The sequence below is a fragment of the Occultella aeris genome (genome assembly GCF_902703175.1).
Classification (GTDB): domain Bacteria; phylum Actinomycetota; class Actinomycetes; order Actinomycetales; family Beutenbergiaceae; genus Occultella; species Occultella aeris.
On sequence record NZ_CACRYJ010000006.1, the window covers coordinates 169,106 to 259,117 of the forward strand.

The 90,012-nt window shown below is 71.1% G+C and carries 85 protein-coding genes (1 of these 85 running past the window's edge); 42 read left to right on the plus strand and 43 right to left on the minus strand.

The features are described from left to right. Nucleotides 1-599, minus strand: the start of a protein-coding gene (locus tag HALOF300_RS02095; protein WP_156738988.1) for a lysylphosphatidylglycerol synthase transmembrane domain-containing protein. 2,128 nt of this gene lie to the left of the window's left edge; only the first 599 of its 2,727 coding nucleotides appear in the window; it begins with the start codon at nt 597-599; the stop codon falls past the left edge of the window. A gap of 67 nt (nt 600-666) precedes the next feature. Continuing rightward, on the minus strand, nt 667-1,488 hold the full coding sequence (locus HALOF300_RS02100) for a CPBP family intramembrane glutamic endopeptidase (RefSeq protein ID WP_156738989.1): 822 nt from the start codon (nt 1,486-1,488) through the stop codon (nt 667-669). Nucleotides 1,489-1,599: 111 nt separating this feature from the next. Here HALOF300_RS02100 and HALOF300_RS02105 point away from each other — a divergent pair, with 111 nt between their 5' ends. Continuing rightward, the gene (locus HALOF300_RS02105) at nt 1,600-1,827 is read left to right on the plus strand and encodes a hypothetical protein (protein WP_156738990.1); all 228 of its coding nucleotides are present in this window, start codon (nt 1,600-1,602) and stop codon (nt 1,825-1,827) included. 180 nt (nt 1,828-2,007) lie between these two features. Here HALOF300_RS02105 and HALOF300_RS02110 read toward each other — a convergent pair whose 3' ends face one another. After that, entirely contained in the window at nt 2,008-2,643 is a 636-nt protein-coding gene (locus HALOF300_RS02110; protein ID WP_156738991.1) for an HIT family protein, read from the minus strand. Between the two features lie 10 nt (nt 2,644-2,653). Then, the gene (locus HALOF300_RS02115; RefSeq protein WP_156738992.1) at nt 2,654-3,937 is read right to left on the minus strand and encodes a BNR-4 repeat-containing protein; all 1,284 of its coding nucleotides are present in this window, start codon (nt 3,935-3,937) and stop codon (nt 2,654-2,656) included. A gap of 111 nt (nt 3,938-4,048) precedes the next feature. Here HALOF300_RS02115 and HALOF300_RS02120 point away from each other — a divergent pair, with 111 nt between their 5' ends. The 6 genes from HALOF300_RS02120 (at nt 4,049) to HALOF300_RS02145 (ending at nt 8,431) form a co-directional block, all read left to right on the plus strand. After that, a complete protein-coding gene (locus HALOF300_RS02120) occupies nt 4,049-4,762 on the plus strand; it encodes a hypothetical protein (protein ID WP_156738993.1) in 714 nt (237 codons plus the stop codon). After that, nucleotides 4,759-5,061, plus strand: coding sequence for a transcriptional regulator (locus HALOF300_RS02125; protein ID WP_154796269.1), 303 nt, complete (start codon nt 4,759-4,761; stop codon nt 5,059-5,061). The genes HALOF300_RS02120 and HALOF300_RS02125 overlap by 4 nt, the downstream gene beginning before the upstream one ends. Beyond that, a complete protein-coding gene (locus tag HALOF300_RS02130; protein WP_156738994.1) occupies nt 5,061-5,972 on the plus strand; it encodes an ABC transporter ATP-binding protein in 912 nt (303 codons plus the stop codon). The genes HALOF300_RS02125 and HALOF300_RS02130 overlap by 1 nt, the downstream gene beginning before the upstream one ends. Then, on the plus strand, nt 5,969-6,772 hold the full coding sequence (locus HALOF300_RS02135; protein WP_156738995.1) for an ABC transporter permease: 804 nt from the start codon (nt 5,969-5,971) through the stop codon (nt 6,770-6,772). Before HALOF300_RS02130 ends, HALOF300_RS02135 begins: the two co-directional genes overlap by 4 nt. Nucleotides 6,773-6,874: 102 nt before the next feature. Further along, the gene (locus tag HALOF300_RS02140; protein ID WP_197522233.1) at nt 6,875-7,831 is read left to right on the plus strand and encodes a CHAD domain-containing protein; all 957 of its coding nucleotides are present in this window, start codon (nt 6,875-6,877) and stop codon (nt 7,829-7,831) included. Between the two features lie 147 nt (nt 7,832-7,978). After that, nucleotides 7,979-8,431, plus strand: coding sequence for an Hsp20/alpha crystallin family protein (locus HALOF300_RS02145; protein ID WP_156738997.1), 453 nt, complete (start codon nt 7,979-7,981; stop codon nt 8,429-8,431). 101 nt (nt 8,432-8,532) lie between these two features. Here HALOF300_RS02145 and HALOF300_RS02150 read toward each other — a convergent pair whose 3' ends face one another. Both HALOF300_RS02150 and HALOF300_RS02155 read right to left on the minus strand, forming a co-directional pair. Then, entirely contained in the window at nt 8,533-8,760 is a 228-nt protein-coding gene (locus tag HALOF300_RS02150) for a heavy-metal-associated domain-containing protein (protein WP_156738998.1), read from the minus strand. A gap of 26 nt (nt 8,761-8,786) precedes the next feature. Next, complete coding sequence (locus HALOF300_RS02155) at nt 8,787-9,086, minus strand: metal-sensitive transcriptional regulator (RefSeq protein WP_154796260.1); 300 nt, start codon at nt 9,084-9,086, stop codon at nt 8,787-8,789. Between the two features lie 141 nt (nt 9,087-9,227). Between HALOF300_RS02155 and HALOF300_RS02160 the strand changes: the two genes are divergently transcribed. After that, nucleotides 9,228-10,430 carry a DUF2330 domain-containing protein gene (locus HALOF300_RS02160; RefSeq protein WP_197522234.1) on the plus strand — a complete coding sequence of 401 codons (1,203 nt, stop codon included), beginning with the start codon at nt 9,228-9,230 and terminating at the stop codon, nt 10,428-10,430. 41 nt (nt 10,431-10,471) lie between these two features. Continuing rightward, a complete protein-coding gene (locus HALOF300_RS02165) occupies nt 10,472-11,395 on the plus strand; it encodes a Ppx/GppA phosphatase family protein (RefSeq protein ID WP_156739000.1) in 924 nt (307 codons plus the stop codon). A 22-nt stretch (nt 11,396-11,417) separates the two neighbouring features. Here HALOF300_RS02165 and HALOF300_RS02170 read toward each other — a convergent pair whose 3' ends face one another. Further along, nucleotides 11,418-13,046: an MFS transporter gene (locus tag HALOF300_RS02170; RefSeq protein WP_231954964.1), complete on the minus strand. Its 1,629-nt coding sequence runs from the start codon at nt 13,044-13,046 to the stop codon at nt 11,418-11,420. Nucleotides 13,047-13,126: 80 nt separating this feature from the next. Here HALOF300_RS02170 and HALOF300_RS27485 point away from each other — a divergent pair, with 80 nt between their 5' ends. Continuing rightward, nucleotides 13,127-13,648, plus strand: coding sequence for a TetR/AcrR family transcriptional regulator (locus HALOF300_RS27485; protein ID WP_156739001.1), 522 nt, complete (start codon nt 13,127-13,129; stop codon nt 13,646-13,648). 36 nt (nt 13,649-13,684) lie between these two features. Here the strand turns inward: HALOF300_RS27485 and purB are convergent, their stop codons facing one another. Beyond that, nucleotides 13,685-15,124 (minus strand): adenylosuccinate lyase, encoded by a 1,440-nt coding sequence (gene purB / locus HALOF300_RS02180; protein WP_156739002.1) that lies wholly within the window; start codon nt 15,122-15,124, stop codon nt 13,685-13,687. 62 nt (nt 15,125-15,186) lie between these two features. Continuing rightward, entirely contained in the window at nt 15,187-16,047 is an 861-nt protein-coding gene (locus HALOF300_RS02185; protein WP_156739003.1) for an AraC family transcriptional regulator, read from the minus strand. Nucleotides 16,048-16,094: 47 nt separating this feature from the next. On the opposite strand from HALOF300_RS02185, the gene HALOF300_RS02190 reads away from it, so the two are divergent. Continuing rightward, on the plus strand, nt 16,095-16,529 hold the full coding sequence (locus HALOF300_RS02190; protein ID WP_156739004.1) for an SRPBCC family protein: 435 nt from the start codon (nt 16,095-16,097) through the stop codon (nt 16,527-16,529). 25 nt (nt 16,530-16,554) lie between these two features. Here HALOF300_RS02190 and HALOF300_RS02195 read toward each other — a convergent pair whose 3' ends face one another. Beyond that, entirely contained in the window at nt 16,555-17,352 is a 798-nt protein-coding gene (locus HALOF300_RS02195) for a fructosamine kinase family protein (RefSeq protein WP_156739005.1), read from the minus strand. Then, nucleotides 17,349-17,834, minus strand: coding sequence for a low molecular weight protein-tyrosine-phosphatase (locus tag HALOF300_RS02200; RefSeq protein WP_156739006.1), 486 nt, complete (start codon nt 17,832-17,834; stop codon nt 17,349-17,351). Before HALOF300_RS02200 ends, HALOF300_RS02195 begins: the two co-directional genes overlap by 4 nt. Before the next feature lie 107 nt (nt 17,835-17,941). Here HALOF300_RS02200 and HALOF300_RS02205 point away from each other — a divergent pair, with 107 nt between their 5' ends. From HALOF300_RS02205 to HALOF300_RS02215, 3 genes are all read left to right on the plus strand, one after another. Continuing rightward, on the plus strand, nt 17,942-18,295 hold the full coding sequence (locus HALOF300_RS02205) for a hypothetical protein (protein ID WP_156739007.1): 354 nt from the start codon (nt 17,942-17,944) through the stop codon (nt 18,293-18,295). A gap of 491 nt (nt 18,296-18,786) precedes the next feature. Next, complete coding sequence (locus HALOF300_RS02210) at nt 18,787-19,089, plus strand: hypothetical protein (RefSeq protein WP_156739008.1); 303 nt, start codon at nt 18,787-18,789, stop codon at nt 19,087-19,089. After that, nucleotides 19,086-20,639 carry a hypothetical protein gene (locus tag HALOF300_RS02215; RefSeq protein ID WP_156739009.1) on the plus strand — a complete coding sequence of 518 codons (1,554 nt, stop codon included), beginning with the start codon at nt 19,086-19,088 and terminating at the stop codon, nt 20,637-20,639. Before HALOF300_RS02210 ends, HALOF300_RS02215 begins: the two co-directional genes overlap by 4 nt. 4 nt (nt 20,640-20,643) lie before the next feature. Here the strand turns inward: HALOF300_RS02215 and HALOF300_RS02220 are convergent, their stop codons facing one another. Next, nucleotides 20,644-21,036, minus strand: coding sequence for a phage holin family protein (locus HALOF300_RS02220; protein WP_156739010.1), 393 nt, complete (start codon nt 21,034-21,036; stop codon nt 20,644-20,646). A gap of 109 nt (nt 21,037-21,145) precedes the next feature. Between HALOF300_RS02220 and HALOF300_RS02225 the strand changes: the two genes are divergently transcribed. From HALOF300_RS02225 to HALOF300_RS02240, 4 genes are all read left to right on the plus strand, one after another. Next, nucleotides 21,146-22,300, plus strand: a complete 1,155-nt coding sequence (locus HALOF300_RS02225; RefSeq protein ID WP_156739011.1) for a histidinol-phosphate transaminase — start codon at nt 21,146-21,148, stop codon at nt 22,298-22,300. Between the two features lie 261 nt (nt 22,301-22,561). Further along, nucleotides 22,562-23,725, plus strand: a complete 1,164-nt coding sequence (gene pdhA / locus HALOF300_RS02230) for a pyruvate dehydrogenase (acetyl-transferring) E1 component subunit alpha (RefSeq protein WP_156739012.1) — start codon at nt 22,562-22,564, stop codon at nt 23,723-23,725. Further along, nucleotides 23,722-24,738 carry an alpha-ketoacid dehydrogenase subunit beta gene (locus tag HALOF300_RS02235; protein WP_156739013.1) on the plus strand — a complete coding sequence of 339 codons (1,017 nt, stop codon included), beginning with the start codon at nt 23,722-23,724 and terminating at the stop codon, nt 24,736-24,738. The genes pdhA and HALOF300_RS02235 overlap by 4 nt, the downstream gene beginning before the upstream one ends. Before the next feature lie 32 nt (nt 24,739-24,770). Continuing rightward, nucleotides 24,771-26,189 (plus strand): dihydrolipoamide acetyltransferase family protein, encoded by a 1,419-nt coding sequence (locus HALOF300_RS02240; RefSeq protein WP_156739014.1) that lies wholly within the window; start codon nt 24,771-24,773, stop codon nt 26,187-26,189. A gap of 27 nt (nt 26,190-26,216) precedes the next feature. On the opposite strand, the gene HALOF300_RS02245 is transcribed toward HALOF300_RS02240, so the two are convergent. The 6 genes from HALOF300_RS02245 to HALOF300_RS02270 all read right to left on the minus strand — a co-directional run bounded on the left by HALOF300_RS02245 (nt 26,217) and on the right by HALOF300_RS02270 (nt 31,765). After that, nucleotides 26,217-27,173 (minus strand): hypothetical protein, encoded by a 957-nt coding sequence (locus HALOF300_RS02245; protein ID WP_156739015.1) that lies wholly within the window; start codon nt 27,171-27,173, stop codon nt 26,217-26,219. After that, entirely contained in the window at nt 27,170-28,255 is a 1,086-nt protein-coding gene (locus HALOF300_RS02250) for a vWA domain-containing protein (protein ID WP_156739016.1), read from the minus strand. The genes HALOF300_RS02245 and HALOF300_RS02250 overlap by 4 nt, the downstream gene beginning before the upstream one ends. Continuing rightward, nucleotides 28,252-29,292 carry a vWA domain-containing protein gene (locus HALOF300_RS02255; RefSeq protein WP_156739017.1) on the minus strand — a complete coding sequence of 347 codons (1,041 nt, stop codon included), beginning with the start codon at nt 29,290-29,292 and terminating at the stop codon, nt 28,252-28,254. Before HALOF300_RS02255 ends, HALOF300_RS02250 begins: the two co-directional genes overlap by 4 nt. Beyond that, nucleotides 29,286-29,795, minus strand: coding sequence for a DUF4381 family protein (locus HALOF300_RS02260; protein WP_156739018.1), 510 nt, complete (start codon nt 29,793-29,795; stop codon nt 29,286-29,288). The genes HALOF300_RS02255 and HALOF300_RS02260 overlap by 7 nt, the downstream gene beginning before the upstream one ends. Continuing rightward, on the minus strand, nt 29,782-30,672 hold the full coding sequence (locus HALOF300_RS02265; RefSeq protein ID WP_154796237.1) for a DUF58 domain-containing protein: 891 nt from the start codon (nt 30,670-30,672) through the stop codon (nt 29,782-29,784). The genes HALOF300_RS02260 and HALOF300_RS02265 overlap by 14 nt, the downstream gene beginning before the upstream one ends. A gap of 70 nt (nt 30,673-30,742) precedes the next feature. Then, nucleotides 30,743-31,765: an AAA family ATPase gene (locus HALOF300_RS02270; RefSeq protein WP_156739019.1), complete on the minus strand. Its 1,023-nt coding sequence runs from the start codon at nt 31,763-31,765 to the stop codon at nt 30,743-30,745. Nucleotides 31,766-31,974: 209 nt separating this feature from the next. Between HALOF300_RS02270 and HALOF300_RS02275 the strand changes: the two genes are divergently transcribed. Beyond that, a complete protein-coding gene (locus tag HALOF300_RS02275; protein WP_156739020.1) occupies nt 31,975-34,026 on the plus strand; it encodes a cytochrome c oxidase assembly protein in 2,052 nt (683 codons plus the stop codon). A gap of 42 nt (nt 34,027-34,068) precedes the next feature. Here HALOF300_RS02275 and HALOF300_RS02280 read toward each other — a convergent pair whose 3' ends face one another. Together HALOF300_RS02280 and HALOF300_RS02285 are read right to left on the minus strand one after the other, a co-directional pair. Next, the gene (locus HALOF300_RS02280; RefSeq protein ID WP_156739021.1) at nt 34,069-34,992 is read right to left on the minus strand and encodes a hypothetical protein; all 924 of its coding nucleotides are present in this window, start codon (nt 34,990-34,992) and stop codon (nt 34,069-34,071) included. Between the two features lie 25 nt (nt 34,993-35,017). Then, nucleotides 35,018-36,001 carry an acetylxylan esterase gene (locus tag HALOF300_RS02285; RefSeq protein WP_156739022.1) on the minus strand — a complete coding sequence of 328 codons (984 nt, stop codon included), beginning with the start codon at nt 35,999-36,001 and terminating at the stop codon, nt 35,018-35,020. A 63-nt stretch (nt 36,002-36,064) separates the two neighbouring features. On the opposite strand from HALOF300_RS02285, the gene HALOF300_RS02290 reads away from it, so the two are divergent. From HALOF300_RS02290 to HALOF300_RS02325, 8 genes are all read left to right on the plus strand, one after another. Continuing rightward, nucleotides 36,065-38,242, plus strand: a complete 2,178-nt coding sequence (locus HALOF300_RS02290) for a S9 family peptidase (RefSeq protein ID WP_156739023.1) — start codon at nt 36,065-36,067, stop codon at nt 38,240-38,242. Nucleotides 38,243-38,315: 73 nt separating this feature from the next. Then, on the plus strand, nt 38,316-39,644 hold the full coding sequence (locus HALOF300_RS02295) for a transcriptional regulator (protein WP_156739024.1): 1,329 nt from the start codon (nt 38,316-38,318) through the stop codon (nt 39,642-39,644). 82 nt (nt 39,645-39,726) lie between these two features. After that, nucleotides 39,727-41,529, plus strand: a complete 1,803-nt coding sequence (locus HALOF300_RS02300; RefSeq protein WP_231954965.1) for a polysaccharide deacetylase family protein — start codon at nt 39,727-39,729, stop codon at nt 41,527-41,529. Then, nucleotides 41,526-42,857: a hypothetical protein gene (locus HALOF300_RS02305; RefSeq protein ID WP_156739025.1), complete on the plus strand. Its 1,332-nt coding sequence runs from the start codon at nt 41,526-41,528 to the stop codon at nt 42,855-42,857. Before HALOF300_RS02300 ends, HALOF300_RS02305 begins: the two co-directional genes overlap by 4 nt. 136 nt (nt 42,858-42,993) lie before the next feature. Next, nucleotides 42,994-44,787 (plus strand): peptide ABC transporter substrate-binding protein, encoded by a 1,794-nt coding sequence (locus tag HALOF300_RS02310; protein WP_156739026.1) that lies wholly within the window; start codon nt 42,994-42,996, stop codon nt 44,785-44,787. Further along, a complete protein-coding gene (locus HALOF300_RS02315; RefSeq protein ID WP_231954966.1) occupies nt 44,784-45,839 on the plus strand; it encodes an ABC transporter permease in 1,056 nt (351 codons plus the stop codon). Before HALOF300_RS02310 ends, HALOF300_RS02315 begins: the two co-directional genes overlap by 4 nt. A gap of 16 nt (nt 45,840-45,855) precedes the next feature. Continuing rightward, complete coding sequence (locus HALOF300_RS02320) at nt 45,856-46,656, plus strand: ABC transporter permease (RefSeq protein WP_156739027.1); 801 nt, start codon at nt 45,856-45,858, stop codon at nt 46,654-46,656. After that, nucleotides 46,653-48,305, plus strand: a complete 1,653-nt coding sequence (locus tag HALOF300_RS02325; protein WP_156739028.1) for a dipeptide ABC transporter ATP-binding protein — start codon at nt 46,653-46,655, stop codon at nt 48,303-48,305. The genes HALOF300_RS02320 and HALOF300_RS02325 overlap by 4 nt, the downstream gene beginning before the upstream one ends. On the opposite strand, the gene HALOF300_RS02330 is transcribed toward HALOF300_RS02325, so the two are convergent. After that, entirely contained in the window at nt 48,239-49,537 is a 1,299-nt protein-coding gene (locus HALOF300_RS02330) for a DegT/DnrJ/EryC1/StrS family aminotransferase (protein WP_156739029.1), read from the minus strand. The genes HALOF300_RS02325 and HALOF300_RS02330 overlap by 67 nt on opposite strands. A 122-nt stretch (nt 49,538-49,659) precedes the next feature. Between HALOF300_RS02330 and HALOF300_RS02335 the strand changes: the two genes are divergently transcribed. Next, the gene (locus HALOF300_RS02335; RefSeq protein WP_156739030.1) at nt 49,660-50,886 is read left to right on the plus strand and encodes a DegT/DnrJ/EryC1/StrS family aminotransferase; all 1,227 of its coding nucleotides are present in this window, start codon (nt 49,660-49,662) and stop codon (nt 50,884-50,886) included. A 56-nt stretch (nt 50,887-50,942) separates the two neighbouring features. Here the strand turns inward: HALOF300_RS02335 and HALOF300_RS02340 are convergent, their stop codons facing one another. Beyond that, the gene (locus tag HALOF300_RS02340; protein ID WP_156739031.1) at nt 50,943-51,653 is read right to left on the minus strand and encodes an LmeA family phospholipid-binding protein; all 711 of its coding nucleotides are present in this window, start codon (nt 51,651-51,653) and stop codon (nt 50,943-50,945) included. A gap of 18 nt (nt 51,654-51,671) precedes the next feature. Then, nucleotides 51,672-52,379 (minus strand): dienelactone hydrolase family protein, encoded by a 708-nt coding sequence (locus HALOF300_RS02345; RefSeq protein ID WP_156739032.1) that lies wholly within the window; start codon nt 52,377-52,379, stop codon nt 51,672-51,674. A 96-nt stretch (nt 52,380-52,475) separates the two neighbouring features. Between HALOF300_RS02345 and HALOF300_RS27220 the strand changes: the two genes are divergently transcribed. Continuing rightward, nucleotides 52,476-53,093, plus strand: a complete 618-nt coding sequence (locus HALOF300_RS27220) for a DUF6463 family protein (protein WP_231954967.1) — start codon at nt 52,476-52,478, stop codon at nt 53,091-53,093. Continuing rightward, entirely contained in the window at nt 53,036-53,515 is a 480-nt protein-coding gene (locus HALOF300_RS02355) for an rRNA adenine N-6-methyltransferase family protein (RefSeq protein ID WP_231954975.1), read from the plus strand. The genes HALOF300_RS27220 and HALOF300_RS02355 overlap by 58 nt, the downstream gene beginning before the upstream one ends. Nucleotides 53,516-53,579: 64 nt before the next feature. On the opposite strand, the gene HALOF300_RS02360 is transcribed toward HALOF300_RS02355, so the two are convergent. The 6 genes from HALOF300_RS02360 to HALOF300_RS02385 are packed head-to-tail and all read right to left on the minus strand — an operon-like array spanning nt 53,580 to nt 60,267. After that, the gene (locus HALOF300_RS02360) at nt 53,580-55,226 is read right to left on the minus strand and encodes an extracellular solute-binding protein (protein WP_156739034.1); all 1,647 of its coding nucleotides are present in this window, start codon (nt 55,224-55,226) and stop codon (nt 53,580-53,582) included. A gap of 49 nt (nt 55,227-55,275) precedes the next feature. After that, a complete protein-coding gene (locus HALOF300_RS02365) occupies nt 55,276-56,163 on the minus strand; it encodes a carbohydrate ABC transporter permease (protein ID WP_156739035.1) in 888 nt (295 codons plus the stop codon). Beyond that, nucleotides 56,160-57,161 (minus strand): ABC transporter permease, encoded by a 1,002-nt coding sequence (locus tag HALOF300_RS02370; protein WP_231954968.1) that lies wholly within the window; start codon nt 57,159-57,161, stop codon nt 56,160-56,162. Before HALOF300_RS02370 ends, HALOF300_RS02365 begins: the two co-directional genes overlap by 4 nt. Nucleotides 57,162-57,209: 48 nt before the next feature. After that, complete coding sequence (locus tag HALOF300_RS02375) at nt 57,210-58,094, minus strand: sugar phosphate isomerase/epimerase family protein (RefSeq protein WP_156739036.1); 885 nt, start codon at nt 58,092-58,094, stop codon at nt 57,210-57,212. A 5-nt stretch (nt 58,095-58,099) separates the two neighbouring features. Then, nucleotides 58,100-59,284, minus strand: coding sequence for a mandelate racemase/muconate lactonizing enzyme family protein (locus HALOF300_RS02380; RefSeq protein ID WP_197522235.1), 1,185 nt, complete (start codon nt 59,282-59,284; stop codon nt 58,100-58,102). Continuing rightward, nucleotides 59,281-60,267, minus strand: a complete 987-nt coding sequence (locus HALOF300_RS02385; protein WP_156739037.1) for a hydroxyacid dehydrogenase — start codon at nt 60,265-60,267, stop codon at nt 59,281-59,283. The genes HALOF300_RS02380 and HALOF300_RS02385 overlap by 4 nt, the downstream gene beginning before the upstream one ends. A 104-nt stretch (nt 60,268-60,371) precedes the next feature. On the opposite strand from HALOF300_RS02385, the gene HALOF300_RS02390 reads away from it, so the two are divergent. Both HALOF300_RS02390 and HALOF300_RS02395 read left to right on the plus strand, forming a co-directional pair. Beyond that, nucleotides 60,372-61,259: a LysR family transcriptional regulator gene (locus HALOF300_RS02390; RefSeq protein WP_156739038.1), complete on the plus strand. Its 888-nt coding sequence runs from the start codon at nt 60,372-60,374 to the stop codon at nt 61,257-61,259. Between the two features lie 45 nt (nt 61,260-61,304). Next, nucleotides 61,305-62,420, plus strand: coding sequence for a winged helix DNA-binding domain-containing protein (locus HALOF300_RS02395; RefSeq protein WP_156739039.1), 1,116 nt, complete (start codon nt 61,305-61,307; stop codon nt 62,418-62,420). Between the two features lie 51 nt (nt 62,421-62,471). Here HALOF300_RS02395 and HALOF300_RS02400 read toward each other — a convergent pair whose 3' ends face one another. Continuing rightward, a complete protein-coding gene (locus tag HALOF300_RS02400) occupies nt 62,472-62,957 on the minus strand; it encodes a DoxX family protein (protein ID WP_156739040.1) in 486 nt (161 codons plus the stop codon). 96 nt (nt 62,958-63,053) lie between these two features. On the opposite strand from HALOF300_RS02400, the gene HALOF300_RS02405 reads away from it, so the two are divergent. Further along, a complete protein-coding gene (locus HALOF300_RS02405; RefSeq protein ID WP_156739041.1) occupies nt 63,054-63,644 on the plus strand; it encodes a hypothetical protein in 591 nt (196 codons plus the stop codon). On the opposite strand, the gene HALOF300_RS02410 is transcribed toward HALOF300_RS02405, so the two are convergent. The 3 genes from HALOF300_RS02410 to HALOF300_RS02420 form a co-directional block, all read right to left on the minus strand. Next, nucleotides 63,616-64,854 (minus strand): RNA polymerase sigma factor, encoded by a 1,239-nt coding sequence (locus tag HALOF300_RS02410; protein ID WP_156739042.1) that lies wholly within the window; start codon nt 64,852-64,854, stop codon nt 63,616-63,618. The two genes, HALOF300_RS02405 and HALOF300_RS02410, sit on opposite strands and share 29 nt — an antisense overlap. Before the next feature lie 7 nt (nt 64,855-64,861). Beyond that, complete coding sequence (locus HALOF300_RS02415) at nt 64,862-65,221, minus strand: YciI family protein (RefSeq protein WP_156739043.1); 360 nt, start codon at nt 65,219-65,221, stop codon at nt 64,862-64,864. 126 nt (nt 65,222-65,347) lie between these two features. Further along, entirely contained in the window at nt 65,348-66,442 is a 1,095-nt protein-coding gene (locus HALOF300_RS02420) for a winged helix DNA-binding domain-containing protein (protein ID WP_156739044.1), read from the minus strand. Between the two features lie 232 nt (nt 66,443-66,674). On the opposite strand from HALOF300_RS02420, the gene HALOF300_RS02425 reads away from it, so the two are divergent. Further along, the gene (locus HALOF300_RS02425; RefSeq protein WP_156739045.1) at nt 66,675-68,066 is read left to right on the plus strand and encodes a dicarboxylate/amino acid:cation symporter; all 1,392 of its coding nucleotides are present in this window, start codon (nt 66,675-66,677) and stop codon (nt 68,064-68,066) included. A 49-nt stretch (nt 68,067-68,115) separates the two neighbouring features. Here the strand turns inward: HALOF300_RS02425 and HALOF300_RS02430 are convergent, their stop codons facing one another. Next, complete coding sequence (locus tag HALOF300_RS02430; protein WP_156739046.1) at nt 68,116-70,809, minus strand: lamin tail domain-containing protein; 2,694 nt, start codon at nt 70,807-70,809, stop codon at nt 68,116-68,118. 119 nt (nt 70,810-70,928) lie between these two features. On the opposite strand from HALOF300_RS02430, the gene HALOF300_RS02435 reads away from it, so the two are divergent. Beyond that, on the plus strand, nt 70,929-72,794 hold the full coding sequence (locus HALOF300_RS02435; RefSeq protein WP_156739047.1) for an NHL domain-containing thioredoxin family protein: 1,866 nt from the start codon (nt 70,929-70,931) through the stop codon (nt 72,792-72,794). A gap of 22 nt (nt 72,795-72,816) precedes the next feature. On the opposite strand, the gene HALOF300_RS02440 is transcribed toward HALOF300_RS02435, so the two are convergent. From HALOF300_RS02440 to HALOF300_RS02455, 4 genes are all read right to left on the minus strand, one after another. Then, nucleotides 72,817-73,521: a biliverdin-producing heme oxygenase gene (locus HALOF300_RS02440; RefSeq protein WP_156739048.1), complete on the minus strand. Its 705-nt coding sequence runs from the start codon at nt 73,519-73,521 to the stop codon at nt 72,817-72,819. 94 nt (nt 73,522-73,615) lie between these two features. Then, nucleotides 73,616-74,368: a DUF5995 family protein gene (locus HALOF300_RS02445; RefSeq protein WP_156739049.1), complete on the minus strand. Its 753-nt coding sequence runs from the start codon at nt 74,366-74,368 to the stop codon at nt 73,616-73,618. 45 nt (nt 74,369-74,413) lie between these two features. After that, complete coding sequence (locus HALOF300_RS02450; protein WP_156739050.1) at nt 74,414-75,025, minus strand: TetR/AcrR family transcriptional regulator; 612 nt, start codon at nt 75,023-75,025, stop codon at nt 74,414-74,416. A gap of 86 nt (nt 75,026-75,111) precedes the next feature. Next, nucleotides 75,112-75,570: a (deoxy)nucleoside triphosphate pyrophosphohydrolase gene (locus HALOF300_RS02455; protein WP_156739051.1), complete on the minus strand. Its 459-nt coding sequence runs from the start codon at nt 75,568-75,570 to the stop codon at nt 75,112-75,114. Between the two features lie 1,234 nt (nt 75,571-76,804). Here HALOF300_RS02455 and map point away from each other — a divergent pair. The 3 genes from map to HALOF300_RS02470 all read left to right on the plus strand — a co-directional run bounded on the left by map (nt 76,805) and on the right by HALOF300_RS02470 (nt 79,270). Further along, nucleotides 76,805-77,572, plus strand: a complete 768-nt coding sequence (gene map, locus HALOF300_RS02460) for a type I methionyl aminopeptidase (protein WP_156739052.1) — start codon at nt 76,805-76,807, stop codon at nt 77,570-77,572. A gap of 79 nt (nt 77,573-77,651) precedes the next feature. After that, nucleotides 77,652-78,548 (plus strand): aminoglycoside phosphotransferase family protein, encoded by an 897-nt coding sequence (locus HALOF300_RS02465; protein ID WP_197522236.1) that lies wholly within the window; start codon nt 77,652-77,654, stop codon nt 78,546-78,548. A 71-nt stretch (nt 78,549-78,619) separates the two neighbouring features. Next, nucleotides 78,620-79,270, plus strand: coding sequence for a CatB-related O-acetyltransferase (locus HALOF300_RS02470; protein ID WP_156739054.1), 651 nt, complete (start codon nt 78,620-78,622; stop codon nt 79,268-79,270). A gap of 35 nt (nt 79,271-79,305) precedes the next feature. Here the strand turns inward: HALOF300_RS02470 and HALOF300_RS02475 are convergent, their stop codons facing one another. Continuing rightward, nucleotides 79,306-79,767, minus strand: coding sequence for a PPOX class F420-dependent oxidoreductase (locus HALOF300_RS02475; protein ID WP_156739055.1), 462 nt, complete (start codon nt 79,765-79,767; stop codon nt 79,306-79,308). Nucleotides 79,768-79,942: 175 nt separating this feature from the next. Here HALOF300_RS02475 and HALOF300_RS02480 point away from each other — a divergent pair, with 175 nt between their 5' ends. After that, a complete protein-coding gene (locus HALOF300_RS02480) occupies nt 79,943-80,497 on the plus strand; it encodes an isochorismatase family protein (protein WP_156739056.1) in 555 nt (184 codons plus the stop codon). A gap of 24 nt (nt 80,498-80,521) precedes the next feature. Here the strand turns inward: HALOF300_RS02480 and HALOF300_RS02485 are convergent, their stop codons facing one another. Both HALOF300_RS02485 and HALOF300_RS02490 read right to left on the minus strand, forming a co-directional pair. Next, nucleotides 80,522-81,535: a transglutaminase family protein gene (locus HALOF300_RS02485; protein ID WP_231954969.1), complete on the minus strand. Its 1,014-nt coding sequence runs from the start codon at nt 81,533-81,535 to the stop codon at nt 80,522-80,524. Continuing rightward, nucleotides 81,532-84,105 carry a circularly permuted type 2 ATP-grasp protein gene (locus tag HALOF300_RS02490; protein WP_156739057.1) on the minus strand — a complete coding sequence of 858 codons (2,574 nt, stop codon included), beginning with the start codon at nt 84,103-84,105 and terminating at the stop codon, nt 81,532-81,534. Before HALOF300_RS02490 ends, HALOF300_RS02485 begins: the two co-directional genes overlap by 4 nt. A gap of 137 nt (nt 84,106-84,242) precedes the next feature. Between HALOF300_RS02490 and HALOF300_RS02495 the strand changes: the two genes are divergently transcribed. Beyond that, nucleotides 84,243-85,211: a small ribosomal subunit Rsm22 family protein gene (locus HALOF300_RS02495; RefSeq protein ID WP_197522237.1), complete on the plus strand. Its 969-nt coding sequence runs from the start codon at nt 84,243-84,245 to the stop codon at nt 85,209-85,211. Between the two features lie 74 nt (nt 85,212-85,285). Further along, nucleotides 85,286-85,984 carry a hypothetical protein gene (locus tag HALOF300_RS02500; protein WP_156739059.1) on the plus strand — a complete coding sequence of 233 codons (699 nt, stop codon included), beginning with the start codon at nt 85,286-85,288 and terminating at the stop codon, nt 85,982-85,984. Nucleotides 85,985-86,257: 273 nt separating this feature from the next. On the opposite strand, the gene HALOF300_RS02505 is transcribed toward HALOF300_RS02500, so the two are convergent. Continuing rightward, the gene (locus HALOF300_RS02505) at nt 86,258-87,046 is read right to left on the minus strand and encodes a hypothetical protein (protein WP_156739060.1); all 789 of its coding nucleotides are present in this window, start codon (nt 87,044-87,046) and stop codon (nt 86,258-86,260) included. A 185-nt stretch (nt 87,047-87,231) separates the two neighbouring features. Between HALOF300_RS02505 and HALOF300_RS02510 the strand changes: the two genes are divergently transcribed. Next, nucleotides 87,232-87,939: a M50 family metallopeptidase gene (locus HALOF300_RS02510; protein ID WP_231954970.1), complete on the plus strand. Its 708-nt coding sequence runs from the start codon at nt 87,232-87,234 to the stop codon at nt 87,937-87,939. A gap of 235 nt (nt 87,940-88,174) precedes the next feature. On the opposite strand, the gene HALOF300_RS26845 is transcribed toward HALOF300_RS02510, so the two are convergent. After that, nucleotides 88,175-89,680, minus strand: a complete 1,506-nt coding sequence (locus HALOF300_RS26845) for an acyltransferase domain-containing protein (protein WP_197522238.1) — start codon at nt 89,678-89,680, stop codon at nt 88,175-88,177. Nucleotides 89,681-90,012 lie beyond the last annotated feature (332 nt).

Genomic DNA, 90,012 nt, shown 5'->3' on the forward strand with positions numbered 1-90,012 from the left:
ACCAGCGTCGCGGTCCCGGTGATCACCGTGACTATCAGGACGAACCACAGCAGGTTCCAGGAGATCCGCACGATGCGGCGGCGGTCACTGGTGCCGACCGCCGTCAGGAAGGCGCCGAGCGCGGCGACCGGCGCGGAGATCGTGATCACCCAGGCGCCGTCCTGGAACCGGAGCAGGGACCGGGCGAGGGCGTTCGTGGCGAACGCGTCGAGCAGCCAGATCGCGAGCAGGGCCACGACGTAGGCGACCGCTGCCGCAGCGATGGCGTCCAGCACGGCGCGGACGTTGCGACGCACCAGCTGCTCGATGACAACGATGATCGGCAGCACGAGGATGAGCAGGCCCTCGATCACGTTGACCGGGACGAGCAGGATCGTGCGGACCACCTGGGCCAGTGCGGACTGGACGTCCTCGGTCACGCCGGTCGTGGTCGCGTAGGCGTACACGGCCAGCGCCAGGACCGCGGCGATGCCGAGCAGCGACAGCAGCATCAGGACCAGGTCGACCGGGCGCCGGACCCGGGTCAGCGGGATGTCCAGGATCCGCACCTGGCGGACCGGGCCCCTCGGGGTCACCGGCCCTGCGGAATCGGTGGACATGTCCCCGATAGTAGGTGAGATGCACCGCCGGCCGTCCGTGCGTCCAGGCGCGGCGCCGACCGGTCGATCAGGCCAGCCCGAGCGCAGCCAGCGCGGCGGCGGGAAGCAGGGCGTAGCCCACAAAACCCACGACATCGATCAGGGTGTGCGCGATGACCAACGGCGCCACCCGCCGTCGGCCCCATTTCGAGCAGTAGAACAGACCGAAGACCACGCCCATGATGACGTTGCCGAAGAACGGCCCCCAGCCCTGGTACAGGTGGTAGGAACCGCGGATCAGCGCCGAGAGCACGATGATCGACCAGAGTCGCCAGCGCTTCTCGCGGAGCCGCTCGAACAGGTACCCGACCACGAGGACCTCCTCGAGGAGGCCGTTCTTGAGGGCCGCGAGGATCAGGATCGGGACCGACCACCAGTACGGGTCGAGGGCGGACGCCTGCACGGACACGGTGATGCCGACCGCGCGCCCGGCCAGGTACAGGCCGAGTCCGGGGACACCGATGATGGCGCCGAGGGCCAGGCCCCAGCCGAAGTCGCGCCCGGGGCGGCTCAGGTCCAGGCCGATCCGTCGAAACGGATTGCGACCGGTGTCGCTGAGCAGGTACAGCGCGAGGGCGACCGGCACCAGCGCGAACGTCAGTGAGAGCACCTGGTAGAGCAGGTCCCAGTACGGCCTCTCGGACAACGGTGGGTTGAGCGTCGCGGTCTGGTCCCCGAGCGGACCGCGGGTGAGGCGGTCGAGGATGTTGACGACGGCGTACACCCCGGACCGGCCGAGCGAGAGACCCATCACGATCCAGATCTCGACCGTCAGGCGCCGGGAGCGTGCCCTGGCCGACGGCGCCGGTGCGGTCAGGGAGGGGGTCGACGGTTCGCCCTGGGTCGCCATACGCCGGTTATAGCGCATCCACCTGCACATCCGTAGGGGTCAATGGGGGATTGACCCTTCGAGCCGCGTCAATGTAAATTGACGATTATGAACGATTCGGAGGTGAGGTCGATGAGCGCACTGTCTGCGGCCGCCGAGGATGACGGCGACATCTTCGCCGGGCTCGCGGCTCTGGTGGAGCTGCGCCGCCGGGCCGATGCCCGTGAGGAGGTGCTCGTGCTCCGGGCGCGGGGCCAGGGGCTTACCTGGGCCGAGATCGCGGTCCTGCTCGGGGTGTCCAAGCAGGCCGTTCACAAGAAGTACGGCGGCTCGCGGTTCGAACGTCGGGGGCCCGCGTAGGTCGGTCTGCCGACGAGGCCATGCCGACGGCCCGGAGCGGAGCGACAGCATTTCCGCTGGGCCGGAGCCGCGCAACTCCCGCCGGTGAGGCAGACCCTCCCGCCTGAAGCAGAACGTTCCATGGTTCTGATTCGAACGGGAGGCTCCGCCTGACGACGGGAGGTTCTGTCTGACCGCGGGTCAGCCCGCGGGAACGGCGTGGCCGCCGGCGATCTCGACGAGGCGCGCCGCGACCAGGTCCAGATCGGCTCGGGCCGCCTGCCGGTCGCGCGTGGGCAGGATGTCGCCCCAGTGCGACAGGAACGTGCCCCGCAGCTGCAGCATCCCGGTCGGTCGCGCGAAGAGCCACCAGTGCAGGTGCTCCTGGCCGTCGCCCCACCGGGCCACCTGGATCCGGGGCACGTCCAGGACGTCGCAGGCGGCCCGCTCGATCGCGGCCAGGAGTTCGCCCATCCGGGCAGCGGTGGCCGGCGGGAGATCGCGCAGGTCAGCGTGCTCTCGGGGCATCAGGAACGCCGCGAACGGAAGCGACTGCGCCTCGTTCGGCACGCCGAGCAGGGCGCGTTCGTCGTGCCAGAACACGTACGAGGTGTCCTCGGCCTCAACGGCCGCGCAGATGAAACAGTCCACGCCGCCGGTGCCACCGCGCGCGGTCTCGGCGGCCGGCCCCGTGAGCGGGCGCGGGCGCAGGTCGCCTTCGAAGGGCCAGCTGCTCCAGGTCGCCCAGTCCAGGTCCCGGTAGCCGTGCGTCTCGAGTTCGGCGCTCACCCGCCGGTACCACTGCTGCGCGGACTCCGGCGGGTCCGGCACGGTCACCTCCGCAGTCTCAGCGCTGCTCGATCAAGCCCACGACCTCACAACCGTAGTGCTGGGACGCGGTCATGGAACCGCGGAACCACAGCACCGCGCGGGTGGCGGGGTCACCCGGGACGACGATCGGGCGCAGGTTGTCGACGTCGGAGTTCTCGGTGACTGGTGTCCAGTCCCAGGAGGCACCGCCGTCGGAGGTGCGGCCATGGAAGATCTCGTGGTGGTCGAGCGCCGAATCGTCGCGTGGGTCGATCGGGGTGGAGGCGTAGACCGAGTCGAGGTCATAGGGGTCGATCGCGACCAGGCCGGTGTAGTCCTCCTCGTGCGGCAGGAGCGCAGCGCCGGCTCTGGCGAGATGGTGCACCTGCCAGGCTCCGCCGTCGAACGTGCCGTAGAAGAACCGGTGGTCGGAGAAGTTGCTGTTCTCCGGGTCATCGCCGGCGCGGCCGGTGAGGATCGCGGCGAGCCGGCCGTCCGGGGCGCGGCGGATGTCGGTGGTCCACGCGTGGGTGATCGTGGCGCCGGCGAACTCCGACCCGGCGGCCAGGATCGTGGTGAGCTCGACCTGGGACGGCGCCTGCTCGTCGAGGACCGGGCCGCCGACGACGGTGCCGTCGCTGGTGTGCAGGGCTCCGCCGGAGATGTAGCCGTGGTAGATCGAGTTGTTGTAGTCGCGCGGGTGGTGGTCGGTCGTGATCAGGTCGATCCGGTCGGTGCCGTTGCTGGCGTACCGGGTGTAGCCGTTGACGTACCCGATCTTGGGGCGGGTGAACAGCTTGCCGCCGAAGTCGAACGTGGTGCCGTCGTCGGTGGAGACCAGGATCGAGGGGTCGTCGTTGATCGCGCGCGCGAAGTTGTAGAGCCGGCCCTCGTCGGCGAGGTGGTGCAGGTTGGAGTAGGTGACGCCACGCCCACCGGTGAGCTCGGTCCAGTCGAAGGTCTGCTCCGGGTCCCACGTCGTCGCGTCGTGGGGTGCGGACGAGATCCGCCACCGGGTCAGGTTGTCCGTCTTGTGCTTGGTGTACACGGCCAGGTAGCGGCCGTCCGGGCGGATGAACAGCGCCGCGGTGTTGTGATCGTCGGTCTCCAGGCGCTCGTGCAGCATGACCACGTCGGAGTCTCCCGTGGCCAGATCCACGACGGCGATCTCCACGTTCCCCGCGCGGGCCTCGCCGCCCGGGCCCTCGGGTGCCGGGATCGAGCCCACCAGGAGGGTGTTCGTGACCGGGTCGATCAGGGCGCGCTCGTCCTGGAACCAGCACCATGCACCGTTGTCGTTGATTAGTTGCACCGTCGCCATGAACCCGATCCTATCCGCCTGGATAGCCCTTTCCACGCTTCCATTCCCTTGCGTGTGCGCCCAGAGCGTGGCAGAGTACTTTGCAACGCAAACTACTCTGCAAGGGAACCCATGTCTGTCGACGAGCCCGACGCCACGAACGCTCACCGGGCCACGGAGGACGCCGATGCTCACGAGAGCGACCGCGTGCTGGAGGACGCACCGCCGTCGGATCCGGCGGCCGTGCTGGCCATGATCGCTGCGCAGCGCGAGTCGACCCGTAAGAGCGTGGAACCGAACGGACCCCTCATCTTCGGGGCCTGGGGAGTCGCCTGGGTTATCGGCTACCTGGTGCTGCACTCCACCTACGACGAGACGCTCGGCCGCTCCACCGCCTGGGGCTTCGTGGTGTTCGGCCTCCTGCTGATCGGCGCACTGGCGTTCACGGCCGTGCACATCGCGCGGCGGGTGTCCGGCGTGCGCGGGGTGTCCGCCTCCGCCGGAGCGATGTACGGCTGGAGCTGGGTGGTCTCGTTCGCGATGGCGTGCATGCTGTTCGCCGGACTCTCCCGGGCAGGAGCCTCGCCTGAGGTGATGGCGATCGCCTCGAACTCCGTCAGTGCACTGATCGTGGCCGTCATGTACATGGCCGGTGGCGCGCTCTGGCACGAGTGGCGGATGTTCGGGCTCGGTGCCTGGGTCGCTGTGGTCGGCGGGACGGCCGCTCTGGTCCCCGCGCCGGGCACCTATCTGGTCATGGCACTCGCCGGCGGGGGTGGCTTCCTGGTGGCCGCACTCGGAGACCTGATCCTTTCCGGGCGCCGGGCGAGGCGGTCGCGGTCATGACCGATCCCGAGTTGGATCCGGTGATCCACGCCCAGGCGCGGCTGCGGGTGGTCGCGACCCTCGCGACCCTCGACGAGGGAGACCGGATGGCCTTCCCGAAGCTCCAGAAGCTGCTTGAGATGACCGCGGGCAACCTCTCCACCCACCTCCGCAAGCTCGAGGAGGCCGACTACGTGGCCATCGACAAGAGGTTCGAGGGGCGCAGCCCGGCCACCTACCTCGAACTGACGAAGAAGGGCCGCCGGGCCTTCGAGACCTATACCGAGACCCTGGAAGCACTCCTGAGAGGAGCGCAGTGATGGAACCGATCGTCAGCGTTCGAGACGTCCGCCGCAGCTTCGGCGACGTCGTCGCCCTGGATGGGGTGAGCCTCGACGTCCACCCCGGTGAGATCGTCGGTCTGCTCGGCCCGAACGGCGCCGGCAAGACCACCCTGTTGTCCCTGATCAACGGGCTCCGCAAGCCGGACTCCGGTACCGTCCGGCTATTCGGTGGTGACCCCCGCAAGGCCTCGTCGCGATTCGGACTGGGCACCACCCCGCAGGAGACCGGGCTACCCGCCACCCTCAGGGTCGGCGAGGTCATCGACTTCGTCGGCGGCCACTACGCCGACCCGATGGGAGGCGACGAGCTCCTGGACCGGTTCGACCTGCGGGACCTCGTGACCCGGCAGTCGGGCGGGCTGTCCGGCGGCCAGAAGCGCCGCCTCGCGGTGGCACTCTCGCTCGTCGGTCGACCGTCGCTCGTGCTCCTGGACGAGCCGACCACCGGCCTGGACGTGGAGGGCCGCCGCGCCCTGTGGCGGGCCCTGCGGGACTACCACGCCGAGGGTTCGACGATCATCCTCACCAGCCACTACCTGGAGGAGGTCGAAGCACTTGCCGAACGCGTGGTCGTGGTGGGCGGCGGCCGGATCCTCGCCGACGACCGACTGGACCGGGTCCTCGCCCGCGTGAACGCACGGCGGGTGAGCCTGCGCACCGGCGCCGCCGAGACGGAACTCGCCGCGCTGCCCACGGTGACCACAGTGCAGACCGAAGGCGACCACGCCCAGCTGCTCGTCTCGGACTCCGACGCGTTCGTCCGCGGCCTGGTGACCTCCGGCACCGAGTTCTCCGGACTCGAGGTCCGCGGTGCCTCCCTCGAGGAGGCCTTCCTCTCCCTGACCGATACGTCCGGCGCGCCCGAGACCGAGGAGGTCGCAGCATGAGTACCGCTACCGCGCAGGCGCCGATCGGGGCCACACCCCGCACCGGGCCGAGTCTGCTCGGCCTGATCCTGCTGCACGCGAAGTTCTCCGTACTCGAGACCATCCGGACCCCGATAGCCGTGGTCGGCAACCTGCTCTTCCCGACGCTGGCGATGCTCTTCTTCGTTGTCCCCAACTCCGCCGTTGCCGGCAATCCGCTGTTCGCGACGGCCGCCGTCGGACAGTTGGCGATGTTCTCGGTGATGTCCACGTTCCTGTTCACGTTCGGCTCCGGTGTGGCCGAGGACCGGGCCCTCCCGTTCGACGGCTACGTACGCACGCTGCCGGCCGGCGCCGCGCCGAGGATGCTCGGCCGGGTCCTGGCCGGCTGTCTGTTCGCGCTGGTCAGCCTGATCCCACTTGGGGTGGTCGGCGCCCTGCTCACCGAGGCCACCGCACCGCCCGCAACGGTCGTGCTGGCCGCGCTCATGGTGCTGGTGGTCGGCCTGCCGTTCCTGATGCTCGGCCTCGCGATCGGCTACCGGATGAGCAGCAAGGCGGCGATCGCCGTGGTCCAGGCGGTGCTGTTCCCACTCGCGTTCGCCGGCGGCCTGTTCCTGCCCGCCGAGATGTTCCCGAGTTGGCTCAACACCTTGTCGCAGGCCCTGCCCAGCCGCGCCGGACGGGATCTGCTCATCCAGGTGCTCACCGGCCAGCCCGCGTATGCGCTTGCCCTGCCGGTACTCATCGCCTGGGGTCTGCTGTTCACGGCGCTCGCCGTGCTGGCCTACCGCCGGGACGAGGGGCGTCGCTTCAACTGAGATACGACGCCTGACTGCCTGCCCACGGCAACCTTGCAACGTTCCATCCGAGCGATGGAACGTTGCAAGGGTGCGTTGGGGAGCGGGTGGGAGAATGGGGCGATGGGTCGCAGCGGATCGACAACCATCGGACCGATCGTCGAGCGCGCCACCGCCAGGGCCATGGCACGCGTGGTGCGGCGCGAAGCGGCGGTCCGGGCGTTGTCGGTGGACCGGGCGTTGTCGGTGGACCGGGCGTTGTCGGTGGACCGGGCGTTGCCGGTGGACCGGGCACTGTCGGTGGACCGGGCGGTGGACCCGGTACGCGCGGTGCACCGGCTGCGCGTGGCCGTGCGGAAGCTGCGGGTCCTGCTGGCCGCGTTCGGGCCCTACCTGGATCCGGAGTTCGCCGAGCCGTTGCGCAGCAGGCTGTCGGACCTCTCCGACGTCCTCGCCGCGGTCCGCGACCTTGACGTCCAGCTGACCGGTCTCGACCGGCAGGCGACGACGTCCCCTGCGTTCGCGATGGACGTGGAGCCGTTCCGCGACTCGCTCCGGTCGCGTCGCGCGGACGCGCTCCGGCGGCTCGAGGTGCGCCTGGTAGCTCCGGACCGTGCTGCGCTGATGGCCGACCTGAGCGCGGACCGGATACCGGTCCGTCATGGTGACGAGCGTGCCCGCCGCGCGCTGCGCCGGCGTCTGCGCAAAGCCTGGCACCGGACCAGTGAGCGCATCGCCGCCGCCGGCGAGGGTTCCGGCTCCCTGCACGAGGTCCGCAAGTCCGTGAAGCGGCTGCGCTACCTCGCCGAGATCGCCGCCGATCCGATCGGACGGCCCGCGAAGCGGCTCGCCACCCAGGCCGAGCGGACGCAGGAACTCCTCGGGGCACATCAGGACGCCGTCGTCCTGGAACAGCTGGTGCGCACCTACGTCGCGGATGCCGGCGGCCTGCCGCCGGGCACGATGTTCGCGCTCGGGGAGCTCGTCGGCCGGGCGCAGGAGCGGCGCGGGCAGATCGAGCAGGACTGGCCGCACCGGCGCGACCGGCTGACCCGCCGGGCCAGGCAACTCCTCGACTGACGGGGCCCCGAGCCGTCGGCGCGGCCGGCCCGGCGTTCGCCTTGAGCGAAGGTGACTCAACTTCGGGAACGATCCTCCGCCGTCGGGGGTTGAGGCTTGCATGAGGGACCGGCGTAGGGCCGGTCCCGGTCAGACGAGGAGATTGACATGGCTCTCACCTTCGACCCGTTCCGCGAGGCCGACCGACTGGCGTACCGCACCTCCACCCGCGTGCCCCGGTGGATGCCGATGGACCTGCACCGCAGCGGCGACGCGTTCATCGTCGAGATCGACCTGCCCGGCGTGGCGCCGGAGAGCATCGACCTGGACGTGGACGGCAGCACCCTGACCATCCAGGCCGAGCGTGCCTCCAGCCTCGGCGAGGGCGAGCGGTGGATCGCCAAGGAGCGCGCGACCGGCACCTACCGCCGGCAGCTCAGCCTCGGCGACGGCCTCGACGCGACCGCGATCCAGGCCGACTACGCCCACGGCGTGCTGACCGTGACCATCCCGGTCGCGGAGCAGTCCAAGCCCCGCAAGATCGAGGTGCGCACCTCGGCACCGGTCATCGAGCCGGCCACCGAGGGCTCGACGGACGTCCAGGAGGACGTGGCCGCCTGACCTGCGGCAGCCGTGGCGGATCGCCACGAACAACGAGCCCCGACCGTCGCTGGCGGTCGGGGCTCGTTCACGTCCGGGGCTCGCGCCGGGCCGGTAGCGCCTCAGGCGCGGATAGCCACCACGTCGTAGCCCGCCTCGTCGACGGCCGCGCGGATGGCCGCCTCGTCGAGCGGCGCGTTGGAGACGACGGTCACGGGCGAGGGCTCGCCCGCGCGGAGTTCGACGGAGACGTTGAGCACGCCGTCGACGCCCTCGAGCTCCTCGGTGACGTGGGCCACGCAGTTCGCGCAGGTCATGCCCGTGACGTCGATCGTGGTGGTGCGGTCCATGTGGGGATTCCTTCCGGGTTCTGGGGTCAGGAGCGGACGAGCCGGGCGATCGCGGCGGAGGCCTCGCGGACCTTCTCCTCGCCCTCCTCGGAGGAGGAGCGGGCAGCGTCCACCACGCAGCTGGCGAGGTGATCGTCCAGCAGGCCGAGACTCACCGCCTGCAACGCCTTGGTGACGGCGGAGACCTGGGTGAGGATGTCGATGCAGTAGGTGTCGTTCTCGACCATTTTCGCGATGCCGCGAACCTGGCCCTCGATGCGGCGCAGGCGCTTGAGGTAGGCCTCCTTGTCCGCGACGTATCCGTGGTCGTGTCCGTGCTCTTCCATATCCCGAGTATACCCCCAGTGGGTATCTGTGTGACCAGAGTGTGGGCACTCGACAACAGAACGGTCACGATCGGGGCCCTGCGGATATCGATCCGATCTCGGCCGTCCTCTCGGGCGCACTCGGCCCATACCGTGATGGCCATGACCACAGACCGCCCCGCCCGGCTCCGTCGCGGCATCGTGCTGACAGCAGTCGGCATCATTGCCGCGCTCGGTGCCGTCGTGGTCCCCACCCCCGCGCAGGCGTGCGCCTGCGGCGGCTATGTGGCGGCCGACGGGTACGAGGTCGCGGTCAACCGCGAGGTCGCGGCGATCGCCTGGGACGGCGAGACCGAGCGGATCCTGCTCGAGATGGACGTCCTCACCGATGCCCCCGACGCCGCGCTGCTGATTCCCACCCCGGCGCCGGCGGAGGTCGCGCTCGGCGACTCCGAGATGTTCGACGAACTCCTCGACGTGATCGCCCCCGAGGTCGAGGTCACTTACACCTGGTGGCCCGAGGCATCGTTCGGCGACGGCGCCGGCGCGGCCCCCGGGGCGGCCGCGCCCGACCTGGGGGTCGACGTCCTGGAGACGGTGGACCTCGGGCCGCTCGAGGCCAGCGTGCTCTCCGCGGACGACGCGGACGGCCTGGCGCAGTGGCTCGACGAGCACGGCTACGTCATGCAGGACGGCCTCGCCACGGCACTGCGGCCCTACATCACCGAGGGTTGGTACTACGTGGCGATGCGACTGACCACCGACGCCGCCGACCTCTCCGGCGAGCTGCAGCCGGTGGACCTGACCTTCGCCTCCGAGTCCCTGATCTACCCGATGCGGCTGTCCGCGGCGGCCGCCACGGATCAGTTCGTACGCACCTACGTGTTCGCGGACCGGCGGATGGCGCGCACCGACGCCAGTGAGGACACCGCCTCCGTCGATCTCAGGTTCGCCGGTGCCGTCGACCCGGCGGCGGTCGAGAACCCCACCCTCGCCGAGATCGCCGGGGTCACGCCGTACCTGACCGTGATGGACCAGTGGTTCCACGAACCGTCAACCGAGATCGTCTCGGACTTCACGTTCTCCGCGTCCACCCAGACCGGGGACTACCGCGAGGTGGTCCACGAGACCCGCATGCGGGAGATCCTGGGCATGCCGGCGGGACCGGTGCTCACCTTCCTCGGCCTGGTCGCGGCCGCCCTCGCACTCCTCATCGGCGGCCGGGCCGTGAGCCGCCGGGCCCGCCGTCGCTCGGCCGTGCCTGCGGGGCCGCGCCAGTCGACCGCGAGCGAGCCCGAGCCGCAACCGGCGCCCCCGGCCGGTGTCGACGGCGGTGGCCAGGAGCGGCACCCCAGCCACCTCTGATCCTCGCCGGCTCGAGCAGGGTCGCCGAGTAGACTCGCGCGGTGCGACTGGGCGTCCTGGACATCGGCTCGAACACGGTTCACCTCGTCGTGGTCGACATGGTCCGCGGCGCCCATCCGAACCCGGACCTGGACGAGCGGGTCACGCTCCGGCTGATGCAGTACCTCACCGACGATGGTGCGATCAACGACGTGGGGATCGCCGCCCTGCTCGAGGCCGTCGACGGCGCCGTCCGGCTCGCGCGAGAGCTGCGTGTCGACGAGGTCCTGACCATGGTGACCTCCGCGGTCCGCGAGGCCACGAACGGTGAGGCGGTGCTAGCCCTGATCCGTGCCCGCCTCGACGGCGATCTCCAGGTGCTCTCCGGCGAGGAGGAGGCGGCCCTGACGTTCCTCGCGGCCCGCCGCTGGCTCGGCTGGGCCGCTGGAAGGCTGCTCGTCCTGGACATCGGCGGTGGCTCGCTCGAGGTCGCCCTCGGCGTGGACGAAGTGCCGGACCTCGCCGTGTCGCTGCCGCTCGGCGCAGGCCGGCTGACCCGGACGCACCTGCGCCACGACCCGCCGCTGCCGCACGAGCTGAAGCATCTGCGGGCCGTGGTCCGCGCCGAGCTCAAGCCGCTCGTGGCCCGAGTGCGGGCCGAACCGAGGCCGGACCATGTGGTCGCGACCTCCAAGACGTTCCGGTCCCTGGCCCGGCTCGCCGGGATGTCCGTGGCAGGTGTCGGCCCGCACCAGCGCTGGCAGATGAGCACGTCGCTGCTCTCGGACTGGGTGCCGCGGCTGGCCCGGATCCCCGCCGAGCAGCGCATGGAACTGCCCGGCATCACGCCCGAGCGGACCTACCAGATCGTCGCAGGTGCCGTGGTGGCCGAGGAGGTCCTGCGCGGCCTGCGGGTGGAGATCGTCGAGATCTGCCCGTGGGCGCTGCGCGAGGGTGCGCTGCTGCGCCGGCTCGACCAGGTGTGAGCCGGCCGGGTGGGGATCGGTGTCAGCGTGCGCCCGAGGTGAGCACGCGCGTCGCGTCCTCCGGGTCGGTGGTGCCCGCAGGATCGAGCGGCCGGAGCGGTTGCGCACGCTCGGCGTCGTCCCGCCGCGCGCCCCGGCGCAACGCCAGGCCGACCCAGACGGCGGTGACCGCCAGCAGGGCGACGCCGGCGGCCGCGGTCACGGCCAGGCCGGAGGCGAACGCCTCCCGGGCCGAGTCGAGCAGGGCCGCGCCGACGCCCGGATCGCCCTGTGCCCCGGCCACCTCGACGGCGCCGCCGAGGGTCTCGCTCGCCGTCGCCCGGTCGCCAGCAGCGATGGTCTCCGGCAGCGCGACCCGGTCCCGGTAGATCGCGGAGGCGACGCTCCCGAGGATCGCGACCCCGAAGGCCGAACCCAGTTCGTAGGCCGTCTCCGAGATGCTCGAGGCGGCGCCCGCGCGGGCGGGTGGCACGGCAGCGAGGATGGCGTCGTTGGTGAGCGTCTCGGTGAAGCCGGAACCGGCGCCGACGAGCACGAAGACCGCGACCGCGACACCGATCCCGCTGTGTCCGGTCAGGGTGGTGCCGACCGCGTAGCCGAGGGCCGAGACGCCGATCCCGATCGGGACCAGGACGTGCAGCGGCGCCCGGTCGGCGACCGCGGCCGCGAGCAGGCCGAGCGCCACCGTACCCACGAGGCCGGGCAGCAACCACAGGCCCGCGACCATCGGGCTCAGCCCGAGTACGAGCTGCAGGTACTGCGCGAGCAGGAACAGCAGTCCGGCCATGCCCAGTGCGGCGACGAGGTTCGCGGCCACGGAGGCTGCGAACACCGGCCGCTGGAACAGGCGTACGTCCAGCAGCGGGTCCGGCCGGTGCAGCTGACGCCGCACGAACAGCCAGCCTGCGGTCGCCGCCACCGCCAGCAGCACGAGCGCCATCGGGACCAGACCGTCGTGCGCGACGGTCTTGACGGCGTACACCAGCGGCACCATCGCGAGGATGGACAGCGCGACGCTGACCAGGTCGAACCGGCCGGCGCGTGACCCGCGGGACTCCGGAACCAGCTGTGGCGCCGCGATCAGGAAGATCACGAGCACCGGCACGTTCAGCAGGAAGACCGAGCCCCACCAGAAGTGCTCGAGGAGCCACCCGCCCACGATCGGACCGAGCGCCGCGCCACCGGAGAACCCCGCGGCCCAGACAGCGATCGCGAACCGGCGCTCGCCGTCGTCTGTGAACACGTTGCGCAGCAGCGCGAGCGTGGCCGGCATCAACGTGGCGCCGAAGATCCCCATCGCGGCCCGAGCCGCGATCAGGTGCGAGGCGTCGGCGCTGAACGCCGCCCAGACGCTGACCACGCCGAAGCCGGTGGCGCCGATGAGCAGCAGCCGGCGACGGCCGAGCCGGTCACCCAAGGTGCCCATCGTGACGAGCAGGCCGGCGAGCACGAGCGGGTAGATGTCCACGATCCAGAGCAACTGCGTGGCGGTCGGCTGCAGGTCCCGGCTGAGGGCGGGCACCGCGAAGGAGAGCACCGTGTTGTCGATGCTGACCAGCAGCACCGGCAGCATCAGCGCGACGAGCGTGAGCCAGCGCCGGCGGGTGCTCAGCGACGGGGCGTGGCTCGACTCTGCGACGTTGATGGACACGGCTGTACTCCTGGGTGCGGTTCGGACGATCGATCATCACTGTACCGTCTGGACGGTTAAGTTCGCGATAGAGTGTGATCATGTCCACAGCCAGACATCGAATCCTCGACGCGCTCGAGCAGGTCCTGATCGCCGAGGGTCCTGCCCTGGCGACGATCGAGCACGTCGCCGCCACGGCCGGCGTCTCCAAGGGCGGCCTGCTGTACCACTTCGGCAGCAAGGAAGCCCTCTACGAGGGATTGCTCGCTCGCCTGACCGACGCAGCCGAGCAGGTGCGTGTCGGGACCGACGTGAGCGCCGCCGTCGGCGAGTACCTGCGCCAGTCCTCGGTGGCCGACGACGCCTACAGCACCACGATGCTCGCGGCGCTGCGGCTCGTCGGGGCGCCCGAGGTCGACGTGCCGACGGCCCTGGCGGACGCCAGTGACCGGTGGTTCGCCCCGGTCGGCGCGCTGATCGCGGACCCGGTCACCGCGCGGCTGGTCCAGCTCGTGGGCGACGGGCTCTACCTGAACGCCCTGGTGGCCGGATCGGCCAGCGAGCACGACCCGGCCGTGGTGGCCCGGCTGCTGGCCGCGCTCGAACCCGGCGCCGGCGGGTGATCGAAGCGGGACCTGAGCGCGGTCCCGGCCAGCGGATCAGGCCAGGTGGTCCACGAGTCGCTGCGCCAGTCCGGTGTACGAACCGGGGGTGAGGTCCAGGAGCCGGTGTGCGACGTCGTCGGGCAGTCCGAGCCCGCCGATGAACTCGCGCATCGCGGCCCGGTCCACCCGGCGCCCGCGGGTCAGTTCCTTGAGCCGCTCGTACGGGTCGGCCATGCCCTCGGCGCCGGCGACGGCGGCCGCGCGCATCGCGGACTGCACGGCCTCGCCGAGCACCTCCCAGTTGCCGTCGAGGTCGCGCGCCATCGCCTCGGCGTCCACGTCGAGCCCGGCCAGGCCGCGACGCACGTTGTCCAGCGCGAGCAGCGAGTGCCCGAACGCGACGCCGATGTTGCGCTGCGTGGTGGAGTCGGTGAGGTCGCGCTGGAGGCGGGACGTCACCAGGGTCGAGGCGAGCGTGTCCAACAGCGCGCAGGAGATCTCGAGGTTCGCTTCGGCGTTCTCGAACCGGATCGGGTTGACCTTGTGCGGCATCGTCGAGGACCCGGTGGACCCCTGCGCGGACAGCCGCTGCTTGAAGTAGCCGAGCGAGATGTAGGTCCACACGTCGGTGGCGAGGTTATGCAGCACCCGGTTGAACCGGGCCACATCCGCGTACAGCTCGGCCTGCCAGTCGTGGCTCTCGATCTGCGTGGTGAGCGGGTTCCAGGTGAGTCCGAGGCCCGTCACGAACTCCCGGGCCACGGCCTCCCAGTCCGCGCCGGGGACCGAGATCGCGTGCGCGCCATAGGTGCCGGTCGCGCCGTTGATCTTGCCGAGGAACTCCGCCGATTCGATCCGCCGCATCTGGCGGCGCAGCCGGTGCGCGAGCACGGCCAGCTCCTTGCCGAGGGTCACCGGCGTCGCGGGCTGGCCGTGCGTGCGAGCCAGCATCGGCACCGCCGCGTTCACGCGGGCCAGGTCGGCGACGGCGTCCGCCACCGTGTGCGCGGCCGGCAGCCAGACCTGCCCGACGGCGGAGCGCACCGTGAGCGCGTAGGACAGGTTGTTGATGTCCTCGCTCGTGCAGAAGATGTGCACGATCTCGGTCACGTCCGGCAGCACGGTCTCGCCGAGCACGTCCGGGGCGGCGGCGAGCCGGCGCTTGAGGAAGTACTCGACGGCCTTGACGTCGTGCAGCGTCTCCCGCTCGATCTCGCCCAGCTCGGCGATCTCGGCGGAACCGAAGGAATCGACCACACCGCGCAGATAGGCGACCTCCGCCGTCGACAGCGTCGGTGCGCCGGGCAACACCCCACCGGTGGTCAGGTGGATGAGCCACTCGACCTCCACGTGTAGCCGGGCCCGGTTCAGGGCCGCCTCCGAGAGGTGGTCCACGAGCGGGGCCACGACCGGCCGGTAGCGCCCGTCCAGGGGGCCCAGGGCGATCGGCGGGGTCAGGTCGGCAAGGTCGGTGCGACCGGAGCGAGAGGGCATGGGGCAATCATCCCAGAGGCGGGCGACCTCCCCCGAACCGTCTCGCGCGAGGCGGTACCGGGTCACTGCGGAGCCGCGTCCTGCTCCGGCACGAAGCGCACGGCATCGAGGCCGTACCGGCGTACGCGGTCGAAGTAGGCGGTCGGGGTGAGTCCGACGAAGCGATGGAACGCGCGGGTCAGGTGCGACTGGTCGTAGTACCCCGCGGCAGCGGCGAGGTCGCTCCAGACCACCCCGGCAAAGGGCTCACCGCCCGGATCGAGGGCCGCCGCCGTCAACCGATCCAGGAGCCCGTGCAGCCGCCGCAGGTCGGCGAACACCTTCGGGGTGACGCCGCACGCGCGGCGGAACCGGGCGACGAGCGCCGGGGCCGAGACACCTGCCAGAGCCGCCACGTCGCCCACCCGTGGCTGCGGATCGTCCCCGAACGACTCGATCGCCGCCCGCACGACGGGATCGGGATGCCAGGCCGGATCGAGCCTGGCGCGCAGCGCCGCCACCACCGCCGCGAGCGCGACCTCGGCCGTGACGTCCGGATCGAGGTGGGCGAGGCCTTCGAATCCGCCGACCTCGTGCACCCCACCGGCCAGGCGCTGCGGATCCAGGCCGACCGCCCGCAGCGCATCCGGGCGGAACCGTGCGCCGACGTTCGCGACGTGCGCACCGTTCGCGCTGATCGTGGCCTCGTCGGTGAGCCCGGCGACGAACGGACCGTGGAGCCGGTGCCAGCCATCGGGCCGGCGGACCCCATAGGGCTGGACGGTCAACGGCACGATGAGCGGCACGTCCGGGGCGGGCAGGATCCGCTCGTAGCGCGCCGGCGCGTCGGACCGCACGAACCACAGACCCGCGAGGACCTCCGCCAGGTCCACGGGCGCAGCTCGCTCGACGAACGCTGCGGCCGGATCGGGCGCGGTGGGCATGAAGAATATCCAAGCCCATCGGCCGCGCCGGTGCCTACCGTTGCGGCATGACCACAGCCATCGACACCCGCGTGCTGATCCGAACCGCCCGGGATCGGGTCTGGGACGTATTGACCGACTTCTCCCGCGCCCACGAGTGGATGGCCGAGGCCACGGACATGCGCCAGGACGACGCCACGCTCGCCGTCGGGAGCGTGCTGAGGTTCCGCGCACAGAACTCCGATCGCACCTCGACGGTCGAGGCGCTCGAACCCGGCCGGATGATCGCGCTCGCGAGCGATGGCCCCGGCGTGCACGCCGTCTATACCTACACGCTGACCGATGTCGACGGCGGCACCGAGGTCCGGCTCGTCGCCGATGTCGGGACCAGTGGCCCGATGCGGCTCCTCGGTCCGGTCATCCGTGGGTCGATCGCGAAGGCCGACGGTGGTCAGCTGGTGGCGTTGGCCCGACTGCTCACGACCAACGACACTCCGGCCTGAGGCGCCCGGCGCGTCCGCCCGCCGCTCAGACGTAGGCGGCCGCGGCCTGGACTGCGGCGTCGGCGTAGGAGCTGCCGAACAGCACCGTGTGCACGAGCAGCGGGTTGAGCTGGTGCAGCGCGATCCGGTCGGGCCAACCGGCCGCGAGCGGGGAGACCTCCTGGTAGCCCTCGACGATGTCATCCAGGTGCGGCTGGCCGAACAGGTCGAGCATCGCCAGGTCGGTCTCGGCGTGCCCGCCGTGCGCGGTCGCGTCGATGAGTACCGCCTCGCCGCCCGCGTCCGCGTCCCAGAGCACGTTGCCGTTCCACAGGTCGCCGTGCAGACGGGCGACGGCGGGGCGCCCCAGGGATGCGTGCTCGCGGACCCGGGCGGGCTGGTCGTGCTCGAGGTCACCGGCCACGAGCCGGGCCGCGACCGCCTCGACGGCAGCTGCGCCGTCGGGCGTGATCGAACCCTGCCCGACGGCGGTGCGCAGGAACGGCAGCACGCGTGTAGTCGCGTAGAACTCGCCCCAGCGGAGGTCCGGGGTGCTCGGGCCGGGCATCGGCGCCTGCGCCATGAACCCGCCGGTGCTGCCGGGGACCTGGCCGAAGAAGTCGGCGCCGGCGGCGTGGGTGCGGGCCAGCGCCGCGCCGAACGCGCGGGCCGCGACCGCCGTGGTCGGGCCGGACCGGATCGACTCCAGTTCCAGCACGCCGGGGCCGACGTCGCGCACTCGGGCCACCCGGGCGCCGCCGGGTACCTGGGCGAGCCAGCGCAGGCCGTCGGCCTCCGCGAGGGCGGCGTCCGGGTGCGGGAACCGGGTCTTTCGCCAGGTCACGCGAGCCGTTCGCGCACGTGCGCCACGATGCCGGGGGCAGCCGCGAGGATCTCGGCGTAGCTGATCTCGAAGTCACGTCGGTCGCCGTAGTAGGGGTCGGCCACTTCGTCGTCCTCGCGGTCCGGGTCGAAACTGCGCAACAGGCGGACCTTCTCCTGCGCGTCGGGGTCCGGGGCGAGCCGGCGCAGAGTGTCGACGTGGCTCTGATCCAGGGCCAGGACCAGATCCGCGACGGCGAAGTCTGCGGCGGCGAACCTCCGTGCCCGATGGTCGGTGAGATGGTGCCCCTTCTGGGTCAGCACCGACAGGGCGCGGTGGTCCGCGTCCTCGCCGAGGTGCCAGTCCCCGGTGCCGGCGGAGAACACCCGGACCCGGTCGGTGAGTCCGGCGTCTGCGATCGCGTCGCGGATCACCGCCTCGCCGATCGGGGAGCGGCAGATGTTTCCGGTGCACACGACAGCGATCGTGAAGGGGGCGGACATGCCAGCCATTGTGGCCATGGCGGCGGCCGGCCGCACCCAGGGCACGGGTTGTGGCGACAGGTTGCGTGGACCGACGCAGTCAGCCGGGCGGGCCGACGTGCTCGGGGGTGAAGGCCGACGAGTTCGGTGTTCACTACGCGCTGTGCGCGCCAGCGCGCCTCGGCGACGGTTCGCTTCAGGTCTTCGAGCAGACGGGAGTGGTCGTCGGGAAGGTTCCGGACGTCCACCACTATGGTCCGGAGATGAGTTTCAACTTCGCATGGATTCTGGCTGCGATCGTGCCGTGGCTGATCGGAGCGTTGCTGGCCTATGGGGTCATTCGGCTGGGGGTGAAGCACGGCATCCTCGACGCGGACCGCCAACGCGGGCGGGATGCCTCGAATAGCCGGTACGCCGGGTCGCAAGGCGGAGACATTCCCGCTCCGCTGAGTCCACCCCCGAGCAGCAGCCCGAACAGGTGAAGCAAATGACGCGAAACGGTTCACCTTCTGGCGTCTCCAGAGTAGGGCCGCGTCGATTTGTGGGTTCTGCTCCGAGGTCCGTGGCAGTGCGCATTGCCATTGCCGCTGCCGGCTTCTTCGCTGTGGGTGTTCTCATGAGCCTGATGAGAGGGATGTCGTGGCACGCCGCCACGACCTGGTGGATGCTCGGCGCCGGTCTTTGCGTGGTCGGAGTCCGTGAACTGGTCACCCGTCGAATCCGGTTGCAGAGCGCCTCGGTTCCAGGGCCGAGTCAAGGCGCGCATGGCGGTTCCGAGGAGTCGTAATCCCACAGCCACCCATGGCCGTCCCTCGTGCGACACTCCCTGCCGCGGTTGGCCAGGAGCACGGCGGCAGTGGGGCTGCGGACTCATGGCGGATGTCGGTCCACAGGGGAGAAGGCGGTGCAGACGGGTCCACCGGTACCGGCGCCAACGCGGTGGCAGGTGGGAGCGGTGCCTAGCGTCGGGTCCATGAGAGCCTCCCCTTCGCCCATGATCGCCCCGCCCGGACTGCCCGGCGGCGCCGCGTCCGCCCTCCTGGCCGCGGCCGCTGAGCAGGTCCGCCTCGGCCGGGCCGCGTACGCCGCCGTGCTGCCGGAGCACTGGGACTCGCCCGCCGCGAGCGCCTACCGGCGCCGGGTCGCCGTGCTCACCTCCGCCACCGACCGTCTCGCCCAGACGCTCGACGCCGCGGCGGCGGCGGCCCGCGTCCACGAGAACCAGAGCGCAGCCGTTCGCGCTGCGTTGGCCGGTCCGACGATGACCCTGCGATGAGCGGCGGCATGGTGCCCGACGGCGCACCGTCCAGCGCCGCCGGGAACGCCGCCGCCGCACAACTCGTCGTCTACGGCGCGCCATTGGCCGCGGACCCGGCGGAACTACGGGACCTGGCGGCCGCCGTCGACGGCGGTTCGGCGCAGATCGGCCGCGGCCGCGCCCTGATTCAGCGCGGACTCGCGATCCTGCACGAGACCGCCACCCTCGACGCGGGCTCGTCGGGGCCGGCGATCGCCCGGTGCTGGGAGGCGCTGCTGTGTGTCGGCGGGGTCAACGAGGAGGCGGACGGGATCGCAGCGGCGCTGCGGGCGGCGGCCGCCGACTACGAGCGGGCCGAGGCGCAAGCTCAGGCGGGGTTCACCCGGGGCCTGATCGTGACACCACCGCCGGCCCTTGGCCTGCCATGGGACCCGATCAGCATGATGCGGCCGTTGACCATGCTGGGCGTTGCGTTCGCTGGGGCCTTCGCCCGGGGGCAGTGGACTCCGACGGACGCGCAGTTCGGCGCCTACCTGGAGTCCTGGGCGGGAACCGTGACGAGTTCGCTCGGCGTGTACACGGTGGGCGACGATCGTCCTGGCTCCTCGATCCAGACCCTGGCCGGGTTGCTCGCCCCATTGGCGACAGTCGGGATGGGCATCGGGCACTCGGTCCGGGTGCGTCAGATCGATCCGCCCGGAGTGGTGCCGACCGGGGCGCCGACGACGGCCACGGGGCCAGCCCTGAGCGGGGTGACCGGGGCGGTCGGCAGCCTGTACGGGCTGTACCCGCGCTACGGCGGCCCGGAGGGCGGGGTCCGGGTCGACCGGGTGGTCGGACCGGACGGCGCGGTGTCCTGGCAGGTCATCGTGCCCGGCACCCAGACCGAGTTGGTCCCCGAACTGGCACTGCCGGAGCCGGTCGGCGTGCCGTGGCAGAGCGACCCGGGCCCGGCGGTGCCGATGCCGCTCCCGGGGACCGTGCTGCGGCAGCCGGCGAACGCCATCAACAACGACAACCCGTTCGACTGGGGCACGAACCTCCAGGCCTTCGCCGGGATGGACACCGCCGTGGAGGACGGCGTGATCCAGGCCATGGAGCAGGCGGGTGTCCCACCGGATGAGCCGGTGCTGCTGGTCGGGCACTCCCAGGGGGCGATGACGACGATGCGACTGGCCGAGGACCCGGCGTTCACCGAGCGGTTCGAGGTCCGGTCCGTGATCACAGTCGGCGGGCCGGTGGGTCACATCGAGACCCCCGCCGACATCGCCGTCCTCAACATCGAGCACGTCGACGACCTCACGTCGGGGCTGGAGAACACCGCCAACCCGGTCGAACCCGGCCGCACCACGGTGATCCGGGACCTCGCCGCTTCGCCCGACCCAGCGGATCAAGGAGTGACGTCCGTCGCTCAGGCCCACGACATCCCGGCATACGTGCGCACCGCGCAGATGATCGACGCCTCGACCGACCCGGCCGTGCGTGCCTGGTTCGCGGCGTCGCGGGACGTCCTCGGCGGCCCCGGGGACTCGGCCTCCTCGCGCTACTACCAGTTCGAGCGCGAATGAGGACTCAGTGGGTCTGCTTCTTGCGCCCGTCGGGCAGGATCACCGTCAGGATCACCGCGATGATCGAGATCACCAGCGCCGCGAGCACCGCCGACCAGAACCCGTCCACCGTGAGGCCGTAGGTCGTGAACGAGGTGAGCCAGCTGGTGAGCATCAGCATCAGGGCGTTGACGACGAGGTGGAAGAGCCCGAGGGTCAGGATATAGAACGGGATCGAGAGCACCTGGACGATCGGCTTGACGATCGCGTTGACGAGCGTGAAGACCAACGCGACCACCGCCACCACGATCACGGTGCCGAGCGGGGTGCCGTCCGTGGCCAGCTCCAGACCGGACAGCCACAGCGAGGTCAGCCAGATGGCGATCCCGTTGATGATCACTCTGATGACGAAACTCATGGGCCCGATCCTGCCATGAGCAGTCCGGAGATGGCAGCGGGCTGGACTCGCGCGACTCTGGCGGGGACGGACGCGTGCATCGACCGGTGCGCACGGGCATGCTGGGCGGATGGCATCGCGCATCCCCGGACCACCGGCCTTCGACGCACCTCCACCACCCCCGGAGGCGCCGCCGGTGCGGCTGCGCAAGGAACTGCTGGACCTGCCCGCACACGTACCTGGCGCCGTCGGGGCCACCGCCGCCGTGTTCAAGCTCTCCGCCAATGAACTGCCGTTCCCGCCGCTGCCCGCGGTGATCGCGGCCATCCACGACGCGGCCGAGGACGTGAACCGCTACCCGCAGGTCTACGGCGCCCGGCTCCTGCGCGCCATCGCGACCCATCATGGGGTCGTCGAGGACCAGGTGCTGATCGGCAACGGGGCGGTCGCGCTCGCCGAACTGCTGATCCGCTCGATGTGCTCGCCCGGCGATGAGGTGGTGCACCCGTGGCGGTGCTTCGAGGCCTATCCCGCCGTGGCCCGTGCGAACGGGGCGGTCAGTGTGCCGGTGCCGCTGCGCGCGGACGGCAGCCATGACCTGGCCGCGATGGCCGTCGCGGTCACCGAGCGCACCCGGGTGATCGTTGTGGCTGCCCCGGCGGATCCCACCGGGGCCTCCATCACCCACACCGACCTGCTCGCGTTCCTCGAGGTGGTGCCGGCCGACGTGATGGTGATCCTGGACGAGTCCTACGTGCAGTTCGACCGCACGGACGGCCGGATCGACTCCCGTGCCTTGTTGCCCATCCACAGGAACGTGGTGGTGTTGCGCACCTTCTCGAACGCCTACGGACTGGCGGGGCTGCGTATCGGCTACGCCCTGGCCCGACGCCGGCTGGTGCGGGTGCTGCGCCGGGTGTCGACCCCGTTCGGCGTCAGTGAGCTCGGTCAGGTCGCGGCCATGGCCGCCCTGAAGCAGACGGCGCTCGTGGAGTCCCGCGTGGCGGAGATCGTCGCCGAACGGGACCGCGTCGTGGCAGCCCTGCGCGATCAGGGCTGGGACGTGGGGGACCCGCAGGGAAACTTCTACTGGCTGCCGCTGGGCGAGCGCAGCTCCCTCTTCGCGCGGGACACCGTGCAGTCCGGAGTGACGGTGCGACCGTTCCCGGGCGAGGGCGTGCGGATCTCGATCGGGGAGCCCGAGGCCAACGACATCGCGCTCGCCGTCGCGGCCAGGTGGGTGCGCCGGGTGATGTCCCCCGGGGAGCCGGGCGGCTTCGCCTGACGTCCGTTGCGACCCGGCCGATCGCACGCCGGCGAAGCGGGCACCGCGCGTGTTTTGGTGGCGACGCGCGGCGTGAAGTGCGACATTGGTGCTATGCCCTGACCGGGCACCTCAGGTAGCTCTTCACCGACGCAGAGTTGGAGGTTCTCTACAAAATCGACCCCGCGACGTGGTGGATCGGCCGAACTCGGAACTTACGGTCCCGTAGCCTACGCTGGCGTAGGTTGCACGTCGCGAACCGTTGATCCACATTCCACACGAATGGAGTTCGGTGTGATTCAGTCCGACATCCAAGGGGAGACCCCCCACGTCGGCACACAGGATGACGACCTCATCCAATTGCTCACCATCACCGGCGAGCGCGTGCACCAACAGACCTATTCACCGCTGGTCGAACACCTCGACCGCGCGGCCCTTGAGGGCCTCTACCGGGACATGGTCCTGGTCCGGCGCTTCGACACCGAGGCCACCGCACTGCAGCGGCACGGCGAACTCGGGCTGTGGCCGCAGTGCCTCGGCCAGGAGGCGGCCCAGATCGGCTCCGGGCGGGCACTGGCCGCCCAGGACCACGTGTTCCCGTCCTATCGCGAGCACGGCGTCGGCTGGACCCGCGGCCTGGACCTGCGCAAGGTCCTGCACCAGTTCCGTGGTGAGGACCACGGCGGCTGGGACCCCGCCGAGCACAACTTCTCGCTGTACACCCTCGTGATCGGCTCGCACGCCCTGCACGCGACCGGCTACGCGATGGGCGTGCAGCGCGACGGCGACGTCGGCACCGGGAACCCCGAGCGCGACCGCGCCGTGGTCGCCTACTTCGGGGACGGCGCCACCTCCCAGGGGGACGTCAGCGAGGCGATGGTGTTCGCCGCGGTCAACGACGCGCCCGTGGTGTTCTTCTGTCAGAACAACCAGTGGGCGATCTCCGAGCCCACCGAGCGGCAGAGCCGCGTCCCGCTGTACCGCCGCGGCTCCGGGTTCGGCATCCCGGGCGTCCGGGTGGACGGCAACGACGTGCTCGCCTGCTACGCCGTCACGCAGGAGGCGCTCGAGCGCGCCCGCAGCGGCGGTGGCCCCACGTTCATCGAGGCCGTCACCTACCGGATGGGCGCGCACACCACCTCCGACGACCCGACCCGCTACCGCAGCCGCGCCGAGGAGGACTACTGGCGCACGCGGGACCCGATCGACCGGCTCAAGCTGCACCTGGTCGCCGAGGGCACCGCGCCCGAGTTCTTCACAGCCCTCGACGAGGAGGCCGAGGCGTTCGGCGCACAGATCCGCGACTACTGCCGGTCGATCCCGAAGGCAGCTCCGAGCCGCATCTTCGAGCACGTGTACGCCGCCGAGCACTCCCTGGTGGAGGCCGAGCGGGCCTGGTTCGACGAATACGAGGCCGGCTTCGCCACGGAAGGAGCGCAGCGATGAGCGATCGAGGCGGAATCCAGCGCATCCCGATGGCGAAGGCCATCAACCTCGGGCTGCGCCGCTCCATGGAACGCGACAACAAGGTCCTGCTGATGGGCGAGGACATCGGCAAGCTCGGTGGTGTGTTCCGGGTGACCGACGGCCTCCAGAAGGACTTCGGCACCACCCGGGTGGTGGACACCCCGCTCGCCGAGTCCGGCATCATCGGCACCGCGATCGGGCTCGCGCTCGCGGGCTACCGCCCGGTCTGCGAGATCCAGTTCGACGGCTTCATCTTTCCCGCCTACGACCAGATCACCACGCAGCTCGCGAAGCTCCACTACCGCTCCCGCGGGGCTCTCGAGCTACCGGTCGTGATCCGGGTCCCGTTCGGCGGTGGCATCGGCGCCGTGGAGCACCACAGCGAGTCTCCCGAGGCCCTGTTCGCGCACACCGCCGGCCTGCGGGTGGTCAGCCCGGCCAACCCGGCCGACGCGTTCACGATGATCCAGCAGGCCATTGCCTCCCCGGACCCGGTGCTCTTCCTCGAGCCGAAGGCCCGGTACTGGGACAAGGCCGAGGTGGATGTGACCGCCGGTGACCAGGCGCTCGACCTCGGCGGGATCGGCGGACTGCACACCGCCCACGTGGTCCGGCCTGGCACGGACGTGACCATCGCCGCGTACGGGCCGACCGTCGCGACCGCGCTGGCCGCAGCAGGGGTGGCGGAGCAGGAGGGTCACAGCGTCGAGGTGCTGGACCTGCGCTCGATCTCCCCGATCGACTTCGACACCATCGCCGACTCGGTGCGCCGCACCGGCCGCCTGGTGGTGGCGCACGAGGCTCCCGTGTTCTTCGGGGCCGGTGCCGAGATCGCGGCCCGGATCAGCGAGCGGTGCTTCTACTCCCTGGAGGCTCCGGTGCTGCGCGTGGGTGGGTTCCACGCGCCATACCCGGTGGCCAACATCGAGGAGGACTACCTGCCGAACCTGGACCGGGTCCTGCACGCCGTCGACGCCGTTCTGGCGCACTGAGCCGCGCGACCGCGCAGAACTTGGAGTCAGTCATGCCGAAATACCTCGAGTTCCGTCTCCCCGACGTGGGAGAGGGCCTCACCGAGGCCGACATCGTCGACTGGAAGGTCACCGTGGGTGACGCGGTGACCGTCAACCAGGCGCTCGTCGAGATCGAGACGGCGAAGTCGCTGGTGGAACTGCCCAGCCCGCACGCCGGCGTCATCACCAAAGTGCTGGTCGAGGCCGGCGCCACCGTCGAGGTGGGCACGCCGATCGTCGTGATCGACACCGATCCCGACGGCGCCCCGGAGGCCGACGGCGGTTCCCCCGCCGTCGCGAGTGGTACCGGTGGAGCCGCCGACGGCGCAGCGTCCGCCGACGACGAGACCAGCGGTGACGTACTGGTCGGGTACGGCACGAAGCACGCCGCGGCGTCCCGCCGCCCGCGCCGCGCGGCCGAGCCGGCGCCCGCCGCACCCGCAGCAGCGCCGCCGTCGCCCCCTGCGCCCGCGACCGAACCCGCGACCATGGCAACCGTCGACGGCCAGGCCGCTGCGCCGTCGTCCACGATCTTGGCGAAGCCCCCGGTGCGCAAGCTCGCGAAGGACCTCGGCATCGACCTGAACCGGGTGCCGGGCACCGGCCCCGGCGGCATCATCACCCGGGGCGACGTGGAGGCGGCGGCGCAGCGGTCCGAGCCCGAGCGCCTGGTCAGCTACCCCGGCGACGACCGGCCCTGGCTCGACGGTGGTGTCGTGTCCGCGGACGGGCGCCAGACCCGGGTGCCGGTGCGCAGCGTGCGGGCCCGGACCGCGGAGGCGATGGTCGCGTCCGCGTTCACGGCGCCGCACGTCACCGTCTTCCAGACCGTGGACGTGACGAAGACGATGAAGCTCGTGGCCCGCCTCAAGGAGGACCGCGACTTCTCCGACACCCGGGTGACACCGCTGCTGATCGCGGCGAAGGCGCTGATCCTGGCGATCCGTCGGCACCCGACGATCAGCGCCGCATGGGACGACGCGACCCAGGAGATCGTGTACAAGCACTACATCAACCTCGGCATCGCGGCGTCCACGCCGCGTGGCCTCGTGGTGCCGAACATCAAGGACGCGCACCGGATGGGCCTGCACGAGCTCGCGGTGGCCCTCGGTGACCTCACCGCGACCGCGCGGGCCGGAAAGACCACGCCCGCGGCGATGACCGACGGGACCGTCACGATCACGAACGTCGGGGTGTTCGGGATCGACACCGGCACGCCGATCCTGAACCCGGGGGAGGCGGCGATCCTGGCGTTCGGGGCCATCTCGCAGCGACCGTGGGTGCACCACGGCAAGATCAAGCCGCGTTGGGTGACCCAGCTGGCGCTGTCGATGGATCACCGGCTGATCGACGGCGAACTCGGGTCCCGGGTGCTGGCCGACACGGCCCGCACGCTGGCCGACCCGGCCCAGGGCCTCGTCTGGGGCTGACGCCGAGGCGGCTGGCGGCTGCGAGCCCTACCAGTTCTGGCCGGAGCCGTCCCCACCACCGGAGGCCTGCTCCTCCGCGTCGCGGGAGGCCTGCGCCTCCTCGTTCCGGCTCTGCAGCTCCTCCTGACGCGGGTCGACGGACTCGCCGCCGGAACCCGACTCGCTGGGTTCCCCGGAGCCGGACTCGCTGCCGGATTCGCTGGGTTCCCCGGAGCCCGATTCGCTGCCGGACTCGCTGGGTTCCCCGGAGCCCGATTCGCTGCCGGACTCGCTGGGCTCGCCGGAGCCGGACTCGCTGCCGGATTCGCTGGGTTCCCCGGTGCCGGTCTCGCTCGGCTCGCCGGACGGTTCCTCGCCCTGCTGTTCCTGCTGCTGTTGCTGCTCCTCGGACTGCTCCTGGCTCTCCTGCTGGCGCTCCTCGGCCTCCTGGGCCTGCTCGCCGCCGTTGCCGCCGGACTCGCCGCAGTCGGCCAGGAGGTCCTGGGCCTCGCTGTAGCGCGCCGTGGACTGCGCGTAGTCACCGGCGATCCGGGCCTCGTCGCCGAGTCCCTCGACGGCGAGCGAGTAGTTGGTCCGGACCGTGCACTCGTCCTCGCCGCGGGGCTCACCGTCCGGGGCCTTCGGCACCATGTCCAGCGCCACCTCGAACTCCTGGGTGGCCCCGAAGAAGTCCCCGCCCGCGTAGATCGCGGTGCCCTGGTTGAAGTAGGGCTTCCACGGCTCGATCACGTTGAAGAACTCGAGCGCGGCGAACCGCTCCGCCGCGGTGTTGTGGTTCTCGTTGTCGTAGGCGCTCTGACCGGCGGTGTTGATCGCGACGGCGCTGAGCAGCTTGAGGGCGGCCAGGAACGCGATCACTACCACCGGCAGCGACCAGAGCAGCAGGGCCCGGCGGCGCTTGGCGAGTTTGTCCAGGAACCGCTGGTCGCGGATCTCCTCCGTGGTCTGGAACTCCCCGGGCGGCGGCAGGATGTCGACGCTCATCGTGGGCTCCCCTTCCCGGCCGGTTCGGGTTCTCGCCGGGAGTTCTCCCGACGGCGATCCCTCGTCTCGACCTCGTTCTTGCGGCGGGTCCTGGGTACCTCGCGGGTGAGGTCCCACGCCTCCCAGGCGAGCAGCAGCGCCAGGATGACGGCGGCCGGCCAGTAGACGTCCCGATAGGTGGTGTTGTCGCGGCGTCCGTCGGCGGCGATGTCCTGGACGTCGATGCCCTCGACGAGGAAGCTCACGTCGTCCGGGGTGATCCGGTGGGTGTACTCCACGCCGAGCTGTCCGGCCAGGGTACGCAGGTTGTCCTCGTTGTACTGCGAGATGCCCGGCTGGCCGTCGGGGCCGGTGATGTAGGGCGCGTCGGTGCCGAAGCCGGTGTCGGAGGTGCCGTCGTAGGAGCGCATCATGCCGCCCTCGGACGTGCCGTAGCCCATCACGGCGCCGCCGTCGAACAGCGGGCCGAGCGCCTCGAACGACTCGAACTCGTTGCCGGCCGTCGAGTCGGAGCCGTCGGTGTTCTCGCCGTCGGAGAGGAAGAACACCAGACGCACGTTCTCCGGGCCGCGCTCGAGCGCGGCGTTCACGGAGTCGGTCAGGGCCTGCAGGGGCCGGTCGATCGAGGAACCGGCCGAGTAGGCGGTGATCTCCTGGGTGACGGTGTCCGCCCAGGACCGCACGGCTCGCGCGTCCGTGGTCATCGGCAGCTGCCGGGTGGCCTGGGAGTCGAACGAGATGATCGTGTACCGGGCACCGGGCATGGCCTCGGTGAGCGCCACCATGTCGGCCTGCACACCCTCCAGGCGAGCGCGGCCGTCGTCGTAGTCCTCGGCGGCCATCGACCCGGTCCGGTCGACCACGAAGAACAGTTCCGCGTTCGAGGTCAGCAACTCGCTGTCCGTGCGCGGCACGGCCGGGCAGAGCCCGATGACCAGGGCGGCCACGAGGATCCCGGACCGGCGCAGCCAGTCCCGGCGGCGGGCGCCGTGGGAGGCCTTGACCCGCCATAGGGCGAGCCCGATCAGGGGCACGAAGATGATGAGGAGCAGCCACAGCGGCAGGAGCATGCGCAGGGTCATGTCCGCAGCCTCCAGACGGCGAGGATGTATATCCCCACGAGCGCCATCAGCCAGGGGAAGAACTGCTCCGGCCGGTCGCTGACCACCACCTCGGGGTTGGCGTCCAGTTCTGCCGCCTGCTGGGAGGTGATGTTGTCGATGATCCCGTCGACGGCTCCGGGGTCGTCACTGGCGTAGAAGAGCCCGTCGTGCAGCTCCACGACGTCGCGGTACTCCTTCTCCTGGGCCGCCGACGTCGGGGTGACCTCGCCGGCGTAGAAGCCGTGCAGCGTGATGCCACGATCGGCCACGAGCTCACCGGCCTCGGGCAGGGTGTAGATCTCGTTGCCGAACACCTCGTTGTCCGTGGCCAGGATGATGGAGCGGGATCTCTCGGTGTCCGTCAGGTCGAAGGACAGGGCGCAGGTGGCCAGCCCGTCGCCGACCAGGGAGGACGAACTGTCACCCAGGCCCGTCGTGCCGAGCACGAAGTCGAGCAGCCGGTCGTAGGCGGCCGGGTCGAAGGACAGGTCGTCCAGGGAGTCCAGGTCGAAGTCGAGGGCGTCCGCGGCGTACCGCAGCTCCTCCTCGACGAGGTCGTAGTCGTCGGTGAGCGGGAACACGGTGCGGGAGGTCGAGTTCCAGATCGAGAGCGCGATCCGCTCGCCGTTGAAGCTGGGCAGCAGCTCGAGGAACTTCTCGACCACCTGGGTGTCGTACTCGATCATCGAGCCGGACACGTCCAGGCACAGGACGATGTCCCGGGTCGCCAGTTCGTCGGCGCGGGTGACCTTCTCCACCGGCCGAGCGGTCAGGAACCCGGTCGCCACGACGGCGCCGATCAGCACGACCGCGAGGCCGGACAGCAGCACCCGGTACTTGCTCATCCGGGACCGGAACGAGGGCAGTGAGGTCAGGTAGGACGCATTCGCCACCCACGTGACGGCGGCGCGTTCGCGCTTGGCGGCCCGCGCGAACCAGCCCGCCACGAGTGCCGCGACGGCCACCACGATCACGGCGGCGATCGCCCACGGGTGCAGGAACGTCTCGGTCACCATTCCCGGATCACCCCCCGCGCGTCCTCGGTCGCGGACAGTGCCTCGGCGTCGGAGTCGGACGCGAACGCCGGCTCCTGGTACTCCTCGAGCAGCATCGAGAGCCGGTCGGTGCCTTCCAGGGTCGCGATCTCACCGACGGTCAGCGAACTCGTGTCCATCCGGAGGCGCCCGTTCGCGAACTCCCGCAGGATGTGGTTCAGGTCCAGGTGCAGGGTGCGCAGGTCGGACTCACCCTCCCGGTAGCGGGCCTCGGCGGCGTCGACCTCGTCGAGCGTCTCCTTGCGCAGGCCCGAGTACCGGTCCCGGCGGCCGCCGTCGGCGTCCTTCGCGGAACGCTCCCGGGTGAAGTAGAAGACCCACCAGTACCAGGCGGCGATGAGGACCAGCAGCGCGGCACCGACGATCCACACCCACATCGAGAACGACGCCGGGTCGACCGGTTCGTTGATCGGGGCGGCTCCGACGTTGGCCACGGCGGTGGCGGCAGTGTCAGTGGCGAACACGGCGCTGCCTCCTCAACAGGTCGAACATCCGGTCGATCAGCTCGTCCTCACTGTTGGCGGTGACCGCCTCGATGCCCTGCCGGCGGAGCATGGCCGCGACGTCCTGACGGCGGCGCAGCGCGGCGTCGGCCGCCTCGGCTGCGAGGTCCTTGCGCGAGCGCAGGTACTCGGGGATCTCGAGGTGGCCGTCGACGTCGTCGATGACCCGCTCCGAGAACGCCGTGGGCAACGCGTCGCCGATCTGGATCACCATCACCTCGTGGCGGGTGCGCAGCCGCTTCAGGCCGAGCTCGTGCTCGGGCAGCGGCCGGGCCTCGTCGGTGATCAGGACCACCAGGGAGCGGCGGGTGAACCAGGTCAGGACCCGGTCGAACACCCGGTTCAGGTTGCTCGGCGGTGCCTGGAGGTCGAGCATCGCCTCGGCCCGGCGCAGCAGCATCTCCATGTGCTCGGTGCCGCCGCGGGCCGGGATCTGCACGACCCGGTCCTCGTCGCCGGCCACGAGGGCCACCAGGTCCCCGCGGGCCCGGGCGAGGTAACAGATCACCTCGGCGGCGAACAGGGCGATGTCGGACTTCTTCGAGCCGTCCGGGGCCGTCGCGGCCATGTTCCGGCCGGTGTCCACGGCGAGCACCATGGCCACGTTCGAGTCCCGCACGAACCGGCGGATCACCGGGTGCCCGGACGAGGCGCTGGACTTCCAGTCGATGTCGCCGACGTCGTCGCCGAACTGGTACAGCGCCATCTCGTCGAAGTCCTGGCCGTGGCCGGAGTAGATGGACCGGTGCCGTCCCTCCAGCAGGCCCGCGGCGCGCCGGACCGTGGGAAGGTCGAGCCGTGCTCGGACCTTCGCCAGGCGCGATCGGGACTGTGCCAAGTGGGTGACTCCTTGCTGATCGGGAGGGTGGTTCGCCGTCAGTACTGGGGTGCGGGGTGCCGCGGCCCGGTCAGGGGCTCGGCACCGCCGCGTAGACCGCGTCGATGAGCGACTCGGGCGCCACGTTGTTGGCGAGCGCGTCGTAGGTGCGCACGATGCGGTGTCTCAGGATCGAGTGGCGCAGCGCCTTGACGTCGTCCGGGACCACGTAGGAGCGGCCGGCCTGCACGGCCAGCGCCTGGGCGATCCGCATCAGGGCGATGCCACCACGTGGGCTCGCACCGACCCGCACGTGCTGGCTCAGGTTCGGCAGTGGGCGCGGCCCGCCGCCACGGGTCGTGTTGATGATCGCCACGATGTACTGCTTGATCGCGGTGTCCACGTACACCTTCTCCACCAGCGACTGCAGGAACTCGAGGTCCGGCAGCGAGATCGGCTGCGCGGACAGTGGGGCCGTCATCGACCCGGAGTTGATCCGCTCGAGGATGTCCACCTCCTCGTCCGGCGCCGGGTAGGTGAGCACCTCCTTCATGAGGAACCGGTCCATCTGGGCCTCGGGCAGCACGTAGGTGCCCTCTTCCTCGATGGGGTTCTGGGTGGCCAGCACCATGAACGGCCTCGGCAGCTTGAAGACCTCGCCACCGATCGAGGTCTGCTTCTCCTGCATCGCCTCCAGCATCGCGGACTGCGTCTTCGCCGAGGACCGGTTGATCTCGTCGAGCAGCACGAGGTTCGCGTGCACCGGCCCGAGCTGGGTGGCGAACTCACCGGTGGCGTAGTTGTAGATCTGGGTGCCGATGATGTCGTTCGGCATCAGGTCCGGCGTGCACTGGATCCGGTGGAACGAGCCACCGACGGCGGAGGCCAGCGTCTGCGCGGCCGTCGTCTTGGCCAGTCCGGGCACCGACTCGAGCAGCACGTGCCCGCCGGCGAGCAGTGAGGAGATGAGCGCGGTGCGCAACGGCGCCTGCCCGACGATGCGCTGATCGAACACCCGCGAGATCTGTCCGAGCAGCGCGGTGGCGCGGCGGGAATCGTCATAGGAGATGGGTGATGTCGATGGCGCCAGGTGTGACGGGGCTGGGTTGGACATGGTCTCCCACTTGGTGACGACGGCGGATGCATCCGCGATTATGCCAGTGCTTCCTTGGAGTTCCCTGGGCGCTGACGGGCAGCCCTGCCCATCCGTGCGCCGAACGAGGGCCTACCGGGTGACCGAGATCTCCCTACCCGGCGCGTTGGCCGGGCCCTGCTCGGTCACAGCCGGGCGGCGGGCGCTCCGGCGCCGATTAGGCTCGTTGGGTGTCCGTGATCCCTGCCCCGTTGCGCTGGGTGCTCGCCGCACTGCCGACGGCGGTGCTCGCCTGCGTCCTCGGCCTCGCCTTCTCCGGTGCGGCCGCGCCGACGCTGGTCGCGGACTCCGGTGCGCTGGTCCGGTGGGGGTTGCCGGTCGTCACGGTGCTCAGCGAGGCGGCCGCGGCGGTGACCCTCGGCGGGCTGGTGCTGATGCTGTTCGCGCTGCCGCGACCGCCGGAGCCGGCCGGCCGGCCCACGTCGGCACGTGCGACGGAGCGCACCGGCGGCCGTTCCAAGCCCGGCAGGACCAGGGCTGGCCGGTCCGACGGTGCCGCGTGGGTCCTCGCGGCCCGGGTGGTGGCCTGGTCGGGTCCCGCCTGGGCGCTGCTGCTGGTGGCGGACATGGTGCTCGGGTACGCCTCCGTCGCGGGCCGGCCGCTCGGCGGCGCCGGCTTCGGCGACGAGCTCGCGTTCTATCTCACCGAGATCTCCACCGGCCGCGCGGCCCTGGTGACCGCGATCATCGCCGCACTGGCCTCGGTGGCGTGCGTCGCCGTCGCCGGGTACGGCACCGCCATGCTGGCCGCCGTCGTGAGCTTCGCCGTGCTGATCCCGGTCGCCACCACCGGACACGCCGCCGGCGCCGCGAACCATGACCTCGGCATGACCGGCCTGTTCGCACACCTCGCCGCGGTCTGCATCTGGATGGGCGGCCTCGTCGTCCTGTGCATCTGCGCGCCACGGCTGGGCCGGGACCTGCGTGCCGTCGTCGGGCGCTACTCGACGATCGCGATCTGGGCTTTCCTCGGCGTGGGCCTGTCCGGAGCGGCGAACGCCTGGATCCGGCTCGGCTCCCCGTACGGCTTCCTCACCGACTACGGCCTGATCCTGCTCGCCAAGATCGCCGCGTTCGTGGTGCTCGGCGTGTTCGGGTATCTGCACCGGCAGCGCACGATCCCGAAGCTCCCGGCCGACGGCGGCTCTCGCTCCGTGTTCTGGCGGCTCGCCGGGGTCGAGGTGCTCGTGATGGCAGCGGCGACCGGACTGGCGGTGGCGCTGGCCTCCACCGGCCCTCCGGTGGCGCAGGTGCCGGTGGAGGGGCAGAGCCCCGCCGAGGTGCTGTCCCAGTACCCGGTGCCGCCGGCGCCGACGCTGGCCCGGTGGTTCACCGAGTGGACCCCGGACCTGTTGTTCGGCACGCTGAGCCTGGTCCTGGCGGTGCAGTATCTGCGCTGGGTATGGCGGTTGCGCCGCCGCGGCGACACCTGGCCGGTGCGCCGCACGGTGATCTGGGTCGTCGCCGTCGCCGCCTTCGCGTGGGTGACCTGCGGCGGCCCCACCGTCTACGGCCGGATCATGTTCAGTGCGCACATGCTCGAGCACATGAGCCTGGTGATGGTCATCCCCATCCTGTTCGTGCTGGCCGCACCCGTGACGCTCGCGCTGCGGGCGCTGCCGGGCCGCACCGACGGCTCCCGTGGCCCCCGCGAGTGGCTGCTCGCGCTGGTGCACTCACGTGCGGCCCGGATCTTCGGGAACCCGGTGGTCGCGGCTGTGAACTTCGTCGGCTCGCTGATCCTCTTCTACTTCACGCCGCTGTTCGAGCTCGCACTGACCACCCACCTCGGTCACATCGGCATGGTGGTGCACTTCAGTCTCGCCGGGTACATGTTCGTGAACGTCCTGATCGGTATCGACCCCGGGCCGGCCCGGCCCAGCTACCCGCTGCGCCTGCTCCTGCTGTTCGCGACCATGGCGTTCCACGCGTTCTTCGGGGTCGCGCTGATCTCGATGACCAGCCTGCTCGCGGCAGACTACTTCGGTGCCCTCGGCCTGCCCTGGGGCGTTGACGCGCTCGCGGACCAGGAGACCGGCGGCGAGATCACCTGGGGCATCGGGGAGGTGCCGAGCCTGATCCTGGCGGTGAGCCTCGCCGTCGCCTGGGCCAAGGACGACGCTCGCACGGCCAAGCGCCTCGACCGCGCCGCCGACCGGGACGACGATGCCGACCTCAAGGCCTACAACGCGATGCTCGAGCGGATGTCCAAGGACGGCTGACCGTCCCCCCGTGACCGAGACGGGTCCGGCCCTCGCCAGTGCTCAGCAGGTGGCGAGCAGACGAGGCAGCACCGTGGTGGAGAGGTATTCGCCGTAGCCCGCCGGCCAGGCCGGGATCTCCGTGGTGACCGGGTAGGCGAGCACGGCCACCACGCAACTACGGTCGGCTCCCCACGCCTCGGCGGTGAGACCCCATTCGGGGCCCGAGTACGTGCGGCCCTCGGCGCCCGGGACGGCGAGCGGCGTCGTCGGGCTGCCCACCGGCTGGCCCGGAGTGATGTCGGCACCGCGGTTCGCGCGGAAGGTGAACCCGACGCCACTGGGGGACTCGTAGGCGCCGCCGACCACGGTGTCCGTGACGCGGATCGCCGCCACGAACTCGAGCCCGAGGTCGGCGCCGAGATCGTCCGCCACGAGGCTCGTGTACGGCGCTGCCGCGGCACCGTCGAGCAGCGTTCCGGTGGCCAGCGCGTCACTCATCAACGAGGTGGTGGTGGCGACGTCCTCGTCCTCCGGGGTGTTCAGGGACGGGAGGGTCGCGAGGATCTCGAAGGTGTAGGCATCCAGGACCAGCGCGGAATCCACGGGCCAGGACGGGTCCACAGGGACGGGGCACGGCGGTGGCCCGGTCGCATACGCGACGCCGTCCTCGTCCCGGTCGATGCTGTCGACGATCGTCATCGTGTAGGTGTCGACGATGATCGTCGCAGGATGCGCCAGGACCTCGGGCTCCAGATCGGCGGGGTCCTCCGTGGTGGAGCTCCACACGGTTTCGTAGCTCGAGCCGGGCTCATACGCCACCAGGTCCGCTGCGGCTTCGGCGCACTCCGGCGGCTCCGACGTGGCGCTCGCGCCGGCGGCCGCCGGCGGTGTGGTCTGCACCGGGTCGTCCGCGGCTGCCGTGGTACACGCGGACAGGGCCAGCATGAGCGCGCTCGCTGCCACGATGATCCGAATACGGTGCACGAGCGACCTCCTGGTGTCGGTCGAGTCAGGGGCGGTGGGTGGCGATGTGGGCGAGGGTTCCGGCCACGCTCTCGGCAGCCTCAAGATCCTGCCCCGGGTACTCGGTGTGGCCGGCGCTGACGACGCACAGTTCCCTCGGTCCGGCGAGCCCGTTGTGGACGGCGAACTGGCCCGGCGGCGGAACGGACGGGTCCCAGAGCGCTGCCTCCACCCGGGTCGGGATGGTGATCCGGGTGGCCGACGTCGACGCGTCGAAGTACCGCAGCACCTCCCGGGCATCGGGGTACGCGGCGACGTGATGGCGCACCGACTCCCCGCTGCCGGTGCACGGCATCCGCAGCCGCAGGTCGTGCTGACCGAAGCTCGGCACCACAAGGGTGGCCGCGAAGAACCGGTCGTCCCACGGCAGGGCCAGCGCGCCCTGCCCGCCGCCGAAGCTGCCGCCGTGGAAGTAGAGCGGCAGGTCGCCGACGATCCGGGTCAGCGCGGAGGCGGCGCACCAGATGTCCGCGGCGCAGCCACCGAGGATGTAGCTCTGCGCCGACTCGATGCCCACCAGCACGTGCCGGGCGCCGTCCGTGGGGATGCCGTCGACCAGGCTCGCGCTCGGCAGCCCTCGGGCGACCGGGAAGATCACCGCGGCGTCCACCGGGACCCGGGCCAGATCCGGGGTCTCGCGCCCGCCGTACCCGTGGCTGTGCACGACCCCGATCGTCGGCGGCCCGGCCACCGGCAGTGCGAACCAGCCGCCCAGCGTGAGCCCGTCCGTGGTGCGGAAGTGGACGGTGTGCACCTCGTGGTCGCCGCTGCGGCCGATCGGCACGAGCACCGGATTCGGGTCCACCGCCCGCGCGAGCGCCGCGAGGTCGCGCCAGAACTCGGCGAAGCCGGGCGGCTCCGGTACCGGCTCGACGGCCAGCAGCGCCTCCAGGTCGTAGCCAAACGTGGCGTCGTCGGCATCCGGGCCGAACCAGTCCTCGAACGGGGGTCGCACCCGGAGCCCAGTCATGACGCCAACCCTACTGATGTCCGGGGGAGGACGGGATGCCTGTTCTCGTGATAGGACCGTGCGGTGACCACAGACACCTCACGCAACGACGCGACCACCCCGACCGCGACCAGTTCCGAGGCGACCGCGGATGGATCCGCTGCCCCCACTGAGGCAGCCGCGCCGCCCACCCCGTTCCACGACCTCGACGCGTACCTCGCGCTGCCCCGCGCGAGCGGCCTGGCGCTGTCCCCGGACGGCACCCGCCTGGTGGTGGGTGTCGCCGCCCTGAACCACGACTCGACGGCGTACGTCACGTCCCAGTGGGATGTCGACCCCTCGGGGGAGCGGCCCGCGCGCCGGCTCACGCGCGGCACGAAGGGCGAGAGCCAGGCCACGTTCACCGCCTCCGGCGACCTGCTGTTCGTCGCCAAGCGCGCCATCGGCGAGACCGGCGAGGACAAGGCCAAGCCCGCGCTCTGGGTCCTCCCGGCCGCAGGCGGTGAGGCCCGCGTGCTGGCCACCCGTCCCGGCGGCGTCGGCGGCATCACCGCCGCCCGTGCTGCGGACACGGTCATAGTCACCGCGGACACGCTGCCCTCGGCCACGGACACCGAGTCCGAGCAGAGGCTGCGGGACCTGCGCTCCGACAACAAGGTCAATGCCATCCTGCACACGGGCTACCCGGTCCGGTACTGGGACTCCGACCTCGGCCCGGACCGACCCCGGCTGTTCGCGGCCGAGGCGAGTTCCGCCGTCGTCGCGTCCGCCCCGGACCAGGCGCCCGAGGACGAGGCCGACCCGGACGCACCGCTCGAACTACGCGACCTCACCCCGGACGCCGGTGCCCACCTGACCAACACCGGCCTTGACCTCAGCGCCGATGGTGCCACCGCCGTCACCTCCTGGAACCGGCCGATGGCCAAGGGTGCGGTGCGCTCGATCCTGGTTCGCATCGACGTGGCCTCCGGTGAGCGCACCACCATCGCGGACGAGGCCGAGGCGGACCTCGGCGCCGCCCGGATCAGCCCGGACGGGACCCGCGTCGCCTACCTCCGCGAGACCCTGTCGACCCCGGAGAGCGCACCGGAGGTGACTCTCTGGATCGCCGGCATCGACGGCTCCGACCCACAGCGGATCGCGGCCGGCTGGGACCGCTGGCCCGCCTCGTTCGCGTGGCTGCCGGACTCCTCCGGGCTGCTCGTCACGGCGGACGACGACGGCCGCTCGCCGGTCTACAAGGTCACCCTGGACGGCACGTTGAGCCGGCTCACGCCCGACGACGGCGCGTACTCCGACGTCGTCGTCGCTACGGACGGTTCGGTCGCCTACGCCCTCCGGAGCTCCTACGCCCACCCCGCCGAGGTGGTTCGGATCGACCTCGCCGACGGCGCAACGGAGCCGGTCACGGCGCTGCGGTCGCCGTCGCCGCGTCCGAGCCTGCCCGGCACCCTGCGGGAGGTCGAGACGACCGCCGTGGACGGCTCCCGGGTCCGCGCCTGGCTGGCCGTGCCCGAGGGTGCCTCCGAGGCGGACCCGGCCCCGCTGGTGCTGTGGATCCACGGCGGCCCGCTCGGGTCCTGGAACGCGTGGAGCTGGCGCTGGTGCCCGTGGCTGCTGGTCGCCCAGGGCTACGCGGTGCTGCTGCCGGACCCGGCGCTGAGCACCGGCTACGGCCAGGACTTCATCCAGCGCGGCTGGGGAGCCTGGGGCGAGGCGCCGTTCACGGACCTGATGGCCGTGACGGACGCCGCCGAGGCGCTGCCCGAGATCGACGGGACCCGGACCGGGGCCATGGGCGGATCGTTCGGCGGATACATGGCGAACTGGGTGGCCGGCCACACGGACCGGTTCAAGGGGATCGTCACGCACGCGAGCCTGTGGGCGCTCGACGGATTCGGCACCACCACTGATGCCGGCTACTTCTGGGGCCGCGAGATGACCCCGCAGATGGCACTCGCGAACTCACCGCACCTGTCCGTGGAACGGATCGCGACGCCGATGCTCGTCGTCCACGGGGACAAGGACTACCGGGTGCCGATCGGTGAGGGGCTGCGGCTCTGGTACGAGCTGCTCTCGAAGTCCGCCCTCCCGGCCGACGAGGACGGGCGCAGCCCGCACCGGTTCCTGTACTTCCCGGACGAGAACCACTGGGTGCTCACCCCACAGCACGCGAAGGTCTGGTACCAGGTGGTCGGTGCGTTCCTCGCCGAGCACGTACTCGGTCAGGAGGCGCCGGTACTGCCGGAGACGCTCGGGTGAGTGAGCCCGCCCAGCCGCCCGTGTGCCGCCGCTAGACTCACCCGCAGCGCCGGGACCCAAGCGAGGATGATTCATGGACGCAGTTCGGGGCCCCTTGCCCGAGGCGGTGACGATCGGTGTGATCGGGGCGGAACGGTTCATCCACCGCATCGCAGCCGTCGCCCGGGAGGAGACCCGCACGCCGTATCGCCTGGTCACCGGCGCGGCCGACCGGGAGGTCGACGCGCGCGAGCGAGCCATGCGGCTCGTCGGCGACGTGGACGTGCTGTTGTTCTCCGGGCCGCTCTCCTACGACGAGGCGATCTCGGACGGCCCGCTGCCGGTGCCGGCCACGTTCGTACCCACCGGGGGCGTCGCGCTCCCGACGGCGCTGCTGCGCGGGGCACTCACCGGTGCCGTGGACCCGGCCCGGGTCAGCATCGACTCCGCGCCCGAGCGTGACGTCCGCGAGACGTACGCCGAGCTCGGCGTCTCCATGGACGACGTGCACGTGCTGGAGTACCGGGAGTCGGTGACGGCCGAGCAGTTCCTCGCCTTCCACCGTGAGCACTACGACGCCGGCCGCACCAGTGGCGCGATCACCACCGTGCCCTGGTTGGCTGAGCAGCTCTCCGAGGCGGGCGTCCCCAACATCACGATGGCTCCGGCCGTGATGACCCTGCGGGCCACGCTGCGCACCGCCCGCCTGCTCGGTAGCGGAGCCCGGCTCGAGGACTCCCGGATCGCGATCGTCATCGTGCGCCTGCCTGACTCCGCACTGCCCAACCGCACCAGCTCCAGCAACTACTGGTACCAGGAGCTGATGCTCTCCCTGCACCGCGCGCTGCTGCACGACGCCCGCAGGATGGACGCCGCGGTGCTGCAGCGCGACGAGAACAGCTACCTCGTCATCACCACGATGGGCTCGCTGCGATCGGGGACCGACGATCTCGCGCGCGCCCCGTTCCTGGCTTCCATCCGCTCGGCGCTGAGCCTGGACGCAGGGGTCGGCATCGGTCTGGGCATGACCACCCTGGAGGCGGAGGAGAACGCGCAGGCCGCGGTGAACCTCGCGGAGGCCAGCAGCGGCGAGCTCGCCTATCTGGTGGGTCCGCACGGCAACCCGGTGCCGCTGCCGGAGTCGCAGGAGAACCCCGCCCCGGAGCCGGAGCCGGTCGCCGACCGTCAGGCCGAGGTGCTCCAGGAGATCATCGGGCTGCTCGATGCGTCCGGCGACGACAGCCGTGTGGTGGACGCCGACCGCGTCTCCAGGCTGCAAGGGGTCACCCTGCGCACCGCGAGACGCACGCTGCGCGCCCTCGTGGACGCCGGCCTCGCCTGGCCGATGCCACCGGCGCGGGTGCAGAAAGCGGGCCGGCCGGCCGTGCGCTACCAGCTGCTGGACGAGCGCCTCATCACCTGATCCAGACGACAGAGACATTTAGGCGTGCCGAAATATAGATTCGGCACTGTACTTATGAACCGGGTTCCGGCAGGCTGGACCCGTGACCGTATCGACACGACTCTCGCCGACCACGCCGGACTCGCGGACCTCGCCGCACTCGCGGACGGCTCCCGGGCCGGCCGTGACCCTCTGGGAGGGCGCGGCTCCGGATGCCGACCAGCCGAACTTCCCCGCCTATGCCAGGGAGCTGCTCGCGCACGCGGGGATCGCCTATCGAAGCACCGCCGGCCGGGCCGGGCTGACGCCGGGTGGCATCACGCTGCTCACCACGTCGGTGACGGCAGACGAGGCGGGCGTGCTGTCCGCCTGGGTCGCGGGTGGCGGGTGCCTGCTCGTCACCGCAGACCTCGGGCCGCTTGCTCGACTGGCCGGGGTGGTCCCGGGCGAGGCCGTCTCGACCGCGCAGGTGACCGTGCGTGACTGCGCCTTCTGGTCCCAGGTGCCCGGCCGGGCGCTGCGCGCGATCGGCGGCCGTGCTCTGGCGCCGGTGGACGGCGCAGAGGCCCTGGCGACCTGGGCCGACGGATCGGCGGCCATCACCGTGCGCCACCACGGCGCGGGTGCCGTCGTGACGTTCGGGGTGGATGTGCTCAAGTCGGTGGTGCGCATCCAGCAGGGCTACCCGGTCGATACCGACGGCGCGCCGGCCGCCGACGGCACCGCGCCGATCGACGACGGGATCCTGAAGGCCGAGGACGGCGCTGCCCTCGACCTGGACGCCGACCGGCAGATGCCGGCCGGGCAGCCCGCCCTGGCCGCGGACTTCCGGCACGCCTACCCGCCGCCGTCGGCCGTGCCGATGTTCGACCAGCCGCACGCCGACTGGTGGCGGTCCCTGCTGCTGCAGGCGCTGTGGTGGGCCGCACAGGAGGGCGGCTCCGTGGTCCCGTGGCTCGGCTACTGGCCGGCCGGAGTGGCCGCGATCGCGCACATGTCCCACGACTCCGACGGCAACAAGCCGGAAGACGGCCTGGCCGCACTGGCCGCGTTCGCCGAGGCCGACGTGGCCGTCACCTGGTGCCAGGTGTACCCGGGTGGATACGGACGCGAGATCTACGAGCAGATCACGGCCGCGGGGCATGAGCATGCCCTGCACTACAACGCCATGGACGACGCCGACCTGGCGACCTGGGGCTGGCCTCAGCTGCGGGCCCAGTACGCCTGGGCTCAGGCCGTCACCGGCCGGGAGGACATCGTCTCGAACAAGAACCACTACACCCGCTGGGAGGGCTGGGACGAGTTCTACACCTGGTGCGAGCGCCTCGGGATCGAGATCGACGAGTCCCGCGGCCCCAGCAAGCAGGGCAACGTCGGATTCCCGTTCGGTACCGCCCATGTCTCGTTCCCACTCGCTGCGCCCGGCGCCGAGACCGACTTCCGGGACGTGCTCAACCTGCCGCTGCACACCCAGGACCTGGCCTGGGCCGGCCATGTGGCAGCCCGGGACGTGATCCTCGATGCCGTTCAGGCGCAGCACGGCGTCGCCCACTTCCTGTTCCACGGCCCACATCTGAACGGCAAGCCGCTCACCCGCGCGGCCTGCATCGAGGTGGCCGCCGAGGCGCGCCGACGAGGCATGCCATGGTGGACGTCCGAGCGGATCAATGCCTGGGAGCGGACCCGGCGCGGCGTCCGGGTCGAGATCTCGCGCGGCGGCGACGACTGGCTGCTGAGCGTCAGCACGGACGTCCCGGTCGAGGGTGCGGCGATCCTGCTGCCCACGGACGTGCGGGTGTCCGGGCCGGCGCACTCGGTCGCCGAGGTCACCCGGCACGGCCGTGCCTTCGCAGAGCTCGCCGTCGACCTCCCGGCCGGCACCAGCACATGGACGCTCACCCGGTGAGGGTGTCCGGCCTGGAGGTCGGCTTCGACCGCACGGACATCACCCCGCTCGGCGCCGTGGCTCTGGCCGGGTTCGCCGCACGGGAGGGACTCGGGCCCACCGGGGACGTCCTGGCGCCCCTGCATGTGCGTGCGCTCGTGCTCCGCAGCGAGGGCGAGCCCGCCGTGGTCCTTGTCACCGCAGATCTGCTCTGGTGGGGGGACGACATCGTGGCCTCGCTGCGGTCGGCCTTCAGCGCCCGATTCGGACTCTCCCCGGAATCGCTGGTGCTGCATGCCACGCACACCCACTCCGGGCCGCAGGTCTCACGCGGGATGACCCCCTCACTCGGCATCCCGGACGACGCCTACCTCACGTGGCTCGAGCAGCAGACCCTCGCCTGCATCGAGCGTGCGTTCGCCACGAGCACCCCGGTCCGGGTGGAGTCGGCCCGGGTCGACACCGGCATGACCGTGGACCGTCGGTGGGCCCGGACGGCCGGGGAGATCGCGGTCTCGCGGATCGACAGCGACCTGACGGTGGTACGCCTGGTGGGTGATGACGACGCAACCGTCGCGCTGCTGGTGCACTTCGCATGCCACCCGGTCCTGCATCACGGCAACGCCGTCACCCCGGACCTGGCCGGAACCCTCGCCGACGTGCTCGAACGGGACACCTCACCGTTCGTGATGTACCTCCAGGGCTGCTGCGGCGACGTGAACCCGGACCGCTACGACGCGGACGGCGAGTTCGCCGACGGTGGTCAGGCCGACGTGGAGGACTTCGCCAGGCGCCTGGCCGATCTGGCCCGCCGCGCCGTGGCGGACGCGGTCCCGGCCGGTCCGGGGGCCGTGTCGATCAGTCGTCGTTCGGTGGTGCTGCCGTTGCAGGAGCGCGCATCCTGGCGGCTGATCACGGCCTGGGCCGCCACCGGTGAGGGCGTCCGGGCGGAGTGGGCCAGGATCATGGTGGCCGATCCGGCACGGTTCGCCCGCGACCCGCTCCTGCAGCTCGTCAGGATCGGCCTCACGCCAGACCTTGCTCTGCTCGGACTCTCGGGTGAGCCGGTGAGCCACTACGGACTGTTCACTCGCGAGCTCAGTGGGGGGCGCTGCCTGCCGATGGGCTACACCGACGGCATGACGACGTACCTGGTCACCCGCCGTCACCTCCGCGAGGGCGGGTATGAACCCTACGAGGCCCCCCTCTACTTCGGCCTGCCGGCACCGTTGTCGCCCGCTGCCGAACAGCTGATCCTCGACGAGATCGCCGCCCTGGTGGCACCTGCGCCGTCGGCGCCACCCGGCTCACTGCCCGCCTCCAGGCGCGAACAAGTTACAAGACGGTAACGAGAAGTCGACGAAGAAGCGTTGACTCGCCGGGTGGCTAACGCATAACGTCAGGGCAGTTCGAGATTTACGGACAGCCTAAATCTCGTCAGACCACGATCAGAGCCGATGACCGTCGACCGAGAGTGAGCACACGATGCGCGCCAGACCCCTGACCAGCCGCCCGATCGGTACGGTGGCCGCGGCCGCCGTGGTCGCGCTGTCCCTCGCCGGATGCTCGCTCTTCGGCGACTCCGGAGACGATACCGGTGGCGAGGACGGCGACGCGGCCACCGGAGGCAGCATCACCGTCGCGGCCACGAACTTCGCCCACATCGACCCGCAGAGCATCACGTTCGGCATGTGGCTCGTGCAGATGGGCCTGCTCGAGGGCCTGGTGCTGCAGACCCCGGACGGCACTGACGTCCGACCCGGGGTCGCGGACGAGTGGGAGGTGAGCGAGGACGGAACGACCTACACCTTCCACCTGCGGGACGGCATCGTCTGGTCCAACGGCGAACCCCTCACCGCCGACGACTTCGAGTGGACCTACGAGCGGCTGCTGGACCCGGAGCGTGGCGCGAGCGGCGTGACCACCGGGGCGTCCTCCTACCAGGTTCCCCTCGGCATCCTGAACGCCGAGGACTACAACACCGGGGTCATCACCGACTTCGATCAGGTGGGCGTCGAAGCGGTGGACGAGCAGACGCTCGAGTTCACCCTCGACGCACCCAACCCCGGTTTCCTGATGGGCCTGACCTACCCCTCGATGCTCCCGCTGAACCCGGAGGCCGTCGAAGGTGAGGCCGACTGGCAGCAGCCGGAGAACTGGGTCGGCAACGGGCCGTACAACCTGGCGGCCTGGACGGCGAACTCCAGCATGCGCTTCGAACGCAACCCGGAGTACTGGGACGCGGAGAACGTCGCCCTCGACGAGATCAATGTGCAGCTCGTGGAGCAGGGGGCGATCACCACCACCGTGCCGTACGAGAACGGCGAGGTCGACATCCAGGCGATCGGCGAGCCGGCCGAGATCTCACGCTTCCTCGCCGACCCGGTGCTGAGCGAGCAGATGCACGTGCTGGAGAACGCCGGCACCGCCTACATGATCCCGCTGCACAGCACGAACCCCGTGATGGAGGACCCGAGGGTGCGTACGGCGCTGAGCCTCGGCCTGGGACGTCAGGAGATCGCCGGCATCAGCGAGATGACTGAGCCGGCCTCCACCCTGCTCTCGCCGATCGTGCCGGGCTGGAGCGAGGACATCGCCGCCCACGAGCAGATGTGGGGCGAGGACGCCGTCGCCGAGGCGCAGGAGCTCCTCGCGGATGCTGGGTATCCGGGAGGTGAGGGCTTCCCGCCGCTGACCCTGCTCGCAGGCTCGGACTTCCCGCAGTTGGACGCGATCATCGACACCTGGGGCACGAACCTCGGGATCGAGGTCACGAAGGACGTGGTCGAGGTCGGCGTCTACGTGGACCGCCGCTACGCGATGCATGACGAGAACTACGTGGGCCTCTGGTACGGCTCCTTCTCCGGGATCAGCACGTGGCCCTACCAGGTGGAACAGCTGTGGTCGCCGGACATGCTGCGCCAGGCCGGGCTCGATGCGGCCGGGTACCAGCAGTTCGTGGATGTCCAGGCCGACGAGACCCTGACTCCGGGCGACCGCACGGCCGCACTGGAGGAGATCCTCGCCACCAGCACCACCGACGAGGCGCAGGAGTTCGCCGAACTGGTCGCGGCCACCCGTGAGACGGTCGACGAGGCGGAGCAGCAGGAGATCTTCGCCGAGGCGGCCACCGTCCGCGAGGATGCCGAGCTCATCATCCCGGTGACCTGGAGCCACGTGGTGTACGTGGCGCAGCCCCGGGTGCAGGGTCTGGAGATCCGCGCCCAGGCCGATCGCTACTACTTCAAGGACCTCTGGGTCGACGATTCGGCGCAGTGATCGTGGGCTACCTGGAGTTCGTCGCCCGCCGCGTGGTGCGGATGGTCCTGTCCCTCGTCGTGGTCTCCGCGCTCGCGTTCACGTTGCTGCAGCTGGCACCGGGAAGCTTCGCGGACATCCAGCGCGCCAACTCCGGCTCCACCGGGATGGCGGGGGCCGGGGCCCAGGAGGTCGCCGGTGAGTTCGCCACCCGCTACGGGGCCGAGGTCCCGGCGTGGCAGCAGTACCTCGTGTTCATGAAGGGTGCGCTGACCTGGGATCTCGGTCCCTCGTACAAGTACCCCGCGCAGTCCGTGGAGAGCATCATCGCGCAGGGCTTCCCGGTCTCGGCGGCGCTCGCGCTGCTCGCGACGACGCTCGCCCTGGCGATCGCGATCCCGATCGGTGTGTTCGCCGCCCTCAAGCAGCGCACCCTCTGGGATTCCGGCTCCATGTTCGTGCTCACCCTGGGGCACGCACTGCCGAACTATCTGACGGCGGTGTTCCTGGTGCTCGTGTTCGCCGGGGCCTGGCACGTGCTGCCCGCGGCCGGCTGGAACGGCCCGGAGAACCTGGTCCTACCGGTGGTGGCACTCGCCATCGGCCCGCTCGCGGTCCTGGCCCGGTACGTGCGCTCCTCGATGCTGGACACGTTGGGGGAGGAGTACGTGACCGCCGCGACCGCGAAGGGCGGGCGGCCGGGCGTGGTCATCCGCAAGCATGTCCTGCGCAACTCGCTCATCCCGCTGGTGACGGTCACCGGCCCGATGCTGGCCGCACTGATGACCGGCACCGTGTTCATCGAGACGATGTTCCGGATCCCCGGCCTCGGGTTGTCCTTCACCCAGGCCGCATCGAGCCGGGACATGCCGCTGCTGATGGGCACCACGCTCTTCTTCGCAATCATCCTCATGGCCACGAACCTGGTGGTCGACCTCCTCTATGGCCTCCTCGACCCGCGCGTCCGCGCAGAAAGTGGGCGAAAGCTACGTGGCCCTCGCATCAGCAGAAGAGACATCCCCGGCGCAGACCCGGATCAGGGCGGCAGGTCCGGGGTCCCGAGCCTGGGCTAGGTTCCGTGCGAACCGGATGGCGTTCATCAGCCTCTGGGTCGTGGCAGTCCTGGTCCTGGTCGCCATCTTTGCGCCGTTCATCGCGCCGTACGGCCCGCAGGAGACGGACTACGGCCACCAGCTCGCACCGATCGGTTCACCCGGCCACCTGCTGGGCACCGACACCCTCGGCCGGGACATCCTGTCGCGCCTGGTCTTCGGCTTCCGGACGGCGTTGCTGGTGGCGTTCGCGGCCGAGGTCATCTCGGTGGCGGTCGCGCTCGTGGTGGGTCTGCTCGCCGGCTACCGGGGTGGCCGGGCGGACGGCATCCTGATGGCGGCCACCGACATCATGTATGCGTTCCCCACGTATCTCTTCGCGGTGCTGCTGGTCACCGTGTTCGGCCGGAGCTTCTGGTCGGTGATGGCGGCGATCGCCGTGGCCGGCTGGGTCACCCAGGCCAGGCTGATCCGGGCCCAGGTGATGACGCTCAAACGACGGGACTACGTCGAGGCCGCCCGCAGCATGGATGCCCAGGGGCCCACCATCGCGCTGCGCTACATCCTGCCGAACGCACTCGGGCCGCTGCTGGTGACCACGAGCTTCGCCGTGCCGGCGGCCATCACCACGGAGGCCGGCCTGTCCCTGCTCGGCCTCGGTATCTCGGACATGCCGTCGTGGGGGGCCATGATCAACGAAGGGGTCAGATACGCGAGTTCCGCGCCGCACATGATCATCTCGCCGGCCATCGCGTTCGCGGTGACGCTGCTCGCCTTCACCTGGATCGGCGACGGCATCCGGGATGCGTTCGACATCACTTCGGAGGCCCGCCGGTGAACCGCTCCACACCGCCCGTCACGATCGACCCGCAGGCTCCTCTGCTCGAGGTGAGCGGGCTACGCACCGGTTTCCGCCGCGCCGACGGCGGCCAGTTCGTGGCCGTCGACGGCGTCACCTTCCGGCTCGAGCAGGGCCGGGCGTTGGCCATCGTCGGCGAGTCAGGCAGCGGCAAGAGCGTGACCATCAGATCCCTGCTGCGGCTCCTGCCGCGTACCGCCAGCATCCTCGGCGGCGAGGCCAGGCTGGCCGGCATCGACCTCATCGGTGCCTCGGACCGGACCCTGCGAAGGGTGCGTGGCCGTGAGGTCGGGATGGTGTTCCAGAACGCGATGGAGGCGCTCAACCCGACCATCCCGGTGGGCCGGCAGCTGGCCGAGGCACTGACCTGGCATGGCCTGTGCACCCGCGCCGAGGCACGCGCGCGAGCCATCACCACGCTCGGTGACGTGGGCATTCCGGAGCCCGAGCGGCGCGCCCGGATGTATCCGTTCCAGCTCTCCGGTGGCATGCGCCAGCGTGCCATGATCGCGATGGCGATCATCGCCGAGCCCCGGCTCGTGGTTGCCGACGAGCCGACGACGGCGCTCGACGTGACGGTGCAGGCGCAGGTCCTGGACCTGCTCGCCGAGATCAAGGATCGGGGTACCGGTTTGATCATGGTCACCCACGATCTGGGCGTCGCCCGGCGCTTCTGTGACGACGTCCTGGTGATGAACCAGGGCAAAGTGGTCGAGTCGGGTCCGATCGAGGTGGTGCTCGACTCCCCGCGCGAGCCATACACCCGGATGCTGCTCGAGGCCACGCTCGAGGTCGGCGACGTGCGGGCCGCACCGCCGGAGGAGGCGCCCACGACGGTGCGCGAGCCACTCCTGGTCGCGGAGCACCTCGACAAGACGTTCCGCTCGCGCGGCGGGCAGACCCACGCCGTCCGGGACGTGAGCCTGGCCATCCGGCCCGGCCGGACCCTGGGCCTCGTGGGCGAGAGCGGCAGCGGGAAGTCGACGGTGGCCCGGCTCGTGATGGGCCTGCACGAACCCGACTCCGGCCGGGTCCTGCTGGACGGGCAGGACGTGCATGGCGAGGAGTCACGGCTGCAGCGCAGACGGATGCAGATGGTGTTCCAGAACCCGTACGGGTCGTTGCTGCCGCACTACACGGCCGGAGCGAACATCATCGAGTCGCTTCGTCTGCAGGAGATCGGTACCCCGGGCGAGCGAACGGAGCGGGCCGCCGAGCTACTGCGCCTGGTCGGCCTCGCCCCGGATGACGCACGCCGCTATCCGCAGCAGTTCAGCGGCGGACAGCAGCAGCGCATCGCCATCGCCCGAGCACTCGCCCCGGAGCCCGACGTGCTCGTCTGTGACGAGCCGACCTCGGCGCTAGACGTCTCGATCCAGGCGCAGATCCTCGACCTTCTGGCCGAGATCCAGGAACGCCTCGGGGTTGCCTATCTGCTGATCTCCCACAACCTCGCGGTCGTGGAGCGCATGTCGGACGAGGTCGCGGTGATGAAGGACGGTGCCATCGTCGAGCGCGGGGAGCGGCGGGCCATCTTCGGCGACCCGCAGCACCCCTACACTCACCGGCTCCTGGACGCGATCCTGCCCGTGCGTGGCTCGAGGGTGCCCGGGGCCGCGATCGCGTGAGCGTGGACCCTGGTCAGCGCAGTCACGATGTCGGCGACGTCGGCGGGGCCGTACCGCTCGTTCCAGGCGATCACCAGCAGGCGGGCGTCGATCAGCTCCTCGGTCACCGGGCACAGGCCGGGGCGGTACTCCTGCGTCACGTCCGCCGGTGGGCCTGCGAGCGGGAAGCCCGAGGTCCCGTAGGTACGCCGTTCGGCGAGCACCGGGGTGAGGTAGAGCGGGCGCTGGATGTACCCGCCGGAGGCGGGGATGCCCTCGGCCTGGAGTGCGCGCGCGTACCAGTGCGCATCGGCGCCGGCGCGGACGGTGTCCAGGAACACCGGGTACTGCCAGTAGCTGTTCCCCGTCGCCGGTGCCGCGCTCAGGCCGTCCAGCCCGTCGACGACCTCCGTGAGCGTCGCCGCGGTTCTCCGGCGGTCCGCGACGACCCCGGCGAGCCGGGTCAGCTGCACCCCGGCGATGGCGGCCTGCAGCTCGGTCATCCGGTAGTTGAGGCCGAGGAACAGGTGGGTGCGCTCGTCGGTGTCCCGTGGCCAGGCCTTGTCCGCGAACAATCTGGCCCGGCGGGCCAGCGCCGCGTCGGAGGAGATGGTCAGGCCACCGTCGCCGGCGGTGATGTGTTTCGACTGCTGCAGGCTGAAGCAGCCGAGGTGGCCGACGGTGCCGGCCAGTGCGCCGCCGGCACCGGTCCGGGTCAGGTACGCCTGTGCGCAGTCCTCGATCAGCACGATCCCGTGTGCATCGGCCAGGGCGCGCAGCTCGACCACGGGAGCGGGTTGGCCGAACAGGTGCACGGCGATGATCGCTCGGGTTCGGGGTGTGATCCTGGCAGCCACCGAGGCCACGTCGAGATTGCCGGTGGCCGGGTCGACATCGGCGAACACGGGGACCGCGTTCTGGGCAAGGATCGGCAGTACGGTGCCGGCGTCGCTGAGCCCGGTGGTGATGATCTCGTCGCCCGGCTCGGGGTCCACGGCCGCCACGGCGAGGTGGATCGCCGCGGTTCCGGAGGAGGAGGCGATCGCGTGCGGCACGCCGTAATAGGCCGCGAAGTCGGTCTCCAGGCCCCTGGTCACCTCGCCGACCGTCGAGTTCAGCCGGCCACTGCGAAGCACCGCGAGGACCGCGTCCTCCTCCTCGGCGCCGAGGGTGCGGCCTTCGGCGGACTGCACGGACGGGAACGGTGCGGTGCGCACGGGGGCGCCGCCGTCGAGCGCAAGGACGTCAGACATGGGGTGCTCTCCTGGTGGATCGTGGTGGACCGTGGATGACACAGCGCCTTCACACTATCGACTCGCACTATTTTTGTCGCTAACCTAATCCCAAATCCGGCAGGCCTAAATTGGAGCACGTGATGACCGTTGCCACACCGTCCCTCGCCATCAACGGCGGCCCGGCCGAACTGGAGGGGCTGCCCGCCCTTCCGAGCTGGCCCCGGTTCGGCCCCGAGGAGGAGCGCGGACTGCTCGAGGTGCTCCACTCGGGCGCCTGGGGCAGTACCCACGGCGACGTGGTCGCGACGTTCGAGAGGGAGTTCGCCCGGAGCCAGCAGGCCGAGCACGCGATTGCGCTCGGCAACGGCACCCTCGCGCTGGTCGCGGCCCTGCGGGCGGCGGGGGTCGGCGTCGGGGACGAGGTGATCGTGCCGCCCTACACGTTCATCGCCACCGCCGCGGCGGCGCTGTTCGTCGGAGCCGTCCCGGTGTTCGCCGACGTGGACGCGGACAGCCATCTGCTTGACCCGGCCGCAGTCGAGTCCGTCGTGACCGAGCGCACGAAGGCCGTCATCCCGGTGCACCTCGCCGGCAACGTGGCGGATATGACGGCCTTCGCCGAGCTCGGACGGCGCCTCGGCCTGACCATCATCGAGGACGCCGCGCAGGCCGCCGGCGCGCAGTGGGAGGGTCGCGGAGTCGGCACGATCGGCGACCTCGGCACGTTCAGCTTCCAGTCCTCCAAGAACCTGAGCGCGGGTGAGGGAGGCATCGTCACGACCAACGACAAGGACCTCGCCGGCGCCGTGTACTCCCTGGTGAACGTGGGCCGGGTGCCCGGTGGCGGCTGGTACCAGCACGACGCCGTGGGGTACAACCTGCGGCTCACCGAGTTCCAGGGTGCGATCCTGCGGGCGCAGCTGGCCAGGCTGCCGGAGCAGCAGCAGCTACGCGAGCGCAACGCCCTGGCACTCGCCGAGCAGCTCGCCGGCGTGGAAGGAGTGGTCGTTGCGCCGACCGACGAACGGGTCACGGCGCACGGTCGGCACCTGTTCCTGTTCCGGGTCCCCGGCCTCGGCGCGCAGGGGCTGCGCGACGCGGCGGCGGCGGCGCTCGCGGCCGAGGGCATTCCAGCCGCCACCGGGTACGTCCCGCTGCATCGCAACGGCGCCCTGCTGCGCGAGTCCCTTGCCCTGGCGTCGAAGCTTGGCCAGCCGGTGCCCGAGGCGGACTGCCCGAATGCGGACCTCGTCAGCAGTGACACGCTCTGGCTGACGCAGTCGGTGCTGCTCGGGTCCGAGGAGCAGATCAGCGCCGTCGGGCGCGCGATCGCCAAGGTGGTCGGCCGCGCGGACGACCTGCGGTAGCCGACAGCCCGCCCGAGCGTCGCCGTCGGGTCCGCGTGCCGTTCCGGCCCGGTGGATCAGCCGACGGAGAGGTCGTCCAGGGCCAGGTCGGTGCCGGTGATCGAGACCTGCACACCGCCGTCGAGCACGGCGACCTCGGTGATCTCGACGCCCTCGGGCAGCTGGTCGATGGGCACGTCCAGGCCGCCCAGGTCGCCGATCAGGTTCCCCGGGACGTCCTCGGCGGACACGGTCGCGCCCGCGATGCTGAAACTCGTGGGGGTGACGCTGATCGAGTTCCCGTTCGCGACCGGCTCCAGGCCGACAGTGATCGGGAGCCCGAGCAGGTTCGCCGTGGCGACGAGCTCGCCGTCGACCACGTCGATCCCGACGCCCTCGGGCACGTCCTCGGATGAGGCCAGCGCCGCCTGCAACGTCTCGACGGGCAGGGTCATCCGCAGGTCCACGTCGTCCACGGTGCGCGGCTCGCCCGTGCTCACGCCGAGCAGTCGCACGTCCACGTCCTGGAACGTCAGGTCCTGATAGGTGGCCGAGGCGGCGGTGAACCGCACGTCCTCGAGCCGGCCGGTGAGGACCTGCGGCAGGAACAGGAAGCCGCCGATCTCCACCTCGATGTCACCGGAGAGCTCCGGCACCGAGGTGGTGATCTCCTCCTCGAGCTGCGCCTCGGTCTGCGCCACCAGGTACCGGTCGACGCCGAACGCGGCGCCGAGCAGTACGACCAGCAGCACCAGGGTGCCGAGCAGGATCTTCCATCCGCGGGACATGGTGCCCACGGTAGGCGATCAACCTTGGGCGGCGCCGAGGTGTTCGTCCAGGAACGCGAGGGTGTGCGGCCACGCGGCGGCGGAGGCCCCGGGGTGGTGGAAGGCCGGGTTCGGGTTGTCGAACGCGTGCCCGGCGCCCTCGTGCAGCTCGAACTCGGCGCGGTCGTTGTCGGCGGTGACCGCGGCACGGATCTTCTCGACCACGTCGAGCGGGAGGTAGGCGTCCGCGGTCCCGAAGTGGTGCAGGCTCGGGGTGCCGACCGCCTGCGCCAGGTCGAGCAGGTTCGGCAGCGCGGAGCCGTAGTAGGAGACGAGCGCGTCGACGGGCTCGAGCGCGGCCACGTTGAACGCGAGCCCGCCGCCGTAGCAGAACCCGATCACGCCGACGCCGCCGCTCACCTCGGGGGCGGCGCGCAACGCCGTCAGGCTCGCGCGGGCGTCGGCGAGGGCGTCCGCCCACGGCAACTGCTGGGCGAGCGCCATGCCCTTGCCGAGCAGGTCCGGGTCCGCCTCGTCCAGCTCTCCCGCGTCCAGGCGCCAGTACAGCTGGGGCGCGTAGACGACGTAGCCGGCCCGCGCCAGGTCCGCTGCGCGGCTGCGGATGTAGTCGCTGACGCCGAAGATCTCCTGCAGCAGGAGCAGGCCGGGGCCGGTGCCCGACGGCGGCAGCCACCTGTGCACCGGAAGGTCGCCCGAGTCCGTGGTCACCGTGAGGACGTCGCTCATGGGCCTCACGGTAGCGGCACGGCTCCCTCGCTCGGGGGACCACGACCCCTCGCCCGGGTGGCGTGCCGGACCGGGCCACCCGCAAGGCTTGCCGACATGAGAACTCAACGCCTCACCGTTTTCGCCGGCTGGGCCATGGTCGCGATCGCAGTGCTCCACACCATCGCCATCGCCGTGCATCCGTACTGGGCCGAGTGGTTCGCCGGCGGTCTCCGCGGGTCTGACCCCGACCCCCTCTCGCTGGCCACGTTCTGGGCGCTACCGGGTGGCTTCGTGCCGGTGTTGGCTCTGCTCGGCCTGCTCACCGTCCGGCTGGGACGGCGCGGCGAGCGACTGCCCGGCTACGTCGGCTGGGTCCTGCTGGTCTGGGTCGTGACCGCCGTCGCCCTGATCGGTCCGAGCGGCTTCATCCTCGGGATCGTCCCGGCAGCCGCGCTCATCGTCTCCTCCGTGCTCGGTCGCCGCGACCGCGTGCCGGTACGCCGTGACCGGGTGCCGGGCGCTGGCGATAATCCGTTGTCGGCACCGGCCGGCGGAACCTACCGTGGCGGCCATGAGCAACTACTTCATGATGGTGCGTCGTGCCCGGGAACGGGCAACGACGATGGGGCTGGCACCGACTTCGCAGGACCTGGGCTGAGCGGATCCTCGACGGCATCGCCGTCCGCGACACCGACCTCGTCCTCGACCTCGGGTCGGGCACAGGTGCGCTGACCCTGCCGATGGCGGCCCGCGGGGCCCGGGTGATCGCCGTGGAACTGCATGCCGGCCGCGCGAGCCGGCTCCGGGACGCCGTCGCCGGTCATGACCGGGTGACCGTGGTGCAGGGTGACATGCTCGAGGTGCCGTTGCCGCACCGTCCGTTCCGCGTGGTGGCCAACCCGCCGTACGCGGCCGCCGCGGCACTGGTGCGGCGGCTGACCGGGCGCGACTCGGCGCTTCGGCGGGCGGACCTGGTGGTGCCCCGGTGGATGGCGAACCGGTACGCGTCCGCGCCGCCGAGCGGGTTCACCGCCGAGGTCGGCACCCACGTGCCGGCCCGGGCGTTCGACCCGCCGCCGCGGGACGACAGCGCGGTCCTGGTGCTGCGTCGGAGCCGGGCGCCGCAGCGCCACCGCCGATCCCGGCGACGATGACCCCGGTGGCCCTGGTGGTACGCAGAATCCGCGGCGACGCTCATCGCGTCGCCGCGGGTGCGTGTCAGGACTCCTGGGCCGCGTAGGCCTCCTCGTACTCCGCACGGATGTCGTCGCCGCCACCGGAGCGCCATTGGGCGACCGTGTCGTCCCAGGAGTCCACGGGCTCGCGGCCGAGCAGGATGCCGTTGCGGGCGTCGGTCAGCATGGTCGACAGCTGCCCGCCGAGCCGGCCCTGGGTCTCCGAGTACAGGCCCCAGGCCGCGGTCAGCGAGCTGGCCGGCACCGCGACGGCCTGGTGGTCGTAGACGGCCTGGGCGACGTCGGGCATGCCGGGGAAGTACGTCTCCTTCGGGGCGTCGACGAGGTACTCCACCGGGAACGCACCGTTCGCGGTGTAGGCCAGACCGTCCTGGTTCAGCACCGGCTCGGTCCCGTCGAACTCGAACGTGACGCCTTCGATGCCGTAGCTGCGGAACAGGTGCTCCTCGGTGCCGAAGGGTGCGGCCAGCCAGTCCAGAACCTTCAGCAGCATCCTGATCCGGTCCGGATCGGCCTGCGCCAGCGACGTGAACGAGTTGTTCGGCATGCCCTGCCACATCGGGGCCGGCTCACCATCGGGACCGGGGGCGACCTGGAGGCCGAGCCGGTAGGCGTCACCGATGGTGTTCCGGGCGAAGAATCCGGCCACGGCCGTGTACGTGTCCTCGATCACGGCGGCCGATCCCTGGCTGAACCAGGCCTTGGCGTCGGCGTTCGCACCGCCCACGCCGTCCGGATGGATCAGGTCCTCCTCGACCAGCTTCCGGCCGAACTCCAGGGCGTCCTTCTGTTCGGGCACCTCGAGCGCGTGGGTGAACGATCCGGAGCCGTCGGCCATCCACTCGTTCTGGATGCCTACCATCGCCTGGAGGACCACGAAGGGCACCTCGGTGAGGGCCCACACGTTGGCCTGCGTGTCGGTCATGTCCCGGCACAGTTGCAGGAACTCGTCGAGGCTGCCGAACGAGGGATCCACGCCTCGGGCCTCGAACAGGTCGTCCCGGGTGAAGATGATCTGGGACCCGGTGATGCCTCGCTGCACGGGGAGCCCGTAGAGCCTGCCGTTGAACACGGTGCCCCGCCAGGAGTCGGTGGGCAGGTTCGCCAGGAACGGGTAGTCGGCGATCGCGTCCCCGGCCAGGAACTCGGTGAGGTCCTGGCACTTGGCCTCGAGGAACTGCGGCAGCTGGGACAGCGCGCCGTCGACGTTGAAGATGTCGCCTAGGTTGTCGCCCGCGACCGCCGTCGCGAACCGCTGGGGGTAGTCGGCTCCGGGAGTGATGGACAGCTGCAGCTCGGAGCCGACCCGCTCGTTCAGCTCCGCCCAGTAGGGGTTGCGGTCGGCCGTGGGTGGGATCGGGGCGAACGTGCCCATCGACGCCGAGATCGGGCTGCCGTCGCCCGGCTTCTCGGTGGTGGCCGGCTGCGGGTCGGCCGGGTAGGCGAAGAACACGTTCGGGATGCCGCCCTCGCCCGTGATGTCGGGCTGGACGCCCTGGTACGGGATGTAGCTCGGCAGCACCGAGGCTGCGGCGGAGGCGGCTGCCGAAGGGTCGTCACCGCCGTCCGATGAACCGGAGCAACTTGCCAGGACCGGGGCGGCCGCGAGCGCGGCCAGTCCTCCGAGGCCGCCACGCAGGACGGTGCGACGCGAGATGGAACTGCTCATGATGCATTCCTTTCGTTTCCGGGGGGCGGGCCGTCTCGGCACCGAACAGTCAGCCTTTGACTGCTCCGGTGAGGACGCCCTTGGCGAAGTGCTTCTGGAGGAACGGGTAGACGATCAGGATCGGGACGATCGTGACGACGAGGATGGCCATCTGGACCGAGGCCTGGGGCGGCACCACGTCGACCGTGGCGCCGAGGTCGGAGGCCCCGAGCTCGGCGTTGTTCACGACGTAGGTCCGCAGTACGAGCTGCAGCGGCCACTTGCTTGAGTCGTTCATGTACAGGAGCGCGTTGAAGAACGAGTTCCAGTACCCGACGGCGTAGAACAGCCCGATCACGGCGAGGACCGCCTTGGACAGCGGGAGCATGATCCGGGTGAAGATCGTCAGGTGGCCGGCGCCGTCGATCCGTGCGGAGTCGGTCAGTTCCGCCGGGACGCCCATGAAGAACGCCCGCAGCACGATCACGTTGAACCCGCTCAGGGCCGTCGGCAGGATCAGCGCCCAGTAGCTGTCCAGGAGCCCGAACTCCTTGACCACCAGGTAGTTCGGGATCATCCCGGGGGAGAACAGCAGCGTCAGCAGGACGAGCATCAGCATCGGCTTCTGCCCGAACGAGCCGTGCCGGGAGAGCGCATAGGCGAGCATCGTCGAGGCGACCAGGCTCACCGTGGTGCCGACCAGGGTGATCCCGACGCTGACGAGCATCGCCTGCGTGACCACGCCGCCGGCGAAGATCGACCGGTAGGCGTCCAGGGTCACGCTCGAGGGCAGCAGCACGAAGCCGCCCGCCGCGTTGACCTGCTCCCGGCTCGCCAGACTCGTGGACAGGATGCCCACGAACGGGATGATGACGAGTGCGCAGATCACCGTCAGCGCGATGCCCTTCAGGACGCGTGCCGGCATCGGCGGCGCATCCAGGCGACGTGAGGCGCTCATGACTTGTACACCCCTGCTTCACCGAAGATGTGGGCAACCTTGTTGGCGCCGAGCACGAGGAGCACACCCACCAGTCCCTTGACCAGACCGACCGCGGCCGACACGCCCCACTGGCCACCGACGATCCCGTTGTTGTAGACGTAGGTGTCCAGGACCTCGCTCGCGGCGAGGCCGACGGCCTGCTGCTGCAGGATGATCTGCTCGAAGCCGACGGTCAGCGAGTCACCGAGGCGCAGGATCAGCAGCAGGATGATGAGCCCGCGGATGCCGGGCAGCGTCACGTGCCAGAGCTGTCGGGTCCGGGACGCGCCGTCGACGCTCGCCGCTTCGTAGAGCGAGGAGTCGATCTGCGAGAGGGCGGCCAGGAACAGGATCGTCGCCCAGCCGGTGTCCTTCCAGATGACCTGGGTGGTCAGCAGTCCCACGAACAGGTCGGAGTTGCCCATCAGCGAGATGGGGTCAAGACCGTGCGCGCGCAGGGTGTTGTTCAGCAGCCCGCTGCCGCCGACCATCTGCTGGAACACCGCGACGACGATCACCCAGGACAGGAAGTGCGGCATGTAGAGGATCGACTGAACCACCCGCTTCACGCGCTCGGACAGGAGGCTGTTCAGGAGCAGCGCGAGCGCGATCGGAGCGGGAAAGACGAACAGCACCTGCACGAGGGTCAGGACCAAGGTGTTCCGCAGTGCACGCAGGAACGCCGGGTCGCCGTTGAAGATGATCTCGAAGTTCTCCCACCCCACCCAGGGACTCGACCCGAACGGCAGGAACGGGACGTAGTCCTGGAACGCGATGACGTTCCCGACCAGCGGCAGGTAGTGGAAGCCGAGGACGAGGGCCAGGCCGGGCAGCGCCATCATGATCAGGGCACGGTCGCGCAGGAACCGCTGATGCCAGCGGATCCGCCGTCGTGGTGCCGGGCTCCGGGTCGGCTCGGTTCCGGCTGGGCCGCTGCGATCGCGTGCCAGCACGGGGCTTGTCGCGGTGTGACTCACGCTCTCCTCCTTTGGATGCGGTCGACGAGTGGTGGGGGGCGCCGCCGGTCAGGCCGGCGCGGCAGCGCTCTCGTAGAGCCGGCGGGCCAGCGCGAGGTCACGGGCCACGACCTCGGTGAGCGGGCCGTCGGGTTCGGTGTACTGGGCGCTCAGGCAGACCGGTCCGGCGTAGTTGCGGGCACGCAGCTGGGTCATCACGGTCGACCAGTCGGACAGCCCGTCTGCCCCCTCCACGAACCACGAGCGCCACTGCGTCCGGGTTCGGCCGGCGGACTCATGACCCGGCTCCGGCGGGAGCTGCCGGTAGACCGCGTTCTTCAGGTTCACGATGTCCAGCCGTGGCGCCGCGATCTCCAGGGTGAGCGTCGGATCGTCGCCGGCGAGCGCGTCGTGCGCGGCGTCCCAGATCAGGGTGAAGTCCGCGTGCGGAAGCCCGTCGAGCAGGTCCAGGACCTGGGCGGTGGACGCCACGTACCGGCCATGGTGGGGCTGGACGCCCACCTTCACGCCGTACTGTCGGGCCCACCGGGCCGACTGCTGCAACTGGGCCCGGAACCGGGCGACCGACGCGATGTAGCCGTCCGCCTCGATCGGCGCCATCACCCGGATGGTCGGCACCCCGGAGGCCTGGCAGGCAGCGAACGTCGGTTCCGTCAGGTCGGCGGCAACGCTGATCGGGACCACGCCGGAGTCGTTGAGTTGAGCCACGAACTCGGGTAGGCGTGCCTCGACCCGCTGTGGCGTCACGAAGCTGTTCGGTCGCACCGGGATCTCGACCCCGGCGAATCCGATGTCCGAGACGAGGCTGCCCAGCTGTGCTCCGGAGAGGTCGGCCCAAGGCTTGGCGAAGACCGACCAGGTGACCCGGTCCCGGGACAGCACGCCCGCCTGGTGCTCCGCCGGGGCCACGGCTCCGTGTCCATGCTGTGTCATCGCAATCAGTCCTGTTCTCCATAGTTCAAAGGCCGAGCCAGCGCCCGGATCCGGTCCTCGTCGACCTCGATGCCCAGCCCCGGACCGTTCGGGACCTGCGCCACGCCGTCGGTGATCTGCAGCCCGTCCACGAACAGTTCGGCGAGCAACTCCGGGCCGTTCAGCTCGGCGGGCAGGGCCAGGTCGACGAGGCTGAACAGGTGCAGGGCGGCCGCGAACCCGATCCCGCAGTCGGTCAGGCCGCTCGCGAGCACCTCGAGTCCGTGCGCCTCGGCCACCGCCACCGTGCGTTGTGCCGCGCGTAGGCCGCCCGACTTGCAGACCTTCACCACGACCAGGTCGGCGAGGTCGAGCGTGGCGCTCCGGGCCAGGTCGGCGCTGCTGAAGCTGCCTTCGTCGATGGCGATGGGAAGGTCGACCATCTCCCGCACCCGCCTCATCCCGCCCCAGTCCACGCTCGGCACCGGTTGCTCCAGGCAGTACAGGTGCGGCACGTCCTCGATCCGCTCGAGGAGCTGTCGCACGGCCGACGGTCGATAGGACTGGTTCGCGTCCAGCCAGATGGGCTTGCCGCCGGCGTGGTCGGCGACGGTGCGCACCGCGGCCGCATCGGCGTCGATGTCGCCGGAGATCTTCACCTTGAACGCGTGCATCGCGCTGGACTCGAGCACCCGGTCGCGGATCACGCCGAGCGGGTCCACGCCGATCGCGGAGCACAGTGGCAGTTCCGTACGGGTGGAACCGCCGAGCAGGGCATGCACCGGCAGCCCGAGGACCCGGCCGGCCAGGTCGTGCAGGGCGATGTCCACCGCGGCCCGGGCGAACGGGAAGCCGCTGGAGACCGACGGGCTCAGGAGTGCGCTCGCGCGGCGGTGGAACGCCTCCACCTGGGTGGGGTCGGTGCCGATGAGCAGCGGTGCCAGGTACCGGCGGACGATCACCGCCATCGTCTCGATGGTCTCGTGGCTCCAGCTCGGGAGGGCACGCTGTTCGCCCCAACCCACCTGTCCGTCGTCAGCCGTGATCCTGACGAACAGCACATCCCCGTCCTGGTGCGCGGAACCGACCGACCCGCTGCCCAGCACGAACCGGTGCTTGAACGGCACCGGCACGGCGAACACCTCCACGGCGGCGATCCGGCTGCTGACCCGCGGCGCTCCGGCGCGGGGAGCCGTCTGCACGGCGCTCACGCGCTGACCGCCAGACGCTCGGGGTCGACGAACGATGCGCCCCGGGTGCCGTCGCGCAGCCACGCGGTGACGTCCGTCATGACGAACGCGGTCAGGTCCGCGTGCCCCTGGATGGTGTCCCCGGCGATGTGCGGGGTGAGGAGCACGTTCGGCGCGGTCAACAGCTCGGCGGAGAGCGTCGGTGGCTCGACCTCGAACACGTCGAGCGCGGCGAGGATCCGGCCCTCGCGGATCGCCTCGGTGACGGCAGGGCCGTCCAGCGTCGCGGCGCGCGCGGAGTTGATCAGGACCGTGCCGGGACGCATCGCGCCGATGAGGTCCGCGCCGATGAGACCCTCGGTCTCCGGTGTGCTCGGCACGTGGATGGAGATGATGTCGGCCTCCATCACCTCCAGCAGGGACACCTGGCGCACTCCCAGCTCGGCCGCCCGCTCCGCGGTGAGGTACGGGTCGTAGACGCACAGGTCGACGGCGAACGGCTTCAGGAGCCGGATCAGGGCGCGTGCCGTGGAGCTCGCGCCGACCAGAGCGACGGTGCGCCCGGTCAGTTCCGAACCACGAAGCTGCGGTTGCTTCCATCCACCGCCCCGGATGGCGTGATCGAGCTCGGGCAGCCGGCGCAGCAGGGTCAGGATCGCACCGAGGCAGTACTCACCGACCGAGAGTGCGATCCGCTCCCCGGCTGAGAACACGGCCGTGCCCGCCGCCATCGCGTCGGCGTCGATCAGGCGCTTCACCGACCCGGCCGCGTGCGCCACCACCTTCGGGGCGTCAGCCGCGGTCAGGAGTGCCGTGTCCAGGTGCGGCGTGCCCCAACTGGTGAGCACCACGTCTGCGCCGGTGACGAGCTCGGCCACCTCGACAGCACCGAGCTCCTCGCCACCCCAGCGCACGGCGAACGTGGCCTCCAGCCACTCGCGGGTAGCCGGTGCGCAGACGTCCTCGGCTCGGGCAGGGGTCATCACGGCAGAAAGGCTGATCACGCAGGTCTCCTAGAGCAGAACGGGGGTGGCGACTGAATGGAGGTTAAGCGCTCCTCGTGATACTCGTCCAAGGCCGTTTTCGCATCGGTTGATACCTTTCTCGCATGATGTATTCGTTGGCTCAACTGCGCGGGTTCGTCGCGGTGGCCGAGCACGGCCACTTCGGTCGGGCGGCGCAGGCCCTGCTGATGAGCCAGCCGCCACTGAGCCGGCAGATCCAGGCGCTGGAGCGTGCGGTCGGGGTGTCCCTGTTCGACCGCGGTCCGCGTGGCGTGCAGCTGACCGTGGCGGGCCAGGTGTTCCTGCGCGACGCCCGCCGCATCCTCTCCCTCGCCGACGGTGCACCGGAGACCGCGAGGCGGGTGGCAGCCGGCCAGGCCGGCCGGATCCAGGTCGCGTTCATCAGCGCTGCCGCACTGAGCATCCTGGAACCGCTGCTCACCGAGATCAGTTTCGAGCTCGCGCAGCTTGAGGTCGCCCTGGTCGAGCTCAGCGGGGCCGAACAGCTCCAAGCGCTCGCCGACGGTCGGATCGACCTCGGCCTGGTGCGCCCACCGGTGCCGACCGAGGAGCTCGAGGCCCAACCCGTCCATGCCGAACCGCTGATCGTGGCGCTCCCCGACGGCCATCACCTCGCTCAGACCGATGGGCCGATCGCCCCGGAGGATCTCATCGACGAGCCGATCCTCGAGTACGCCGAGGACGGCACCCACTACCTGCACGACCTCTGCGTGCGGCTGCTGGGAAGCGAGAACTTCGTGGCCGCGCAACGCGTCTCCCAGCTCTCCACGGCGCTCGCCCTGGTGCGGGCCCGCCGCGGTGTGGCCGTGGTGCCGCGATCCGCAGCCGCCATGAGTTTCGACGGCGTGATCTACCGGGATGTGGTGGGGCCCTCCCCACAGGTCTCGCTGCACGCCTGCTGGCGCCGGGACACGATGAACCCCGCGCTCATCAACGTGATCGCCTACCTTCGGGCGCGGTTGCAGCCCTGATCCCGACGGGGCCGGCTGACGGTGGTCCTTGGCATACTCGCACGCATGCTCACGCGCCGGGACCTCGCCCTGCTCCGCCTGCTCGCGCAGCGCCTCGCCGGCCCGCGCCTGGCGACGCCCGCGGAGGCGGTGCGTCACCTCGGCGCGGCGCAGGCGCAGGACCTTCCGGGTGCACTCACGTCGATCGCACTACGGGTCGACGGCGGAACCCGCCAGGGCGTGGCGGCCGCCCTGGCCGCGGGGCTGGTGGTCCGCTCCTGGCCGATGCGCGGAACGCTGCACCTGGTGCCGGCCGAGGACCTCGGCTGGATGCTGGCCATCACAGCCCCGCGGATGATCGCCGGGGCCGCCCGCCGGCGCACCGAACTGGGCATCACCGACGCCGTGCTGGACCGGGCCCGGGAGGTGGCCCTCGGCGCGCTCGCGGATGAGCCCGCACGGCCGGCGCGCCTCGCCCTGGCGGACGGCGAGGCGACCACACCCCCCGCGGGCCTGCGCCGCGCGGACCTGTTCGGGCTCTGGGACGCGGCGGGCCTGCTGGTGCAGTCACAGACCGCGGTGCACCTGCTCGGCCAGCTCTGCCAGGAGACCACGCTGGTTCTCGGGCCGATGGCCGGCACCGAGCAACTCGTGGTCGGCTACGAGGACTGGGTCCCCGAGCCGGTGCGTCTCGACCGTGACCAGGGCCTGGCCGAGTGGGCCCGCCGGTACCTGCGCAGCCACGGCCCGGCCACCGACCGGGACCTGGCCCGCTGGGCCTCGCTCACCCTCACCGACGCCCGGGCCGGGTTGGCCGCCGTCCGCAGCGAGTTCACCGCCGTCGACGTCGACGGCACCGAGCACCTCATGGACCCGGCGCTGCCGGACTTGCTCGCCGGCCACGGCGCCGACGCGCGCCGGCTGCGGCTGCTGCCCGGGTTCGACGAGTTCGTGCTGGGCTACGCCGACCGCACGTTCACCGTGCCGAAGGAGTTCGAGGACCGCATCGTGCCGGGCGGGAATGGCATGTTCCGGTCCACCGTGGTCAAGGCCGGCCAGGTGATCGCGACCTGGAAGCGTGCCGGCACCGGCGCGAAGGCGCGGATCGACCCGGAGCCGTTCGCCTCGCTCGGCGCGCGGGACCTCGCCATCATCCAGCGTCGCTTCGCCGAACTGCCCTGACCGCCCGGGCTGACGCTGCGGTCCGAGCCGGTCGCGACGCGCAGGAGCGAGTCACTTCACCGGCAGCACCGGAGCGATGCGGCGCCGACGGAGCAGGCCAAAGGCTCCGGTCGTTCTCGGGAAGGTGCCGAATTCGCGCCAGTCGACCGGTCGTGTCGCAATCGCCAGGATCGTTGCCAGCACCAGGTGCAGCGGTGCCGAGACGCTCTCGACGAACGGGTCCTGGCTCGCCAGGTGCGTCACGAATCCCCCAGCTGTGATCATCATCAACAGGCTTGCCCCCAGAAACCGAAGCCGCGGGAACAGCAGCGCCACGGCTGCAGCCAGCTCTCCGATGCCAACTGGGAACCTGAACCAGGGCGGATAGCCCCAGTTCTCGAACTTGACTGAGTACGGCGGCCCGAAGAAGGTCTCGCCCGGCATGAATTTGGTCACTGCGCCGGCGGTGAACGAAACGACCAACCAGACGATCAGGGCCACCAGGAGCCAGTCGCGCCACCTGGCGACCGACGGTGCTGCGGCTGGGGTGGATGTCATGCAGAACACGCTAGCCACGGCCGTGCCGCCGGGGCTTCTTCATTCCTGATCATCGGCTGGGATCGGTAGGTCGACCCGCAAGGAGACGCTGAGGGCATGAGAAGCCTCCTCGGACTGGTGCGGGCGATCGCGATCATCGCGGCGGTGTGCGGCGCGGTGTCGTTGATCGCCGGCCCGATGCTCCTGATCATCGGCAGCAACGACTTCCGGCAGGGCACCACCGTGATCGAGGGTGGTGAGGGCTCCCTGGTGACCCTGCTCACGAACGACTACCTCGGCGGGAGCAGCTGCACCTACGAGGGCGCCCTGACCCAGGTGGAGACGCTGTCCTCGGGCAGCTACGAGATCAACGGGGTGCCGTTCTTCGCGCAGGCGACGCTGGAGGTGACCGGATCCGGTGGCGCCTCGATCACCTGCGAACCCGGGCTCCTCTACTACGTCTCGCCGACGCCGTCGTGGCTGGCCGGACCGGTCCGGGCACTGTCCGGGCTGGGTCTGGCCGGCCCGATCATCACGATCGGGCTCGGCATCGCGGTCGCGTTCGTGACCGGACTGGTGCGGTCGATGCTCGCCGAACCGACGCGGCGCCGGCCGGGTTCGCCGGCCGGAAGCGACCCGGGCTGGTCCGCCCGACCGGATCTGCCCGAGCCACCGGGGCTCAGGCCGGGGGAGTACCGAGCGCGCTGAGCCGGCCGGTGAGCAGCTCGACCTCGGCGGCGTTCTCGGTCAGTTCGAGTGCCCGGCGCAGTGCCGCGGCCGCCTCGCCGGCCCGGCCCAGCTCGGTCAGGAACTGTGCCCGGGTCGCGTGGAGCAGGTGGTAGCCGTCCAGACCCGCACCGCCCAGGCCGTCCACCTCGGCCAGCGCGGGTCCCGGCCCGGCCACTTGCGCGAGGGCGACGGCCCGGTTCAACCGCACCACCGCCGTCGGGCTCATCGAAAGCAGCCGGTCGTAGAGGGCGAGCACCTGGAACCAGTCGGTGTCGGCGTGGGTGGCGGCGTCGCTGTGCACCGCGTTGATCGCGGCCTGCACCTGGTAGGGCCCCGGTGCGCCACGCCGCAGGCACGCGCGTACGAGATCCTGACCCTCGGCGATCAACTCCGTGTCCCAGCGCCCGCGATCCTGATCCGCCAACGCCACGAACTGCCCGTCGGGTCCGGTGCGGGCCGCACGCCGGGACTCGGTGAGCAGCATCAGGGCGAGCAGGCCGCGCGCCTCCGGCTCGTCCGGCATCAGGTCGACGAGCACCCGGCCGAGCCTGATCGCCTCCGCGCACAGGTCGGCGCGGATCAGGTCCTCGCCGGCGGAGGCGGTGTAGCCCTCGTTGAAGATCAGGTAGACGACCGCGAGCACGGACGTCAGCCGGTCCGGCAGGTCGTGGTCCTGGGGCACCCGGTAGGGGATGTTCGCGGCCGTGATCTTGCGCTTGGCCCGCACGATCCGCTGCGCCATCGTGGCCTCGGGCACCAGGAACGCCCGCGCGATCTCCGGCGTGGTGAGCCCTCCGAGCGTCCGCAGCGTCAACGCGACGCGGGCGGCCGGCGCGATGGCGGGGTGGCAGCACGTGAAGATCATCCGGAGCTGGTCGTCCCTCACCGGACCCACCGGCTCGGGTTCGTCGCGGGCATGCAGGAGCGCAGCCTCGGCGTACTTGTCATGGCTCTTCGCCTCCCGGCGGAGCCGGTCGATGGCCCGGTTGCGTGCGGTCACCACGATCCACGCCCCGGGGTTCGGTGGCGTCCCGTCCCGGGGCCACTTCTCGACGGCGGCGATGAATGCGTCCTGCACCGCGTCCTCGGCGAGGGTGAGGTCGCCGAGGACACGGGTCAGGGTGGCCACGCACCGCCCGTGCTCCTCGCGGAACACCTGCCCGACGGCGGCGGTCGCGTCCGATGTCATCGGCGGCTCACTCGGTCGGTTCCGCCTGGAACGGACGGACCTCGACGGCGGAGAAGCAGGCCTTCGAGGCCTGGTCGGCGTAGGCCAGGGCCGCGTCCAGGTCCGGGGCCTCGATCACCCAGAAGCCGCCGAGCTGTTCCTTGGTCTCCAGGAACGGGCCATCGGTGACCACGGCGTCGCCCTGGGTGCTGTCGACCTTCGTGGCGGTGCTGGACGGCTCGAGTCCGCCGCCGAACACCCAGGCCCCGGCCTGCTGGAGCGAGTCGTTGAAGGCACCCACCTGGGCGTAGGCCTCCTCGAGGCCCTCCGTGGGGATGTCGGCCATCTCCTGGTCGGTGCTCCAGATGGAGAGCAGGTACTGCGTCATGTCGGTTCCTCCTGTTCGGGGCGGGTCCCGGTGAGCCGCCTCTCATCCCTGCTACGAACGACGGATGCCCGGATCGACACCCCAGCCGAGATTTCTCTCGGACGTTTCTCCGGCCCTTCGAGAACGTCAGGTGACGAACGCCTCCCGGGCTGCTCCGAGGTAGGTGGCGAGCCGGTCCGCCGCGGTCTCGACCTCCGCCGTCTGGTCCGGCGTGACGCCGGTGGCGAGCCTCAGTTGGATCCGCGCGACACCCCGGCCCGGCGCCCGCTTCCAGGTGCCCGCATTGAGCCCGTCGACGAGCACCGTGGAGGCGTACGGGTCGATCCACGGGTCTGCGTCCGGACCGCGCGGATGGCCCGGCGCGACGGGGAAGCCCAGGGCCGGGTAGGTGAGTGTGGCCTCGTCGTAGGTCGGCAGCAGGTGCGCCCGCGGCGCGCCCGCTGCGGTCCGGGCGGGGACCGTGGGGTCGAACCACAGCGCGGTCCCATCGACCTCCGCCCGCTCCAACCGGTCACCGACGATCGCGAGCCCGCGCCGCACGTCCGCCTGGGTCAGTGCCGCCCACCGGGTCAGGTCCTTGATCGACGCCGGCCCGTGCCCGGCGAAGAACCGGTGCACCAGCCGGGCCAGGGCCTCGTCCCGGTCGAGCGCCGGCTCCGGCGGCACGATCTCGTCCACCAGCACGTAGGTGTGCTGGGCGCCCTTCATCGGTCCGCTGACGATCACCCCGCTGAGCTCGTTCATCTGGTGCAGGTCCCCTAGCGGCAGGCCGTTGTGCGGCAGGCCGGCGGCTTCCATGTGCGGGGCGATCTCCCGGCGGGTCAACGCCGTGCGGCCCGCCAGGACCTTCCGGAACACGTCCGCACCGCGTGCCGCCACGTCCTCGTCCAGGCCGAGGCCGGCGAAGTGGCCGCGCATCGACGAGAGCACCTTCGGCGAGGTCAGTGCGAGGATCCAGCGCAGGTCCTGCGGCGCCACGAAATGCCAGGTGGGGCGCAGGATGTGGGTGCGTAGGAAGCGTCCCTCGTCGAACGCGGCCCGCACCGAGTCATCGGTTGCGCCTCGGGTGCGCATGCCGACCGACCACATCGCGTTCGGGGTCTCCTGCGCCTGCACGCAGGTCAGCAGCCGGACCGCGTCCGCGGGCTCGGGCAGGCCGGACGAGGTCAGGCGCTGCGCGGCCATCCGACGGCGCAGCACCCACTCCCGCGTGATCCCCATTGCGGGCAACTATTCCCCAATCCGGCCGGTCGCGGGAGTCCAGGACGAGTCGCCACGACGGCCGGCCGGTGGCGCGTCCCACATCCTGGACGATCTCGGTCTCACTGCCACGCACGGCGGTGACCGGTGCACGATGGTCGGCGGACCAGATCCGCAGTGTGCCAGCGTTCCCACGCCGACCGCAGCGGGAGGTCCCGGCGTCCCCGTCCCGATCCGAAAGGCTCCCGTCGTCATGTCCACGACCACACCGGACCAGCAGGCCAAGCGCCGGCTCCGGCTCCCGTCCTTCAGTGCGCAGATCGTGATCGCTCTCGTCCTCGGCATCGGACTCGGCTGGCTCGCGCTGACCATCGGCCCGGTCGTCGACGCCGAGGGTGAAGAGACGCCGAACTGGCTCACCGAGACCCTCAGTACGATCGGTTCGTCGTTCGTGACCCTGCTGCGGGCCATCGTGCCGCCGCTGGTGTTCACCGCCATCGTGGCCTCCATCGCCAACCTGCGGAAGGTCACGAATGCGGCGCGGCTGGCCGGACAGACCCTGCTCTGGTTCGCCATCACGGCGCTGATCTCCGTGGCCATCGGCATCGGCCTCGGCCTCGTGCTGCGGCCGGGTGAGAACACCTCGATCGGCGCCGACGCCGCGGAGGATCCGGGCCGGACCGGCAGCTGGCTCGACTTCCTCACCGGCCTGATCCCGGGCAATGTGCTCGGGCTCGGCGCCTCGGCCGGTGGCGACGGCTCGATCGCCGTCAACTTCAACGTGCTTCAGATCGTGGTCGTCTCCCTCGTGGTCGGGCTCGCGGCGCTGCGCACCGGCAGCAAGGCCGAACCGTTCCTGGCCTTCAACGCCTCGGCGCTCGCGATCGTCCAGAAGGTGCTGTGGTGGATCATCCGCCTTGCCCCGCTCGGCACCCTCGGGCTCATCGGCCGTGCCATCGCGACCTACGGCTGGGACCTGCTCGCCCCGCTCGGCACGTTCACCGTGGCGATCTACCTGGGCCTGGCGCTCGTACTGTTCGTTCTCTACCCGATCCTGCTGCGCGCCAACGGGCTGCCCGTGCTGCGCTACTTCCGCGGCGCCTGGCCGGCCATCCAGCTCGGGTTCGTCTCCCGCTCCTCGATCGGTACCCTGCCGGTCACCGAGCGCGTCACCGAGCGCAACCTCGGTGTGCCCCGCGAGTACGCGTCGTTCGCCGTGCCGCTCGGTGCGACCACGAAGATGGACGGCTGCGCGGCGATCTACCCAGCCATCGCGGCGATCTTCGTCGCGCAGTTCTACGGCATCGACCTCTCGGTCACGGACTACCTGCTCATCGCGTTCGTCTCCGTGGTCGGCTCGGCCGCGACCGCGGGCCTCACCGGTGCGCTGGTGATGCTCACCCTCACGCTGTCCACGCTCGGGCTGCCGCTCGCCGGTGTCGGACTGCTTCTCGCGATCGACCCGATCCTGGACATGGGCCGGACCGCGGTGAACGTCGCGGGCCAGGTCCTCGTGCCCACGATCGTCGCCAAGCGGGAGGGCATCCTCGACCTCGACCAGTACCACCGGGCGGACGCCGAGGACCTGTTCACCGAGGACGACGACGTGGCGACCGCCGAGCCGGAGCTCGTCGGGTCCCGTTGACCCTGCGTCGGGCCGGTCGGGTGAGGTCCCGACCGGCCCGACCCGGGCTTCAGCCTCGGCCGGTGGCCAGTCGGCGGCGGGCGATCAGAGCCGCGCAGCCGAGCAGCACAGCGGCGAGCGCGCTGAGGGCGAGTCCCGCGACGCCGGGGTCGACGCCGGTCGCGGCCAGTCCCGCTCCGCCGGGTCCGGCGCCCGGGACGGTGAGCCCGCCGTCGGCTGCCACGATCTCCAGCTCGACCCAGCCCGTCAACGTGCCGTCCTCGGCCTGGACCACGATCCGGTGCTGACCCACCGCCGCGTCGCCGGGAATGGTCACCCGGAGGGTGTCATCGGCGCTCACGGTCACAGTGCCAAGCAGCACCGGGTCCGAGAGCAGCCACACGTGCACGGTCGCACCGGCGGCGCCCGGAACGGTGAACGTCACCGTCTCGCCGGGTTCGGCCGTCTCGGGACCCGTGACTCCGCCGCGGGTCCCGTCGGTGAGCTCGTCCACGGACGGTGCCGTCGGGCCTGTCGGCTCGGGGTCCGTGGGGTCGGTCGGACCCGGCTCGCCCGGGCCGGCCGGCTCGCACGCGCCGCCGTCGGCCACCCGCAGGGAGACGCCGTCGTGCGCGGTGTCGGAGATCCACAGGGTCGTCGGTGCGGCGTTCGGGTCGGCGGCGCACCACGCGAACGCGAGGCCCTCGTTGGTGAACGACGGGTTCATCCCGGTCGGCGCGTGGTGGTCCACCCGCCAGGTGAGCACGCCGTCGTCGAAGGCGAACACGGAACTGCGGTTCTCGCACGCCTCGTCGCACAGCCCCCAGAGCTCGTTGCCCCCGGCGCGCCAGTCCAGACCCATCAGGACCGGCACCGACTCGGTCGTTGCCGTCGTCTGCAGCAGCGTCGTGGCGCCGTCCGCCTCGAGCACCACCACGTGCACCGCACCGGTCTGCTCCACGGCCACCGCGAAGATCCCGCCGAAGTGCTCGTCGTAGGCGGCCGGGTCGTAGATCGCGCCGGTGGCGTCCCGCACCCCGAGCGCGGTGGCGTCGGCGTCGGAGATCCACTCGATCCCCTCCAGGCCCGCGTTCGCGCCGAGCGCCCCCGTGACCGCTGTGAGGTTCCACTCGTGGGTGGTGCTGGTCGCGCCCTCGGCGCCCAGCTCGACTCGGAGCACCGACGGCCTGCTGGTGCCGCTAGCGGTGTTGTCGCGCTCGGTGGAGAGGAAGATCGCGCCGTCGCCGGCCACGGTGATGCCCTCGGAGTCGGGCTGACCCGCGCCGCCGGGGTAGGTCGGGATCCAGGACTGCGCGACGGTGTACAAGCCACCGGCCACCTCGGGGGCGGCGAGCTCGAAGATCTCGCCGTTGTCATTGTTGACGGCGTAGACGGTGCCGTCGGCGGCGATGTCCAGGCCGGACATGTCCTCGCCCCAGGTGCCCGGGGCGACGGCGTCGCGGACGTCGTTCCCGAACGGCCACGGGGAGGCGACGACCTCGGGGCCGGGGATCTGCTCGCAGGCGTTCACGAGTTCGAAGGTGCCTTCGGAGGTGTCCCCGAACGGGCCGGTCAGGTCCGGGCACCGGCCGATGGTGGCCGGCGCATGCGTCTGCCAGGCCAGAGAGGCGACCACGGTCCCGGTCACGTCCCGCAGGGTGACGCTGTCCTCGCCGCCGAGGCCGAAGTGCGGTTCGGTGAGGATGCCGAGGTACCCGCCGGACTCGATGGTGCCCTCGAGGACGATCGGGTCGTGTGTCGGGTCGCCGTCGACGAGCGTCCAGCCGGTCAGGTCGACCGTCTGCGCCTGGTCGGTGTTCGCCAGTTCCACCCAGTCGCCACGCGCGTCACCGTTCGACTCCACCTCGTTGATCACGACCGTGTGTGTCCGCTCCCGGGCCACGTTCGCCGATTCCCGGGTGGGCGCGGTGTCGGTGAACTCGCCGATGCCGTCCGGGATCCGGCCCTCGCTGACCGCGTGGTCGGTCCAGGCGTAGGAGTCCACCAGGCCGAGTCCGTCGGCCAGGTAGAGGCGGATCATGTCCGCGGCACCGAGCCCGAAGCCGTCGTCGGTGACGTTCGTCTCGATCACGAGGAACTCACCGGGAGCGAGGTCGGTCCCGCCGGCGATCGGCAGGGCGCTCAGGTCGTCGTCGTCGCGCAGGATCCAGCCGGACAGCTCGACCGTCTCGGAGCCGGTGTTGACCAGCTCCACCCAGTCCTCGCCGCCGTCCGGGTCGTCGGACATGACCTCGTTGACGGCGATCGTGGAGTCCGCGTCGTAGAAGGCCGGCGCCTCGCGCGCGAGGTTCGGCGCGCCCGGCGTCGGCTCGGTGTCGACGAACTCGCCGGTGCCGTCGGGCAGTCGGCCCTCGCTGAACGCATGGTCCGTCCACGCGTAGGAGTCGACGAGCGTGACGCCGTCCGCGGTGAACAGGCGGGCCTCGTCGGCACTGCCGAGACCGAAGCCGTCCGGCCCCTGGTCCGGTTCCACGACCAGGAACTCACCCGGTGCGATGGTGGCCTCCGGCAGCACCGCGCCGTGGGCGTCGTCGTTGTCGCGCAGGATCCAGCCCGAAACGGTGACCGGGTCCGACCCGACGTTCGTCAGCTCGACGAAGTCGGGCGCGTCGGTGCCGCTGTTCGAGGACACCTCGTTGATGCGGATGTCGGTCTCGGCGGCCAGCGCCGGCGTGGGCGCCGCGATCACGGCGCCGAGGCCGAGGACGGCGGTCATGGCGAGGGTGAGAGGGATGGGACGCACGGGGTCTCCTACCGGTCGGGGGCTGAGCCGATGGTCGTGGAAGCCGGCGAACGGGAGATGAACGCGGGGCAACGACTACCAGATGACGGGCGGAACGGTCCGCCATCGCGCCGTAGGCTTTGTCGGTGAGCAACCGAATCCCTCGGGTCCGTGCGTCCGAACTGGTCGGCCGGGGCTGGCTGAACACCGGCGGGCACGAGATCTCCCTCGCGGACCTGCGCGGCAAGATCGTCATCCTGGACTTCTGGACCTTCTGCTGCATCAACTGCCTGCATGTCCTGGACGAGCTGCGCGAGCTCGAGGAACGGCACCGGGACACCGTGGTGATCGTCGGCGTGCACTCGCCGAAATTCGTGCACGAAGCGGACCCGGACGCGCTCGTTGCCGCCGTGGAGCGGTACGGCGTGGCCCACCCGGTGCTCGACGACCCCGAACTCGTGACGTGGTCCGCCTACACCGCACGCGCCTGGCCGACGCTCGTCGTGATCGACCCGGAGGGCTACATCGTCGCGCAGATGGCGGGGGAGGGGCACGCCACGAGCTTGGAGGTCCTCATCCGCGAGTTGATCGCCGAGCACGACGCGAAGGGCACCCTGCACGCCGGCGACGGCCTCTACGTGGCGCCCGCTGCGCCGTCGGGCACGATGCGCTTCCCCGCCAAGGTGATCGAGCTGCCCGGCGGCAACCTGCTCGTTGCGGACGCCGGCCATCACAGCCTGGCCGAGCTCGAGCCCGACGGCGAGACCTTGGTCCGCAGGATCGGTTCCGGTGAGCGGGGTGCGGCCGACGGCGCCGCGCACGTCGCCCAGTTCAACGAGCCGAACGGCCTGTGCCTGGTCCCGGACGAACTGCGCGCGTGGCAGGACTTCGACGTGCTCGTCGCCGACACGGTCAACCACCTGCTCCGCGGCGTGCGGCTCTCCGACGGGCACGTCACCACGGTCGCCGGCTCCGGGCGTCCCTACCGCGTCGGTGCCCCGGACAACGTCGACGAGCCCCACGACGGCGTCTCCGGCGCCAGGCTGCCGAACCTCTCCTCGCCCTGGGACGTGGCCTGGGTGCCGCGCATCGGTGGCTTCCTCGTGGCCATGGCGGGCACCCACACGCTCTGGGAGTTCGACGACAAGCAGGATCAGATCAGTCACGTCGGCGGCACCATGAACGAAGGGCTCGTGAACGGTGAGATCCGGCAGGCCTGGTTCGCGCAGCCGTCCGGCCTCGCGCCCGACGACGACGGCCGGGTCTGGATCGCGGACGCGGAGACCTCCGCGCTACGGCTCGTGCACTTCAGCGGCGGCTTCGACGCGGACGTGAGCACCGCCGTCGGGCAGGGTCTGTTCGAGTTCGGCCACGTCGACGGGCCGGCGGTCGACGCGCTGCTGCAACACCCGCTCGACGTGTGCGTGCTGCCCGACTCATCCGTCGCGATCGCCGACACCTACAACGGCGCGGTGCGCCGCTACGACCCCGCGACCAAGCAGGTCACCACGCTCGCGCGCGACCTCGCCGAGCCGTCGGGACTGCTCGTGGTCGACGGCGGGGCGCACCTTCTCGTGGTCGAGTCCACCGCGCACCGCCTCACCCGGGTGCCGCTCGGGGACGCCGGAAGGGCGCACGACGGCGGGGCGCACCGCACGCAGCGGCCGGTCACCGAGGTAGGGCCTCACCTCGAGCTCTCGGTGAGGTTCACCCCGGCGCCCGGGCAGAAGCTGGACGACCGGTTCGGGCCGTCCACGCAGGTCAGCGTGTCCGCGACGCCGACCTCGCTGCTGCGCGAAGGGGTCGGGACCGCCACGGACCTGACCCGCACGCTCACGCTCGGGCCCGGTGAGGGCGTGCTGCACGTGAGTGCCCGGGCCGCGTCCTGCGACGCCGACCCGGCCGTGGAGTTCCCCGCGTGCCATCTGGCCCAGCAGGACTGGGGGATCCCGGTGCGGGTGGGGGCCGACGGCGTCGCGGAGCTGAGTCTGCCTCTGTTCGGCTGAGACCCGCTCCGTCTGCTCGGCGCTACTCGGCCGTGCGTTCGCCGGCCGGGTGCAGCCGGCCGAGCCCGTCGAACACTGCGGCGTTCAGGTCGAATGCCAGGCGCGCCTCGGCGACCAGGCGCTCGCGGTCCGCGCCGGTCAGCGGAAGGGCGTCCATCGCGGCCCGGTAGCGTTCCTTGAACGGCGGGATCTTCTCGATCCGCTCGAAGGTGTAGAAGGCCAGACCGTCCTCGGCGAGCCCGTAGTGGCGCTGCATCATTCGCTTGATCACCTGGCCGCCGGAGAGGTCGCCGAGGTAGCGGGTGTAGGCGTGCGCGAGGTAGGCGACAACGTCGTCACCGATCTCGTTGAGCCGGTCGACGTAGTGAAGCGTCTGGGGCAGAACCGTGATCGGATCCCGGGGGTCAGGGCCGATCATGCCGATCATGGCGGCGAGGGCCGCCAGGTCCGTGGCCAGGGCGTCGCCGCGACGAAGCTCGTCGAAGACCAGGCCGGCGCCCGCGGGATTCCGGCGGATCCGGTCCCCCGCGGCCTCGAGCGCCGCATAGATCGCGGCGTGCTGGGTCACCAGGGCCGCGAACGCCCTCACGTCGAGGTGGCCGCCCATGAGGTTCTGGACGAAGCCGGTGGACTCGGCGCGTTCGTGCACATCCCGGGTGGCCGAGCGCAGGAGCAGGCTTGCCGGCTCGTCGAGGTCGGTGGCGGGCTGCGTGGGGCTGAGGGTCATGATCGGGGCAACTTTCGCGACGGAGTGTCATGAAGATGGCCCCAACATAGGTGAGGATTACCTAAGTATGCAAGCCCGGCGCATTGGTAGGCAATCAGTCCGGGTCGCCGACCCGGGTGAGCAGGTACCTGCCGACCATGCCCACCGATCCCGCGAGCGAATCCAGGTACGCCTCCTCCACGGACCCGGAGCCGCGTAGTTCCCAGAGCACCTCGGCGTTCGTCCAGGCCGCCTCGCGCGCCTTCGCGATGCTCCACGTGGCGATCAGGTTCGCGACGGGCGCGAACCGCCGGTCCGCCTCCAGGGCGAGGCCGCTCAGGAAGGACTGGCGGACCTCCTCCTGCACCGTGGCCAGGACGTCGGTGACGCGCCGGTAGTCGGCCCGCACGCCCGGGCTGTCCGGGTGGAGCCCGAGCTGGCGGCAGGTGCGCACCACGGCAGGGCCGAGGTCGTGGTTGATGTGGGCGTTCATCCCGGCAAGGGCGAACTGGATGGGCGCACGGCCGGGGTCGGCGCGGCAGGCGAACACCGGCGCCCAGGCCCGGTTCGGTGTCGACGCGGTCACGGCCTCGAGGTAGTACCCGGCGAACACGACGTCGAGCCGGGTGAGGAACTCGCGGTCGGCGAAGCGGCCCGCGCGGAGCTCGTCTCCGACGAGCTCGGTGACACGTCGGTACATGTCGTGGAACGCGCCGACGCCGTCGCCCACGGCGAAACCGGACGAGACCAGATCCAGGTGCAGGAGCAGGGACGCGATGTCCGGGTGCTGCCCGGCGGGCACAGGTTCGCGGCGCCGGCGGAGCAGACGATCCTTCGCGGCGCCGACCAGGTCGGAGAACCAGCCCATGGACCAGACGCTAGACCCGGGCGGCCGGTCCGGTCCGGCGAAAACTCAGGCGGGTTGGAGGGCGTCCTCGGGCATGCCGACCGCGCGCAGCACGAACGACTCCGTGGCGGTGATCGCCCGCTCGCGCTCGGGTCCTGAGTCGGGGAAGGTGCGCCCGGACAGGCAGGAGTTGATCAGCGGAACGACGGCGGAGACGTCCTGGTCGGGCAGGGTGTCGTCGGCGATCCCGGCCTGGAGGATCCGGCCGAGCAGTGACTCGACCTGCTTCACGTGCTCGCGCAGGCGCATCCCGGTCTCGTGCGAGACCACCGACCGAAGGTCCGGCCCCGGCGCGAGGTGGTAGACGCGCTTGAGGTTGATCTGCTCACGGACGTAGACCCGCAACTGTTCCTGGGGGTCGGCCACCTGCGCGAGCGCCGCGGTCAACTCGGCCACGAAGTGGGAGGTCTCGTGCTCGATGAAAGCGATCAGCAGCGATTCCTTGTCCGGGAAGTGGTTGTAGACCGAGGTCCGGCCGACACCGGCCGCCGCGGCGATGTCCGCCAGGCTCACCGAATCGAACCCCGACTCCGCCATGAGCTGCGACAGTGCAGCGAAGAGCTTGTTGCGCACGTGCGCGCGGTGTTCGGCGAGGGTGGATCCGATGATCTTTGGCACGCTCAGCATCATGCCACTTCGTGACACCGGTGCCCAATCGGTCGTGAAAACGGCCTCTCGGCCGAGCTGGAGATGCACCAGGGGCGTCAGTCCACGCTGTCGAGCCGGGCGATCCCGTCGCTGACCTCCTGGACGGCACGCACGATCGGGAGGTCCAGCTCCAGCCAGTCCACCGAGTCGAGTTCGGTCAGTGCGAGCCATCGGAGTTCGTCGTGGTCCGCGAGGGGGGCGGGGTCGCCGTCGGTGATCCGCGCAAGCCAGACGCGCATCCGGTGGCCGTGCAGGATCGGCCAGTCCGTGCCGGCGGACCCCGCCGGGCCCGGGACGGCGGCGCCGATCGCGACCTCAACACCGAGCTCCTCGCGCAGTTCCCGGCGCAGGGCGTCCAGGTCATCCTCGCCCGGCTCGACCTTCCCGCCCGGAAACTCCCACCGGCCGGCGAGCGATTTCGGTGCGCTTCGCCGGGCCGCGAGGAGGCGGGTCGGGACATCGAGGTCGTCGAGGATCGCGGCGGCGACCACGAGGGAGCGAGGGGCTGGCGTCATGGGTCCATCGTATCGACCGCGCTATCCACAGACCTTGTGCACAGATGTGTGTATCGCCGACGTTTACGCAGGTGACGCTTGTGGAGCCAGCGCGCAACGCACCGGAAACGCGTGGGTGACGAGAGGGTGACCAGACGGTGACGGACGGGTCGTTCTGCGGTGGCGGCGTCGATCACGGTGGTCCGGTCGAACGGGTTGGGAGGTCGGTGCTCGGGGAACTCGGAGGTGCGCCACGACGCCCGGCCAGGACACGGACTTATCCACAAATTTGTTCCACAGCTGTGTGCACAACTGACGAATCCGCAGGTGAACCTGTGGAGCAACCTGTGGGTCAACTGGGGATAAAAGAAAGGTGGGTGAACCCCTTGCGAACGGTCGGTGACCTGGCTAGAAATAACCCCATCGAGTTCACCGACTCGGTCGCAGAGGAGGAGCACAAGCTCACCGGATGCGGGTTCGAGATCCAAGGCGACACGCCGGGAGTGATCCCAGGCGAGTTGCCGAGGAAGACGGGCCGGCGCTGATGTGGCGGAGTTCAACCGAAGCGGTCGGACCACCGGACGGGTCAACCGTTCGGCGGGGCGGTAGGCGGTACTGGAAAGGCAATGATGTCCTTGCAGGCTCGGACGACGGGGAGACCCGTTATCCACAGCGCAGGGCTCGGTTGCACAACCGGCAGCGCCGACTGTGCGGATCCCGGTCAGCCCGGGCCTTAGCAAGTGAGGGATCGGGGAGACCCGAATCCGAACACCGCGGGGCCAGGATGGACCTCGATCCGTACGGAGTGCGGATCCTGGGACGCTGGGGCCGTACGACCCGCGTCGTGGCAGGAGCTTCGGCTCGGCGACGGCGCAACCGTGTGACCCTGGGACGCTGGGGAGCCACACACCCGCATCAGCGGACTTGATACCCGAAGCAGATCCCGACGATGAACCGGCTCGCGGACTTGGTCCACAGGTCGGGGGTGTGGATGACACCCGCATCGCACGGCCCGCATCGGGTACCTGTACAGGGGAGGCTCACTGCTCACGCAGGAGTAGCCGGCGGACTCATCCCAAGCCGCTCACCGCCCAGGTACAAGCAAGGCCCCTCGGACGCTTACTCCGAGGGGCCTTTGCTTTGCGCTTCCATGATGACGGCCCCGCCGCGTGACACGTGCACCGACACACCCATCGGTGGTGAGACGTTCGCCACGAACCCGTGAGGTTCCGGCCGAAAGCCGTAGGGTGGAACAGTGATCGAACTGAAGACCCCCGCCGAGATCGAGGCGATGCGACCGGCCGGCGTGTTCGTGGCCGGTGTACTCACGGCCCTCAAGGACGCGGCCCGCGTCGGTGTCAACCTGCTCGACCTGGACAAGCTGGCCCACGCCATGATCCGCGAGGCCGGCGCCGAGTCCTGCTACATCGACTACCACCCCTCGTTCGGGGCCAGCCCGTTCGGCAAGGTCCTGTGCACCTCGGTCAACGACGCCGTGCTGCACGGCCTCCCGCACGACTACGCGCTGCGCGACGGTGACCTGGTGTCGGTGGACTTCGCGGCCAGCGTGGACGGCTGGGTCTCCGACTCGGCGCTCAGCGTGGTGGTCGGCACCCCCAAGGACGAGGACCTGCGCCTGATCGAGACCACCGAGCTCGCTCTCGCGGCCGGAATCAAGGCGGCTGCCGTCGGCAACCGGCTCGGTGACATCTCCGCCGCCATCGGTGAGGTCGCCACCGCCAACGGCTACGGCGTGAACACCGACTTCGGCGGCCACGGCGTCGGCCGCACCATGCACGGTGAGCCGCACGTGCCGAACGCGGGCCGAGGCGGTCGCGGCATGCCGCTGCGCCCGGGTCTGGTGATCGCCATCGAGCCGTGGTTCATGGCCGGCACCGACGAGATCTACACCGACCCTGACGGGTGGACCCTGCGCTCGAAGGACGGTTCCCGCGGCGCCCACAGCGAGCACACCGTGGCCATCACCGCAGACGGGCCGCTGGTTCTCACCGCGCGCGCCTGACCGTCGGGCGGCCAGCCCCCGCGGCCGCAGACCCCAATTTCCCTTGCATGGTCGGCGCCACGCAGCAACGATGGCGCCAATGAGCATGCATCCCGGCCAGGCGCCCACCGACGAGCCCCTGGTCCGCCGGCTGCTCGCGGCACAGTTCCCCCGGTTGGCCGACCTGCCGATCACCCCGGTCGACCACTACGGCACCGACCACGACATCTACCGCCTCGGCGCCGACCTCGTGGTCCGGCTGCCCCGTACCGACTGGGCTGCCGGGCAGGCGATCACCGAATCGGTGTGGCTGCCACGCCTCGCGCCGGTGCTGCCGCTGCGGATCCCCGAGCAGGTCGGCCTCGGCGTCCCAGGGGAGGGCTTCGCCCACGCGTGGTCGATCTGCACCTGGCTGCCCGGATCCTCGAGCGCCGACGTCCGACCCGCCGATCTCGTCCGGGCCGCCCACGACCTCGGCGCGTTCGTGACCGCGCTGCGCCGGGTCGGCACGGCCGACGCCCACCCTCGTGAGCGCGGCTTGCGGGGCGGACCGCTTGCCGAGTCCGACGACGGCTTCCGGGCCGCCGTCGCGGAGCTCGGGAGCAGAATCGACGGCCGCGCCGCGCTGGCCACCTGGGCGGAGTCCCTTGCCGCGGATGCCTGGGCGGAGCCGGAGGTCTGGATCCACGGCGACCTGCTCCCCGGCAACCTGATCGTGGTCGACGGCCGGCTGGACGCCGTCATCGACTGGGGTGCCCTCAACGTCGGCGACCCGGCCTGCGATCTGCAGCCGGCGTGGAGCGTGTTCGCCGGTGAGAGTCGGCTCGCCTACGCCGAAGCCCTCGGCGCGGACGACGCATCCTGGCTTCGCGGACGCGGCTGGGCGCTCGCCCAAGCCGTCATCGCCCTGCCCTACTACTGGGAGACCAACCCGGGCATCGTGCGCCAGTCGCTCCACGCCGTCGGGCAGGTGCTCGCCGACTACGTACGGCGCTGATGCCCGACGGCGCAGCTCGCCCTGCGCCGGGGCCCGCCCGGCCGAGCACGCGCGTAGGAAGGAGGAACGACATGTCACCAGACCCGACCGCCGTCCACCCGATACCCGCGTTCCAACGCGTCGTGTTCCTGCGGCCGCTGATCACGGCACCGACGATCGAGGTCGGCGAATACACCTACTACGACGACCCCGACGGCGGCGATAGGTTCGAGCAGCGCAACGTGCTCTACGGCTACGGCTCCGAGCGGCTGGTCATCGGTCGGTATTGCGCGATCGCGGCCGGCACCCGGTTCCTGATGGCCGGCGCGGCGCATCCGTCGATGGGCGTCTCCACGTACCCGTTCACGATCTTCGGTGGTCGCTGGGCCGAGCAGACCCTCGACATCGTCACCTCGATGCCGAGCCGCGGCGACACGATCGTCGGCAACGACGTCTGGTTCGGCTATGGGTCGACGGTGATGCCCGGGGTACGGATCGGGGACGGGGCGATCATCGCCGCCGGCGCCATGGTGACCGCGGATGTACCGCCGTACACGATCGTCGGTGGCAATCCGGCCCGGCCGATCCGGCAGCGGTTCGCCGATGAGGACGTCGCACGACTGCAGCGGGCCGCCTGGTGGGACTGGCCCGCCGACCTGGTCACCGAGCACGCCCGGAAGATCATGGCCGGCACCCCGGCCGAGATCGAGGCAATCGCGACCGCCGCGGGTCTAGGACACTGACGCGAGCCGGACCGTCCGGCGGCTGCCCGCCCGGCTCAGCCCGCGAGGCGGGCCGGGAACCCGCCGGTGGCGATCGGGCCCCAGGTCTCGATCGTGATCCGGATCAGCGACTTCGCCTGGCGCCGCATCGCCTCCCGGTATTCGTCCCAGTCCGGGTGCTCACCGGAGATGCACCGGAAGTACTCCACCAGCGGCTCAACGGAGTCGGGCGGGTCGATGACCTCGGCGGTTCCGTTGACCTGCACCCACGCGTCCCCGAACTTCTCGGAGAGCACGCACACCGACGCCGCCGGCCGCTTGCGCAGGTTGACGGCCTTCGCCCGGTCCGGGTAGGTCGAGATCACGAGCCGGCCGCCGGTGTCCAGGCCGCAGGTCGCCGGGGAGAGTTGCGGGCTACCGTCGTCGCGGGTGGTGAGCAGGATGCCCTGGTGGCGGGTCCTGACGAAGTCCTCGAGCTCGGTGCGCGAGACGGTGGTGTTCGTGGCGATCTGGGGCACGGGATCTCCTTGGTCGACGCTATGGTGTCGAAGCGGTCCGGGTGGGCTTCAGGTTCGATCATCTCGTACTCGTCGGTCCCGACCGGCCGAGTAGCTGATGACCAGGAGCCGCGAGTGGGTCGGTGGCCCACCCTGCTTCCGTCCGCGCGCGACCGTGCATCCAGGAGACGCCCTCATGACCACGCTGGAGTCCCGGCCCAACACCGCCCTCCTGGTGATCGACATGCAGAACGGCGTCGTGGCCGAGGTGCATCGGCGTGCCGAGGTGGTGGCGAACATCGGCGCCCTCGTGAGCAGGGCTCGCCGCACGGGCGTGCCGATCGTCTGGATCCAGGACTCGGGTGCGGACACGCCCCGCGGGAGCCAGGCGTGGGAACGCATCCCGGACCTGGTCCGCGCGCAGTCGGAGGTCGTCATCCACAAGACCTACCAGGACTCGTTCGAGGGTACGGACCTGGAGGAGGCCCTCGCTGCGGCGGCAGTCGGACATGTGGTGGTGACGGGAGCCCATACCGATGCGTGCGTCCGCGCCACGATCCACGGTGCGCTCGTTCGCGGCTACGACGTGACGCTCGTCGGGGACGCCCACACCTGCGCGGATCTGAGTGCGCGCGGCGCGCCGCCACCGGAACAGGTCATCGCCCACACCAATCTCTACTGGCGCAACCAGCGGGCTCCCGGTCGCACCGCCGACGTCGCGGACACCGAGGACGTGACGTTCGAGGGCTGATGGGTCCTCGGGCTCCGGCCCGGGTCAGCGGAGCGCGGGGGCCAGTTGCGTCGCCGGCGTGACCAGCGACTCGACCTCGGCGACGTGCTCGGCCAGGTCCGCCTTCTCGACCGGCCACAGGTCCACGCCCACCTCGAGCTTCGAGCCCGAGCCGTCGGTGAACACGATGCCGCGCAGCGGGGAGACGTCCCGGTAGTCCCTGCCCCAGCCGAGCACCACGTAGCGGCCGTCGATGAACTGGTCGTTCGTGGGGTCGATGTTCAGCCAGCCACCTCCGGGCAGCCAGACCGACGCCCACGCGTGCGAGGCGTCCACCCCGCGTAGCTTCTCCCGCCCCGGTGGCGGCATGGTCTCCAGGTAGCCGGACACGTACCGCGCCGCCAGGCCCATCGAGCGCACGCAGCCGATGAGCAGGTGCGCGAAGTCCTGGCACACCCCGGCGCGCCCGGCGAGCACCTCCGGCAGCGTGGTGGACACCGACGTCGCGCCCGGCCGGTAGGCGAAGTCGGCGTGGATCCGGGTGGCGAGCTCGGCCACCACCTCCGCGACCGGCCGGCTCGGTTCGAACGACGGCAGCGCGTACTCGCGCACCTCCTCGCTCAACTCGACCATAGGGGAGGCCAGCCGGGAGTCGGCGATCGAGACCGCCGCTCCCGGCCCGCCCATCGGGTCCCCGGGGGCCACCGGCCGCAGCGTCCGCACCAGCTGCGCGACCTGCTCCCATGGCACCGGGGGCAGCCGGCCCGGATCCGCCCGGCGGCGCCCGGTCGAGATCACCGAGTGGCCCGTGACGCGCAGTTGCTGGTGCGGCTGCGTGACGTGGAAGTAGGTGGAACGGTTGCCGCCCCAGTCCTTGTGCTCGGCGATCAGGTCCGCGCCGGGTTCGACCGCAAGCCCGCTCGCGTGCACCTGCTGCCCGGCCCCGCGTCGCGGCAGCAGCAGCGCTCGCCCGTAGGAGGAGGTGACCTCCTCCGGGTAGGTGTACGTGGTCGTGTGGGTCAGCCGGTAGTGCAGGTCGCCCTGGTGCGTGCGGCTCACGGCGCGCCCCCGTACACGGCGGAACCTCCGCCGTCGGACGCCTGTGCGTCCTGCCCGACGGCGTCCGGTAGGCCGACCTCGTCGGCTCGCGGTACCCAGGTGCCCGCCGCATCGAGCCACTCGGCCGGCATCGGCCGGGTGAAATGGGCCTTCGCGATCTCCGTGCCGAGCTCCTCGAGGCGCCAGCGCAGGGACTCCAGCGCCTCGGCGAGCCGGGGCCTGGCGCCGGTCTCGTCGGGCTGGACGGCGCCCGCCGGGTCGAACTCGGCGAGCAGGTCGACCAGGTCCGCGAGCAGCCCGTCCCTGGCCTGGACGCGCGCCGCCGGCGCGGGCAGCGTCGCGAAGGCGGCCCCGATCCGGCTGACCTGGTAGGCGAGCGAGCGCGGGTTCTTCTCGTCCAGCAGCAGCAGCTCGCAGAACGTGTCCAGGCGCGCGTGGGTCTGCCAGCGCCGCCGGTAGGTGATCACGGACTCGTTCGCGATGAGCAGGGACTCCAGCACGAGCGAGTCGACCGCCGGCTCCCGGTGTGCGGTGACCGAAGCAAGGAGCGTGCGGACCAGGTGCTGCGCCCGCTCGATCCGACGCCCGATGTCCATCAGGGTCCAGCCGACGTCGTGCACCATCGACTCCGCGCCGATGCCGGCCAGGGCCAGCGACCCTTCGAGGGCCCGGGTCAGCACCGGGCCGAGACCGCCGTCGGAGGAACCCAGCGGCGAGCGGCGGGCGCGCTCGCGGTTCAGGGCCCGCTCGATCGACCCCATCGCGATCCAGGTGTCTCCGGCCAGCTGGTCGCGCACGGCGGTCGCGGACCGGGTCATCGCGTCCACGGCGTACGCCACGGTGCCGGGTCGGGTGCCGTCGATCACGAGTTCGGACAGGGTTCCGCTCGTGGTGACCTGTTCGAGCGCGGCCGTCAGCACGTGCAGTGCCTGCCCGCCGGTGCTCGCGGGGGCGAGGTGGTAGTCGTCCCACCGGTCCGTGACCGCCCGGATCAGGCGAATCGTGGCCTCGGTCCGCTCGGCGTACCGGCCGAACCAGTACAGGTCCTCCGCGGCGCCCGCGGAGATCGAGCTCGCGCCCGCCCGGCGGGGCGCGTCCGAGGTGCCGTCCCGCAGCCAGGTGTCGGTGATCGGCTGCGGTTCGGCGGACAGGATCCAGACGTCCTTGGCGACGGCCCCGAGCGTGACCCGGGCGACGGTCTGGGTGTGCTCCGGGGTCACCCGCGCCAGCGCGCCGGACATCACCTGGTAGCCGCTTGGTCGGGCCACCGCGAACGTGCGCAGCACCGTGGAGCGGGGCTCGAGGGTGCCGGTGCCAACCGATGGCGTGGTCGATGCGTCCACCGGTTCCTGACCGACCCATCGGTGCGGTTCGGCGGAGATCCGCACTGCCAGGTCCGCGCGCTCGCCGACGGTCAGCTCCCAGCCGTTGTGCTCCGGCCCGCCGGCCTCGGTCGCCTTGAGCACGAGGCGGTCCAGGTTCGCGATCACGTGCGAGCACATGCTGCGCTCGCCGCACCAGTAGGTGACCGCCGAACCGAGCAGGAGGTCGGTGCCGAGCAGGTCGCGGCACAGCCGGGGCAGATAGGTGAGCAGCGCCGGGTTCTCCAGGACGCCGCTGCCGAAGGTGTTGACCACGGTGACTGCGCCGGAACGCGCCGCATGCACCAGCCCCGGCACCCCGAGCCGGGAGTCGCCGCGCAGGTCCAGCGGGTCGCAGTAGTTGCCGTCGACCCGCCGGATCAGCACGTCCACCGGCTCCGGCTCGTCAAGGGACCGCAGCCAGAGCCGCCCGTCGGAGACCACCAGGTCCTCGCCCTCGACCATCGGATAGCCGAGCATCGTGGCCAGGTAACCCTGGTCGAACGTGGTCCGCGAGTGCGGCCCGGGGGTGAGCAGCGCGACCCGTGGCGCGTCCCCGGCCGAGGGCGGCGCGACGTCGTGCAGGGCCAGGCGCATCGCGTGGTAGAACGGCCCGAGCCGGCGGATCCTGGCCTGCCGGTACAGCCCGGCCAGCACCTGCGCGATGACGCGCCTGTTCTCCATCGCGTAGCCGGGCCCGTTCGGCGACTGGGTGCGGTCGGCGAGGACCAGCCAGGAGCCGTCGGCGTTGCGGGCCAGGTCCGCCGCGTGCAGGAACAGCTGGTGTGGCCCCGGGATCGTGATGCCGTCCACGGCGCGCAGGAATCCGGGGTGGGCCAGCACGATCTCGGCCGGGATCGCACCGGAACTGAGCAGCCGGCGCTCGGAGTAGAGGTCGGTCAGGATCGCGTCCAACAACTGCGCGCGCTGGCGCAGCGCCGCCTCGAGCCGGACCCACTCCACCTCGTCGATCAGCACCGGTAGCGGGTCGAGCAGCCAGGGCCGGTCCTGCGGGTCCGCGCCATAGCGGACCCCGTGGTCCTCCAGGAGCGAGCGCACATCCGCACTGCGGCCGGCCAGCTGCTCCCAGGACCCGACCCCGGCGAGGTCCGCGAGCTGGTCCCACGCCGCCCGGGCGGCGCCGCTGGACTGCAGCATCTCGTCATGCCCGGGACCACCGGCGCGGTAGCTGGCCAGCAGATCGGTCACGGTGCGGAGCCCTCGGTCGTCGGATGGAACTCCGGAGAGTCTATGCCAACAGTAAAGACGTCGCCTCCGGTGCCGCCGTGAATTTACCTGAAATTGACGCGTTCGCCACGGGGTCGTTGCACGTCATACTTGCCCGTGTGTACCGCCTGCCCGCCCCGCTCTCCGACGCGATCGACGGCGTGGTCGCCGAGCACCCATCGGCGAAGGTCGCCGCCGCGGCCCGGTCGCTGAGCGAGCGCTACCTGGCCGACCACGCGGCGTCCGCGCCGATCATCGACTCGGGCCTGCGCGCCGCGGCGTACGTGCTGACGAGGATGCCGGCGACCTACGCGGCCGCACGTGCCGCCGTCGAGCAGGTCCGCCTGAGCGTCCCCGGGCTGGAGCCGCGCCGCGTGCTCGACCTCGGCTGCGGCACCGGCGGCGTCAGCGCCGCGGTCGCGGACGCGTTCGACGGCGTCGAGGAGCTGCGCCTGGTCGACTACTCCGCGGACGCCCTGGCCCTGGCACAGCGCCTGCTCGTCGGGGCCGGACCGCGCCTGGTCGCCTCCCAGCGCCGCCTCGGCGGCAGGACCGTGCCCGACGGCGCAGCGGTCGTCGAGCTCGCAGTCTGCGGCTTCGTCCTGGGCGAGCTGGACGAGGCCGCTCGCGCGGCCGTGGTCGCCGAACTCGTCGCCGCCGCGCCGACGGTCCTCATCGTGGAGCCGGGCACGCCTGCCGGCTACCGGAGGATCCTGGCCGCGCGCGAGCAACTGCTCGCCGCCGGCCTGACGCTCGCCGCGCCCTGCCCGCACCACGAGCAGTGTCCGCTGACCGGCGACGACTGGTGCCACGCCGTCGCCCGCCTCGAACGCACCGTCGCCCACCGGGCAGCCAAGGGGGGCAGCCGGGACTACGAGGACGAGAAGTTCGCCTACATCGCGGCCACCCGGCTGCCGGTGACCCGCCCGGCGGCCAGGGTGCTGCGGCACCCGCAGATCCGGTCCGGGCACGTGCTGCTGGAGCTGTGCCGGGCGGACGGGACCGCCGCGGGCGTGACCGTCTCGAAGAAGCAGGGCGCCGACTACCGGGCTGCCCGTCGGGTGCAGTGGGGTGAGGGCTGGGGCTGACCGCCGAAAACCACTGGCACGAGCGCCGGAAGTGGCGGATGATGGATGCCATCCGCCCCGTGGAGGTGAGGCACATGAGTGCCAGCCGAGTTCCCGATCCGGTCCCCGATGTGCTGCCGATGCTCGCCCGGGGGAAACACCGCAATCCCCGCCGCGGCGCCTGCTTCATGGAACTGGCGTCCTACCTGGCCGGCGAGCCCTGGACCGACTCACCGGCCTGCACCGACGAGTCGCTCGCGCACCTGGCCCGCCTGATCAACGACTTCACCACGGACGCCCGCCGGCCCGCTCTGGCCCCGTTGATCCCGTCCGTGATCGGGCTGCGCGACCTCGGGCCCGGGTTCGAGGACGAGGTCGCCCTGGTGGCTGCGATGCACGCGCTGCCGGTGGCCTCGATGGACCGGCAACGCGGCCTCGCCGTCGGGATGCTGCGCACCCTCGGCCAGGTGGACGCCTACCGCACCCGCGCCCCGGCCGAGACGACCCGCGCCGCCGCCAAGGTGCTGGACGAGCACGCGGACCCCAAGCGCTGGGGTCTCGCCTTCGCCGCCCGGATGGGCTCCGGCCCCGTGAACCAGTCCTCCGCCCAGGTGATCGTCGAGGTCGCCGTGCGCGGCATCGCCGAGGCCTGCGTCCCGGACCCGGCCACCCGGCTGCGCACCCTGCTCGCCGAGGTGATCGAGTTGGCGCGCCGACGGGCCGGCCTGGCCACGACCGAGCCGGCCCCACTGAACCCACAGCACTGGCATGCGGTGGTGAGCGCGGCCGGCTGAGCCACCACCCCGGCGAGCCTCGGCATGGTTCGGCGGCCGGCCGCCATCCCAGAGGCCGACGGGTCCGACCGTTCCCTTGACGCCAGGTGCGGGTCGTGTCGACCCAGACCCACAATTCGCGTCAGGAGAATCATTGACGTGCGCGTTCCCCTGACGTGAGTTGCGCGTGGCGTGCGTGCTGATCGACGTTTCGCGTCAGCGCAGTCGCGCAGGTCCCGGCGGGACGGTCATGTCACAGGCCGTGGCGGGCCGTACTTCGTCGGCAGGAATCGTCTACCGATTCCGACCTTTGCGATTCTGGCGCTTCGCGGGTCGGCGCGGCCGGCTCTTGCGCTGACGGGGCGCCGCCCCATCGTCGCTGTCGAGACGGGTGACGAGGCTTGCGAGGTGCTCGGGCAGCCGGTCGTGGAGGTGCCCGGCCAGCCAACTTCCGCCCGCCGCTGCAGCCCAGACCGGTTCGCGTCGTGCTCGCTCGTCGATCTGGTCCCAGAGGTCTGGCCGCTCGGTGAGCAGGGTCTCGAGCGGCCCGGCGCCCAGTGGGCCCACGATGGCATCGTCTCCCGACTCGTACGCGAGGATCGCATCGAGAAGTGGGAGGGGATCGTCAGCGCAGGTGGCGTAGTCCCACACTCGGAACTGCGGGTCCGGCTCGTCCCACTCAAGCGGGGGGTTCTCGCGTACGTGCGTGGCGTAGTCCCTCGCGAGCTCGACGATCTCAATCGGCCGCAACTGAGAGACGAAGTTGGTACGGCGGAAGGTGATGCGCTCAGGCGGGTGTGGGGCGTCCCGAATCGATTCTTCGAGATCGTCGACGAGTTCGTTCAAAGTGACCGCTTCGGGGTCGGGCGGGGGCGCGCCAGGAGGTGTGATCCGGTGATCCCGGTCCAGGGTGAGAGTTGACGCGAGTTCGGATCCGGAGATGTGCAGCCGTACGGGCGCCACCAGTGGCACCTCGTCGAGCGCGCCGATCAGGACTTCGGCCCGCTCAGGATCGCACTCGAGGATGACCGCACCACGGCTCAGCAAGGTCCGGACGAATCGCTCGAAGAGCTGCGTGCTCACGGTGCTACCCCTTGATCGGGAGTGGCCCGGGCACTGCCCAGCCGCTCGAATCCGCGCTTGAGCCACTCGGCCTCGACCATAGGTGGAACCTTGGCCATCGTGTGATCCTCCGGAGCAGGGTGGTTGTCCGAATGTTATGGGCCTTCGGTGCGGTCCGGTCAGCAATCACCCGTACCCTCGCATCCGTGGATCTCTGGGATGAACTCACGCAGCGAGTGCTGCCGTCGACGGCCGCCGTCGCCCTCGACGTGCGGTCGTTGTACATCGTGCTCGGGATCGCGCTAGCCGTGGTGGTGATCCGGCCGGCGTGGAACGTGGCGCGGCTCGGCGTGACCCTCGTGCATGAGCTCGGGCACGCGCTCGTCGGGATCGCCGTCGGGCGGCAGTTCACCGGCTTCGTGCTCCGGGCGGACATGTCCGGGCACGCGGTGACGCGCGGCCCCAGCCGCGGATTCGGCAGGGCGGCGAGTACGTGGGCGGGCTATCCGGCGCCCGCGATCATCGGCACCCTGCTGGTCTGGGCGGCCGCGCGTGGCTGGGCGGCGCCGGTGCTGACGGCGGTGCTGCTGATCCTCGTCGTGTCCCTCATCCGCGTCCGCTCCCTCCTCACCGCGGTGGTGATGATCGCGGTCATCGCCGGCACCGGGGCACTGTGGTGGTGGCGCGCGGACGCGCTGCAGCAGCAGGTCCTCATCGGCGCCGGCCTGGTGCTCGTGGTCGGAGCGTGGCGGCACGTCGGCGCGGTGCTGCGTGATCGCAGCGGCTCGAGCGACCCGGCGGTCCTGGCGTCCCTGACCCGGGTGCCGAAGGCGATCTGGAACTTCACCTTCCTGCTCGTCTGCGCCGCCGCCACCTGGGTGTGCGCGCTCGAGGTGCTCGCGCTTCGCGGCTAGAGCGTGCCGGCAGGTCAACCTGGCGGTGGTCCACGCGCTGGTCGAGGGCTGGTCGACATCGCCGCAGCCTCGGATGGACACCGCCACGGCCGCTGGGACCACTGACCTGCCCCATTGCGGTGCGATTACGAGGTACCAGGCACGTCGGAATCACACCGCTACCCCGAAGACGCCCGTCGCCCCCACCGTGAGCGACCGGCCGGCCTTCGTGCCGCGGACGACGCCGGGCGAGGTCCTAGCGGTCACCTCGGGGGCCGGCCCACCCGTGCCGGGCGAGCACCGCCGCCAGGTCCGGCGGAGTGTAGGCGGGCCCCTTGAGGATCTTGCCGTCGTCACGAAGGATCGGCAGGCCGTCGGCCCCGAGCTTGGACAGGTTCGAACGGTGGATCTCCGCGAGCACGTGCTCCAGCGGGATGCCGCACTCGATCGCCATCCCGTAGACCACGTAGACCAGATCGCCGAGCGCGTCTGCGGTGGCCACCGTGTCCCGGCGACCGTCGTCGAGGGCCTCGGCGCGCGCGAACGCGGCCTCCAGCTCGGCGCCGGCCGCGTCGCCGTAGACGGCTTGGACCAACTCGGCGAGCTCCTCCGCGACCAGGGCCAGGCGCATCGGCACCCGCGGCCGCGCGACGTCCGGGGCGCCGCCGGAGAGCGGCATCGCGTAGACGCGGTGGAACTCGTCGACGAGCACCTCGGGGTCGCGTCCCGGGCGCAGCGAGCCCGTGTCCGGCACGTCCGAGGCGCGTGAGGTGCCCGACGGCGCAGGTGCGGTCGGGCGCCCGACTGCGCCACCGCCGTCGGGCAGGTCCGGCCCAGCCACCTGCGGGAGGGGCACCTCGCCCTCGCGGGCGTACCAGTGCCCGCCCGCGCGCAGGTGCGCGACGACGGCCCGCTCGAGCGTGGTGTTCTGCGGGAGGGTGTCCAGGTCCACCTCGCCGCGACGGTTGAACACGAAGAACATGACCTCCGTGTCCGCGGTGTCCCGGCCCGGCGTCAACGCCCAGCGTTGCTGGAACGAGGCCATGTTCGACCCCGGAGCGAGGACCTCGCTCAACTGCGGGTCGAGCAGCCAGCTGGCGCAGTGGATCGTCGCGGCCGGGTAGTCGGGGAAGTGCCGGGCGAAGAACGTGACCGCCCGCGCGAACGAGGCGTCGACGGCCGACGGCGTGAGCGGCCCGATGCGGGGGATGTGGGCGGAGAGCGCGATGCCCTCGGCGCCCGGGCGGCGGCGCGGGGTGTACTGGAGGCGACCGAGCCAGTAGTTGCCGCCGGTCCAGTGGCCGATCAGCCAGTCCTGGGTGTGCAGCCCGAACTCGCCGAAGGTGAGCCGGTGCACGTGCATCTGTTGGCCGAGGTCGCCGAGGGTGCGCCACGAGATCGCGTCGGAGATGCCGCGCTCGCGGTGGAACTCGCGGACGTCGCCGGCGGTCGCCACGAACGCGAGGAACGCGCCGAGACCGTCACCGCCGCGGCTGGTGCCCGGCTCGCGGGGAAAGATCAGGCCGGGGATGTCCATCGTGATGTCACCGAGGCGATCGCGGAGGGCGTTCGCGTAGCCGGCGACCCGGTCGAGGGACCTCGGCTCGGCGAGCGCCACGGCGACGGCGGCCTCGGCCTCCGGCAGGTCCTCGGGTCGTAGGCCGAGCAGGACGAGGATCTCGGGCAGGTCGGGCGCTCCGAGCCGGGCGGCGATGTCCGCGGCGGTGAGGGGAGCGAGCGTGCGGGTGTACGCGGCAGGCATGGAGCAACCGTACGGCCTCGCTGATGGGTGCCCTACCGCTGGCGAGCGTGTCATCGTGCGGCGGAAGGCGCCGATGAGCCGCAGAACCGCACGTTCAGCCGGCGGCCTCTCCGGCGAGCGTGTCATCGTGCGGCGGAAGGAGCCGATGGGCCGCAGAACCGCACGTTCAGCCGGCGGCCTCTCCGGCGAACGTGTCATCGTGCGGCGGAAGGAGCCGATGAGCCGCAGAACCGCACCCTCGCCGCGAGCCCTCGGCGGAAGGAGCCGGTGGGCCGCTGAATCGCACGCTCGGCCGCGGGGTGGGCGGAGGAGGGGACCAGGCGGATGGGGAT

Coding starts and splice junctions, on each gene's coding strand:
- HALOF300_RS02240 (WP_156739014.1), top strand. CDS start 24,771: ATGCCGAAATACCTCGAGTTCCGTCTCCCCGACGTGGGAGAGGGCCTC.
- HALOF300_RS02225 (WP_156739011.1), top strand. CDS start 21,146: ATGGCATCGCGCATCCCCGGACCACCGGCCTTCGACGCACCTCCACCA.
- HALOF300_RS02145 (WP_156738997.1), top strand. CDS start 7,979: ATGGCTCTCACCTTCGACCCGTTCCGCGAGGCCGACCGACTGGCGTAC.
- HALOF300_RS02500 (WP_156739059.1), top strand. CDS start 85,286: ATGAGTGCCAGCCGAGTTCCCGATCCGGTCCCCGATGTGCTGCCGATG.
- HALOF300_RS02375 (WP_156739036.1), bottom strand. CDS start 58,094: ATGACACAGCATGGACACGGAGCCGTGGCCCCGGCGGAGCACCAGGCG.
- HALOF300_RS02465 (WP_197522236.1), top strand. CDS start 77,652: ATGAGCATGCATCCCGGCCAGGCGCCCACCGACGAGCCCCTGGTCCGC.
- HALOF300_RS02100 (WP_156738989.1), bottom strand. CDS start 1,488: ATGGCGACCCAGGGCGAACCGTCGACCCCCTCCCTGACCGCACCGGCG.
- HALOF300_RS02420 (WP_156739044.1), bottom strand. CDS start 66,442: ATGGGGATCACGCGGGAGTGGGTGCTGCGCCGTCGGATGGCCGCGCAG.
- HALOF300_RS02295 (WP_156739024.1), top strand. CDS start 38,316: ATGGACGCAGTTCGGGGCCCCTTGCCCGAGGCGGTGACGATCGGTGTG.
- HALOF300_RS02335 (WP_156739030.1), top strand. CDS start 49,660: ATGACCGTTGCCACACCGTCCCTCGCCATCAACGGCGGCCCGGCCGAA.
- HALOF300_RS02155 (WP_154796260.1), bottom strand. CDS start 9,086: ATGGAAGAGCACGGACACGACCACGGATACGTCGCGGACAAGGAGGCC.
- HALOF300_RS02115 (WP_156738992.1), bottom strand. CDS start 3,937: ATGGCGACGGTGCAACTAATCAACGACAACGGTGCATGGTGCTGGTTC.
- pdhA (WP_156739012.1), top strand. CDS start 22,562: ATGGAGTTCGGTGTGATTCAGTCCGACATCCAAGGGGAGACCCCCCAC.
- HALOF300_RS27485 (WP_156739001.1), top strand. CDS start 13,127: ATGTCCACAGCCAGACATCGAATCCTCGACGCGCTCGAGCAGGTCCTG.
- HALOF300_RS02250 (WP_156739016.1), bottom strand. CDS start 28,255: ATGACCCTGCGCATGCTCCTGCCGCTGTGGCTGCTCCTCATCATCTTC.
- HALOF300_RS27220 (WP_231954967.1), top strand. CDS start 52,476: ATGAGAACTCAACGCCTCACCGTTTTCGCCGGCTGGGCCATGGTCGCG.
- HALOF300_RS02215 (WP_156739009.1), top strand. CDS start 19,086: ATGAGCGGCGGCATGGTGCCCGACGGCGCACCGTCCAGCGCCGCCGGG.
- HALOF300_RS02340 (WP_156739031.1), bottom strand. CDS start 51,653: ATGTCCCGCGGATGGAAGATCCTGCTCGGCACCCTGGTGCTGCTGGTC.
- HALOF300_RS02310 (WP_156739026.1), top strand. CDS start 42,994: ATGCGCGCCAGACCCCTGACCAGCCGCCCGATCGGTACGGTGGCCGCG.
- HALOF300_RS02135 (WP_156738995.1), top strand. CDS start 5,969: ATGAGTACCGCTACCGCGCAGGCGCCGATCGGGGCCACACCCCGCACC.
- HALOF300_RS02255 (WP_156739017.1), bottom strand. CDS start 29,292: ATGGTGACCGAGACGTTCCTGCACCCGTGGGCGATCGCCGCCGTGATC.
- HALOF300_RS02390 (WP_156739038.1), top strand. CDS start 60,372: ATGATGTATTCGTTGGCTCAACTGCGCGGGTTCGTCGCGGTGGCCGAG.
- HALOF300_RS02150 (WP_156738998.1), bottom strand. CDS start 8,760: ATGGACCGCACCACCACGATCGACGTCACGGGCATGACCTGCGCGAAC.
- HALOF300_RS02360 (WP_156739034.1), bottom strand. CDS start 55,226: ATGAGCAGTTCCATCTCGCGTCGCACCGTCCTGCGTGGCGGCCTCGGA.
- HALOF300_RS26845 (WP_197522238.1), bottom strand. CDS start 89,680: ATGCCTGCCGCGTACACCCGCACGCTCGCTCCCCTCACCGCCGCGGAC.
- HALOF300_RS02200 (WP_156739006.1), bottom strand. CDS start 17,834: ATGTCCGCCCCCTTCACGATCGCTGTCGTGTGCACCGGAAACATCTGC.
- HALOF300_RS02270 (WP_156739019.1), bottom strand. CDS start 31,765: ATGTCCAACCCAGCCCCGTCACACCTGGCGCCATCGACATCACCCATC.
- HALOF300_RS02405 (WP_156739041.1), top strand. CDS start 63,054: ATGAGAAGCCTCCTCGGACTGGTGCGGGCGATCGCGATCATCGCGGCG.
- HALOF300_RS02425 (WP_156739045.1), top strand. CDS start 66,675: ATGTCCACGACCACACCGGACCAGCAGGCCAAGCGCCGGCTCCGGCTC.
- HALOF300_RS02445 (WP_156739049.1), bottom strand. CDS start 74,368: ATGGGCTGGTTCTCCGACCTGGTCGGCGCCGCGAAGGATCGTCTGCTC.
- HALOF300_RS02220 (WP_156739010.1), bottom strand. CDS start 21,036: ATGAGTTTCGTCATCAGAGTGATCATCAACGGGATCGCCATCTGGCTG.
- HALOF300_RS02285 (WP_156739022.1), bottom strand. CDS start 36,001: ATGACTGGGCTCCGGGTGCGACCCCCGTTCGAGGACTGGTTCGGCCCG.
- HALOF300_RS02160 (WP_197522234.1), top strand. CDS start 9,228: ATGACCACAGACCGCCCCGCCCGGCTCCGTCGCGGCATCGTGCTGACA.
- HALOF300_RS02395 (WP_156739039.1), top strand. CDS start 61,305: ATGCTCACGCGCCGGGACCTCGCCCTGCTCCGCCTGCTCGCGCAGCGC.
- purB (WP_156739002.1), bottom strand. CDS start 15,124: ATGCCCTCTCGCTCCGGTCGCACCGACCTTGCCGACCTGACCCCGCCG.
- HALOF300_RS02415 (WP_156739043.1), bottom strand. CDS start 65,221: ATGACGCAGTACCTGCTCTCCATCTGGAGCACCGACCAGGAGATGGCC.
- HALOF300_RS02410 (WP_156739042.1), bottom strand. CDS start 64,854: ATGACATCGGACGCGACCGCCGCCGTCGGGCAGGTGTTCCGCGAGGAG.
- HALOF300_RS02345 (WP_156739032.1), bottom strand. CDS start 52,379: ATGAGCGACGTCCTCACGGTGACCACGGACTCGGGCGACCTTCCGGTG.
- HALOF300_RS02120 (WP_156738993.1), top strand. CDS start 4,049: ATGTCTGTCGACGAGCCCGACGCCACGAACGCTCACCGGGCCACGGAG.
- HALOF300_RS02185 (WP_156739003.1), bottom strand. CDS start 16,047: ATGCCCACCGCGCCCGATCCGGCCGCAGCGTTCGTCGAGCGAGCTGCG.
- HALOF300_RS02105 (WP_156738990.1), top strand. CDS start 1,600: ATGAGCGCACTGTCTGCGGCCGCCGAGGATGACGGCGACATCTTCGCC.
- HALOF300_RS02235 (WP_156739013.1), top strand. CDS start 23,722: ATGAGCGATCGAGGCGGAATCCAGCGCATCCCGATGGCGAAGGCCATC.
- HALOF300_RS02440 (WP_156739048.1), bottom strand. CDS start 73,521: ATGACCCTCAGCCCCACGCAGCCCGCCACCGACCTCGACGAGCCGGCA.
- HALOF300_RS02130 (WP_156738994.1), top strand. CDS start 5,061: ATGGAACCGATCGTCAGCGTTCGAGACGTCCGCCGCAGCTTCGGCGAC.
- HALOF300_RS02455 (WP_156739051.1), bottom strand. CDS start 75,570: ATGACGCCAGCCCCTCGCTCCCTCGTGGTCGCCGCCGCGATCCTCGAC.
- HALOF300_RS02480 (WP_156739056.1), top strand. CDS start 79,943: ATGACCACGCTGGAGTCCCGGCCCAACACCGCCCTCCTGGTGATCGAC.
- HALOF300_RS02400 (WP_156739040.1), bottom strand. CDS start 62,957: ATGACATCCACCCCAGCCGCAGCACCGTCGGTCGCCAGGTGGCGCGAC.
- HALOF300_RS02210 (WP_156739008.1), top strand. CDS start 18,787: ATGAGAGCCTCCCCTTCGCCCATGATCGCCCCGCCCGGACTGCCCGGC.
- HALOF300_RS02245 (WP_156739015.1), bottom strand. CDS start 27,173: ATGAGCGTCGACATCCTGCCGCCGCCCGGGGAGTTCCAGACCACGGAG.
- HALOF300_RS02190 (WP_156739004.1), top strand. CDS start 16,095: ATGACCACAGCCATCGACACCCGCGTGCTGATCCGAACCGCCCGGGAT.
- HALOF300_RS02365 (WP_156739035.1), bottom strand. CDS start 56,163: ATGAGCGCCTCACGTCGCCTGGATGCGCCGCCGATGCCGGCACGCGTC.
- HALOF300_RS02470 (WP_156739054.1), top strand. CDS start 78,620: ATGTCACCAGACCCGACCGCCGTCCACCCGATACCCGCGTTCCAACGC.
- HALOF300_RS02140 (WP_197522233.1), top strand. CDS start 6,875: ATGGGTCGCAGCGGATCGACAACCATCGGACCGATCGTCGAGCGCGCC.
- HALOF300_RS02125 (WP_154796269.1), top strand. CDS start 4,759: ATGACCGATCCCGAGTTGGATCCGGTGATCCACGCCCAGGCGCGGCTG.
- HALOF300_RS02330 (WP_156739029.1), bottom strand. CDS start 49,537: ATGTCTGACGTCCTTGCGCTCGACGGCGGCGCCCCCGTGCGCACCGCA.
- HALOF300_RS02320 (WP_156739027.1), top strand. CDS start 45,856: ATGGCGTTCATCAGCCTCTGGGTCGTGGCAGTCCTGGTCCTGGTCGCC.